The following is a 109,279-nucleotide window of genomic DNA, read 5'->3' as shown; positions in this document are numbered from 1 at the left end:
GCGATGCGGCTCATCCAGCGATGCCTGCCCGCCTTGCGTGCGTCGCGTCCCGCATCACCGTGCCGGCCGATCCGCCGGTCCGGTGTGGCGCCGGTCAGGACACGACGATGAGCCGTAGGCACCGACCACTATCAATGTGATCGCCCTTCCGCCTGGACCGGCCTTCGAATGTCCGGTTCTGGGGCCAGGGAAGGGCCTCTGATCCCTCTGATCGGGGCGACGCTGCCGCAGCGTCGGTTCGGGCTGGAGAGCGGTCGTCCGCCCGGCCCGGTTCGCATGGGATGACGTTCGCTACCATGCGAGCCACGCCGCGGAACGCGATCGCCGCGCGACAGCGATCAGACAGGCGAGGAGCCTATCACCTCCGAGAACGTCAGGTTCGTCGGTGCGCTCCACGCGGCCTCCCGTGACCGTGGTGGAAAGGGCGGCGCGGTCAGCGCCGCCGCAGCGGCCTCCTCAACACGAAAATCCGCTGCCCAGAGAGCGCCCCGGCCCTTCAGGAAGAAGCCGAAATGCAGCGAGATCGCCTCGGCGCAGACATCGAGCACCACGCGGCGTTCGACCCATGACGTATTGCCAAACAGCCAGCCGTCAGGGGCATCCTTCAAGTTGTCGAACGCGAAGGTGTGTCCCGGCATCGCGTCCACCCGCGCCCACAGCGTCGCACCGTGGGTCACGTCCTGGCAGCGAAGCTTGGCGCCGATGGCCACGCGCCGACCGCGAAACGGCACCGCTGACACGCTCTGCATGTAGCAGGCGAACGCGCGGACGGGGTCGGGGTAGCGCCGCGGCCCGAGCACGGGATCGTGTCGGATGAGGGCGACATCGCCGCCGCGGACCGTCGGGTCGGCGTCGGCTCCGTGATCGTAGGCGTCAGGATGCTCGGCGAGCAGCGCCCACCCCTTGAGCGACGTGATGCGGCGGCGTGCGGCCGCCTCCGATCGCTTGGCCTGAGCAGAGAGGACGTTCCAGTCCTTCAGACCGAACTGGCGAGCCACGATGTCGAGACACTCACCGTGGGTGATGGTGACGTTCTTGGCACGCAGAGCGCTCTCCACGGCGCGGGCCATGGACTTGGCTTCATCGACGGTGGGCATGCTGATCCCCGGACCGGATCGACCGTGAGGTCGGTGCTCGCCTTGCCGACCGGCCGACCCGTGGTGCGGGTTCGCGGTCGCGTGCATCGATGCGTTCACCGTACCCCGAAGGGCGCGAGCGGCAGGCTGCATCGGCCTGACCCGAGAGAAGCATCGGGGCGGCTGCCGCGTCAACCGTCCGCCATGCGCGATGGGTGGTGCGCGGGCACGGCGACGTTGGCATCCAAGCAGAGCCGCTCAGCGGCGGACCGGCGGAGATCCATCCAGGACAATCGCGCGCCGGACGGTGCGCGGCCTGTGCGTGCGCCACCGGCATCTCGCCGACCTGGGTCGTATGGCGCGGCGTGCGCATCTCGAGCTTGGTCTTCCAGTCGCGCCGGCTCATCAGCCCCGCCCGCACCCGCACCGAAACGTCAGGCGTCGCCGAGCCCAATATGGACTGCGCGATCGGTGGAGGACGCGAAGCGGCGGAACCGGGGACCTGCACGCGGCTTGGCTCGGCATGCCCGGAAAGACGCCCGCCAAGAAGAAGCCGCTGAAGGTCGTGGTCGACGAGAAGCCGCCCCGCAAAGTGGGACTGCCGACGCAGCTGGCTGCGATCCAGACGCGGTACCGCAGCGCGCTACTCGAGGCGGCCGATCTGCCCTACGCTGAGCAGGGCGACCGCATCCGATCCGCGTTGGCGACGCTCCTTGCCGAGAAGGCCGCTCTGGGCGTGACGGACGGCGAAGACGCTGCAGAAGGAGAGTAGGTCTACCGCCCCATGCCGCGCGTGGGGGACGTCCAAGCCCCTGTGCTGGGCTGATTAGTAATTAACGAGTCGGCGTCTCGGAGACGACGTCGCCCTGGCTCCCCGGCGTAGAGGCGGGATCCGGATCGAGAGCGCTCGCAGAGCGACCTGTCTCGGGAATGCTGAAGAAGAGCCCGCGCTACGGCGGAGGGCGGCTCGGTCACGCTCGCCCCGCGGCCGCGGGATGATCTCAGGCGGCCGGTCCCGTTTGAGGAAGGCTTCGACGGCCCGCGGCAGGTCGCCCGCATTGGTTGAGCGCGCGAGGCTTGATCGCGCGAAGTTCGGCCGGTCGATGTTGAGACGCCGACGCTGTCGCGGTGGGCGCGCAGCCGACAGAGGTCGAGACCCGCGCGGCGGCCTTCTGGGCCATCCGAACGGCCGAGGCCGCCCGATGCCCGGCCGCCGCTAGATCGACAGCCGCGCCGGCTCCTCGAGCACCACCCCGAGATTGCCCGCCGAGCGCCAGACCACGCGCGCGCTGATGCGCTCCTCGGTCTGCGGAATCTCCAGCATGAACGTCTCGGGGAGACCGAAGACGCTGTTCACGCGGAGCTGCGCTCCGCCCGGCGATCGATCCAGGACCCTGCAGCCGACTGGCCGGCCGAAGTTCGGCACGATGCGTCCGGTCAGATCCGTCTCAATCCTCGGGCGGGTGCGTCTCTCGTGGGGCATGTCGGGCGCTCAACTTTCTATTTCGCGCCTAGATTATCGCCTCTGTCTCTGCTGAAAGTCTTAAATCGCACATTTGCGGGCGGCTCGCACTGTACGCCGTTGCGGCCTGTCTTCCGGAACCTCTCCGCGCGAGCCGCGGAGGGGCGGCGTGAACGCGCGCCTACCATCGACCTGCCGTCGGCTCGTCCGGGGCGGGCTTGTCGTCCGGTACGATGCGCCGCAGGGGAGCATCGGACCAGTTCTGGCCCGGCTGAGGCATAGCCCAAGCCAGGGCCGCGATGGCGGCAAGACTGAAGCCGACACAGAGCATCGCCGCCGCGATATGACGGACCGGCGCGTGCTGACGCCACGCGCGTTCCACCAGAACGTAACCGGCGCTCCAGGTCAGAATGACCAGCAGCGGGAAGAGGCCGAGCAGCATCGCATTCATCGGCTGCCCCTCCTAGCGACTGGCGATCTGGGCGAAGCTGCCGAAATCGAGCCCGTCCAGCCATGGCTGCGCGCGCTTGTTCTCGTCGCTCGGGTCTTCATCGATCACGGATGCCGGGTGCGCGGGCGGATTTTCCCACGCCCTCACCGTGCTCGCCGTCCCGAGGCATGCGAGCCCGAGACAGCCGACCCCGAGGAGCTTCATGCCGCGACGAGGCTTCTGATCCGCGCGTTCATGAGCCAGAACGTCGTGCGCGGCGGCACGCGTGGCGTCAACGTCATTGAGCATGATGTCCTCCGTCCTGCGCGAGATATCGCGGGCCCGGATGGAGGGATAAGTGCCGTGACTTACGGGGCGATGTCCTGTTTGTTGCAGCCGAAATCTTGGATTTTCGAGTTCCATACCGTCACGGGCAATCGCGCGATCGGTTTCGAGCAGAGCCGTGAGGTGGCGGCCTGAGTCTCGTCGTGCCCGTCCAGCGTATGGAGGCGATCGGGCCGAGGCTGAGCAGCCTCGCGCTAGAAGAAGTCGGCCTCGTCGAGATCGAGGACCCCATCCGGCGCACCCTCGCGCTCGAACTTCTCGATCGCGACCCGCTCGATGGCGGCCCGATAGCTCAGGAATACGTCGAGCGGGTCGAACGTGAGATCGTCCGGGTGAAACAGGTCGCGCAGCACGTCGATCGGGACCCGGCACGGAATGACGCGGCCGTCGAGCATCCCGAAGCGGACGTGATCGAGCGTTTCCTGATCGATGATGGGCTGGCCCGTCTCGTAGCGCTCCAGCGGCATGGCGGGTCTCCGAGCTTCACGCGCGCATCGGGTCGCCTCAAGGGGCCGTCGATCGATGGCCGCCCCTCTTCCGCGGGAGACACAATCCTCGCGGCTGCGGGACCGAGGCAGCCTCACCAAGCGCGTTTCAGACGGTGATGTCCACCACGCGCTCCTGCGAAGGGGGCAGCTCCCGACCGTCCGCTCGCGCTCGGGAGTCGGCGGACGCGGGCACCGGCATCGTGACGGTATGCAGCCCCGCTCTGTGCGCGATGGCGGCTTCGGCGCGCGCCGACTGGATCATCTCCGTCGCCTTCACGGGGCCGACGGCGTTGATCGAGGTGGTGATGGTCATGGCTCCGACCTCCTCACCGAGGATCACAGCACGCAACCAGTGCTCGAATGATTTCCGCGATGTGTTCAACTCTACGCTTCGTCGGCGGCCGGCATCGCGCGGACCTCATCCTTCTGCCTTGTCGCCCTGACCCTGCTTGGCCCCGCCATACGGGTCCGTGCTGTCCTCACCACTCACGGAGCCGCTCCCGTGACCCTGTGGGGTGAGGCGCGGGCGATCAGGGGTGAGATCCTCGGGCTTCGTGCCTTTCGCTTCGTCGGACATGGGGTTCCTCCTTCTCGGCGAACCCCAGGCTCAGACGAAAGTTTCGGCGGCAGGCCTGGGTCCGGCTGCCCGGTCGCGTCGTGCGCGTCGGCGAGCACGACGACATCCCGGATTCACGCGCCGGCCGGACCGAGCCTTCCAGGTTCACGCCGAGACGCTGCCGGCCGTCGCCTGCAGGACATCGCGCGAGGCGTCGCCTGGGCGGAGCGACATCAACCCTATGCTGGCCGATACGACGGCGAGCATGAGCAGCAGGAGCAGGGCTTCTCGCAACTCGGACGCGTGCCCCTCGGCGTGACGGAGTGCGAATGCGCCGACGGCGAGAACCGCGATCAGCGCGACCGGGACGATGAGAATCACGGGCATCGGGCGCTCCTGGCGAGCACACAACGCTCGCTCGAACCAGAAGTTGCTGCGGCGGGCGCCCGTGGACGTTCAACGAAGGGACGGTTCGCGCCTAGCTTGTCGAGTAGGAGAGCGGGCCACCACACGGCCCACAGGTCGATGGGAAACCCCGGAAACCCGCTCCTGGCGAGATGGCAGGCCTCCGGGCACGCTTCACCATTGCCGGCAAAGAGTGTCGGTTTACGCCTGCCGAGAACGCCGGAAGGGTTGAGCTGAAGACGGAAAGTGCCGGCGCGCGCGGCAGGTATTCGGGTTGCAGGACCGCTGCGCGGCCGCTGTGCGACACCGGCTGGCGACGCGCGAGCCACCGGCCGCCGTGCCGCCGCCCAACCCGAGCCGCGCCAGGATGCGCGCGGCCCGGCCTCAATGGCCCGAGCGGCGGATCAGGCTCTTGAGGCGCTGGTCGGCGGTGTCGAGGCGGTCGGCGATCCCGCGCCGGATGCACTTGCCGACGGAATCGCCGGCGTAGAACCCGACCGTCTGGTCCTGGTTGCGGCAGGACTGGACCGGCGGCCACGCCACCACCCCCGCCACGACCAGCAGCACGACGAGGCAGTCGACGACGAGCCAGCCCTTCCAGCCGAGCCGGAAGCCGCGCCGCCGCTCGGGCGCCCGGCTCCGGCGCTGGGGGCGGTTCGCGCCGTCCGGGCCGACCCGCGCCATGCGGGCGCGGAACTGGGCCTCCTCGACGGCGTCGGAGGCGCGGTTGGACGAGGCCGGCAGGAGCGAGCGGGTGGACATGGCGGCCTCACGGAGGTCGGTTCGGGGCGGATGGGAGGGGCGCGGCGCGAGGGGGGTCTTCGGCGGGCGCTCAGTTGATGAGCCGCTTCAGGAGCGCGAGGTTGTCCTGGATCGACAGGACGTTGCCGAGCATCTCGGTGCGGGCGCAGGCGCCGGCCCCGACGAGCCCCAGCCAGCCCGCCGCCGGGCGGGCGCTGCAATCCGCGAAGCTGCCGTACAGGAACAGCCCGGCCGGCACCGCGAGGAGGGCGAGCTTCGTCAGCGAGAAGAACCGCCCGAAGACACCCTTGCGCGGACGCCGCGCGTCCCGGTCATCGTCCCAGTCCCTGTCGTCCGGTTCCCAGCCATAGCGGTCCGCCTGATACGCCGCCGCGTCGATATCCCGGTCCCGGCGATACATGGCGTTCCGTGCTCGGTCTGATCCAGTCGGACCGAAGGTGCCACGCTTTCGTGAAGCTCAACCTAAGAGCAATGTTTAAGTTCTTCCGAACCGGTCCCGCCCGGCTCAGGCGGCGAGCGCCCGCTTCACGGTGGCGCGCAGATCCGCCAGGGAGAAGGGCTTGGTCAGCACGTCGGTGACGATGGCGTCGAGCCCGCGCGCGCGCTCGCGCTGGTCGGCGAAGCCGGTCATCAGCAGGATGGTCAGGTCGGGGAAGTCGCGCTTGGCGGCGAGGGCCAGCGCGATGCCGTCCATGAGCGGCATGCGGATGTCGGTGAGCATCAGGTCGAAGCCGCCATCGGCCTCGTTGAGGCGGTCGAGCCCGTCGCTGCCGTCGTTGGCCGTGACGACCGCGTGCCCGTCGATCTCGAGTCCCCGCTTGAGGAAGCCCCGGACGGTCTCCTCGTCATCCACCAGGAGGATGCGCGCCATGTGGTCCTGTAACCGTCCCCGAAATCCGCGCGCGTCCCGTCACGACGGCGCGCGCGCCCAAACGTCGACAGACACAGACGCATTCGCCGTCTGTCAAGTCGTCGCAGGCTGAATTGTCCCTCGGGTCGCGGCGCGCGGCGAAAATGCCGCGCCGCGGGAGCAGTCAGGCGTCGAACAGGTCCGGGTCGCCGTCGCCGTAATCGACCACGCCCACGAAGGGCAGCTGGCGGAAGGCGTGGGCGGCGTCCATCCCGTAGCCGACGACGAACACGTCGGGACAGGTGAAGCCGACGAAATCCGCGTCGATCGTCACGGCGCGCTTGCCGGGCTTCTCCAGCAGCACCGCGGTGAGGACCCGCCGGGCGCCGCGGGCCATCAGCAGGTCCTTGGCGAAGACGACGGTCCGGCCCGATTCCAGGATGTCGTCCACGAGCAGCACGTCCCGCCCGCGCACCTCGCTCTGCACGTCGCGCAGGATCTCGACCTGCCCGCTGGAGACGGTCCCGGTGCGGTAGCTCGACAGGTGCACGAACTCGACCTGCGGGGCGAGGCCCACCCGGTGCAGCGACCGGAGCAGGTCCGCCGCGAACATGAAGCTGCCCTTGAGCACCGCCACGACGAGGAGGTTCTCCGGCCGCGCGGCGAGGATCTCCCGGGCGAGCTCGTCGTTGCGCTTGGCGATGGCCGCCTCGTCGAACAGAGTCCGGACGCGCCGTTCAGGGATGCTCATCTCTCGTGTCCCGAAGCCCGTTGGCGCGGCGGGCTCCGCCACCGCGCTCGGAGACGGTCTTAGCGTCCCGGGCGCGCGCGGGGAACTCCGGATCCGCGAGGATGGTCCCGCGCCGTCACGGGGCGCGGCCGGGAGCCGCCGTCGACGCGGGTCAGGCTTCGGCCGCCTGCCGGAACGGGCGGAGCAGGCGGGTGAGCCCGCGCCGACGCGCCGGCCGGGCCGGACGCCGCGCCGCGGCCGGGTCCGGCTCCGGCTCCGCTTCAATCCCGTCCGCGTCGTTCCCGTCGTCGGGCTCGACGTGCCGGACCTGCTCGAGGACGTCCGTCACGATGCGCGGGATGGGCCGCGCGTGCTCCTCCAGGAGCAGCGAGGCGGTCCAGAGGCGGCTCGCATTCGCGAGCGGCAGCCTCCCCTGCGTCAGGCGCTCCATCAGCATCCGGTCGGCGAGCGAGGCCGCGAGGGCGCTCACGATCTCGAGCTGATCCTGCTGTGTCGTGCTCTTCATGGCAATCTTCACGCGAACGAAAGTAGTCTTCTCCCGGCCAGGACGGTATGCGGGCAAATTTGGCGATTCTATAACGTGCGCGAGCATTGGAGTGGCCGCCTGTGTACAGGCCGGTTTCGGCACGAGGACCGGTCCCGTCGCTTCCGATGCGCGTTCGGGTGTGGGTTCGGACCGGCCCTGATCCGGCGCGGCGTCATCCGCACGCAAGCAAAAGGGGTTGGCGATCCGCCAACCCCTGCGCTGTCGAGCTGAATGGATGGTACCACCGCCCCGGCTCGAACGGGGGACCCCCAGATCCACAATCTGGTGCTCTAACCAACTGAGCTACGGCGGCACTGGCGCGGGGTGTATCGTGGGCCGCGGCAGTTTTCAAGGCGATGTGTGCACGGGATTTGGACTTCGTGGACAGCGCCGTCCGGGCCCCCGCGCCGGGGCCGGCCGCGCGCCCGCGGCGCCGCCCGTTTGCAACGGGCTCGGCCCCGGCTGTAACTGCGACGGCGGGGTCGACGTGTCGGCCGCGCCGATCGAGCGGACCGGAGGCGAGGGGGCGGACCGTGAGCGCGCGACAGCCAGCGGGCGCCGCCGGCGGGGGCAGGGCGCCCGGCGACGGATCGGCCGACGTCCCGGCACGGCGGGCCGTCAGGCCGGGGCGGCGGGCCCGCCGACGCTGGGCCGGGGTCGGCCTCGTCCAGGCTCCCGGACGGCTCCGCAGCCTCGTACGCCGGAGCGAGGGCGGCCTCGTCGCCCTCGCGACCCTGGTGGGCTGCGTCGCCGGCGTGGCGGTCTCCGCCATGACCTGGATCACCCAGACCCTGCGCGAGCTGCTCTACCAGCTGCCCGCGGGCGCGCGCCTCAGCGCCGCCGACGCCGTGTCGCCGGCGCTCCTGCTCGTGGGACCCTGCCTCGGCGGCGCCGTCCTCGGCCTGCTGATCGTCGTCGCCAACTACGTCCGCGGCCCGCGCAAGCGCCCGGCCATCGACCCGATCGAGGCCAACGCCCTGCACGGCGGCCGCATGTCCCTGCGCGACAGTCTCTACCTCGCTCTCCAGAACGTCATCTCGAACGGGTCCGGCGCCTCGGTGGGCCTCGAAGCCGGCTACACACAGATCGCATCCGGCCTCGCCTCGCGGCTGGGCATCGCCTTCGAGGTGCGGCGCAGCGACCTGCGCACCCTGGTGGGCTGCGGCGCGGCCGGGGCGATCGCGGCGGGCTTCGGGGCGCCGCTCGCCGGCGCGTTCTACGCGTTCGAGCTGATCATCGGCACCTACTCGATCGCCACGCTGACGCCCGTGGTCGTCGCGGCGCTGTGCGGCAACCTGATCTCGCGCGCCCTGATCCAGGCCCAGCCCCTCGTCGATCTCGGCGACATGCAGGCGGTCACGACCTCGCACGTGACCAGCCTGGAGATCCTGCCGAGCCTCGCCCTCGGGCTGCTCTGCGCGGGCCTCGGCATCCTGATCATGCACGGGGTCACCCTGGTCGAGCGCCTCGTCCAGGCCTCCGGCGTGCCGCGGGTCGCGGCGCCCGCCTTCGGGGGGCTGTGCGTCGGCGCGCTGGCGCTGCTGGCGACGCCGCAGGTGCTCTCGGGCGGCCACGGTGCCCTGCACATGCACTTCGCCGCCGAGGGGCAGGGGCACGGCATCGCGGCTCTGGCCGGGCTGTTCGCCGCCAAGGCAACGGCCTCGGCGATCTCGATCGGCTCGGGCTTCCGCGGCGGCCTGTTCTTCGCGTCCCTGTTCCTCGGGGCCATCGCCGGCAAGCTGTTCGCCGCCCTCGCCCCCGTGCTGGTGCCGCCGCTGGCGGATTTCGGCCTGACGCCGCTCGCCTACGCGGTGATCGGCATGAGCGCCCTCGCGGTGGCGATCATCGGCGGCCCGCTCACCATGACGTTCCTGGCGCTGGAGGTCACCGGCAGCCTGCCGATCACCGGCGTCGTGCTGGCGGCGGTGATCGCGTCCTCCCTGACCGTGCGCAAGACCTTCGGCTACTCCTTCGCCACCTGGCGCTTCCACCTGCGCGGCGAGAGCATCCGCAGCCCCCACGATGTCGGCTGGATCCGGTCGCTCACCGTCGGCCGGCTGATGCGCCGCAATCCCGGCACCGTGGCGCTGGACACGCCGCTGCCCACCTTCCTGCGCGCCCATCCCCTCGGCTCGCCCTCCCGGGTGATCGCCGTGGACGGGGGCGGGCGCTACGCCGGCATCCTGAACGTGCCCGAGGCGCACGCGGCCGCCCGGGATTCCGGCGCCGACGCGCAGCCGGTCCTCGCCGACCTGCTCCTGCACGCGGACGATTTCCTCACGCCGGGCATGAACGCCAAGGACGCCGCCGCCGCCTTCGACCGGACCGAGAGCGAGGCGCTCGCGGTCGTCGAGAGCGCCGCGAGCCGGACGGTGCTGGGCCTGCTCACCGAGAGCCACACGCTCAAGCGCTACAGCGAGGAGCTCGACCGCCAGCGCCGGTTGATGGCGGGCGAAACCGACTGATTGTCAGGCCGGCCGGTTGACCGCACAAGCGGGGGCAACAATCACCCTGACGTCTCCGATCCGGGCTCCGAGGCCCGCTCTTCGAAACGCGTGGAGGATTCATGGCCGCCCCAGAGAACAGCCAGCAGCGCCGCTACCGCATCGCGGTGATCCCCGGCGACGGCATCGGCAAGGAGGTGGTGCCGGAGGGCGTGCGCGTGCTGGAGCAGGCGGCCAAGCGGCACGGCTTCAGCCTCCAGCTCGACTGGTTCGATTTCGCCAGCTGCGACTATTACGAGCGGCACGGCCGGATGATGCCGGAGGACTGGAAGGCGCGGATCGAGACCCACGACGCGATCTATTTCGGCGCCGTCGGCATGCCCGAGCGGGTGCCCGACCACATCTCCCTCTGGGGCTCGCTGATCCTGTTCCGGCGGGAATTCGACCAGTACGCGAACCTGCGCCCAGTGCGGCTGATGCCGGGGGTGAAGTGCCCGCTCGCCGACCGCAAGCCCGGCGACATCGACTTCTGGGTGGTCCGGGAGAACACCGAGGGCGAGTACTCGAACGCGGGCGGCCGGATGTTCGCCGGGACCGACCGGGAGTTCGCCCTGCAGGAGACGATCATGACCCGCCACGGGACGGACCGGATCCTCAAGTTCGCCTTCGAGCTGGCCCAGAAGCGCCCGAAGAAGCACCTGACCTCCGCCACGAAGTCGAACGGCATCTCGATCACCATGCCGTACTGGGACGAGCGGGTGAAGGCCGTGGCCGAGGCCTACCCGGACGTCCGGTGGGACCAGTACCACATCGACATCCTGACCGCGCACTTCGTCCTGAACCCGGACCGGTTCGACGTGGTGGTCGCCTCCAACCTGTTCGGCGACATCCTGTCGGATCTGGGGCCGGCCTGCACGGGCACGATCGGCATCGCGCCGTCCGGCAACATCAACCCGGAGCGGGTGCACCCCTCGGTGTTCGAGCCGGTCCACGGCTCGGCGCCGGACATCGCCGGCCAGGGGATCGCCAACCCGATCGGCCAGATCTGGTCGGGGGCGATGATGCTGGAGCATCTCGGCGAGCACGCGGCGGCGGCCGAGATCGTCGGCGGGATCGAGCGGGTGCTGTCCGAGCGGACGCTGCGCACCCGCGACCTCGGCGGCAACGCCGACACGCAGGTCTGCGGCAAGGCCGTCGAGCAGGCTCTGGGGTAGGGTCGGTTTCGGCGCACCCGCATCCTGGGGTGCGCCGAAACCGCACCGGAAGAGATCTCCACGGATCGCGCGACCTCTGGAGGATGCTTCGAGGCCTGTGCCACGCTCCGGCACTTCAGGAAGAGACGGGATGCCGTTTCCGTCTCGAGGCTTTGGTTAGAGTGTCCTCTCCGTCATCACGAGCGGACCGAAGTGACCCAAGGTCGGCGCGACGCTGGTGCGCGCCGCGCTGCCCCGGATTGCTTCGCTCCGCTCGCAAAGACGGAGGTCCGAACACATCGACGGGGAACGGAGCGAGCGCGGGAGGGCGCGTTTTCCGCGGCGTCAGCGCGGGCGCCGGCGCACGCTCACCACGTTGCTCGCCGCCTCGGCCTTGCCGGAGGCCGCCGGCAGTGTGTCGAGGGCGGTCCTGACGATGGTCTTGGCGTCGAGTCCGGCCTCGGCGTACATCTTCTCGGGGCTGTCGTGGTCCTGGTAGCTGTCCGGCAGCGTCAGCGTTCGCACCCGCACGCCGCCCGCGTCCAGCGCGCCCCGCTCGGCCAGCAGGTGCAGCACCATCGCGCCGAACCCGCCCCGCGAGCCCTCCTCGATCGTCAGCAGAACCTCGTGGTCGCGCGCCAGATCCAGGATCAGCGCCTCGTCCAGCGGCTTGGCGAACCGCGCGTCCGCCACCGTCACCGCCACGCCCTGCTCCGCCAGCGTGTCGGCCGCCTTCAAGGCCTCCGACAGCCGCGTGCCGAGCGACAGGAGCGCCACCCGCGCCTCCGCGTCCCGCCGCACCACCCGGCCCTTGCCGATCGCCAGCGCCTCGCCCCGCTCCGGAAGCTCGACGCCGACACCCTCGCCGCGCGGGTAGCGCAGCGCGATCGGGCCCGTGTCGTGCGCGTGGGCCGTCGCCACCATGTGCACCAGCTCGGCCTCGTCGGAGGCCGCCATCACGGTCATGTTCGGCAGGCAGCACAGGTAGGCCAGGTCGAACGCGCCCGCGTGCGTCGCCCCGTCGGCGCCGACCAGGCCCGCCCGGTCCAGGCAGAACCGCACGGGCAGGTTCTGCAGCGCCACGTCGTGCACGACCTGATCGTAGGCCCGCTGCAGGAAGGTCGAGTAGATCGCCACGAACGGCCGGTAGCCCTCGGTCGCCAGGCCGCCCGCGAACGTCACCGCGTGCTGCTCGGCGATGCCGACGTCGAAGGTCTTGTCCGGGTGCGCCTTGCCGAACAGGTCGATGCCGGTGCCCCCCGGCATCGCCGCGGTGATCGCCACGACCTTGTCGTCGGCGTCGGCCGCCTTGATCAGGCTCTCGCCGAACACCCGCGTGTAGGCCGGCGCGTTCGGCTTGGCCTTGGCCTGGACGCCCGAGACCACGTCGAACTTGACCACGCCGTGGTAGCGGTCGGCGCTGGCTTCCGCCGGCGCGTAGCCCTTGCCCTTCTGGGTGACGACGTGGAGCAGGATCGGGCCGTGCTCGGCGTCGCGGACGTTCTTGAGTACCGGCAGCAGGTGGTCGAGGTTGTGCCCGTCGACCGGGCCGACGTAGTGGAAGCCCATCTCCTCGAACATGGTGCCGCCGCCGACCACCAGCGAGCGGGCGTACTCCTCGGCCGCGGCGGCGCGCTGGTAGAGCGCCTTGGGCAGGAGCTTGCCGAGCTGCTTGGCGGTCTCGCGCAGGGACTGGTAGGCGCCGCCCGAGGCGAGGCGCGCGAGGTAGGCCGACATGGCGCCGACGGGGGGCGCGATCGACATGTCGTTGTCGTTGAGGATGACGATCAGGCGCGAGTGCAGGGCGCCGGCGTTGTTGAGGGCCTCGTAGGCCATGCCGGCCGACATCGAGCCGTCGCCGATGACCGCGATGGCGTTGCGGCGCTTGAGCGGGCGGTTCTTCTGCTTGGCGGTGGCGTTGTCGAGGTCGCGGGCGACCGCCATGCCGAGGGCTGCCGAGATCGACGTGGAGGAGTGGGCGGCGCCGAAGGGGTCGTAGACGCTCTCGCTCCGCTTGGTGAAGCCCGACAGGCCGCCGCCCTGGCGCAGCGTGCGGATGCGGTCGCGGCGCTCGGTGAGGATCTTGTGCGGGTAGCACTGGTGGCCGACGTCCCAGACGATGCGGTCGTCGGGGGTGTCGAACACGTGGTGCAGCGCCACCGTCAGCTCGACCACGCCGAGCCCCGAGCCGAGATGGCCGCCGGTGATCGAGACCGCGTCGATCATCTCGGCGCGCACCGCGTCCGCCACAGCCTGAAGATCCGACTCCGGAAGACGCCGCAGCGCCGAAGGAGACGGAACGCGGTCGAGAAGTGCACTCTGCTCGGGGGTAATCGCCACGGCATCAACCTCTAACGGATGGGATCGGTTCGACCGCCGAGCCTCAGGACATGTCGAGCGGGGCGACGCCCTCGGGCCGCCCGTCGGAGCCCAGCGTGATCCGCTGGATCCGCGCCTCGGCCCGCTTCAGCAGCGCCTCGCAATGCTTCTTCAGCACCTCGCCGCGCTCGTAGATCGCCACCGATTCGTCGAGCGGCACGTCGCCGCGCTCGAGCCGGCGGACGATTTCCTCGAGCTGTTCCAGCGCCTTCTCGAAGGGCAGGTCGCCGGCGGCGGGAGCCACCTCGGGTCTGCTCGCACTCATCCCAGATACATCCTTTGGGGGTGGTTGTACGGCGCGATCCCCGGTGGCCACAACCCAGGGGGGCCGTCCGTCGGCCGGGTCCGCACCGTTTTGGACGCGAGCGGCGGCGTTTGCGCCACACTTGGCGCCTGATTGGTTCACGCCAGCGCGAGGGTGAACGGCGTGCCCTCGAAGGCGTCGGCGCCGCGGCCGATGCGGGCGATCGCCGCGACCATGCGGCCGTCGCGGTCGAGCATCCGGTCGGCGATCGCCACGAACAGGGGGTTGGGCGTCGCCGAGGGCGAGGCGGCCCGCAGGGCGTCGGCGATCGCCGCCTCGTCGCGCTCCGGCGCCAGCGCGCAGGCCGCGATGTAGGCGGCGGCCGTCGAGCGGCTGATCCCGGCGTAGCAGTGGATCACCAGCGGCTTCTCCCGCGGCCAGGTCCGGACGAAGTCGAGGACACGGGCCACGTGTTCTTCAGCCGGCAAAACGTGCCCGTCCCGGGCCGCCGCGATGTCGCTGACCCCGATGACGACGTGGTTCCCGGCGTCGATCACGGCCGGCCGCTCCAGCGGCGTGCCGACATTGATCAGCGTGAGCACGTGGCTCGCGCCGGTGGCGGCGACGGTCTCGGGCAGGCGCGAGAGCGGACAGACGTGGAGGGTCGGCATGGTGGGGCGCCAGTGACCTGCGATCGTGACGGATCGAGGGCGGAGATCCGTCAGGGCGGAGACAGGGCGGCGAAGCGCGCGAGGAATCGCGCCTCGGCCTCGGCGGTCGGCCACGGCTCGGCCAGGGCCGGCACCGGCGCGGGCAGGTCGACCGAGGGGCCGAAATAGCGCTCGGCCTCCTCGTGGGCGAAGCCGGCGAGGCGCACCGCCTCGACATGGGCGGCGATCCGGTCGGCCCGCTTCACGAGACGGGCGAGCGCGGGCGACGGGGCGGTCAGGCCGAAGCGGCGGCGCACCGCCGCGAGCAGGCGCAGCTCGACGCCGCGATAGGCGTCGCCGATGGCGGCCTTGAGCGGCGAGATGATGTCGCCGACCACGTATTCCGGCGCGTCGTGCAGGAGCAGCTCGAGCCCGTCCCGGTCGGTGCAGCCGGGTTCGAGGTGGCGGCCCACCGCCTCGACCAGCAGGCTGTGCTGGGCCACCGAGAAGACGTGCGGCCCGCGGGTCTGGCCGTTCCAGCGCGCGACCCGGGCGAGGCCGTGGGCGATGTCGGCGATCTCGATATCCCCGGGCGCCGGGTCGAGGAGGTCGAGGCGCCGGCCGGAGAGCATGCGCTGCCACGCGCGCGGCGGCGCGCTCACCGGGGCCGGCCCAACTCGGCGCAGGGCCCGTGCCGGTGGCAGCCGACGAGGTGATCGTTGACCATGCCCACCGCCTGCATGAAGGCGTGCACGATGGTCGGCCCGCAGAAGGAGAAGCCCTCCGCCTTCAGGGCCTTCCCGATCGCCCGGGAGACCGGCGTCTCGGTGGCGATCTCCGCGCGGGTCCGGGCGGTGCCCTGGACCGGCCGGCCGTCGACGAAGTCCCAGAGGAAGCGCGCGAAGCCGGGGCCGCGCTCCTCGATCCGCAGCCAAGCCCGGGCGCCCGCGACGGTACCCTGGATCTTGGCGCGGTTGCGGATGATGCGGGTGTCGGCCATCAGCCGCGCGACGTCCGCCTCGGTGAAGCGGGCGATCCGCTCGGGATCGAAATCCGCGAAGGCGTCGCGGAACCCGTCCCGGCGGCGCAGGATGGTGATCCACGACAGGCCGGCCTGGAAGCCGTCGAGGATCAGCTTCTCGTAGAGGGCGCGGCCGTCATGCTCGGGCACGCCCCACTCGGTGTCGTGATAGGCGACGTAGAGCGGGTCGAGCCCGGCCCACCAGCAGCGCGGGCAGCCGTCGGGATGGTCGATGAGGCCGGTCTCGGACATGCGGCGACGTTAACGAGAACAGGAGCGGAACGCCACCGCCGGGGCGGGGACCGCGCGGACCGGCCTCGGCGGCCGCTGCGGCGCTGCGGGGACGAGCCGCGGCACCCCCCGCCGAGCCTGCGCGCCGCCGCGCGCTCCTACTCGGCCGCGCGCGTCGCCGCGTCCGGCATCGCGAAGCTGGCGCAGGCGGGGCGCTCCAGCGTCACGGGGCGGTCGCCCGCGCGCGGGGTCTCGCCGGAGGCCAGCGCGTCGCCCAGGCGGTCGAGGCGGACCGTGGCGAGGCCACGGTTTCCCGCGGCGCTGCCCGCGGTGCCGAGCACCTTGCCGCCCGCCGTGATCTCGGTGCCGGGCGCGGGCGCGGCGTCCGGGTAGGCTGCGGCCAGGATGCGGGTCCGGGCCGTGCCCCGGTGCTGCATCCGCGAGACCACCTCCTGGCCGACGTAGCAGCCCTTGCGGAAGTCGACGCCGCCGAGCTGATCCATCAGCGCCTCGTGCGGGAAGGCGTCGCCGAAGGCGAAGTCGCGGCCGCCCTCGGGCACGCCGAGGCCGATCCGGTGCGCGTGGTAGTCGGCCTCGGTCGCGTCCGCCGAGAAGGCGCCCGCGGCGGCGTAGAGGCGGGCGCCGAGATCGGTCGCGCGGGAATCGGCCAGAGCCTCCGCGGCCGGCGGGGTGGCACCGGCCCAGGCCGCCGCGACCGCGACGGTCGGGTCGACCGCGATGGTCGCCTGCGCGCGCAGGCGATAGAGTGTCAGGCGCTTGGCGAGGTCCGCGGCCCTGTCGGCCAGCACGTCGAACCGGAAGCCGTCCGGGATCCGCGAGACCAGGAAATCGAACAGGATCTTGCCCTGCGGCGCGAGCAGGGCGCCGAGGCGCGCCTCACCGGGCTGGAGCGTCTCGACATTGCAGGTCAGGACGCCCTGGAGCAGCGTCGTGGCGTCCGGTCCGGTGACGGTGACGAGGGCGCGATCCGGCAGCAGGGCGACGGGCATGGGCGGCGATTCCTCGGGGCGCGGGCGGTCCGGCAGGCCGGGCCGCGGACCTCGGACGTAGTCGTTGACCGCCCGCGCCTCAACCGTCCGCGCTCACGCGCTCAATGCTGGAGCGTCGTGGTGAAGGCGCCCCCGCGGATGCGCTCCGGGAATCCCTCCGCGTAGCGGGCCGTGGCCTCCTCACCGTACGTCGTCACCAGTTCCTGAAAGGCCGCGAACAGGGCGGCCTGGGCCATGCAGTCACCGTCGAGTCCATCCAGGCAGCCTTCCGCGAACGCTTCCGAGACGTAACTCAGCGCGACGCGTTTCTCCTCGACATCGACCTCGATGGGGGCGGTGTGAGAGCTGTGCTGCATGGCCGGATACTTCCATTGCGCCGGACACGGGGCCCGGCGGACGCAATGGATGATAAGCAGGTCCCGGCGGCTCGGCCAGCCGAGAATTTCGGATCGGTTAACGCGGGCGCTCAAATCCGATGTTTCGCCGGCATCGCCGCCCCGTGTGTTGCGCCTGCATCACCCTCCGAAACGCCCGGCCAGGGCGTGCGACAGCCGGTCGCCCTCGGCGACGTACCGGGCGGCCGCCTCGTGGGCCGCGGGCGTGCAGACCCGGTAGGTCAGCGCGTAGCCGCGGTAGCCGCGGTTGTAGGCGCCGGCCAGCCTGTCGCGGCGGGCCGGGGTCACGCCCTCAGAGTCGATCAGCGCCTTCATGCGCGCCGGCCAGTCGGCCGCGTCCGGGGCCGCGCAGAGGTTCCGCAGGAACGCCAGGGCGCCGATGATCTCGGACATGCGCATCAGGTCGCGGTCGTAGGGCGCGGGCACGTCCGCGGGGGCGGTCGCCTCCTTGGGTGGCTCCTTCGCGGCTTCCTTGGCGGGCGCGCCGCTCCGGCCGGAGCGCTGCTGCGCCTGGGCCGGCGCGGAGACCGGGCCGGCCAGGAGCACCAGCAGGGACGGGAGCGCCAGCAGGCACAGGAGGGTCGTGGGGCGCCTCACGCCGTCGCCCCCTCGCCCTGCATCCCTGCGCGGTCCGGGCCCCCGTCCGCGCTCCCGTCCGCGCCCCGGGCCGCCACCCGCGCGAAGGCCTCGCGCAGGGTGTCGACCAAGCCGGGGGTGGTCGGAAGGGTCGCGACCTCCGCGAGCGTCGCCCACCGGGTGCCCAGGGCCTCGGGACCGGCAACGGGCTCGCCGCCGCGCCACAGGGCGGCGTGCGGGTGGACGACGTAGTGATGCCGGGCCCGGCCGGCCTCGTCGCGGACGATGATCTCGGTGGGCGAGAGCACGCCGACCACTTCCGCGAGCAGGCCGACCTCCTCGGACAGTTCGCGCAGGGCCGCCTCGGCCAGGGATTCGCCCGCCTCCACGAGGCCGCCCGGCAGCGTCCAGACGCCGCGCATCGGCTCGTTGGCCCGCGCCGCGAGCAGGACCCGGTCGCCGCGGATCACCGCGATCGACGCCCCCACGAAGGGCCGGGCCGGGAACAGGCGGCTGTCGGGATCCGGTGCGCCCGCGCTCACGGCTTGCCCCCGTCGGGTGCCACGACGGCCACGCGCCCGTCGGCGAGGCCGACGAGCAGCCGTGCCGCCGCGCCCTCGCCGAGGACGACGATGCCGGTCTCGGCGGGGGCCGGCAGGAGCACGCGCGCGCGCTCGTGCAGGCCGCCCTTGGCCGCCACGAAGGCGATCTCCGGCCGGCCCGCCACCGGCAGGACGAGTTCGGGGCTGCCGCCGGCCGGATCGTTCACGGCGAGATCCGAATCGCCGTCGCCCGCCGCGTAGCCCGCGGCCTCGCCGGCGGGCTCGATCGCGTCGGGACGCAGCGTCCAGAGCTGGAGCCTGCCCTTGGCGCTGACCGTCGCGGCCTGGGTGGCGCCGGACCCGGAGAAATCCGCGATGCCGGCGATCTTGAGGGGCGGACCCGGCTGGGCGGGCGTGCGGGCGGCGACGGCCCAGGCAGCGCCCGGATCGCCGGCGGGCCGGTCGATCAGCGCGAGGCCGCCGGCATCTGCGCCGGAGAGCGTCGCCGCCAGCAGAGCCGGGCGGCCCCCAAGGCGCAGCAGGCGCGGCCGCAGGGGCGCGAACACCGCCTCGCCCCCCGCCGGCACCGTCACGGTGGCCACGGGGACGGGCTTCGGATCGGTACTCACCGCCATCGGCTGGCGCTCGCGGATCGTCAGAACCGCGGCGGCCGCGCTGCCGTCGGGGGCGCGGGTGCGCCCGGTGAGGTAGGCGCTCAGGGGCCCCGAGAGGGCGCGGCGCGAGCCCGGCAGGGCCCCGCGCGGCGTCTCGGCGGCGGTCAGCCCCTCGACCGCCTCCCTGCCGATCGGTCGCACGGTGACGCTGCCCTCGGCGAGGGCGAGCACGGCGCCGCCGTCGTCGCCCCAGACCACGGCGATCGGCGCGCTCTCCTCGTCGCCGGCCTGCCGGCCACCGCTCTGCGCACCACCCTGCGCGCCGGCCTTTGCGCCTGTCGTGCCGCCGGTGATCGGCAGGAGCCCGGACGTCGCCACCGAGACCGCGGCCTCGCTGCGCGAGCCGCGCAGCGCCCGCACCTTGAAGGGCAGGTCGAGGATCCGGATCCCGGGCTCGGCCCGCGCCGCCGCGACGGGCGCGACGCACGCGAGGAGGCATAGGACGAGCGCGCGCCGCCCGCGGCCCGGCGCCGGGGACCGGCGCGCGGACGCCGCGCCCGAGGAAGCGCCTGAGGAAGCGCCCGATCTGGTCAAACGTGCTGGCCGCCGTTGATGTGGAGTTCGGCCCCGTTCACGTAGGAGGAGGCCTCGGTGCACAGGAAGTAGATCGCCTTGGCGACCTCGTCCGGCGTGCCGAGCCGCCGCTGCGGGATCTGCTCGACGAGCTTCTCGGTGCCGGGCGACAGGATCGACGTGTCGATCTCGCCCGGCGAGATCGCGTTCACCCGCACGCCGAGCGGCCCGAAATCGGCGGCCATCTCGCGGGTCAGGCCCGCCAGCGCCGCCTTGGAGGTGCCGTAGGCCGCCCCCGCGAAGGGATGGACGCGCGAGCCGGCGATCGACGTCACGTTGACGACCGAGCCCTTGGCCCGGGCGAGCTCCTCGCGCAGGCCCCGGGCCAGCAGGATCGTGGCGAAGAGGTTGACCTGGAAGACCCGCTGCCACGTGTCGAACTCGGTGGCCAGCGCGCCGAGGCGCTCGCCCTCCGGCCCCTTCGGCGAGATGCCGGCATTGTTGACCAGCGCGTGCAGCACCCCGCCCTCGGCGGCGAGCCGGCCCCGAACCTCCTCGACGGCGCGGGCCGTGTCCTGCGCGTCGGCGAGGTCGACCTGCAGGTGATCCTCGGGGCCCATCTCCCACGGACAATTCTCCGGGAAGGCGTGGCGCGAGCAGGTGATCACCCGCCAGCCCGCGGCCGAGAAGCGCTTGACGGTGGCGTGGCCGATGCCCCGGCTCGCGCCCGTGAGCAGCATGATGCGCCGGCGTTCGTTGACGGGGAGGGCCAAAGCCGTAAGCCTCGCTGGCGTTCAGGGATCGCCGCCCGGTCGGGCGCGGTGCGTGCCGGTGAGCCCCAATGGTCTAGGCGCACGGGCACTGGAAATCCAGAGCGGGCCGCGTGCCGGCGCGGATGCAGGACGGATGCAGGGGAGGGGACACGCATGGCCAGCGGGCAGACCAGCGCGGAGCGCATGCCGGAAATCCCGGGCGGCAGCCTGTCCCCGGCGCAGGCCGCGGCCGCGGCCGCGTTCCGGGCCGAGCGCGGCGTCCCGGTCTTCGGACCGTTCGTGCCGCTCCTGCGCAGCCCCGAGCTGATGCTGTGCGCGAGCCGGATGGGCCAGTACCTGCGCTACGGCAGCGTCCTGCCGCTGCGGATCAGCGAGTTCGCGATCCTGGTGGTGGCGCGGGACTGGAGCCAGCCGGTCGAGTGGGCGATCCACCACCCGATCGCCCTCGAGGCCGGGGTCGCCCCCGAGACCGCGCGGGCGCTGGCCGAGGGGCGCCGCCCCGACACGATGAGCGCCGACGAGGCGCTCGCCTACGCGTTCTCGACCGAGCTGATGCGCAATCGGGCGGTGAGCGACGCGACCTACGCGGCCCTGGTCGCACGCTTCGGCGAGCAGGGCGCGATCGATCTCACCGGCATCAACGGCTACTACGCGCTGCTCGCCATGACGATGAACGTCGCCCGCACGGCGCTGCCGACGGACGGGCCGGCGGCGCCGCCGCTGCCGCCGCTGGCCGGGTAGGCTTCCGTCCCGCGCAGGCGCGGCTTGTGGCGCCGGCCGCTTCGGTCTAACCGTCCTTCCCCGTGCGGGGGCCCGACGTGCCGCCCGCCCGTTCCCGAAAATCCGGCCGGACGAGAGCCATGGTCGCCCATACCCGCGCCGATTCGGCGCCCAAGCCCACCGACCCGGCGCTCGCCGGCGCCCGGATCCTCGTGGTCGAGGCGCGCTACTACGACGCGATCGCCGACGAACTCCTGGCCGGCGCCCTGGCGGCGATCGCGGCCGCCGACGCGCAGGCCACCGTGGTGACCGTGCCGGGGGCCCTCGAGATCCCGGCCGCGGTGGCGATCCTGCTCGACGCGGGCGCCTACGACGCCGTGGTGGCGCTCGGCTGCGTGATCCGCGGCGAGACCGGCCACTACGACATCGTCGCCGGCGAGAGCGCCCGGGCGCTCATGGACCTGTCGGTGCAGCGCCGCGTGCCGCTCGGCAACGGCATCCTCACGGTCGAGACCGAGGCGCAGGCGCTCGCCCGCGCGCGGGTCGCCGAGATGAACAAGGGCGGCGGTGCCGCCGAGGCGGCGCTCGGCGTGCTCGCCCTGAAGCGGGCGGCCGAGTCCGCGCGCACCCGATGACGGATACCCCCATGACCGGGACCCCCGACACCCAGCCGGAGACCAGCGCGGAGACCGGCGCGGAGCCGGCCGGCGCCCCCGCCAAGATCAGCCTGCGCAGCGGCGCCCGCCTCGCGGTGGTGCAGGCGCTCTACGAGATGGACGTCTCCGGCAAGGGCGTGCTCGACGCCCTTGCCGAGTTCGAGGCCTTCTGGATCGGCCAGGAGGTCGACGGGATCGCCCATCCCCCGGCCGAGACCGCCTTCTTCCGCGACCTGCTGCGCGGCACGGTCGAGGAGCAGCGGGCCATCGACCCGAAGCTCGACCAGGCCCTCACCCAGGGCTGGCCGCTGCGGCGCATCGAGATCGTGCTCCGGGCGATCCTGCGGGCGGGCGCCTACGAACTGATGTTCCGCCGCGACGTGCCGGCGGCCGCGGCGATCTCGGAATACGTTGACGTCGCCCACAGCTTCTACACGGCCGACGAGCCGGGCCTCGTCAACGCCGTCCTCGATCGGGTCGCCCGCGAGGTCCGGCCGGGCGAGGTCGGGGCCCCGAAGGCCTCCGGCAAGCCGGGCTCGTCCAAGCCGCTCCCCGGCAAACCTGCGGCTGCGAAACCGTCGGCCGGGAAGGCCTGAGCCTTGGCCGGGCCGGCCCGCGCCTCCGAGGAGGGGCTGATCGCCCGCTACTTCGCCCCGCTCGCGGGGCCGGGCGCCGACGGGCTCCGGGACGACGCCGCCACGCTGACGCCCGCGCCGGGCCACGACCTCGTCCTCACCGCCGACGCCGTGGTGGCGGGGATCCACTACTTCGCCGAGGATCCGCCGGCCTCGATCGCCCGCAAGGCCCTCGGCGTGAACCTCTCCGACATCGCCGCCAAGGGCGCGGTCCCGCGCGGCTTCCTGCTGACCCTGGCGCTCCCCGACGACTGGACGGAGGCCTGGCTCGCGGGCTTCGCGCAGGGGCTCGGCGCGGCGGCCGCGGAGGCCGGCTGCCCGCTCCTCGGCGGCGACACGGTGCGCTCCGGCGGGCCGGCGCTGATCTCGGTGAGCCTGTTCGGCGAGGTGCCGACCGGCGCCATCGTGCGGCGCACCACCGCGCGGGTCGGCGACCGGATCTGCGTCACCGGCACGGTCGGCGACGCCGCCCTCGGCCTGCGGATGCGCCTGGCGCCCGGTGCCCTCTGGGCGGCCGGCCTCGACCCGGCGCTGCGGGCCGAACTCGCCGACCGCTACCTGCACCCGCGCCCGCGGCTCGCCGCCGCGGCAGCGGTCCGCCGCCACGCCTCGGCGTCCATGGACGTGTCCGACGGCCTCGCGGGCGATCTCGCCAAGATGCTGGGCGCGGGCCGCACCGCCCGGGTGGCGATAGCCGACGTGCCGCTCTCGGAGGCCGCCCGGCGCGCCTGCGCGGCGGAGCCCGCCCTGATCGAGGCGGTCCTGACCGGCGGCGACGATTACGAGATCCTCTGCACCGTGGCGCCGGAGCGCCTGGCGGATCTCGGGGCCGAGGCCGCGGCGGCCGGGATCGCGATCGCCGCCATCGGCACCGTCACCTCAGGCGACGGCCCGCCGCGCTTCGAAATGCGCGATGGCGCCGAGCGCGTGTTCGCGGCCGGGGCCTTCAGCCACTTCTGACGCCCAGATCGCGTCCGGTCCCGCGGTCATCGGGTCGGCGGCGTCCCCGACCGGGTGGCCGATCTGGCGCCGGACCTCCCCGATCATCTCGGCGGCGACCACCGGAATCCAGCGGCCGACCGGGTCCCCGCCCGCGCCGGGCGCCCGGGACAGGGCGCGCTGCAGCACGGACAGCAGGTCGTCCTGGATCGTGATCGGCTGCGCCGCGACCCGCTCGGCGATCAGGAACCCGACCGCGCCGCTCAACACCTCGATCGTCGCCGCCAGCTTGGCGGCCTGGTCGCTGCTCATGGCGAGCCCCCGTGAGAATACAACCAAAAATAGAATATTGGTTGGTTAAGGCGAGGTTAACAACCGCGGGCGCCGTGCCGGACCAGGCTGTCCGGTTTGAGAGACGGGCCTCCCCGGTCGAGACGACCGCGCCAAGCTCCGTTTCCCGCACAGGAGAGAGGACCCGTGCCGCGTTCGGCACGGGCTCGGCGATCGCCTCCGTCCCGACCCGAACACAAACGGCTCTGAACCGTCTCCCAGCGCCTGTGGAAACAGGCCGTCATCGGCCGAGGAGAAACAGGATCTGCAACATAATGCAGTTTTGCGGGTCCGTGAGGCCTATTCGCACTGTGCCATGACGCTCGATCCCCGTCCGGTTCGCCCACGCGGCGTTTGCGCTCACCGGCGAAGTTTGGCAATCAAGGCATTGTTCTGGGAAGGAAAGCCCCGAATCCGAGCACCGCGTCCCATGGCCGTCGTCCGGCGGCCAAGCTCGACAATCACAAGCCCACGCCAGGCACGATAATAACAAGGACGGTCGAATGATTCCCTTGGTCCTGATCATCGCGGGCGGGCTCTGCGCCGTCGCCTACGGCATCGTCACGATTCTCGACGTGATGCGGCGCGACGCCGGCACGCAGCGTATGCAGGAGATCGCCGCCGCCATCGCCGAGGGCGCGCAGGCCTATCTCCGGCGGCAGTACACGACGATCGGCCTCGTCGGCGTCGTCCTGTTCGTCCTCCTCGCGGTCTTCCTCGGGATCAAGGTCGCGGTCGGCTTCCTGATCGGTGCCGTGCTGTCGGGGGCGGCGGGCTTCATCGGCATGAACGTCTCGGTGCGGGCCAATGTCCGCACGGCCCAGGCCGCCTCGACCTCGCTGGGCGGCGGCCTCGACGTGGCCTTCAAGTCGGGGGCGGTGACCGGCATGCTGGTGGCGGGCCTCGCGCTCCTCGGGGTCGCCCTCTACTACCTGTTCCTCACCCGCGCGGCCCATCTCGATCCGTCGAGCCGCGAGGTGATCGACGCCCTCGTGGCGCTGGGCTTCGGCGCCTCGCTGATCTCGATCTTCGCCCGCCTCGGCGGCGGCATCTTCACCAAGGGCGCCGATGTCGGCGGCGACCTCGTCGGCAAGGTCGAGGCCGGCATCCCGGAGGACGATCCGCGCAACCCCGCCACGATCGCCGACAACGTCGGGGACAATGTCGGCGACTGCGCCGGCATGGCGGCCGACCTGTTCGAGACCTACGCGGTCACGGTCGTCGCCACGATGGTTCTGGCCGCGATTTTCTTCTCCGGTTCGACGGGGAGCGGCCGCGACGTCCTCGAGCCGATGATGCTGTACCCGCTAGCCATCGGGTCGGCCTGCATCCTCACCTCGATCGCCGGCACCTACGCGGTGCGGCTCGGGGCGAACCAGTCGATCATGGGCGCCCTCTACAAGGGCCTGATCGCCGCCGGCGTGCTGTCGATCGCGGCGATCGCGGCCGTCAACATGACCCTGCTCGGCGGGTTCTCGACGAGCTTCACCACCTCGACCGGCGTGACCTTCACGTCGGCCGGCCTGTTCGGCTGCGCGGTGATCGGGCTGGCCATCACGGCGCTGATCGTGGTGATCACCGAGTACTACACGGGCACCAACTTCCGTCCGGTGAAGTCGATCGCCGACGCCTCGGTGACCGGGCACGGCACCAACGTGATCCAGGGACTCGCGATCTCGCTGGAATCGACCGCGCTCCCGGCCATCGTGATCGTGGCGGGCATCATCAGCACCTACGCGCTCGCCGGCCTGTTCGGCATCGCCATCGCGGTGACCGCCATGCTGGCCCTGGCCGGCTTCATCGTGGCGCTGGACGCCTTCGGACCCGTCACCGACAATGCCGGCGGCATCGCCGAGATGGCGGGCCTGCCCTCGGAGGTGCGCAAGTCGACGGACGCCCTCGACGCGGTCGGCAACACCACCAAGGCGGTGACCAAGGGCTACGCGATCGGCTCGGCGGGCCTCGGCGCGCTGGTTCTGTTTGCCGCCTACACGTCGGACCTGAACTACTTCATCGCCAATGCGAGCCCGACGCAGTACCGCTTCTTCCAGGGGGTCAGCGTCGATTTCTCGCTCTCCAACCCCTACGTCGTGGTCGGGCTGCTGCTCGGTGGCCTGATCCCGTTCCTGTTCGCCGGCATCGCCATGACGGCGGTCGGGCGCGCGGCGGGCGCGGTGGTCGAGGAGGTCCGGCGCCAGTTCCGGGCGAAGCCCGGGATCATGCAGGGCACCGACCGGCCGGATTACGGGCGGGCGGTGGACATGCTGACCCGCGCGGCGATCAAGGAGATGATCGTCCCCTCGCTGCTTCCGGTCCTGTCGCCGGTGGTGCTGTTCTTCGTGATCCAGTTCATCGCCGGGAAGAGCCAAGCCTTCGCCACCGTGGGCGCGAGCCTGCTCGGCGTGATCCTCACCGGCCTCTACGTGGCGATCTCGATGACCTCGGGCGGCGGCGCCTGGGACAACGCCAAGAAGTACATCGAGGACGGCCACCACGGCGGCAAGGGGTCCGAGGCCCACAAGGCGGCGGTGACCGGCGACACGGTGGGCGACCCCTACAAGGACACCGCCGGTCCGGCGGTGAACCCGGCGATCAAGATCACCAACATCATCGCCCTGCTGCTGCTCGCCGTGCTGGCGCATAGCTGAGTTCTGCGAGGTCCGGATCGGCCGACGGGGCCGGGCTCTCCGCGAGCCCGGCCCTCTCCGTTTCGCCGTGTGCGCCCCCGCACGCGACGGTCAGCTCCGCGGCGCAGCACCTTGGCATCGCGGCGCCGCAGCGCCACCTCGGCGCCGGATTAAACCCGGACGCGGCCCCCGCCGCACCAGCACGAGGTAACCCATGCCGTCCCTGCTCGACCCGATCCGCATCGGCGCCATCGAGGCGAAGAACCGCATCTTCATGGCGCCGCTGACCCGCGGCCGCGGCACCCGCGAGCACGTTCCGACACCGATCATGGCCGAGTACTACGCCCAGCGCGCCGGCGCCGGCCTGATCCTCACCGAGGCCACCGGCATCAGCCAGGAGGGTCTCGGCTGGCCCTACGCGCCGGGCATCTGGTCCGACGCCCAGGTCGACGCGTGGCGGCCGATCGTGAAGGCCGTTCACGACAAGGGTGGCAAGATCGTCTGCCAGATCTGGCACATGGGCCGGATGGTCCATTCGGACTTCCTCGGCGGCGCCAAGCCGGTCTCGTCCTCGCCCACGACGGCCCCCGACCAGGCCCACACCTATTCCGGCAAGAAGCCCTACAGCGAGGCCCGCGCTCTGGAGGTGTCCGAGATCCCGCGCCTGCTCGCCGATTACGAGCGGGCCACCGCCAACGCCCTGGCGGCCGGCTTCGACGGGGTGCAGATCCACGCCGCGAACGGCTACCTGATCGACGAGTTCCTCCGCGACGGCACCAATCACCGCACCGACCAGTACGGCGGCTCCATCGAGAACCGCGTGCGGCTCCTGCGCGAGGTGACCGAGGCGGTGGCAAAGGTCGCCGGGCCGGAGCGCACGGGCGTGCGCCTCTCGCCGAACGGCGCGATCCAGGGCTGCAACGACTCGAATCCGGAGCCGCTGTTCGTAGCCGCCGCCCAGGCGCTCGCCGATGCCGGGATCGCTTTCCTGGAGATGCGCGAGCCGGGACCGAACGGCACGTTCGGCAAGGCCGACCACCCGCCGATCGCCCCGGCGATGCGGCGCGTGTTCCGCAACCCGATGATCCTGAACGCCGATTACGACGGGATCAGCGGCCAGAAGGTCCTGGATGCCGGCGAGGCGGACGCCATCGCGTTCGGCCGGACCTTCATCGCCAACCCGGACCTTGTCGAGCGCATCGCCAAGGGCGCGCCGCTCGACAAGGACGACGCCGCGACGTGGTACAGCCAGGGCCCCGAGGGCTACGTCGACTATCCGACCCGCACGGAGTCCCGCGCCGCCTGACGCGCCATGTCGGGACGTCTGCCGCGCCCCGAACGGGTGCGGCAGGAAAGCGCGGCGGTTCCTTGGCAGCGGACCGTCGCGCACCTATGTGACGGCAGGACCATGGATGTGCCTGCACCTCACGCGCTCGCGGAAGCCGGACCGACCGACGGGCGCTGGAGCGCCGCGGCCCGGATCGCCGAACTGCGCGACCTCGCGATCCTCGATTCCGAACCGGAGCCGCTCTACGACGACCTCGTGCGGGTCGCCGCCTACGTCTGCCGGGCCCCGGTCGCGCTGGTCAGCCTGGTGGATGCCGAGCGGCAATGGTTCAAGTCGGAGGTGGGCCTCGGCAAGCGCGAGCTGCCGATCACCTGCTCGGTCTGCGCCCATACGATCGAGGCCGGCGACCTCCTCATCATCCCGGACCTGACCGCCGACGCGCGGACCACGGAGAATCCCCTGGTGACCGGGGCGCCGGCCTTCCGCTTCTACGCGGGCGCGGTGATCCGGGGCAGCCACGGCATCCCGCTCGGCGCGCTGTGCGTGCTGGACCGCGTCCCGCGGCCGGAAGGGCTCGACTCGGAGCAGACCGCGACCCTGCTGGCGCTGGCGCGCCAGATCTCCAGCCTGCTGGAGCACCGCCGGACGCTGGCGCAGGTCGCCGCCCGCGAGGCGGAGATCGCCGCGAGCGAGCGCCGCTTCCGGGTGATGACCTCGGCGATGCCCCAGATGGTCTGGACCACCCGGCCGGACGGGTTCCACGACTATTACAACGACCGCTGGTACGAGTTCACCGGCGTCCCGTACGGCTCCACCGACGGCGAGGCCTGGAACGGGGTGTTCCATGCCGAGGACCAGGACAGGGCCTGGGCGCGCTGGCGCCACTGCCTCGCGACCGGCGAGCCCTACGAGATCGAGTATCGCCTGCGCCACCACAGCGGCGACTATCGCTGGACCCTCGGTCGGGCCATGCCGATCCGGGACGCCGAGGGCCGGATCGAGCGCTGGTTCGGGACCTGCACCGACATCGACGACCTGAAGCGCGCCGAGGCCGAGGCCCGCAAGCTCGCGGCGATCGTCGAGACCTCCAAGGACTTCATCGGGCTCAGCACCCTCGAGGGCGCGATCACCCATCTCAACGAGGCGGCCATGGCCCTGGTCGGACTGCCCGATCTCGCGGCCGCCCGCGCGCGCACGATTCCCGACTTCTTCACCGACGAGAGCCGCCGGATCCTGGCCGAGACCGTGATGCCGGCGGTGCGCCGCGACGGGTTCTGGGAGGGTGAACTCGCCTTCCGCCACTTCGTCACCGGCGAGCCCCTGGCGGTGCTCTACAACATCTTCCCCGTGCGCGACCCGACCGGGGCCGAGCTCGGCTACGCCACGGTCACCCGCGACCTGCGCGAGGCCAAGCGCGCCGAGGAGGCCCGCGATCTGCTGATCCGCGAGCTGTCCCACCGCATCAAGAACATCTTCGCGGTGGTCGGCGGCCTCGCCGCCCTGACCGCCCGGACCGACCCCGCGGCCAAGCCCTTCGTGGCCGCGTTCCGCGAGCGGCTCGGCGCCCTGGCCCGGGCCCACGAGTACGTCCGCCCGCACTCGCCCGACAGCGCCCCGCCGGTCGCCGGTCAGACGGTGCTGGGGCTGATGCGCCTGATCATGGCCGCCTACGAGGAGAACGGGCGGGCCCGCGTGGTGATCTCCGGGGACGATGCCGAGATCGGCGAGCGCACCGCCACGGCCCTCGCGCTGATCATGCACGAGCAGGCCACCAACGCGGTCAAGTACGGCGGTCTCTCGACCCGGGAGGGCGCCGTCTCGCTGAGCGGGATCCGCGAGGCGGGCCGCTACACGCTGACCTGGCGCGAGGAGGGCGGCCCGCAGGTCGCCGGCGCGCCGTCCCGGAAGGGGTTCGGCACGGTGCTGGCCGAGCGCAGCGTCGCCGGCCAGCTCGACGGGGAGCTGGAGCACGACTGGGCGCCGGGCGGTCTCCTGATGCGGCTCAGCGTCCCGCTCGAGAACCTGCGGACCTGACATGGCCCGGATGCCGGCCCGGATGCCGGCCGCGGCCGGGCCGGGTCTCGTCGTCCTCGATTTCGACGGCACGCTGGCCGACAGCTTCGCGTGGTTCTGCTCGGTGCTGAACGGCGTCGCCGACCGCTACCGGTTCCGCCGGGTCGAGGCCCACGAGGTCGAGGAACTCCGGCTCCTGGGCGCCCGGGCGATCGTCGCCCATCTCGGCATTTCGCGCTGGAAGCTGCCGCTCATCGCCCGCCACATGCACGCGCTGGCCGCCCGCGACGCGGCGCAGATCGCCCTGTTTCCCGGCGTCCCGGCGATGCTGGCCGCGATCGCGGAGGCGGGCGTGCCGATGGCGATCCTGTCGTCGAATCGCGCCGACACGGTGCGGCGGGTGCTCGGGCCGAACAATGCCGCCCGGATCGGCACCTACGCCTGCGGGGCCTCGATCTTCGGCAAGGCGCGCCGGCTGCGGGCGCTGCTCGCGCGGACCGGGGTTCCGCCGCACCGGGCCCTCTGCGTCGGCGACGAGATCCGCGACCTCGAGGCGGCGCGGGCGCTGGGCTGCCCGTTCGGCGCCGTGGCCTGGGGCTACACCGACCCGCGGGCCCTCGCGTCCCTTGGCCCCGAGCACCTGTTCCCGGAGCCGGGGGCGATCGCCCGCCTCGTGGCGGGCGAGGCCGGTCACATGCCGCGATTGGCGCCCGGCACGACGCTGGTGCCGCTGCCGCTGCCGAACGGCTCGTAGCGGGTCAGGCCGCGGAACAGCTGGCTGAGGAAGGCGCGGTCGGCGCCGCTCGTCGGCGTCGTGCGCTCGATGAAGTCGAAGATCCGGCCGTCCTGCAGGCCGTAGAGCGCCACCCGCTCGACCTTGAAGGCGGGCGAGAAGTAGACCGCCGTGACCTTCTGGTCCTCGACCTGCTCGCCCAGGAACATGATCGTCCGGCGGGTGTTCTGCGAGATGTAGTACCAGGACTTGTTGCCGACCGTGGACACGGTCGACGGCGTGCCGAGGATCTGCAGCACCTGCTCGGGGCTCATGCCGGGCTTGATCGTGGCGAGCGCCGCCTGATCGACCTGGTAGCCGTGGCGCAGCTCCTCGCCGATGCAGCCGGACAGGCCGCTTGCCGCGAGGCCGAGCAGGGCGAGGCGCGCGAAGGACTGGACGAAACGGCGCCGCATCGGGCCCCCAGAGAGCGTGTTGACGGACGGGGCGCGACCGTCGTCGCCGGCACGGAACTCCGACGGCGCTTGCGCCCAGGGCGTGGGTTGCCGTACCGCGGGGTTATGGCTTTGACAAGGCAAGCTTGGCCACAGAGGGCCGGGGTTCCGCATCGATGATCGCCGGGTTGTTCCGCCGCGCGGGCGCGCGACGCCGCGCCGTCGAGGGGCTGCACGTCGCCCTGAGCCAGGCCGCGCGCCGGCCGGGCCTCTACACGGATCTCGGGGTGCCCGACACCGTGGAGGGCCGGTTCGAGTCCCTGTGCCTGCACGCGATCCTGGTCCTGCGCCGGCTGAACCGGCTGCCGCCGCCGGCCGCCGAGGTGGCGCAGGATCTGGTGAATTCCGTCTTCACCCAGCTCGACGCCTCCCTGCGCGAGCTGGGCGTCGGCGACATGGGCGTGTCCAAGCGGATGAAGAAGCTCGGCGCCGCCTTCTACGGCCGGGCCGAGGGCTACGACGCGGCCCTGGAGGCCGGCGACGGCGTGGCCCTGGAGGCCGCCCTCGCCCGCAACGTGCTCGGCGGCGAGGGGGACGGGCGCGGTCTCGCCGCCTACGTGCGGGCGGCCGACGCCGCCCTCGCCGGGGCCGATCTCGACGGGCTGCTCGGGGCCGGGCCGCCCTTCCCGGAGCCCGACGGCTTCGCGCCGGCACCGGCCGGCACCGACGACGGAGGACGCGCATGAGCCGCGATGCCAGCCAGGACAGCTTCCCGCTCGCGCGCTGGGTCAACGTCGAGCGCCTGCCCCAGGGGCGCGGCGCCGTCACCGTGGAGGCGACCCCGGCCGAGTGCGCGGCGCTGGCCGCCGATTTCGGCATCCCGGGGATCCGCGACCTCGTCGGGCGCTTCGCCATCGAGGGGGCGACCAGCCGCCTCACCGTCACCGGCACCGTGGAGGCCCTGGTGACCCAGGTCTGCACCGTCAGCCTCGAACCCTTCGAGGCGCCGGTCCGCGAGCCGGTCGAGGTGGTGTTCACCGACACCGACAGGCTCGCCGGCACCGATGCCGAGGACGCCGACATCCCCGACCCCCTTGTCGGCGGCCGCGTCGATTTCGGCGCGCTTACCGCCGAGTTCCTGGCGCTGGGCCTCGACCCGTACCCGCGCAAGCCCGGCATCGCCTTCGAGCCGGTCGTGGCGGGCGACGATGCGGGACCCCTCGACGGGCTGCGCAAGCTCCGCGACGGCTGAGGCCGCCGCGCCCGGCCGGAACCGCCGGCCGCCCGATTTCATTTGCCCGCCGGGCCGGTATCGCTATGGTCCGCCGCGCCCGGCGGGCCTCGTCCCGCCGACGTCCGAACCCCTTTCCCGCCGAGACCCGCGACCCGCTACCGACATGTCCCAACGCGTGTGCATCTCGCTCGACGCCATGGGTGGCGACCACGGGCCCACCACGGTCGTGCCCGGCGCGGCCCTGGCCCGGGAGCGCCATCCCGGCACCACCTTCCTGATGTTCGGCGACGAGGCCGTGATCGCGCCGCTCGTGGCCAAGGAGCCCCGGCTCAAGGACTGCGTCGAGATCCGCCACACCAGCGTGGCCGTGGCCATGGACGACAAGCCGAGCCAGGCGGTGCGCCAGGGCCGGGGCAAGTCGTCCATGTGGCAGGCGATCCAGGCGGTCCGCGACGGGCAGGCCGATGCCTGCGTGTCGGCCGGCAACACCGGCGCGCTGATGGCGATGTCGAAGATCTGCCTGAAGACCATGTCGGGCATCGAGCGGCCCGCCATCGCCTGCCTGTGGCCGACGGTGCGCGGCGAGAGCGTCGTGCTCGACGTCGGCGCCACCATCGGCACGGATGCCGAGCACCTCGTCGAGATGGCCGTGATGGGCTCGGCCATGGCGCGCATCGTGTTCGACCTCGACCGCCCCACCGTCGGCCTGCTCAACGTCGGCACCGAGGAGATGAAGGGCAACGAGGCGGTCAAGGAGGCCGCCCGGATCCTGCGCGAGATGGAGAGCCCCGGCCTCGCCTATCACGGCTTCGTCGAGGGCACGGATCTCGGCCGCGGCACGGTCGACGTGGTGGTGACCGAGGGGTTCACCGGCAACATCGCCCTCAAGACCGCCGAGGGCACCGCCAAGCAGATCGGCACGTACCTCCGCGCCGCCATGACCCGGACGCTGGCCGCCAAGATCGGCGCCCTGTTCGCGCGGCAGGCCTTCAAGGCCCTCAAGGACAAGATGAACCCGAGCCGGGCCAACGGCGGGGTGTTCCTCGGCCTCGAGGGCATCGTCATCAAGAGCCACGGCTCGGAGAACGCGCAGGGCTTCGCCGCGGCGATCGATCTGGCGCACGACATGGCGCGGCACGACATGATCCGCACGATCCGCGAGATGCTCGACCAGACGGCGGCGCTGGCGCCGGCCTGACGCCGGCCCCGGGCCTCCGTCGACGGACGGGATGGAAATCGGACGCCCGCGGCTTCACAACCGAAGATTGTGAAGCTGGTGTCGTCCGGGAAGGACAATGATGGCAACCCTCCGCACTGACCCCGAGCAGCACCGGCGCGTCCCCCCTCTGCGCTCGGTGGTGGTCGGGACCGGATCGAGCCTGCCCGCGCGGGTGGTGACGAACGCCGATCTGGCCGAGCGGGTGGACACCTCCGACGAGTGGATCGTCCAGCGGACCGGGATCCGCCAGCGCCACCTCGCGGGGCCCGACGAGACCACCTCGGTCCTCGGCACGCGCGCGGCCAAGGCCGCCCTGGACGATGCCGGCCTGACCGCGGACGACATCGACCTCGTGATCTGCGCCACCTCGACGCCGGATCACACCTTCCCGGCGACCGCGACGCAGATCCAGTCGGCGCTGGGCATCCATCAGGGCGCGGCCTTCGACCTGCAGGCGGTCTGCGCCGGCTTCGTCTTCGCGGTCTCGACCGCCGACAAGTTCCTGACCACGGGGGCCGCCCGCCGCGCCCTCGTGATCGGCGCCGAGACCTTCTCGCGGATCGTCGACTGGGAGGACCGCACCACCTGCGTGCTGTTCGGCGACGGGGCCGGCGCCGTCGTGCTGGAGGCGCAGGAGGGGGCCGGCGACCGCGGCGTCCTCAGCGCGAGTCTGCGGTCGGACGGTCGCCATCGGGAGAAGCTCTACGTCGACGGCGGCCCGGGCTCCACCGGCACCACCGGCCACCTGCGCATGGAGGGCCGCGACGTGTTCCGATTCGCCGTGGGTCAGGTCACCGACGTCATCGTCGAGGCCTTCGCGCAGGCGGGCATCACCGCGGAGGAGCTCGACTGGTTCGTGCCGCATCAGGCCAACCGCCGCATCATCGAGGCCTCGGCCGACAAGCTCGGGGTCGCCCGGGACAAGATCGTCCTGACGGTGGACCGCCACGGCAACACCTCGGCGGCCTCGATTCCTCTGGCCCTCGACGTGGCGCGGCGGGACGGCCGCATCCGGGCCGGCGACCTCGTGATGATCGAGGCGATCGGCGGCGGGTTCAGCTGGGGCGCGGCGCTGATCCGCTGGTGAGGCCGCGGACGGCGTGCCCGAAACAATTCGCTGCTCCGGCGCGGTTGACCGGGGGCGGAGCGCCGATTAGCGTGCCGGATCATAGGGATACGCCTTCAGCGTTCGGCGCGGCCAAGGGTGCTGCGCCACGCGTCATGGGGCGAGCGATGCGGGCGAGGGGACACGGCATGGCAGGCAAGACGGTGACGCGCGCCGACTTGAGCGAGGCCGTCTACCATCAGGTGGGCCTGTCGCGGACCGAGTCGGCCGCCCTCGTCGAGACCGTGCTTTCCGAGATCTGCAGCTGCCTCGCGAGCGGCGAGACGGTGAAGCTGTCCTCGTTCGGCTCCTTCGTGGTGCGCAGCAAGGGCAAGCGCGTCGGCCGCAATCCCAAGACCGGGGTCGAGGTCGCGATCGAGCCGCGCCAGGTGATGGTGTTCAAGCCCTCGAATGTGCTCAAGGCCAAGATCAACGGCCTGAACGGCGCGGGCGATCACGACGACGAGTGAGCCCGCGTCGCCGTCTGGGAGGGCGCCGAGAGAGCGGCCGGGAGAGCGGCCGGGCTGCCCGGCTCCTCGGGCTTGAGTGCGGTCCCGGGAGCCGTCAAGATCGGGCCTCTTCGCTCCGCTCCGTAAGACGCCCATGCCGCCAGCCCTCGCCGCCTCGACCGACGAACCGCCGACCGGGATCGGCGAGAAGAGCGCCCACGCGTTCCGGACGATCAGCGAGGTGGCCGAGGAACTCGACGTGCCCCAGCACGTGCTGCGGTTCTGGGAGACCCGCTTCGGCCAGATTCGCCCTGTGAAGCGGGCGGGCGGTCGGCGCTACTACCGGCCCCAGGACATCGAGCTCGTCGCCGGCATCCGCCACCTCCTGCACGTGCAGCGCTACACCATCGCGGGGGCGCAGCGGGTCCTCAAGGAGAACGGCGTCCGCTTCGTGCAGGCCGTCGGTCGCGGCGAGGCCGTGGCGGCCGAGCCCCTGCTCCAGGAGGTCGAGACCGAGGCCGGGACCCGGGGCGACGCGCTCGGCGCCTTGGATCGGGCAGCCCTGGCCGAGGCCCTGGACGAGCTGCGCGCCTGCCGCGCCCTGCTCGACGGGTTGCGGGACCTGCCCGACGCGGAGGTCTGAGCGGCCCCGCCGGACCCGACGGGCCGCCCCGCACACGCGGCAGGCGAACTTTCCGGCAACAACTTGCGTTGTCGCCCGCATGGCCGCGCCCAAACCCAAGTTGACGCCCAGCCAGGAACTGATGGCCCGCATCATGCGGATCGTCCGCTCCTGCCCGGAGGCGGCCTCCGAGGTCCTGGAACTGATGTTCCTCGTCAGCCAGATCGAGGCGGCCACCGGCGTCGACCGGGAGTATCGCGACGCCAAGCGGGTGATCAGCCGCCTGCGCAACCCCCTGTGGGAGATGGGTCCCACCGACCGGGAGAAACTCCTGGCGGCCGCCGAGACGATCCGCCGGGTCTGCCGGCTGGCCGAGGACGAGATTCCCCCCGTGCCGGTCGCCGATGCCGGGGAGCGGGCGCGGGTCGAGGGGCGGCTCGCCGCCGCGCTGGCCGGCGAGTTCGACGCCGCGCAGATCGCCCGCATCACCGGGATCGTCGCGGCGGCCCTCCAGAATTAAGCCGCCGCCCCGGCCCTCGACGCCCGTGCAGGGCGTCCCCACATGGTCTGGACCGATGAACGGGGCATCCGGACGCGTGTTCGGGGAGAGGTCCCGGGTCGGCTTTGGAGAGACGCTGCCATGATTGCCCTACGTCCGCTCGCCGCGCTGCTCGCAGGGAGCATGGCACTGGCCGGGCCCGCCCTGGCCCAGGCGCCGTCCAGCCGAACCAAGACGGTGGCGCCCGGCAAGACGGTCCGCATCGAGATCGCCCCGAACCTCAAGAAGGACTGTTCTCCTGGGCCGATGCCCGAGTTCAAGGTCTCGGGTCCGCCGAAGAACGGGTCGGTGATCACCAAGGTCGGCAAGCTGAAGACGCCGGCGAGCTACCGCTGTCCCAACAAGGAAGCGGCCGTCCAGGCGCTGTTCTACCAGCCCAACAACGGCTTCACCGGCACCGACGAAGTGACGTTCGAGGTCAAGAGCTCCGACGGCCAAGTCCAGACGCAGACCGTCAAGATCACGGTCGGGGGCGCGGGCGCCAAATCGGGAGACGACGGCAAGAAAGAGGGCACGGATTTGTGAGCAGGCTCCGGCCGAAACGGTATCTGCCCAGTTCTGCCGCCGGGGCAGCCGCCCGGGGGCGGCACGGAGTCTCGTCTGTGCCGCCTTCAGCGCTCCGGAGTGTTGCATGCAATCGACATGCCGGGCGCCACGCTCGCCGCACTGCGACAAAAGCGGGCCTGTCGGTTGCATCCGAGCCGAGACAGGATGAAGCTGTCACGGTCTGAGAGGGTTATCGAATGCCGATGCATGCGACGAACGACCTTTTCCAGAGCTTCGCCCGAGGGTACGAGGCCCGCCGCGACACGGAGATGACGCTCTCCGAGTATCTCGAGGCCTGTCGCGACGAGCCCCTGATGTACGCCTCGGCCGCCGAGCGCATCCTCGCGGCGATCGGCGAGCCGGAATTCGTGGACACCGCCAGGGATTCGCGCCTCGGCCGGATTTTCATGAACCGGACGATCCGGACCTACCCGGCCTTCCGCGAATTCTACGGCATGGAGGAGACGATCGAGCGGATCGTCTCGTTCTTCCGCCACGCGGCGCAGGGGTTGGAGGAGCGCAAGCAGATCCTCTACCTGCTCGGGCCGGTGGGCGGCGGTAAGTCGTCGCTGGCCGAGCGGCTGAAGCTCCTGATGGAGGTCCACCCCGTCTACGTACTCAAGGCCGGGGACGAAGTGTCGCCGGTCTTCGAGAGCCCGCTGGGTCTGTTCGACCCCGAGACGATGGGCGAGGAGATCCAGCGCCGCTACGGCATCCCGCGCCGGCGGCTGACCGGCCTGATGAGCCCCTGGGCGCTGAAGCGCCTCGACGAGTTCAACGGCGACATCTCGCGCTTCAAGGTGATCAAGGTCCGGCCCTCGCGCCTGCGCCAGATCGCCATCGCCAAGACCGAGCCGGGCGACGAGAACAACCAGGACATCTCGTCGCTCGTCGGCAAGGTCGACATCCGCCGGCTGGAGACGCTGTCGCAGGCCGATCCCGACGCCTACTCGTACTCGGGCGGCCTGAACCGGGCGAACCAGGGCATCCTCGAGTTCGTCGAGATGTTCAAGGCGCCGATCAAGATGCTGCACCCGCTGCTCACCGCGACGCAGGAGGGCAACTACGTCGGCACCGAGAATATCGGCGCGATCCCCTTCACCGGCGTGATCCTGGCCCACTCGAACGAGGCCGAGTGGCAGACCTTCAAGACCAACAAGAACAACGAGGCCTTCATCGACCGGATCTACGTGATCAAGGTCCCGTACTGCCTGCGCGTCACCGAGGAGCAGCGGATCTACGAGAAGCTGATCTCCGGCTCGGAGTTGTCGGACGCGGCCTGCGCGCCCGGCACGCTGGAGATGCTGGCGCGGTTCTCGGTGCTCTCGCGGCTGCGCGAGCACGCCAATTCCAACGTCTTCTCGAAGATGCGGGTCTACGACGGCGAGAGCCTGCGCGAGGTCGATCCCCGCGCCCGCTCGATGCAGGAGTACAAGGACACCGCCGGCGTCGACGAGGGCATGGACGGGATCTCGACCCGCTTCGCCTTCAAGGTGCTGGCCGCGACCTTCAACCACGACACCACCGAGGTCTCGGCCGACCCGGTGCACCTGATGTACGTGCTGGAGCAGTCGCTGCGCCGCGAGCAGCTCCCGCCCGAGACCGAGAAGAAGTACCTGGAATTCATCAAGACCGAACTGGCCCCGCGCTACGCGGAGTTCATCGGCCACGAGATCCAGAAGGCCTACCTCGAATCGTACCACGATTACGGGCAGAACCTGTTCGACCGGTACATCGACTACGCCGACGCCTGGATCGAGGACCAGGACTTCAAGGACGCCGAGACCGGCCAGCTGATGAACCGGGAACTCCTGAACCAGGAGCTGACCAAGATCGAGAAGCCCGCCGGGATCGCCAACCCGAAGGACTTCCGCAACGAGGTGGTGAAGTTCGCCCTGCGCTCCCGGGCGCAGCACGGCGGCCGCAACCCGAGCTGGACCAGCTACGAGAAGCTGCGCGAGGTGATCGAGCGGCGGATGTTCTCCCAGGTGGAGGAGCTGCTGCCGGTGATCTCCTTCGGCTCGAAGAAGGACGGCGAGACCGAGAAGAAGCACGGCGAGTTCGTCGAGCGCATGGTGGCGCGCGGCTACACCGAGCGGCAGGTCCGCCGCCTGGTGGAGTGGTACATGCGGGTGAAGCAGGCCGGCTGAGGGGCGACGGGGCTCGACCGGCCCGCTCGGTCGGCCGGGCCCCGTTCCGACCCTCCGCCGCCACAGTTTCGGACGACCGGCCGGCGAAGATCTCGGCCCTGCTGCGAAAGGAGGATCCATTCCTCCGGTGGCGGCATGGTACGACAAGGGTCCAGGCCCGGCCGGAGCACGCGGACGAGGGTTTTCGCAGCGGATGCACATCGTCGACCGACGTTTGAACCCGGGCGGCAAGAGCCTCCCGAACCGCCAGCGCTTCCTGCGGCGCGTGAAGGACGTGGCCCAGCGCGCGGTGCGGGAATCCGCCCGCGAGAAGGACATCAAGGACCTCGGCAAGGACGGCCGCGTGACCGTGCCGGTGGACGGCGTCCGCGAGCCGCGCTTCTCGCGCCAGCCCGGCACGGGCCTGCAGGACCACATCCTGCCGGGCAACAAGACCTACGTGGAGGGCGACACGATCGAGCGCCCCCCGGGCAGCGGCGGCGGTCGCGGCTCCGGAGAGGGCGGGGAGGGCGGCGAGAACAGCGAGGACGCGTTCCGCTTCGTGCTCACCCGCGAGGAGTTCCTGGAGCTCTTCCTCGAGGATCTGGAACTGCCCGACCTCGCCAAGCGGCGGCTGGCCGTGGTGGAGACGGAAGGCCTGCGCCGGGCGGGCTACACGGTCACCGGCTCGCCGGCGAACCTCGCGCTCACCCGCACCCTGCGGAACTCGATGTCGCGGCGGATCGCCCTCAAGCGCCCGAAGCCCGACGAGGTCGCGGCCCTGGAGGCCCGGCTCGACGCCCTCGCCGAGGGGCATCCGGAGCGGCCGGACCTGGAGCAGGCGCTGTTCCGGCTGCGCGAGCGCGCGAAGCGCATCCCCTACGTCGATCCGATCGACCTGCGCTTCCGTCGGTTCGAGCCCTACCCGCGGCCGATCGCGCAGGCGGTGATGTTCTGCCTGATGGACGTGTCCGGCTCGATGACCGAGCACATGAAGGACCTCGCCAAACGGTTCTACATCCTGCTGCACATCTTCCTGACGCGCCGCTACCGGCACGTCGAGATCGTGTTCATCCGCCACACCGACCGGGCGACCGAGGTGGACGAGGAGACCTTCTTCGGCTCGCGCGAGACCGGCGGCACCCTGGTCTCATCGGCCCTGGTGGAGATGAAGCGCGTCATCGCCGAGCGCTACGACCCCAACGACTGGAACATCTACGCCGCCCAGGCCTCGGACGGCGACAACGTCTCCTCCGACGGTCCGACCTCCACGGAGCTGCTGCGGTCGCACATCCTGCCGGCCTGCCAGCACTTCGCCTATCTGGAGGTCGGGGACGAGAACGGCCCGCGCGCGGGCTTCGTCGAGCACCGCACCACCCTGTGGCGGACCTACGAGGCGATCGCCAAGGCCGGGGGCCCGATCGCCATGCGCAAGGTCAACCACCGCCGGGAGATCTACCCGGTCTTCCGCGAGCTGTTCGGGCGCAAGGAAGGCCGCGCCGAGGCGGAGGCGTGATGCCGTCGCACGCATCGACCGATCGGGAGGCCGCATGACGCTCGTCAAGGCACGCACGCCCCAGATCATCGCGGGCAACCAGAAGCCGCTGTTCACCGGCAACGACTGGGATTTCGACACGATCCGGCGGATCCACGACGCCTGCGAGGCGGTGGCCGGGCCGCAGCTCGGCCTGTCGTGGTACCCGAACCAGATCGAGATCATCACGGCCGAGCAGATGCTCGACGCCTACGCGTCGATCGGCATGCCGCTGTTCTACAAGCACTGGTCCTTCGGCAAGCACTTCGCCCAGCACGAGGCCGGCTACCGCCGCGGCCTGATGGGGCTCGCCTACGAGATCGTCATCAACTCCGACCCGTGCATCTCCTACGTCATGGAGGAGAACACGGCGACGATGCAGACGCTCGTCATCGCGCACGCCGCCTTCGGCCACAACCACTTCTTCAAGAACAATTATCTGTTCCGGCAGTGGACCGACGCTGAAGGTATTCTGGACTACCTGGATTTCGCGAAAGGCTTCATCGCCCGCTGCGAGGAGCGCTACGGCCACCAGGCGGTGGAGCAGGTGCTCGACGCCGCCCACGCGCTGATGAGCCAGGGCGTCCACCGCTACCCGCGCAAGAAGCGGCCGGACCTCGCCTCCGAGCAGCGGCGCGAGCGCGAGCGGATCGAGCACGGCGAGCAGATCTACAACGACCTCTGGCGGACCCTGCCGCAGAAGACCGGCGCCGTCCGCTCCGACCTGGCGGCCGAGCGGCGCAAGGCGCTGCTGGAGCTGCCGCAGGAGAACATCCTCTACTTCCTGGAGAAGGTCGCCCCGCGCCTGCGCCCGTGGCAGCGTGAGATCCTGCGCATCGTCCGCCTGGTCGCCCAGTATTTCTACCCGCAGCGCCAGACCAAAGTGATGAACGAGGGCTGCGCCACCTACTGCCACTACCGGATCATGAACGCCCTGTCGGAATCCGGGCAGATCACCGAGGCGGCCTACCTGGAGTTCCTGCAGTCGCACACCAACGTCATCCGGCAGCCGAACTACGACGACCGCTCCTACGGCGGCCACAATCCCTACGCAATCGGCTTCGCGATGATGCAGGACATCGCCCGCATCGCCGAGCAGCCGACCGAGGAGGACCGGGCGTGGTTCCCCGACATCGCCGGGGTCGGCGACGCCATGGCGGTCCTGCGCGACTGCTGGGAGAATTACCGGGACGAGAGCTTCATCCAGCAGTTCCTGTCGCCCAAGCTGATGCGCGACCTGCGCCTGTTCCACGTAGTCGACGACCCGGAGGAGCCGGAGCTGCGGGTGGAGGCGATCCACGACGAGCGCGGCTACCGCAAGCTGCGCCGCTCCTTCGCGCGCCAGTACGACGTGGCGTGGCTCGATCCCGACATCGAGGTGGTGGACGTGGATCTGGAGGGCGACCGGCGCCTGATCCTGCACCACAAGGCGATCAACAGGATCACCCTGCAGAAGGACGACGCCAAGCGCGTGCTGCAGCACCTCGCCGACCTCTGGGGCTACGACGTGGTGCTCAAGGAGGTCGAGCCGGCCACCGGCGCGGTGCTGGGCGAGATCACCGCCAGCGCGCGGCCGATCTTCTTCTGAGCGGGACGGCGGGAGGGCGCCTCCCGTCGCGTCACCATCCTGATGTGGCGTCCGGCCGAAACCCGCGATGGCGGCAGCCCTCTGTCATCACCAGCGCAGTGAAGTGACCCAGGGGCGCGCGACATCCGTGAATGTAGCGCCGACTGGATCGCTTCGCGTAGCTCGCGAAGACGACACCGGCGGATCGACTGGGACCTTCCGATGAGGACGACGGTTCGGAGCGCCGCGTGATTGCCTTGGCGGTACCGCCGTGCTGCATGAGGCGATGACCGCCACGATCCTCACCCTCGCCGAGACCAGCGACTTCCTCGACCGCGAGTTCCCGCAGATGCAGGCGGGCGGGCGCGCCTACCACCTCGAGGCCGTGGGACCGCTCTCGGCGCGGATGCGGCTCGAAGCCCACGAGCGCTTCCTGCGTCCCGGCGCGACCGTGTCGGGGCCGGCCATGATGGCGCTCGCCGACTACGCCCTCTACGCGGCGATCCTGGCCAATATCGGTCCCGTGGCGCTCGCGGTGACGACGAGCCTCACCTTCAACTTCCTGCGCAGGCCCGCCACCGGGGATCTCGTGGCCGAATGCCGGCTGCTCAAGCTCGGCCGGCGCCTCGCCGTCGGCGAGGTGTCGATCACCGCCGTCGGCAGCCCCGACCTCGTCTGCCACGCCACCGGCACCTACTCGATCCCGCCGCGCTGACGCGCTGGGCCGTCATTGCGAGCGGAGCGAAGCAACCCAGGGCTTCGCGACACGCGAGAGCGTGGCGCTGCTGGATTGCTTCGCTCCGCTCGCAACGACGAGGGTGCCCAGATCAGCCAGCCCGCGCCTCGCTGAGCCGGGCGGCGTAGCGGGCGATCAGGTCGACCTCCAGGTTGAGCCGATCCCCCGCGCGACGCTCGCCCCAGGTGGTGACCTGCAGCGTGTGCGGGATCAGCAGCACCGAGAACAGGTCGACCTGGACCGCGTTCACCGTGAGCGAGGTACCGTCGAGGCAGACCGAGCCCTTCTCGGCGATGAACTGCTTCACAGCGGCCGGCGCCCGCAGGGTGAAGCGCTCGCTGGCGCCCCAGGCATCCGCCGTGACGCTCTCGCGCTCGACGATCTCGGCGAGGCCGTCGACGTGGCCGGTGACCAGGTGGCCGCCGAGCTCGTCGCCGACCTTCAGCGAGCGCTCGAGGTTGATCCGCGTGCCCGCCGCCCAGGTGCCGACGGTGGTGCGCGCCAGCGTCTCGGCGGCGGCGTCCACCGCGAAGACGCAGCCGCCCTCGGCCGGCTCCACCGACACCGCCGTGAGGCACGGTCCCGCGCAGGCGATCGAGGCGCCGAGCGCGATCGTCGCCGGGTCGTAGGAGGCGCGGATCGCGATCCGGCGCAGGTCGCCCGCGCCCGAGACCGAGACGACCGTGCCGACAGCGCTGACCAAGCCCGTGAACATCGCTTACGTCCTGTTGCGTTCGTAGGTCACGGTCACGTCGGGCCCGAGCTGCAGCCGCTCGGAAGCCCGGAACCGATCGCCCGCCAGCGCCTCCGCCAGGGCCGGGCCCAGGGCCGGCAGGCCGCCCGCCGGTCCCAGCTCCGCCGGCCCGGTGACCAGCGTGCAGGCATCGATCAGATCGGCCCGGGCCAGCGCCTCCGCAAGGCGGGGGCCGCCCTCGCTGCAGAGGCGGGTCAGGCCGCGCTCGCCGAGATGCGCCAGGGCCGCCGGGAGATCGATCCCGCCGGCCGCGTCCGCCGGCACGGTGGCGACCTCGACGCCGAGGGCTTCCAGGGCCCGCCGCGCGTGGGCCGGGGCCGAGCGGGTCGTGAGCACCAGGGTCGGCGTGTCGCGGGCGGTGCGGGCGAGGACGCTGGCCGGGGAGAGCCGCAGATGCGTGTCGAGCACGACCCGCAGGGGCGAGCGCGCGCCCAGGCCCGGCAGCCGCACGGTCAGCGACGGGTCGTCGGCCCGGGCCGTGCCGATGCCGATCAGGATCGCGTCGGCGTGAGCCCGCCAGAGGTGGACCGCCCCGTCCGCCACCGGCCCGGTGATCCGCAGGCGCTCCGGCCCGGCGGAGGCGCAGAAGCCGTCGCGGGTGCGGGCGAGCTTGAGGTGCAGGGCCGGGCGGCCGCGGGTCACCCGGGTGATGTGGCCGACATGGTCGCGCGCCGCCTCGTCCCGCATCAGGCCGGTCTCGACCGCGACGCCGCCCCGCCGCAGGAGGTCGTGGCCGCGCCCCGCCACCCGCGGGTCGGGGTCCTCCAGGGCGCTGACCACCCGGGCGATCCCGGCGGCCAGGATCGCGTCGGTGCAGGGCGGCGTGCGGCCGTGATGGGAGCAGGGCTCCAGGGTGACGTAGAGGGTCGCGCCGCGGGCGGCCTCGCCGGCGGCGGCGAGCGCCACGGGCTCCCCGTGCGGGCGCCCGCCCGGCGCCGTGGCCGCCGTCCCGAGGATGCGGCCGGTCCCGGGCTCGACCACGACGGCGCCGACCGACGGGTTCGGCCAGGTTGTGCCGAGCCCGCGCCGGCCCAGCGCCAGGGCGAGGCGCATGAAGTTCGTGTCGCCGCTCATGGACGCCCGGCGCGGCGCCGCCCCGACCCCTCGGGCTCCGGGTCGCTCTCCGGACCCGGCGCGGCCGCCGGTAGCGGCGTGCCGTCGCTCAGCGTGCCGAGCAGCTCCTCGAAGTCCCGGGCCTCGCGGAAGTTCTTGTAGACGGAAGCGAAGCGCACGTAGGCCACGTCGTCGAGGCCCTTCAGCCCCGCCATCACCAGCTCGCCGATCGCCTCGGAGGTCACCTCGGGCTCGCCGGCGCTCTCGAGCTGCCGGGTGATGCCGCTGACCAGCCGCTCGATCCGCTCCGGATCGACGGCGCGCTTGCGGAGCGCCACGTCGATGGAGCGCTGGAGCTTGTCGCGGTCGAACGGCACGCGCTTGCCCGAGCGCTTGAGCACCACGACCTCGCGGAGCTGCACGCGCTCGAAGGTGGTGAAGCGGCCGGCGCAGTCCGGGCAGACCCGGCGGCGCCGGATCGCGGCGCCGTCCTCGGAGGGCCGCGAGTCCTTCACCTGGGTCTCGGAGCCGCCGCAGTAGGGACAGCGCATGGATCTCGCTACTCGGGCATGGAAACGGCCGCGGACCGATCGGATCCGCGGCCGTTTCCTAATCCACCGCGGGCCGGCCCGGAAGACCGGCCCACGCTCAAGCGGCCCCCTTCTCAGCCGTAGATCGGGAACCGGTCCGTCAGCGCGTGGACGCGGGTCTTGACGTCGGCCTCGACCGCGCTGTCGCCCGCCTCACCCTTGGCGGCGAGCCCGTCCAGCACCTCGACGATGAAGCCGCCGATCTGCTTGAACTCCGCGACGCCGAAGCCGCGCGAGGTGCCGGCCGGGGTGCCGAGCCGGATGCCCGACGTGACGGTGGGCTTCTGCGTGTCGAACGGCACGCCGTTCTTGTTGCAGGTGATGTGCGCCCGCGACAGCGCGGCTTCCGCCGCCTTGCCGGTCAGGCCCTTCCGCTGGAGGTCGACCAGCATCAGGTGGTTGTCGGTGCCGCCCGAGGTGATGTCGTAGCCGCCCGAGATCAGCGTGTCGGCGAGCGCCTTGGCGTTCTCGACCACCTGGCGGGCGTAGATCTTGAACTCGGGCTTCAGCGCCTCGCCGAAGGCCACCGCCTTGCCGGCGATGACGTGCATCAGCGGGCCGCCCTGGAGGCCGGGGAAGATCGCCGAGTTGAACTTCTTGGCGAGCGCCTCGTCGTTCGTCAGGATCATGCCGCCGCGCGGGCCGCGGAGGGTCTTGTGGGTCGTGGTGGTCACCACGTGGGCGTGCGGGAACGGCGACGGGTGCACGCCCGCGGCGATCAGCCCGGCGAAGTGGGCGGCATCGACCATGAAGTAGGCGCCCACCGAGTCGGCGATCTCGCGGAACTTGGCGAAGTCCCAGTGGCGCGGATAGCCCGAGCCGCCGGCGATGATCACCTTCGGCTTGTGCTCCTGCGCGAGCTGGGCGACCTGCTCCATGTCGATCCGCTGGTCGTCACGGCGCACCGTGTAGGAGACCGGCTTGAACCACTTGCCCGAGACGTTCGGCGGAGCGCCGTGCGTCAGGTGGCCGCCGGCTGCGAGGTCGAGGCCGAGGAAGGTATCGCCGGGCTGCATCAGCGCCAGGAACACGCCCTGGTTGGCCTGGGAGCCCGAATTCGGCTGCACGTTGGCGAAGCCGCAATCGAACAGGCGCTTGGCGCGCTCAATGGCAAGGTCCTCGGCGATGTCCACGAACTGGCAGCCGCCGTAGTAGCGCCGGCCCGGATAGCCCTCGGCGTACTTGTTGGTCAGCACCGAGCCCTGCGCCTCCAGCACGGCGCGGGAGACGATGTTCTCCGAGGCGATCAGCTCGATCTCGTGCTGCTGACGGCCGAGCTCCTTGGCGACCGCCTCGGCGATCTCGGGATCGGCCTCGGTCAGGGGGGCGGCGAAGAAGCTGTTGGAGAAGTGCTTGTCGGCGGCGGTACCGGCGCTCATGGTCTGCCTCTGTTCTGGTAGGGGCGATGCCCGGCCTTTCGTCGGCGTGCACGGGCGGGCGTTGAAGGGGGGATTCCTACACGCGCCGAAGGCGCAGGCCAAGCACAGGCATTTTGCTCGCGCGCCAAGAATAATTTGTCGCAGCCATCCGCGGCGGCGGGGGCGGCGTCTGCATAAATTCCTTCATCGCGGCGAATCGCCGGACGAAAGGAAAATATTCTTGGAATAAAACGTGAACGATTCGAGGATCAGAGACGCGATGCGGTACGATGATCTGTCCGATGTCTTGGGTGAGGTCGTCCAGACCTGTGATCCTGGACAGGGTCCCCTGTACGGCATCGAGGTTCACACGAAGTTCGCGGCACGGATGCGGGAACTCGACCTGCCCGGCATCGGCCGGCACGGTATCGAGCAGAGTTTCAGCGCCGGCGATCTGGTGCGCTACGGATTGGACGGCAGCGTACGGACGGACGTGATCCTCCGCGACGGCAGGACCAGCGCTGCCCCGGTTCGAGCGATCTGGGATTTCAAGACCGGCAAAGCGCAGTTGACGCTGGCGCGCGCGCGAACTGCGCAGACGTGTCGGCGTGGATGACAGTGTTCCCGTCATAGAGGTCCATGTGAGCCCAGGAAACTCGGTCAAGGGCCTGTCAATATCCACAACTCTGTTCGGAGAGAGGTTGGCATGAGCATGGAAGCCTACGCGCTCTGCGCGCGCGCGATGCCCGGCGTGGCGGAATGGCAGGCGGCCATCGACGCGACCGGGTTCGATCTGAAGCTCGATGCCGTGCGCATGCCGCCGGCCACGCAAGGGCATCTGCCCGCGACCTGGCGGCGGCGCGAGGCCGGCTTCGAGTGCCAGATCATTCCGCTGTCGGATCTGACAGACAGCTATACCGTGATCGACTTCGGTGGGCCGTGGACGTGCGTCTATGCCTTCTACTTCGCCACGCTCCCGGCTCGCGCCGGGGCGTGGATGGATGTCGCGGCCTGCGCGGCCCAGTCGGACGGTATCGTCTTCGATCCGCAAGAGGGGCAACTGCTCACCGCCGAGGCCGCGATCCGCTACGCTCACGACACGGTGGCGCGCATCGTCAGTCTGGACGCGCAGTTCGACACCTCCGCGGACGGCTGAGGCCGGATGGCATGCTGCGGCTCGGCGGCGCCGTCAGGCCCGCGGCGCGAGGTTCGTCTCGATCAGGACCGTCTCGGTCTCGAACGCGGCCGCGTGCCACGCTCCGGCCGGGAAATGGAATACGCTTCCGGCCGAGAACGGCTCGCGGCCCTGCTCGGTCTCCAGGATCCCCGAGCCCGAGAGCACCTGCACGAACTGCTCGTGATCGTGGCTGTGCGCCGGCGCCGCGACGCCCGCCGGCACGACCACGCGCACGAGGCTCGCGCCGGAGCCCGGGATCGTGCGCTTGGCGACGCCGTTCCCGCCGACGCTCTCGGCGCGGTCGTCCCAGGCGGTCAGGTGGTCGCTCATCGACGGGTCTCCTCGCCGGCCAAGTTGCCGCTCCGATCGGTCGGGTTCAACGCCCGACCGGACCCTGTCCCCGCGTCAACCGGTCCCGCCGGGCTGGCGGCCGCGCCGACCCTTGCCGGCGGCGGGGTCGGCCGGCGCCGGATCGGGACGGGCCGCGGGGCCGGCCGGGTCGGTGCCGCTCGCGGACGGCGTGCCGGAGGTGGGCCAGAAGGTCTCGAACAGCTCCTGCATGGCCCGGATGTTGTTGCCCTGGACCTCGGCCCCGGTCCGCAGCATCTGCTGGAACATGTCGGAGCCGGCCTCGCCCGCGCCCGCCTGGGTCGGCTTGGCGGCGGGCTTGGCGGCGGGTCTGGCCGCCGGCTTCGGCGGGGCCGGTGGCTCGACCGCGGGCATCATCGCCCTGGCCATCTCGGCCCAGGCCGGAGCGAAGGGGAACGGCACGGGCGGGGGCGGCGGGCTCGGCCGCGCGGGCTCGGCCTGCGGCTGGTTCAGCATGACGTGGACGATGCTCGCCACCACGGCGCCCGCCATCATCGGCAGCATCTGGCGCAGGACCTGCGCGCCGACGCCGCTCGTCGCCGAGGCCTGCCGCAGCACCGCCTGCATGAGCTGCGCCGAGCCGAACATCTGGCCGAGGGCCTCGAACCCCTGCGCCGGCGCCGGCTTCGCGGCCTCGAGCCCGAACATCCGGGCGAAGCCGGTCGGGTCCAGGCCGACGCTGCGCTGGAGGCCGAGCGTCAGGGCCGGCATCAGCGCCTCGAAGGCGCGGGCCGTCTGCTCGCTCGTCAGGCCGAACGGCTGGCCCATGGCCTGGAGCCCGGCCTCGCCCTGGGCCTGGAACATCTCGAGCGGGTTGAACATGACGCCTCGATCCTGTCCCGGCCGGGACCGCCCGGGACAGGGCATCGTGACCCTTTGCGCGGGGAAATACCAGTTCCCACCCGCGGAACTTGTGCCTTGCCGCCGCCGTCTCAGCTCAACGGCTCGGGATGGGCGTGTCCCGCCGGCAGCGGGGCCGCCCGCTGGGGCGCCTCCGCGGCGATGTCCGGCCCCGGCCGACGCGGGCCGACCCCCTCCAGCCGGTCGACCGTGCGGCGGGCCAGCAGGATGCCGAGCGCCCCGAACACCAGGGAGCCGATCCCCATCCCGGCCACCACCCCGCGGGGGCCGTAGAGCGCCGCGCCGAGCATCGCCGGCGGGATCGTCCCGAGCGTCGCCCGGCCCCAGTTCAGCAGCGTGGAGCGCAGCGGGAAGCCGAGGTTGTTGAAGGCGGCGTTGCCGAGGAACAGCAGCCCGTTGAAGAACCAGATCGCGCCACCGACGAGGCAGAAGAAGCCGAACAGCTCGGCCGCGACCCCCTGCAGGCCGAACAGGCCGGCGAGCCACCCCCGGGCCAGCGCCAGGATGAGCCAGACCGCGGCGCAGTAGGCGAGCGTCACCCGGATCGCCGCGCCGAGCACGCCCCGCATCCGGTCGAACAGGCCCGCGCCCCAGTTCTGCGCCAGGATCGGGCCGATCGCCCCCGACAGCGCGAACAGGCCGCCGAAGGCCACCGGCGTCAGCCGGTCGATCACCGACGCGGCGGCGACCGCGTCCGCCCCGTAGCCGGCAAACAGGCGTGCCAGGAAGGCGCTCGCCACCGAGGGGGCGAGGTTCGTGAGCACGGCCGGACCCGCGACGCCAGCCAGGGCAACCGCGTCGGCCGGCAGGTCGGACAGGTGCGGCCGGCCGAGGAGCCCGTGCCGGGCGACGCCGCGGACGCCCACCGCCACGAAGGTCGCGCGCGCCACGCAGACCGTGATCGCCGCACCCGGGACGCCGAGGCCCGCCCCGAAGATCAGCAGCGGGTCGAGGAGCGCGGTGACCACGGCGCCGGCCAGGGTGACCGTCATCGCCTGCCGCGCCTCGCCGACCGCGCGCAGGAGGCCGGTGAACAGCATGCCGGCAGCGAGCAGCAGGTTCGACGGCAGGGTAATGTCGAGGAACAGGACGGCCACCCGCAGCGCCTCGCCCTGGGCACCGATCAGGGCCAGGAGCGGGTCGGCCAGCAGCGCGATCAGCGCCGCGATGAGGGCGGCCACGAGGCTGCCGAGGACCAGCGCGGAGGTCGCCAGGCGCCGCGCCGCCGCGGGGTCGCGCGCGCCGACGGCCTTCCCGACCAGGGCGCCGGCCGCGATCATCAGGCCGATATTCACCGCCGTGGCGAAGAACTGCACGATCCCGGCGAAGCCGACCGCCGCCGTGAGGTTCGGGTCGCCCAGCGTCGAGACGTAGAGCAGCGACAGGAGGTCGACGACGAAGATCGCCATCAGGCCCACCGAGCCGGTGGCGGCCATCACCACGACGTGCCGGAGGACCGAGCCGGTGACGAAGCGGCCCGCCTCCGCCGGGGGCGGCCCGTCGGCTGTGTCAGACATCCGGCCCGTCACGCATTCCGGGCGCTGCCTTCCGCCTCGAGCTCGGCCTCCGGATCGGCTTCCTCGGCCGCGTCCGCCTCCTGCGGGGCCAGGGCGGGCTTCTCCAGGAGCCGCTCGGCGGCCTCGCGCCGGTCGCTGCCCACGAGGTCGCGGGTCTCGGTGCTGAGCGCCCGGGCCGGCCGGACCGGGGCGGTCAGCGGCTCGGGCTTCAGGCCCGCCGCGGCGCCGCGCATCCAGCTGGATCCGTCCGGCAGTGCGCCCGCCTGCTGCAGGACCAGCCGCGCGATGTCGCGCTTGCGCACGTCGTCGGTCCGGGCCGTGGCGGCCTCCGGCGACAGGCCGAGCCCCTCCAGGGCCGCCCGCCCGAAGGCGAGGGCGGATTCGGCGGTCTCGCGGATCTGGTAGTCGACGTCCCGGTTCATCAGCTCCACCGCGTGCAGGCGGTCGTAGGCCCGCACGAAGGTGCGCACGCTGGAGAACTCCTCGTGGACGATGTCGACGATCTTGAGGGCGCCCTCCCGGTCGTCGACGCAGATGCAGACCAGCTCGACCCGGCCAATCCCGGCGGCGCGGAGCACGTCGAGGCGCGTGCCGTCGCCGTAGTAGATGCGGAAGCCGAAGCGCGAGGCGGCGCGCAGCTGCTCCACGTCCTTGTCGATCACCGTGACCGGGATGCCCTCGGCCATCAGCACGTGCGTCAGCACCTGCCCGAACCGGCCGAAGCCGATCACCAGCACCCGGGCGTCGCCGCTCTCGGACAGCTCGGTGGAGGGCTCCTCCAGCGCGAAGGTGCTGCGCGCGTTGCGCCGCTCGATCAGCTTGTCGAGGCCCTTGGCGGCGATGGGGCCGATCAGCATGGTCAGCGCGGCGAGCGCCACCGCGAAGCGCGTCGCCGTGACGCCGGTGAGGCCGAGGTCCTGGGCCTGCGGCAGCAGCACGAAGGCGAACTCGCCCGCGGGCGCCAGGACCGCGGCGCCCCGCAGGGCGCCGAGGGTGTCCGAGCCGAACAGCCGGAACAGGCCGGCCACGATGGCGACCTTGACGAGGATCGCCGCCAGGGTCGCGCCGAACAGGGCCGGCCAGACCTCGCGCACGAGGTTGCCGTCGATCGACATGCCGACGCTCATGAAGAACAGGCCGAGCAGCATGCCGCGGAACGGCTCGATGTCGGCCTCCAGCTGGTGGCGGAAGTTCGACTCGGCGAGCAGGATGCCGGCGAGGAACGCGCCCATCGCCATCGACAGGCCGACCTGCTCCATGAGCAGCGCGGTGCCGAGCACCACCAGGAGCGCCGCGGCGGTCATCACCTCGCGGGCGCCGCTCGCCGCGAGCAGCCGGAAGAACGGGTTCAGGCCGTAGCGGCCGACCAGCACCACCGCGAGGATCGCCGCGAGCGCCTTGCCGGTGGAGACCGCCGCCTCCCCCAGCCAGGAGACGTCGGTCGCCTCGCCGGCGGAGGCCAGCAGCGGCATCAGCGCCAGGATGCCGACCACCGACAGGTCCTGGAACAGCAGCACCGCGAAGGCGCGCCCGCCGTAGGCGCTGCCGAGATCGCCCCGCTCCTCCAGCAGTTGCAGGGCCACCGCGGTGGCCGAGAGGGCCAGCGCGAGGCCGATCACCGCGGCGGCGCCGATGCTGAGGCCGGCCAGGATGCCGGCGCCGCCGAGCACCAGCGCGCAGACGACGAGCTGCGCGGTGCCGAGGCCGAAGATGTCGCGCCGCATCGAGACGAGCTGCGACAGGTGCAGCTCGAGGCCGACGATGAAGAGCAGGAGCACCACGCCGATCTCGGCGACGCTCGCGGCCGTGTCGGGCTCGGCGATCAGCGACAGGCCGGAGGGCCCGATCAGCACGCCGGCCACCAGGTAGCCGAGCACGGCGCTCTGGCCGATCAGCCGGAAGATCGGCACGCCGATGACCGCCGCCGTGAGGAAGGTCAGGACCGGCGGCAGGAAGCTCGCATGTTCGACGGGGCTCGCCATGGTGATCGTCCCGGCGGTTCTGCTGGATCGGCGCAGGTGAGGCCCCCGCTTAGCGCGCACGGCGCCGCGATGCGAGCCGTAAGCGGGTGCCGTTCGGCACCGACGGGCCCGCGCGGGGCGCTTCGACCCGGGCTCAGTGCAGGAGGCGCGCTCAGCCCAGGAGGCGGGTGCGGGCCCGGTGCGAGCCGTCGATGAACTCGAAGCCGCCGGCCGCGCTCAGCATGTGCAGGCGCGTGCCCGGCCAGGCCGCGCCCGGGCATAGGCGCGTCTCGACCCGCTGGGCGTAGGCGTCCTCGTCGAGGCGCAGGATCCGGGCGAGGCCCAGCGCCGCGCCGTAGCCCTGGCGGCAATCCTGGACGGGCCGGATCAGGCCGCCGTCGCGCGCCACGATCGGACCTGCGGCCCGGGCGGAGCCGATGTCGATCAGTACCGGGTTGTGCCGGTGGGGGGTCCAGGGCCCGCGGAAATGCGGCGCGTGCCAGAGATGGAGCGTGTCGGAGTAGCTGCCGCCGCCGGCCCGGACCGTGGCGAACATCCACCAGCGGCCGCCGTGCTGCAGCAGGGTCGCGTCCCCGGCCACGACCCCGTCGAGGAGCACCGCCTCGTGGACCCAGCCGCGCGGGAAGTCGGTGGCCCGGTAGAGGTCGATCGTCCCGGAGGCGTGGGATTCCGGGATCATCCAGACCTGCCCGTCCGCCTCGAACACGAACGGGTAGGAGAGGTGGGTCTCGAGCTCGAGCACCGGCTCCGGGCGGCCGCGGGGCCCGCTCTCCCCGAAGCTGACCGCGGCGATCACGCCCTTGCCGCGGCGGTAGTCGAACTCCTCCACGAACAGGGTCACGGCGCCGTCCCGGGCGATCGCGAAGGGGTCGGCGTAGAAGCGCCGCCCGTCGTCGGGCAGGACTTGCCAGCCGCCCTCGGGATGCCGGCGCAGGTCGATCAGGTCGGAGCCGACGACCCGCCGCCAGCCCACCCGCCAGTGCGGGCCGTGGAAGCAGAGGGCGTAGAGCCGGCGGGCGATCTGCCGGGCGAGCCCCCCGGCGGCCCGCCGCCGGGCGCCCAGGCCGCCGAGGTCGTAGGCGGTCGCGGGCTGCAGGGGCGCCCCGGCCCCGTCGGGGAGCGCCGTCGAGGCGGCGCCGTCGAGGGCGGCGAGGATCAGCGTGATGGTCCGCGCGAGGTAGCCCTCGAAGGCCGCGAGCATCACCGTGTGCGACTCCGCGCCCAGGCGGCCGACCGCCACAGGCACGCCGTCCGGCCCGCGCAGGGCCGCCACCGGTGCCCCGCGGGCGAACAGGGCGGCGAGGAGGCCGGCCTCGCCCGGCATCCCGTCGTAGTCGAGCCGCCAGGCCGGCGCCGAGCCCGGTTCCGCGGGGCTGCCCGAGAGGTCGAGGACGAGGTCGGCGCCGCTCCCGCCGGGCTCCGCGCCCTCGGGGCCCGCCTCGTAGGGCGCGAGGGCCACCGGTTCCGCCGCGGTCGCCAGACCCGGCCGGGGCAGGCCGTGGATGGCGGCCTCCAGACGGAACAGGAGCTCCGCGTTCGGTGGCAGGCCCTCCGCGTGCTCCACCCAGGCGACCCGGATCCGATGATCGGGCCGCTGTCCGAGCTGGTCGAGAAGGCGGATGTGCCAGCCGCGCAGGGACCGGCGGTCGAGCCGCACGGTGACGGTCCGGGTACGGGAGAGCGTCCCGGGCGCGGACGGCTCCGCCCGGGCGGGAGCCCGGCCACCGGCCGCCGACGGTCGGTCCGTGCCTCCGATCGCCCGCTCCATCAGCCGGTCGACCCCATGCCCCGCGTGCCGGATTTCGTATCGACGCTCACGGCAGCCAGGCCCTGGATGCGCCCGACTTCGACCCTGGATACGGTCGAGCCGGGCTCGAATGCTGTTACGCCGCGCCACGATCAAGCACGGCCGCGTGACTGTCTACCGGTTCAAGCTTAACGCGCGGGACGATTTCTGGCCGGTGAACCGAAAAAATTGAAACTCAGCCCATCAAATAAACGCGTGTTGGTGGGCGGTGGTACAATGTCGCGAGGCCGTGGCGGTTCGCCGAGGGGAACCCCACCTCCAGCTGGACCGTTCGCCAGACAATGACGTGGTGCGGAGACAGGACATGACGCGCAAGACGCTGACGATGCCCCTCGCGGCGATGCTCCTCGCCGCCATCCCGGGGACGGCCTTCGCCTGGGGCGGCGGCGGCGGTGGCGGCGGCGACAGCGGCAGCGGCCTCTCGCCCTACGCGGCGCTGAGCGGCAACGATCGCTCGGCGGGGGTCAACAACGGCAATTACCGCGACCCGGCCCTCGACCCCTACATCCGGACCTACGATCCGGAGGCCGCGGCCCGCTACGCCGCTCCGCCGGCGGCGCAGCCGCGCCTGCGCGTGCGGCCCTATTACGGGCACCCGTACTGAGGCGACCCGCGGAGGCCGCCGCGCGCGACGGCCTCGCCGCGTTCAGGAGCGTCCGAGGCCGCTCGCGGCCCGGACGCGCTTGAGCGTCCACGGTCCGCCCGAGAGCTTGCAGCCGGTGCCGCGGACGAAGCGGCTGCGGGTCGGCGCGATCACGGATGCCAGGAAGTTGCGGCAGATCAGCTCGTCCGAGACGTACGGCAGCCCGGTCGGGTTGACCGATCCGTGAAGTCCGGTCTCCGGATTGTCCCACTTGACCGGCCGCCCGTTGCCCTGCGGATCCAGGGCGACGCTCAGGGCGGCCCGCGCCCGGCGCCAATCCTCCTCGGCGAGGTCGTCCCCGAAACTCACGGGCCGCTTCTCGATGCTGCCGGTGACGGTCGGCTCCTCGACCACGCGCGGCGCCTCCGCCGCCGGGGGATCGCCGCGGAAGACCAGCAGTGGCTGGCTGCAGCCGCACAGGGCCATCGCCAGAGACAGGGCCGAGACGGACGCGCCGATCTGCGACCGCCGGCTTGGCCCTTTACACGCGCATCCCCGCATTACACCTGACTCACGACGGGCTATTCGCTCGACCGAACATGCCGATGTCGGTGCCCCCTCAGGCCCTGGACGCGGCTGGCAGGAGTCTTGGCGTGGATCAGTTAAGGACCGATGACCCGAAGAGCGCGGACTTCACGCTGAGCGACGACCCCGTCGGGCTGTTCGCCGCCTGGATGAAGGAGGCCGAGGCCTCCGAGCCCGAGGACGCGAACGCGATGGCGCTCGCCACCGCCGGATCGGACGGGCTGCCGGACGTGCGGATGGTCCTGCTGAAGGACTTCGACGCCCGCGGCTTCGTCTTCTACACCAACACGCAGTCCACCAAGGGCGAGGAGCTGGCGCAGAACCCCCAGGCGGCCCTGGTGCTGCACTGGAAGAGCCTGCGCCGGCAGGTGCGGGCCCGCGGGCCGATCACGCCGGTCACGGCCGCGGAGGCCGACGCCTATTTCCAGAGCCGCCGCCGGGAGAGCCGGCTCGGGGCGATCGCCAGCCAGCAATCCCGCCCGCTCGCCGACCGCGCCACGCTGATGACGGCGGTGGCGGAACTGTCCGAGCGCTACGGGGACGGGCCGATCCCGCGGCCGGAGCACTGGACCGGCTTCCGGATCGCGCCGGTGAGCGTCGAGTTCTGGCAGAACGGCGATTTCCGCCTGCACGACCGGGTGCGCTTCACCCGGACGGGCGCGGGCTGGAGCCGGGCGCGGCTCTATCCCTGACCGCGGCCGAAACGCAGAGAGCCCCGGCAGGACCGGGGCTCTCGCGTCGCGTGACAGGTGGCGACGAGGCTCAGGCCTCCTCGCCGTCCTTCTTCTCGTCCTCGGCGGACTCCTCGGCCTTCTCCTCGGCGGCCTCGGCCGACTGCGCCTCGGCGATGGCGGCCTCCTCGGCCTCCACCTCGGCGCCCAGCACGGTCGGCGGCACGATGTTGGCCACCGGGTCGGTCGCCTCGCCGGTGTAGGTGCCGGCCGGGATCTTGATGTCGGAGACGTGGATGACGTCGCCGATCGCGCGGCCGGTGAGGTCGACCTCGATCGCGTCCGGGATCTGGTCGGGGGCGACGTCGAGGCTCAGCGTGTGGGCCACGATGTTGAGGGTGCCGCCGAGCTTCTTGATGCCGGGGGCCGCGTCCTCGTTGACGAAGTGCACCGGCACCTCGACCGTGACGGTCTGGCCCGAGACGACGCGCAGGAAGTCGACGTGCAGCGGCACGCCGGTCACCGGGTCGAGCTGGAAGTCGCGCGGGATCGCGCGGACCTTCGTGCCGCCGGCGTTGATCTCGAACAGCGTGGTCTTGAAGCCGCCGGCGTAGATCAGGGTGCGGGTGCGGATGAGGTCGACCGCGATGGATTGCGGCGGCTGGCCACCCCCGTAGATGACGGCGGGAACTTGGCCCTGGCGACGAACGGCCCGGGCGGCCCCCTTGCCGACCCGGTCGCGTGCCACGGCCTCAAGCGTCTTCACAGCGCTCATGGCGTGATCCTTTACGATTGCTGGAGCCGGAACGCGAAAAAGCCGCCCGACGCGGACGGCTCACGACCTTCCCGGCGCGCCCCTGCCTCCAAGGGTGTCTCGGGGGCGCGCCGTGCGCATACACGGACGGGGGTGGGTTGGCAATGCGGCGGCGCCCACCCACGGCGGCCCGGCCGTCCGGCATCGATCACATGCCGGCCAGCGCCCGCCGCGCCCGGCGCTTCTGCAGCCACAGGGTCAGGCCGAGCGCGGTCCCGATCACCAGCGCCGAGACGGCCGTGGTGACCGTCCCGAGCGCGTAGATCTCCGGCGTCGTCACCGTGGTGGTCAGGCCCTGCAACTCCAGCGGCAGGGTGTTGCGGCCGCCGATCGCCTGACTGGTGCGGGCGAGCTCGTCGAACGACAGGGTGAAGCCGAACAGCGCGACACCGACGAGCGCGGGCGCGAGGATCGGCACGACCACGTGGCGCAGCGTCTGCGGGCCGCTGGCGCCGAGGTCGCGGGCGGCCTCCTCGTAGGCCGGGTCGAACCGGTTGAACACCGCGAACATGATCAGCAGGCCGAAGGGCAGCGTCCAGGTGAGGTGCGCCCCGAGCGCCGATGTGTAGAGGCCCATCAGCGTGCCGTGGTCCTGCAGGAACCCCCAGCCGGTCGCGGCGGCCAGCGCCTTGATGCCGTCGTCGAGGAGCCGGAACTCCAGGCCGATGCCCAGCGAGACCACGATCGAGGGCACGATCAGGCTCGACACCGCCAGGGCGAAGACGAGGCCGGCCCCGCGAAACCCCTTCCGGAAGGCGAGGCCGGCGTAGAAAGCGATCGTGACGGTGAGCGCCATGACCACGAGGCCGAGGGCGAGCGAGCGCCGCAGCGCCGCCCAGATGTCGACGACGCCGACGCCTTCCCACAGCTTGGCGAACCAGTGGGTCGAGACCCCGTTCATCGGGAAGGTCAGGCCGCCGGACGGGCCCTGGAAGCTGAGCGCCAGGATCGTCAGCGTCGGCCCGTAGAGGAACAGGACGTAGAGGGCGAAGACCGCCGCCAGCAGGTAGAAGGCGCGGCCGCGGGGCTGGTCCATCGCTACAGCTCCCGCCGGAGGTCGATCATCCGGGTGAGCCCCAGGATCATCAGCAGCACGGCGGCGAGCAGCACCACGGCGTTGGCGGCGGCGGCCGGGAACTGCAGGTAGGACATCTGCACCTGGATCACCTTGCCGACGCTGGCGATCTGCTGGCCGCCCATGACGCCCACGGTGACGAAGTCGCCCATCACCAGCGTCGTCACGAAGATCGTCCCGATGGCGATGCCGGGCTTGGCGAGCGGCAGCACCACGTTCCAGAGGATCTGCGCGCCGGACGCGCCGCCGTCGCGCGCCGCCTCGATCAGCCGCCGGTCGATGCGCGCGAGGCTGTTGAAGATCGGCACGATCATGAACACCGTGTCGAGGTGCACGAAGGCCAGCACCACCGCGAAGTCCGAGTAGAGCAGGCCGTCGATCGGCGCGCGGATCAGCCCGAGGGTGCGGAGCGTGTCGTTGACGAGGCCGTTGCGGCCGAGCAGCGGGATCCACGAGATCATCCGGATCACGTTCGAGGTCCAGAACGGGATCGTGCAGAGCAGGAACAGGCCCATCCGCACCGTCCCCGAGCGGATGTGGAAGGCCAGGAAGTAGGCGATCGCGAAGCCGAGCGGCAGGGTGATCGCCAGCGTCAGCACGACGAACTTCACCGTTGACATGTAGGTGCGCAAAGTCGTGCAGAGGTCGGCCGACAGGCAGCCGTCGAACACGTCGGCGTAGTTCTGCAGGGTGAGGGCCGGGATGATCTCGTACTCGTTGTACTCCCAGAGCGAGACGATCCCGGTGAGCACCAGCGGCACCACCAGGAAGACCAGGAAGACGAGGGCCAGCGGCGCGGCCTGGAGGTAGGCGAGGGCGCGGCCGCGCGGGCGCGCCGCGTCGGCGGGCGCGGCGGTCCGCTCGGCGGCCGCGGCGGCGGGCAGGGCGAGATCGGTCATCGGATGCGCCCCACGCGCGCTGATGCGTCCCATCTCCTCAGTGGGGTGCGATGCGCAAGCATCGGTTTCCGCAAGGCGCGACGCGCCCCCTCTCCCGTGCGGGAGAGGGGACCCGCGCTCCATCCGGCCGCCGCGTGGCCGCGCAGGATGGGCCTCTTCGGTCGCTTGCAGCGGGCGCCCACCGCGCTCACGCCGCGATGAACTCGTTCCACTTACGCACCATGTAGGTGTTCTCGTCCATCACGGCGTTCCAGCAGGCGACCGCGCCCATCCGCGCGTCGAAGGAGCCGCCGTCGCGGGTGGCGCCGGCCGTCTCGATCAGGGTGCCGTCAGGGCCGAGGATGTCCTTCTCGGCGGGCTTCCCCTCCATCCAGAAGGCCCACTCGTAGGGCTGCATGTTCGCCTGGGCGGTCTCCAGCACGGCCGAGTAGTAGCCCTGCCGGTTGAGGTAGGCCCCGGCCCAGCCGGACAGGAACCAGTTGATGAAATCGTAGGCGGCGTCGAGCTTCCGGCCGCTCAGGGTCTTGGGGATGCCGAAGCCCGAGGCCCAGGCCCGGTAGCCCTCCTTCAGCGGCTGGTAGGTGCAGGGCACGCCCTGCGCGCGCACCTTGGTGACGGCGGGCGACCACATCGACTGGATCACCGTCTCGCCCGAGGCCATCAGGTTCACGGATTCGTTGAAGTCCTGCCAGAAGGCGCGGAACTGGCCGGCGCGCTTGGCCTCGATCAGCACCTTGATGGTGCGGTCGATCTCGGGCTTCGTCATGTTGCCCTTGTCGCCGTAGGTGTAGTCGCCGGTGGCCTCCACCACCATGGCGGCGTCCATGATGCCGATCGACGGGATGTTGAGGATCGAGGCCTTGCCCTTGAAGGCCGGGTTCAGGAGCTCCTTCCAGCTCGTGACGGGCACCTTGATCAGGTCCGGCCGGATGCCCAGCGTGTCGGCGTTGTAGACGGTCGGGATCAGCGAGATCCACTCGGTCTGTTCGCCGGCAAATTTCTTCGAGTCCTGGCCTTCCAGGTAGAAGACCTTCTTGGGCGCCGTGCCCTGGTCGCCGATCCGCTTGCCCGCCACTTCCCCCTTGGTGAAGACCGAAGAGATCTTGTCGGCGAGCTTGATCCGCTTGGCGTCCATGCCCTGCAGGTTGCCGGAGGGCAGGATCTTCTTGAGGCTGAAGTACTCGGTGTCGATCAGGTCGAAGGAGTTCGGCTGGGTGACCGCGCGCTTGGTCACCTCGTCGGTGACCACGGGGATGTACTCGATGGTGAGGCCGAGATCCTCCTTCACCTTCCGGGCGATGTCGGCGGACTGGTTCACCGCGGTGCCGAGGTAGCGCAGGGTCACGGGCTCGGCGGCGTGCACCGCCGGGAAGCCGGTCACCGGCGTCGCGGCGAGCGCGGCAGCGCCCTTTAGGAGCGTGCGGCGGCTCGGGGAAAGGTCCATCGTCGTCTCCGTCCTGTTACGCATCGAGGTGGTGGGCGGCGGCCGCGTCCCAGCCGACCGGGATCGTGTCGCCGAGGCGGAGCGGGCGGGTCGCGAAATCCGCGTCGCTGACGATTGCCGTGAGGGCGGCGGGGCTCTCGGGCGCGCGCTCCAGCCCGTCGGCGTCGAGGCCGACATGGACGCTGGTGCCCTGGTACTCGACTGCCACCACCCGGGCCGGCAGCGCGGCGGGGCCGGCCTCGGCGCCGAGCCGCATCCGGTCCGCCCGCACGGCGACGAGCCCCTCGGGCCGCCGGATCACGTTGTGGCCGCCGATGAACCGGGCCACGAAGGCGGTGGCCGGGCGCTCGAACACGGTGCGCGGGTCGGCAGCCTGCTCGATCCGGCCGGCATTCATCACCACCACGAGGTCGGAGAGCGCCATCGCCTCCTCCTGGCTGTGGGTGACGTGGATGAAGGTGAGCCCCAGCTCGGTCTGGATCCGCTTCAGCTCCACCCGCATCCGCACCCGCAGGAACGGGTCGAGCGCGGAGAGCGGCTCGTCGAGCAGCAGCACCTTCGGGCCGGTGACGAGGGCGCGGGCGAGCGCCACGCGCTGCTGCTGGCCGCCCGAGAGCTGGGCCGGCAGGCGCCCGGCGAGATGGCCCATCTGGACGAGGTCGAGCATCGCCATCGCCTTGGCGCGGCGCTCCGCCTTGCCGATCCCCCGCATCTTGAGGCTGAAGGCGACGTTGTCGCGCGCGTCGAGATGCGGGAACAGCGCGTAGCTCTGGAACATCATGGCGGTACCGCGCGCGGCCGGGGCCGCGTCGCCCACCGCCTTGGGGCCGATCACCACGTCGCCCGCGCTGGCGCGCTCGTGGCCGCCGATCATCCGGAGCGTCGTGGTCTTGCCGCAGCCGGAGGGGCCGAGCAGGCAGCAATAGGCGCCGGACGGCACCTTCAGGTCGATGCCGTCGACCGCAATGGCCGCGCCGTAGCGCTTGGTCAGGCCGATCAGCTCGACGTCCATGCGGTTCTCCCCCGGGCGCTGCAAGCAAGCGGCGAGCCAGTGTGGCCTTCAGGCCTCCCGCCGCTCGGCCGGATCGACGGCCCGGTCGAGCACACGCCCGCGCCCCGGCTCGGACAGGACCCGGCCGTCCTCGGCGATGACCTGCCCGCCCGCGATGGTCACCACCGGCCAGCCGGTGACGTCGAAACCCTCCCAGGGCGTGTAGTCGGAGCCGTGGTGCAGGTTGGCCTGGCGGATGGTCTCGCGCCGGTTCGGATCCCACAGGGTGAGGTCGGCGTCGAAACCCGGGGCGATCGAGCCCTTGCGCGGGTAGAGCCCGTACAGCTTGGCGTGGTTCGTGGCGGTCAGCGCGGCGAACTGGTTGAGGCTGATCCGCCCCTTCGAGACTCCTTCCGAGAAGAACACTGGCAGCCGCGTCTCGATGCCGGGGATGCCGTTCGGGATCCAGCGGAAGGAGGTCTTACCCCGCGGGTTCAGCTTGCCCTGCGGGTCGTCGTAGCGGAACGGGCAATGGTCGGACGAGACCACGTCGAAGATCCCGCACCGGATCCCCGACCAGACCGCCTCCTGGCTCTCGACGTCCCGCGTCGGCGGCGAGCAGACGTACTTCGCCCCCGCCATCGGGTCATCGTGGCCGAGCCCCTTCATGTCCTCGGCCGTCAGGGTCAGGTATTGCGGGCAGGTCTCGGCCCGGATCTTCAGGCCGCGCGCCTGCGCCCAGGCGATCTGCTCGGTCGCTTCGCGGCCCGAGACGTGGACGATCACGATCGGCAGGTCGATCAGCTCGGCGTGGCTGATCGCCCGGTGGGCTGCTTCCCGCTCGACGATCTCGGGGCGCGACAGGGCGTGGCCGTACGGTCTGGTCTCGCCCGCCCGCTCCAGCCGCTCGCTGAGGTAGCGGATCGCGTCGTAGCCCTCGGCGTGGACCATGACCCGGGCGCCCTGCCGCCGCGCGACGTGGAACACGTCGAGGAGCTGGCGGTCGTTCAGCACGAGGTCGTCGTAGGTCATGAAGACCTTGAACGAGGTGTAGCCGTCGGCGACCAGAGCCGGCAGCTCCTGGCCGAGCACCGCCTCGGTCGGGTCCGAGATGATCATGTGGATCGCCACGTCGACGTGGCACTGGCCCTCGGCCCTGGCCCGGTAGGCGTCGACGGCGCCGCGCAGGGAGGCGCCCCGGGGCTGGAGCGCGAACGGCATCACGCAGGTGTTGCCGCCGGCCGCCGCCGCCCGGGTGGCGCTGGCGAAGTCGTCGGCCATGACGATGCCGGGGCCGGATTCCTGGGCGATGTGGACGTGGCTGTCGATCCCGCCCGGTAGGACCAGCAGGCCGGAAGCGTCGATCACCCGGGCGGCGTCGGCGATGCCCTCGGCCACCGCGACGATCCGGCCGCCGCGCACGCCGATATCGGCCCGGACCGTGTCGCTCGCGGTGACCACCGTGCCGCCCCGGATGGCAAGGTCGAATTCGGGCATGCCGCTCACTCCTCCGCGCCGTCGGGCGCGCCGGGCCGATGCAGGGTCCGCGCCGATTCGGGCGGACGGGGTCGGCACCGCAGGAGGTCACAGGCGGCCGTTCGGGTCCAGCGGGCCGCGAGCGGCACGGCCTGACGCACGCGGTTCCAGCCGAAGCCTTCGGCCGTCGTCGCTCTCCCGTCATCACGAGCGCAGCGAAGTGACCCAGGGTCGCGCGACGCCGGAAAGCGGAGCGCTACCCTGGATTGCTTCGCTCCGCTCGCAAGGACGATTGTCTCGCGGGGGGCCGTACCGAACCCCGGCCGACAGGCCGCTGGATGAGCTGCGCGGAGGTCTCGTCGGAGGATCCGGTGCGCAGGCTCGACGGCGCCGCCGCGTGGAACTGCCGCCAGACGCGCCGCATGTGCCGGGCGGAGCCGAAGCCGGCCCGTTCGGCGACCCGCTCCAGGCCGAGGTCGCTCTGCGCGATCAGATCCCGGGCCAGCGCGACGCGGGACCGGTTGACCGCGTCCGTCACGGTCATGCCGGCGTGGAGCCGGAACAGCCGCGCGAGGTTGCGCGGGCTCGCGCCCGCAACCCGGCCTAGCAGCGCCGGCGACCAGTCCCGGGCCGGGTCGGCGGCGATCGCGTCCTGGGCCCGGTGCACCGCCGGGTGCAGATGGCTGCGCCCCTCGAGCCAGGGCGAGAGCTGGGGATCGTCGGGCCCGCGCCGCATGTACACGACGAGCGTCCGCGCGACGGCGACCGCCGTCGCCGGGCCCGCCCACTCCGCCACGAGGTGCAGCATCAGGTCGATGCCGGCCGTGACGCCGGCGCTGCTGTACCGGTCGCGGTCCTGCACGAACAGGCGGTTCTCCAGGACCCGGGCCCGGGGCGCCGCCGCCGTCAGCCGGTCGCAGCTGGCATGGTGGGTGGTGCAGGCGTAGCCGTCGAGGAGCCCGGCCCGCGCCGCCAGCAGCGCGCCCTCGCACACGGTCGCCACGATGTGGCCCGGCCGGATGACGGCGCGGAGCCACGCGACGATCTCGGCCTCCGCGTCGGCGTCGGCCGCCGCGTCGGGCGCGTCGCCGAGCACCCACGTCGCGGAGCCCGGCAGGATCACGATCGTGCCATCGGCCACCGTATCCGGCAGAGGTCCGGCACCGCCCAGGTCGAGCCCGATCGAGCAGCGGGTGCGCGCCCGCGGCGCCGCGTACGCCACCGCGAAGCCGACCCGGTCCTGGACGGTGCCGGCGATCCGCAGGACCTCCAGCGGGCCGGCGAGGTCGAGCAGCAGCGCGCGCGGCGGCAGGACCACGAGGACCGGGATGTGCCGCGCCGCCCCGCTCACGCGGCGACCGGCAGGTCCGGGCCGGCGAGCGCCTGGGCCACGGTGGCGATTCGGGCGAACCGGTCGGTCAGCACCAGCTCGGTGCGGGCCTTGATGTCGTCCGCGCCGAAGCGGCGGCCGTCCGGGTGGGTCATGGCGAAGGTGAGGGTGGCCTCGGTCACATAGTCGACCTGCCAGCCGCTGTCGGAGGCGTGGCGGGCCGTGGTCTCGCAGCACTGCTCGGTCCGGATGCCCGACACGATCAGCCGGCGGATGCCGTGCTGCATCAGCCAGCCCGACAGGCCGCTGTCGACCAGGGCGCTGTGCCGGCGCTTGTGGAACGTGGCCGTCGGCGCGATCACGACCGGCTCGAGGGTGCGGACATGGCCGGAGGCGATGGCGAACGGGCCGCTCTCGGCCACGTGGAAGACCTGCAGGACCGGGATCCGCCGCGCGGCGGCGCCGTCGATGAGTGCCTGCAGGCGCGCGGTGAAGGGCGGGACATCGGCGTCGTTCCAGAAGGGCCTGTGCCGGAAGGATTCCTGGACATCGATGACCAGCAGCGCAACATCGGACATTTCGTGTCTCTCGCTCGGTGAAGCGAGTCGCAGCATTCATCGGCGGGACCCAGTGGGAAAGAAACCGCGCCGCCAACCAGCGGACATATCCGGCCATTCTCGGGCGAACAGGAGCCGCGCGTGACGGACCATCCCAGGACGATCTTCGTGCTCACCGGGGCCGGCGTCTCGGCCGAGAGTGGGCTCGGCACGTTCCGGGATCGCAACGGGATCTGGGCGCGGTTCGACCCGATGAAGCTCGCCACCCCGGAGGCCTACGCGGCCGACCCCGACACGGTGCTCGACTTCTACGACCATCGCCGCCGCGGCGTGGTCGCGGCCGAGCCGAACGCCTCGCACCGCGCCCTGGCGCGGGCCGAGGCGCGGATCGCCGACCGGGGCGGGCGGCTGTTCCTGTGCACCCAGAACGTCGACGACCTGCACGAGCGGGCCGGCTCGCGGGCGGTCACCCACATGCACGGCGAGCTGCTCAAGGCCCGCTGCTGCGCCTGCGGCGCGGTCACGCCGTGGCGCGCCGACCTGAGCCGGGCGGATGAGTGCCCAGCCTGCGGCGCGGCGGGCAGCCTGCGGCCCGACGTGGTCTGGTTCGGCGAGATGCCGATGCACCTCGACGCGATCGAGGCGGCGTTGGCCGCGGCCGACCTGTTCGTGGCCGCGGGCACGTCGGGGGCGGTCTACCCGGCGGCGGGCTACGTGCGGCAGGCCCGGGCCCTCGGCATCCCGACCTGCGAGGTCAACCTGGAGCCGTCCGACAACGCCGACGCCTTCGACGATGCCCGCTACGGGCCGGCGAGCGCCGCGCTGCCGCGCTACCTGGCCGAGCTCGGCCTCTAGGAGGGCGCGACCGCGCGGCGCTCGCGAACAGGCCTGCCAAGCCGTTGTGCGGAAAAGGTTTCCCGATCCGTGCACGCCCGATCCGGGATAGGACCGCAATCTTAAATGACGCGAATCACATCGGCGCGAGCTGTCAAGAACTGGTCGGGCAGTTGCCCACGGGTTACAACAGTCAAGCTCGGGATCGGCGTCGCGGCCTACCCGAGCGTTCGTTGAAGCCACAAGGGGAAGCAACTACCCATGCAGCACTTCACCGTAACCGACCGCGAGCGCGACACCGTCCTGGCGGCGCTGCGCTACTACCAGTTCTACCGGATGCAGGGTCACCCCTTCGACCCCCGGCAGGATCACCTGATCGACACCATCGCCGGCCGGGCCGGCGACGCGCTGGACCTCGCCGAGATCGACGATCTCTGCGCCGGCCTGAACGGCAACCCGCACGCCCTCGCGGCCGCGGCGGCCTGAGCCGCCTTCCGGGGCGGCCGAGGCCGCCCTCGACGACCCCGCGGCCGGCCCAGGGATGGGGCCGGAGGACGGGCGACCTCCGAGATGAGCGGGCTACCGCCGCCGGAGCGAACCCTCCTCAACGGGGCCGGGCCTCGCGCCCGAATGACACCTGCCGACGCGCATCCGGGTCCGTCCCGCGGCGCGTCGGTCCGACCGGTGGGTCCGCGCGGCGGGCCCCCCGAAAGGCCGGTTTCGCGCGACGTCGAAACGTGGCCTAACGGATGCGCGACGGCCGCAGGGCCGCGCCTTCCGGGAGCGCCGAGGCCGATGATGCGGACGGGTTCGCGACGGATCCGCCGCGGCGCGCTGCGGAGCGCCGGCCTCCTGCTCCTCGGCCTGGCTCCGGCCGCCGCCGCGCCCGAGAGCGTCGCCACCGCGCTGGTCGTCTCGGTGGACGTGTCGCAATCCGTCGACGACGCGCGCTTCCGGCTGCAGATGGAGGGCATCGCCGAGGCCCTGGAGGATCCGTCGGTCCTCGGCGCGATCACCGGCAACCCGGGCGGGATCCTGTTCGCGATGGTCACCTGGGCGGACCGGGCGAACCTCGCGGTCGGCTGGCGGCGGATCGCCGGCCGGGCCGACGCCGCGGCGACCGCGGCCCTGGTGCGGGCCACCCCGCGGCAGGCGGGCGAGTTCACCTGCCTCGGCCAGATGTTCCGCACGGTGACCGCCGCCGTGCTCCCGGCGCTTCCGGTCCCGGCCGAGCGCGTGGTGGTCGACGTCTCCGGCGACGGGATCGACAACTGCACCGACGCCGACAGCCTCGCGGAGGCGCACCGGTCGCTGCTCGACACCGGCGCGACGATCAACGGCCTGCCGATCCTGGTACCGGGCGAGAACGACGTGGTCGGGGCCGGTGCCTACCGGGCGCCCGGCTACGGCCTGCTCCCGACCCCGCTGCCGCAGGAGCGCACGGGCCTGGAGCAGTGGTACCGCGCGCACGTCATCGGCGGCCCGGGGGCGTTCCTGCTGGCGGCCGCCGGCTACGGCGACTTCGCGCGGGCGCTGCGGCGGAAGTTCGTGATCGAAATCAGCGCGCTGGGGCGGTGATCGGGCTCTTTCCCCGGGCGTACGTCACGCGGATCGAATCGCGCTTGCGGCCGGCACTGAGCCTGCCGTGACGGGCCGGCTCGGACATGACGAAGGCTCCGGGTGTCGCTCTCTCCGTCATCACGAGCGAAGCGAAGTGACCCAGGGCAGCGCGACCTCGGAAGGCCTGGCGTGACCCTGGGTTGCTTCGCTCCGCTCGCAGAGACGGTGGGACCGAAGCGGACAACCAAAAAGCGTATCAGCGCCTCACGGCGCCTTCTTCAGCTGCTGCTCGGCGCGGGTGAGCGCCGCCTCGCACGCCTTCGCGTCGCCCTTCTGATCCGCCGTGCGCGCCTCCTCCAGGGCGACCTTCGCCTGCTGGGCGGCGTCCGCGCCCTGGCCGGCCTGGGCCGACTTCTCCGGCGGCGCCTGCGGCGACTCGTTCGCCCGCTGGCCCTCGGTCCCGGTGACGCCCTCGCCGCCGCGCTTGGCTGCGTTGCCCTGGCCGCTGGTCGAGGCGGAGATCGACTGGGTCAGCTCGGCCTGGACCCGCTTGGAGACGCTGTCGATCCGGTCGCCGCAGGGCGAGGCGAGGGCGGGGGCCGCCGTCAGGATCAGGGTCAGGCAGGCCGTCAGGGCGGGACGCATCATCGGGTCGGGTACTTTCCAAAAACGTGGGGCCGCGGGTTCCCCCACGGCCCCAACGCCTCGCGACGGGTGGCGGTTCAGGCGCTCAGCTGATCGCGGATCGGCAGCTGCCGCACCCGCCGGCCCGTGGCCGCGAAGATCGCGTTGGCGATGGCCGGCGCCACCGGCGGCACGCCGGGCTCGCCGACGCCGCCGAGCGGGCCGTCCCAGTTTCCGGTCGGCACGAGGTGCACGCGAACCGCCTTCGGGGCGGCGTCGATCCGGAGGACCTCGTAGCCGTCGAAGTTGTTCTGCACCGCCCGTCCCTGCTTGAAGGTGATCTCGGAGGTGAGGGCGAGCCCCATCCCCATGACCACAGCGCCCTCCATCTGCGAGCGGATGCGCTCCGGGTTCACCTGCGGCCCGCAATCGACCGCGATGTCGATCGCCTTCACCGTCACCTGACCCTTGTCGTCGACCTCCACCTCGGCCGCCACCGCCGTGTAGGTGACGAAGCTGTAGTGGCCGGCGACGCCGAGGCCGCTGCCCTTGGGCATCTGCCGTCCCCAGCCCGCGCCCTTGGCGGCCGCCTCGATCACGCCGCGCAGGCGCCCGGTCTCGATCGGGTAGCGCTTGGGATCCTCGCCGTAGTTCCAGACGTCGCCGATCTCGGTCGGGCTGATCTTGCGATCGGGTCCGATGAGTTCGAGCAGGTACTCCTTCGGCTCGCGGCCGGCGGCGTGCGCCAGTTCCGACACGAAGGACTGGATCGCGAAGGCGTGCGGGATGTTCGACACCGAGCGGAACCAGCCGACGCGGACATGCGCGGCGGCCTCGGGGTTCTCCAGCCGCATGTTCGGGATGTTGAGCGGCGTGTTGACCAGCCCCATCCCGAGCTCGAACGGCAGCTCGTGCTTCGGGTCGGGCGCGAAGATCGAGCCGATCGTCGGCGCCACCGAGCGGTGCAGCCACGCCACCGGCATGCCCTTCTCGTCGAGGCCGGCCTCCAGGTGCTCCACCGAGATCGTGTGGTAGAAGCCGTGGTGGAGGTCGTCCTCGCGGGTCCAGGCGAGCTTCACCGGCGCGCCGCCGACGGCCTGCGAGCAGAGCGCCGCCTCGACCACGTAGTCGGGCTTGGACTTGCGCCCGAACCCGCCGCCGAGCAGCGTCACGTTCACCTTGACCTTGTCGTCGGGCAGCTTGAGCGCCTTCATCAGGCGGTCGTTGGCCGCCTGCGGACCCTGCACGCAGGCCCAGGCCTCGCAGAACCCGTCCTTCACGCGGGCCACGGCCGCCGGGGGCTCCATCGGCGCCTGGGCGAGGTGGGGCACGAAGTACTCGGCCTGAACCTTGGTCTTGGCCTTCGCCATGGCGCCGTCGACGTCGCCCTGCGTGCGCACGACCTTGCCGGGCTTGCGGGCGGCGGCCTCCAGCTCCTTGCGGAACGCGTCGGTGTCGTAGCCGGCGTTCGGGCCGTCGTCCCAGGTGATCTTGAGGGCGTCGCGGGCCTTCATGGCCGACCACGTGTTCTTGGCGACCACCGCCACGCCGCCGAGCGGCATGAACTCGGACGGGATCTCGCCGCCGTCGATCTTGAAGATCTTCACGACGCCCGGGACCTTCTTGGCCTCGCCGTCGTCGAAGGACTTCACCTTGCCGCCGTAGACGGCCGGGCGCGCGACGACCGCGTACAGCATCCCGTCGAGCTTGGTGTCGAGGCCGTAGATCGCCTTGCCGGTGGTGATGTCGAAGTTGTCGATCAGCCCGACCTTGCCGGTGCCGATGTAGCGGAAGTCCTTGGGGTCCTTCAGCTTGACGTCGGTCGGAACCGGCAGCTCGGCGGCGGCCTTGGCGACCGCGCCGTAGCCGAGGGTGCGACCCGACTTAGCGTGGGTCAGCGTGTGGTTGACGGCCGTCACCTCGGAGGCCGGCACGCCCCACTGCTTGGCCGCCGCCTGGATCAGCATCAGCCGCGCGGCGGCGCCGGCGTGGCGGAAGTGCTGGAAGAAGTGGCGGGTCGAGCGCGAGCCGTCGGTGTCCTGGTTGCCGAAGCGGGTCTCGTCGCCCCAGGCCTGGACGACCTTCACCTTCGACCAGTCGGCCTCCAGCTCGTCGGCGACCGTGAAGGCCACCGAGGTGCGGATGCCCTGGCCCATGTCGGAGCGGTGGTTGGTCACCGTGACGGTGCCGTCCGGCGCGATGGCGACGAAGATCTTCGGATCGTCGCGCCAGCCGTGCGGCATGCCGTCGGCGCCGAACTTCTGCTCCTTCTGCTCCTTGGTCTGGGTCTCGTCGGCCCGGGCGGGGCGCAGCGAGAGCGCCAGAACCAGCGCGCCGGCGCCGCCGAGGATGCCGCGGCGGCTGACGTTGTCGAGGGCCGGCGTGGTGCCGGCGGTGCGCTCGGCGCTCAGCTTGGCGTCGTGGATCACAGGCGCTCTCCCTTGCTGGCGGGCGCCGTCTGGCCGGCGGCCTGATGGATCGCGGTGCGGATGCGCGGGTAGGTGCCGCAGCGGCAGATGTTGCCGCTCATCGTGGTGTCGATGTCGTCGTCGGTGGGCTTCGGCGTGTCCTTGAGGAGTGCGGCCGCCTGCATGATCTGGCCGCACTGGCAGAAGCCGCACTGGGCGACGTTCTGGTCGCGCCACGCCACCTGCACGGGGTGGTTGCCGTCCGGCGACAGCCCCTCGATGGTGACGACCTCCTGGCCCGCGGCCGCCGACACCGGCGTGATGCAGGCGCGGGTCGCCGCGCCGCCGAGATGGATGGTGCAGGCCCCGCAGAGGGAGACGCCGCAGCCGAACTTGGTGCCGGTGAGCCCGAGCTCGTCCCGCAGGTACCACAGCAGCGGCATGTCGGGGTCGCCGTCGAAGCTGCGCGCAGCCCCGTTCACGGTGAGTTTGATCATCGTTGCGTCCTGTCTGGCGGCGCCGGAGCGGCGATCAGTCGGGTCCGAGCCGGGCCGGGGGCCACGACCGGCTTAGCCGGCTCACGTTCCCCGTTGCGGACAGGCCGCGGGGCGAACGCTCAAGCTCAGAATAATAAATATTCTAAGGCACGCGGCGGGGTGGGCGCAACGCGGGGACGCGGCCGGTCATCCCGGAGCCTCTGCGCGCGGGTCATGCCGCGTGCGGCGGCGCACATGGGCGATCATCTACAAGTAGACGAAGGCGGGTCGGTTCGGGCCGACGGGCCAGTCCACCGCGCGCCGTGGCCGCGGATGGGGCGAGGCACTTGGCTCCGCGTGGCGCCCGAGGACCGCACCTTAGTCGGGGGCGTTTCGCTTCGCGCGATGGCGGGCGCCCGCTGTCGATCTTCGTCGAGCCGGCAGCTCACCCCTCGAAGGTCCTGTCGGCGCCGACCAAGAGACCGCGGCCATCCTTCGGTATAGGGAAGCCGTACCCGTCACCGGGTTTCTCCCATATCAGGACGCCGGCCTTATGGGCCGCGCCGCCGCAGAGATCGATGCCGATCCTCTGCATCGCCAGATGGAGCGCCTGCAGCGCGTCGGCGCCGGCTCCGAAACGGTCCCGCGGCCGCTCGGGCCGATCGATGGTGTCGCGGCAGATCCAGTGCCCGTCCGCGTGTTCCGGCGCGGAGCCGGACCGGGACAGGGACATCGCCGTCCGGACCTCGGATCGTCAGGACGCGCGCGCCGATGACCGTGACGGCGCGGCCCTCAGACCGTCACCTGCGTCCCGACCTCCACCACACGCCCGGTCGGGATCTGGAAGAAGTCCGTGGCGTCGTTGGCGTTCTTGGCCAGCGTGATGAAGATCCGGTCCTGCCAGAGCGGCATGCCGGAATGCGCCGCCGGCCGGATCGAGCGGCGCGACAGGAAGAACGATGTCGCCATGATGTCGAACTTGAAGCCCTGGCGGCGCAGCAGCACCAGGGTCTTCGGGATGTTCGGCGTCTCCATGTAGCCGAACTTCATCACGACCCGGTAGAAGTGCGGACCCACCGGCTCGATCCGCACCTTGTCGGCCTCGTTCGAGCGCGGCGTGTCCACCGTCTCGACGGTGAGGATCACGTTCTTCTCGTGCAGCACCTTGTTGTGCTTGAGGTTGTGCAGGAGCGCCGCCGGGGCGATCTCCGGGTCGCTCGTCAGGAACACCGCGGTGCCGCGCACGTGGTGGGGCGGGCTCTTCTCCAGCATGCCGACCAGCTCGACCAGCGGCACGTCGGTCTTGCGGGTCTTGTTGAACAGGATCGTCACCCCGCGCACCCAGGTCCACATCAGGATGACGAGGCCGCCCGCCAGCAGGAGCGGCACGTAGCCCCCCTCCACGACCTTGATCAGGTTGGAGAGCAGGAACAGGAACTCGAGGACGATGAAGGGCAGCATCACGGCGGCCGCCGCCAGCGGCGACCAGCCCCACATCCGCCAGATCACCAGAAAGGTCATGGAGGCGGTGAGCAGCATCGTGCCGGTCACCGCGATGCCGTAGGCCGAGGCCAGCGACGACGAGGTCTTGAACAGCACCGCCAGCAGCACGACGCCGATCATCAGCAGCGAGTTGATCTGCGGCAGGTAGATCTGACCGGCATGCGACTCGGAGGTGTGGCGGATCTCCAGCCGCGGCAGCAGGCCGAGCTGGATCGCCTGCCGGGACAGGGAGAACGCGCCGGTGATCACCGCCTGGCTCGCCACCACGGTGGCGAGCGTGGCCAGCACCACCATCGGCAGCAGGCCCCAGGCCGGCACCAGCTGGAAGAACGGGTCGGCGGTGTCGGGCTTCTCCAGCACCAGGGCCGCCTGGCCCAGATAGTTCAGGGCGAGCGCCGGGAAGACGAGGCAGACCCACGCCACCTGGATCGGCTTGCGGCCGAAATGCCCGAGATCGGCGAACAGGGCCTCGGCGCCGGTCACCGCCAGGAACACGGCGCCCAGCGCCACCAGCGCCCCGGTGCCGTGGCCGAGCAGGTAGACCACGGCGTGCGCGGGGTTGACCGCGCGGAAGACCTCCGGATGGAGGGCGATGTGCGGCAGGGCCGCGAGCGCCATGGCGAGGAACCACACGATGGTCATCGGCCCGAAGAAGGCCGCGACCTTGGCGGTGCCGCGGTTCTGCACGAGGAACAGCGCGACGATGATCACCACGGTGATCGGCAGGACGTAGTCGTCGAGGGCGGGCGTGACGAGCTTCAGGCCCTCCACCGCCGAGAGGACCGAGATCGCCGGGGTGATCACCGCGTCGCCGTAGAACAGCGAGGCGCCCAGCAGCCCCAGCATGAACACGATGCGCGAGCCGCCGAGCGCCTTCCGGGCCAGCGCCATCAGCGAGAGGATGCCGCCCTCGCCGTTGTTGTCCATGCGCAGCAGGATCGCGACGTACTTGATCGTCACGATCATGAAGAGGGCCCAGAGGATCAGCGAGACGGTGCCGATCACCTCCTCGGGCAGCAGGATGCCGTCGGTCCGGGCCGGGACCAGCGCCTCGCGGAACGCGTAGAGCGGGCTCGTGCCGATATCGCCGTAGACGACGCCCACGGAGCCGACCAGCAGCGTCCAGAACCCGGCATGGCCGTGCTGGGTCTCGGCCTTCTCGGGGGCATCGAGGGTGCCGGAGGTAGCGGGCCCGTGCGTCGGCGCCGGAGCGCCGGTCTCGTCCGCCGCCTGGGCGGCCGCGCGCGCGGCGTCGGGGGCTGCGGGCGCGGGCTGGGCGGCTACGCCGGGTGCGAAGGTGTGGCTCATGCGGATGTCGGAAGCTCGGGCGTGGCCGGCGCTTCGCGGTTCGGCTCAGGGGCCAGTCGGGGCCGGGCAGAACACGCGAAGACTCCGCCGAACCGTGCGGGCCGGCCACCGGGCCGACCGCTCGCGGGATCGTGCGGCCTTGCTATCATGCCCTCGTGCGCCCGGAAACCGTGTGCACCTGCGAAGATCGCGGAGCTGGGTCTCGGCGCGGCGGGCCGCCACGTCAGCGTTAACGCGACGCGCCGAGCCTGTCAGAGACGGCGCGTCCGGGTTCCGGGTTCGCCCGCGGCGCTCCGGAGTGACGGTGCGGGAAGCGCGTCCTCCGTGTCGAAGGACGTCCGCATCGACCCGCCCCACGCCTCACTCGGCGGCGGTGCGGGTCCCGCCCTGCTGGCCGAATCGGCGCTCGATGTAGTTGATCACGACCGTCTCGAAGTCCTTGGCCAGTGTCGGGCCGCGGAGCGTCATCGCCTTCTTGCCGTCGATGAAGACCGGCGCGGTCGGGGTCTCGCCGGTCCCGGGCAGCGAGATGCCGATGTCGGCGTGCTTCGATTCGCCCGGGCCGTTCACGATGCAGCCCATCACGGCGACGTTCAGCCCCTCGACGCCCGGATAGGTCTTCTTCCACTCCGGCATCGAGGTGACGATCCAGTTCTGGATGTCGCGGGCCAGCTCCTGGAAGGTCGTCGAGGTCGTGCGGCCACAGCCCGGGCAGGCCGCCACCATCGGCACGAAGGTGCGGAACCCCATCGTCTGGAGGAGTTCCTGGCTCGCCTTGACCTCGACGGACCGGTCGCCGCCCGGCTCGGGGGTCAGGGAGTAGCGGATCGTGTCGCCGATCCCCTCCTGGAGGAGCACGCCGATGGCGGCCGAGGCGGCGACGAGGCCCTTCGAGCCCATGCCGGCCTCGGTCAGGCCGAGATGGATCGCGTAGTCCGAGCGGCGCGCGACCTCGCGGTAGACCGCGATCAGGTCCTGCACCGCCGAGACCTTGGCCGAGAGGATGATCTTGTTCTGCGGCAGGCCGAGTTCCACGGCCCGGTCGGCCGAGCCGATCGCCGAGCGGACCATCGCCTCGCGCATGACCGCGCGGGCATCGATCGGCCGCGGCAGCTTGGCGTTCTCGTCCATCAGGTGGGTGAGCAGCTCGCCGTCGAGGGAGCCCCAGTTGGCGCCGATCCGCACGGTCTTGTTGTGCTTGATCGCCTGCTCGATGATCGACGAGAACTGCGTGTCCTTCTTGTCCTTGAAGCCGACGTTCCCGGGGTTGATCCGGTACTTGGCCAGAGCCTCGGCGCAGGCCGGGTGGTCGGCGAGCAGCTTGTGGCCGATGTAGTGGAAGTCGCCCACCAGCGGGACGTGGACGCCGATCCGGTCGAGGCGCTCGCGGATCTTCGGCACGGCGGCGGCCGCCTCGTCGCGGTCGACGGTGATGCGCACGAGTTCCGAGCCGACCCGGGCGAGCTGGGCGACCTGCGCCACGGTGGCGTCGATGTCGGCCGTGTCGGTGTTGGTCATCGACTGGACGACGATCGGGGCACCGCCGCCGACCGTGACCGCGCCGTCACCCTCGCCGACCGTGACGCCGACGGTGCGGTGGCGCGGGGCGGGGCCGGCGATCTCCGGGCCGCCGCCGGCCAGCGGGTTGTCGGCGGGGATTTCGGAACGGGTGGCTTCCATGACTTCCATCGTGGACTTTCGCGGGCGCGCCTCGCGGGTGCCGGAGCCGTGACGGCTGCCGGGCCGGTCCCGGGGACACGCCTCGCCGGAACTTCGGGGCTGCCGCGGGTTAGCTGCGGATGACCCGGCGCCGCGTCAACCCGGCGCCGCGCGGGGCAGCATCGCGCAGGACAGCATCGCGGCTGTCATGTCGTATCCGGGCGCGGATGTCGAGTTTTCTGCACGTCCGGGCGGCGTCCGGCGCGCTGCCGGCCGGTTTTCGTCAGCCCCTGTTGCCGATTCGCTCATGCCGACGGGCGTGCCGATCTGGATGCCAACCCGGGTACCGACCCGGGGGCGGGTGCCCCGTCGCAATCCCCGCGCATGGTTGATGCTGCATTGCAGCATCCCATCTGTGTTCCATCTATGTTGCGGATCAGGAGGCCGACATGAGCGAGCAATTCGGCGGCGCCGAGCCGCACAACCCCGTCACCGCCGTTCCCGAATCGCCCGTCACGGACGCGATCGAGGCGCAGCCCGCGCAGGCGCCGGGCGCCGCGCTGGCCGGGCCCGGGGCCGAGAAGCCGGTGGCGCTGGCGCTCCAGGGCGGCGGCGCGCACGGCGCCTTCACCTGGGGCGTGCTCGACGCCCTGATCGAGGACGGACGCCTCGGCTTCGAGGCGGTGACGGGGGCGAGCGCCGGGGCGATGAACGCCGTCGTGCTGGTGGATGGCTGGCTCAAGGGCGGCCCGGACGGGGCCCGCGAGGGACTGGAGCGGTTCTGGCGCGAGGTCAGCCTCGACGGCGACCTGGGGCCGGCCCAGCGCAACCTCGTGAGCGGCCTGTTCAGCCTGTGGAAGGGCAATCCGGTGGCCGAGTTCTGGGCCAAGATGCTGGCGCCCAGCCCCTACGTGTCGAACCCGCTCAACATCAATCCGCTGCGCAAGGCGCTCGCCGAGCAGGTCGATTTCGACCGCCTGCGCGAGGCCGACACGGCGGGCCTGTTCGTCTCGGCCACCAACGTCTGGACGGGCAAGCTCGCGGTGTTCGAGCGCGAGCGCTTGACCGTCGACCACCTGATGGCCTCGGCCTGCCTGCCGACGGTCTTCCAGGCGGTGGAGATCGACGGCGTGCCCTACTGGGACGGCGGCTACCTCGGCAACCCGCCGCTCTACCCCCTGCATCGCGGCGCCCAGACCCGCGACATCGTACTCGTCCAGATCAACCCGGTGGAGCGGCGCGAGACCCCGCGCACGGAGGCGGAGATCCGCGACCGGCTCAACGAGATCACCTTCAACGCCAACCTGATGCGGGAATTGCGGGCGATCGACTTCCTCGACGGGCTGATCGAGGAGGGCACCCTCGGGCAGGGCCAGTACCGCCGGGTCCTGGTGCACCGGATCGACGGCACCGACGCCCTGGAGGACTACAACGCCGCCTCCAAGCTCGACGCCCGCTGGACCGTGTTCAAGCGCCTGCGCGACAAGGGACGCGCCGCCGCGCAGGCGTGGCTCGCCGAGAACTACGAGCGGATCGGCCGGGACTGTACGGTCGACCTGCAGCAGGCGTATCAGTAGCTCGATCCTCTCCCGATCTGGTTCGTTGACGCGCCGGAACGTCCGCATCGGAGACCTGCCATGACGCTGCTGCGCCGCGAGGCCCTGATCCTGATCGGTGCCGGCCTCGCCGGCGGCGCCCGCGCCGCCGAGCAGCCGGCCGCGACCGCGCGGGCCACGGATTTCGCCTTCGAGACCCCGGAGGCCGCGCCCATGCCGCTCTCCGCCTACGCGGGCAAGCCGATCCTCGTGGTCAACACCGCGACGGCCTGCGGCTACGCCGGGCAGCTCGCCGGGCTCCAGACGCTCTGGACGCGGTTCGGCGATCGCGGGCTCGTCGTGCTGGGCGTGCCGTCGCCGGATTTCGGCAACCAGGAGCCGCTGGACGGGCCGGCCATCGCGGAGGCGGCGCGGAAGAATCACGGCGTCACCTTCCCGCTCACGGCCAAGACCCGGGTGAAGATGCCGGGCGCCCATCCGTTCTACCGCTGGGCCGCGGCCGAGCGCCCCGCGGAGACGCCGCGCTGGAACTTCCACAAGTACCTGATCGCCCGGGACGGCACCCTCGCGGCGGCCTTCGCCACGCAGGTCGAGCCGACCGATCCGCGGATCATCTCGGGCATCGCCGCCACCCTCGACCAGGCCTGACCGCGACGCCGGGCCGACCTGCGGGATTAAACCGCCGAGCCCCCGCGTTCACACCCTATGGCATCGGACAAGAACAAGCGCCCGGATCTCCTCGACCTGCTGGTGCCCCTGCGGCGCTACGCCCGGTCGCTCACCCGCGACACGCTGCGGGCGGACGATCTCGTGCACGACACGCTGGTGCGGGCGCTGGAGATGCAGGGCTCGCTCCGGCCGAACACCAATCTGCGCACCTGGATGATGACGGTGCTGCACAACGCCTTCATCGACGAGCAGCGCCGCCGGCAGGTCGAGGCGCGGCACGCCGACACGCTGGTGCGGATGACCGAGGACATGGCGCCGCCAGCCCAGGAGGGGCAGGTGCGCCTCGCCCAGATCCGGCAGGCCTTCCTCAAGCTGCCGGAGGAGCAGCGCGCCGCGCTCCACCTCGTCACCCTGGAAGGCATGGCCTACGCCGACGCGGCGGCCGTTCTCGGCATCCCGATCGGCACCCTGATGTCCCGTCTCGGCCGCGGCCGGGCGGCCCTGCGGGCCTTCGAGGAGGGGACGCGGACCGATCGCGGCTCCGACGACGCGGAGCCGGCCAAGACACCCGAGACGCGGCGCGGACCGCCCTCCACCCTCCGGCTCGTCGTCTCCGACGAGCCGCGGGAAAGGTCCGCCTGGCCTCTTCGACGCGCCGTCGGAGAGAGCTGAACACGGAGCTGATGAAGGACCGGCACCCGAGGGCGCCGGTGCCGACCGACGATTGCGACCGGCGGATCGCCTCCGGGCACGCTGGATTCGAGGACTTCACGATGATCGATCCGATCACAGACGACGATCTCATCGCCTTCGTCGACGGCCAGATCGACCCGATGCGCCGTCTCGACGTCGAGGCGCACCTCGCGGCCAATCCCGCGGCCGCGGCCCGGGTGATGGCCGAGATGCACGATCGCGACGCCCTGCGGGCCTGCTTCGAGCGCGTTCCGGGGCCCGGGCCGGACCGGAACATGGTCCTGGCGCGCCGCTTCGACCGGAACCTGCGCTGGCGCCGCGTCGCCTCGCGCCTCAAGAGGGCCGCGGCCATCGCGGTGCTCGTGGGCGCGGGTTGGCTGGCCCACGACGAGATCGGCCGCTTCGGCGTTCCCGACACCCTGGCGGCGACCCCGGATCCGGCCCTGATCGCCGACGCGCGGCAGGCCCGGGTCGTGGCGCAGCTGCGCAAGAGCATCGGCGGCCAGGCCGACGATCCGGTCTACGACCGGGCGCGTCTCCGGTCAGCGACCGGCATCGACCTGCCGGCCCTGCCCGACGGCTGGCGGGTGCGCGACATCCAGGTCTTCCCCGCCCGGCACGGCACCGGGATCGAGGTCGCGCTCGAGACCGGCAACTTCGGCGAGGCGTCGCTGTTCGCCACCCGCGGCATCCGCGGCGGACCGACGACGCTCATCACCGGTTCGGACGACGGCGACGTCGTCTCGTGGAACGCCGGCGACACCGCCTACGCCCTGAGCGGTCCGCGGAGCGACGCGGACCTGCGGCAGGCGGCGAGCCTCCTCGGCGCCGGTCCGGCGAGCCGCTGAGGCCGCGCCGGACTCCTGCCCGGGGCCTCGACAGGGCTCCCCGGCGGGTGTCAAAGATCGGCCATGCAGGCCGCGGATCCAGCACCGGACCCACCACCGGACGATGACGGGCTCGCCGCCCTGTTCGAGGCCGCCCGCGCGGTGCGCGGGCGGGCGCACGCGCCCTATTCCCGCTTCCCGGTCGGCGCCGCGCTGCGCGACGAGCGCGGCGCGATCCACGCCGGCTGCAACGTCGAGAACGCCGCCTACCCGGTCGGGACCTGCGCGGAGGCCGGGGCGATCGCCGCCATGGTGGCGGCCGGCGGCCGGCGCATCGCGGCGATCCTGGTCTGCGGCGACGGCGCCGGCCTGGTGACGCCCTGCGGCGCCTGCCGCCAGCGCATCCGCGAGTTCGCCGGGCCGGACACGCCGATCCACGCCGCCGGTCCGGGCGGCGTCGCCCGCACCTTCACGTTGGCGGCGCTGCTGCCGGAATCCTTCGGCCCGGAGACGCTGGGTGAGTGAGGCGGCCGCCCGCGACGCCCTGCGCGCCGCCGGCTTCGCCGGGCCCTACGCCTGCGCGGTGGTGACCGGCACCGGCCTCGGCGGGATCGCGGCCGCCCTCACGGACGCGACCGCCGTCGACTACGCGGCGATCCCGGGCTTTCCGGGACCGGGCGTCAGCGGCCACGGCGGCCGGCTGCATCGCGGGCGCCTCGCCGGCCGCAAGGTTCTGATCTTCGAGGGGCGGGCCCACGCCTACGAGCGCGGCGACCCGGCGGTGATGCGGGTGCCGCTCGCCTGTGCCCGGCACCTCGGCGCCCGGCGCCTGCTGCTCACCAACGCCTCGGGATCGCTGCGGCCGGTGACGGGGCCCGGCAGCCTCGTGCTGCTCGCCGACCACATCAACCTCTCCGGCCTGAACCCGCTGATCGGCGAGGCCAGCGACGCCCGGTTCGTGCCGATGACCGAGGCCTACGACCCGGATCTGCGGGCGCGGCTCCGCGCGGCGGCCGAGGCCTGCGGCGTGCCTCTCGGGGAGGGGATCTACGCGTGGTTCTCGGGCCCGAGCTTCGAGACGCCCGCGGAGGTGCGGATGGCCGGCATCCTGGGCGCCGACCTCGTGGGCATGTCGACCGTGCCCGAGGTGATCCTCGCCCGGTTCCTCGACCTGCCGGTGGCGGCGGTCTCGGTCGTGACGAACCTCGCGGCCGGCATCGCCGGCGGCGCGCCGCACCACGCGGAGACGAAGGCGGTGGCGGCCCGGGCCGCGGAGGATCTCGGCCGCCTGGTCCGGGCCTTCGTGGCCGCCCTGCCCGACGGAGAGACAGCCGATGACTGATTCCGAAGCCGGCGCGGTCGCCCGCCGGGTCCTGCCGCTCCTCGACCTCACCGATCTCGGCGAGACCTGCACCGAGACTCGGATCGACGCCCTCTGCCGGGACGCGAAGCGCGGCGGCGTCGCGGCGATCTGCGTCTGGCCGCGCTTCGTCGCGCAGGGGGCGCGGGCGCTGGGGAGCACCGGCATCCGGATCGCCACGGTGATCAACTTCCCCGCGGGTGGCGAGGACTGCGCCCGCGCCACCGACGACACCGCCGAGGCCCTGCGCGACGGCGCCGACGAGATCGACCTCGTCCTGCCCTACGGCGCGCTGCTGCGGGGCGAGGCGGCGGTCGCCCGCGACATGGTCGAGGCCGTGCGCGACACCTGCGGGTCCGCGACCCTCAAGGTGATCCTGGAGACGGGCGAACTCGCCGATCCCGGGCGGATCCGGGAGGCCAGCCGGATCGCCCTGGAGGCGGGCGCCGATTTCCTGAAGACCTCCACGGGCAAGAGCCCGGTCTCGGCGACCCCGGAGGCCGCCGAGGCGATGCTGGCGGAGATCCGCGCGGGCGGCCGCCCCGCGGGCCTGAAGGTCTCCGGCGGCCTGCGCAGCGTCGCCGACGCCGCCACCTACCTCGACCTGGCCGACCGGCTGATGGGCCCGGGCTGGGTGAGCCCGAGAACCTTCCGGCTCGGGGCGAGCAGCCTGTTCGAGACCCTGATCCGGGCGCGGACGCTGTGAGCGTGCGGCTTCCCCAGGAGACGATCCGGGCCAAGCGCGACGGCCAGCCCCTCGAGCCGGAGGCGATCGACGCCTTCATCCGCGGCCTCACCGACGGCACGGTCGGGGAGGGGCAGGCGGCGGCCTTCGCCATGGCGGTGTTCTTCCGCGGCCTGTCGCTGCCGGAGCGGGTGGCGCTGACCCGCGCGATGGCCGAGTCGGGCCGGGTCCTCGCCTGGGACCTGCCCGGGCCCGTCCTCGACAAGCACTCCACCGGCGGGATCGGTGACGCGGTGAGCCTGCCGCTCGCCCCGATGGTCGCGGCCTGCGGCGGCTACGTGCCGATGATCTCGGGGCGCGGCCTCGGCCATACCGGCGGGACGCTGGACAAGCTCGGCAGCATCCCGGGCTACGACGCCACGCCCGGGCTCGACGCGTTCCGCCGGGTGGTCGGCACGGTCGGCTGCGCCATCATCGGGCAGACCGCCGAACTCGCGCCCGCGGACCGGCGCCTCTACGCGATCCGCGACGTCACCGGCACGGTCGAGTCCCGCGACCTGATCACCGCCTCGATCCTGTCGAAGAAGCTCGCCGCCGGGCTCGACGGGCTCGTGATGGACGTGAAGCAGGGCTCCGGCGCCTTCATGGCGGGCGTGCCCGAGGCGCGGGCGCTGGCCCAGAGCATCGTCACGGTGGCGGAGGGGGCCGGCCTGCGCACCGCCGCGCTGATCACCGACATGGACGCGCCGCTCGCCAGCGCGGCCGGCAACGCCGTCGAGGTCGCCTACGCGATCGACTACCTGACGGGCGCGCGCCGCGAGCCGCGCTTCCACGCGGTCACGGTGGCGCTGGGCGCGGAGATGCTGGTCGTCGGCGGCCTCGCGCCGGACCGCGTCAGCGCCGCGGAGCGGCTGGAGCGGGCCCTCGCCTCGGGCCGGGCGGCCGAGGGCTTCGGCCGCATGGTCGCGGCGCTCGGCGGGCCGGGCGATCTCCTGGAGAGGCCGGACGCGCATCTGCCCGCCGCGCCGGTGCGGCGGCCGGTCCGTCAGGACGGGACCGTCGCGGGGATCGCCACGCGGGCGCTGGGCCTGGCGGTGATCGGGCTCGGCGGCGGACGCACGCGGCCGGAGGATCCGGTCGACCCGCGCGTCGGCTTCACGGATCTCGCCGGCCCCGGATCGTCCGGCGGCCTGCTCGGGATCGTCCACGCGGCCGACGAGGCCGCGGCGGACCGGGCGGAGGCCGCGCTGCGGGCGGCCTACCGGATGGGCGACGCGCCGCAGGAGCGGCCGCCCGTCCTCGAGCGGGTGGGCGCCGGTTAGCGGCCGCGCCCGGTCATCACGGAGCCGTGGCCGGGCGGGGCGGGCTCGAAGCCCTTACCAGCGGCCGTAGCCGTGGCGATGGCCCCAGCCGCCGTGGTGATGGTGACGCGGGCCGAAGCCGCGGTGGCCCCAGCCGTGATGGTGGCCCCGGCCCCAGCCGTGGTGGTGATGGCGCGGGCCGTAGCCGCGGTGACCCCAGCCGCCGTGGCGGTGCCCGTAGCCGTAGCCGTACTGGACGGTCTGGATGTCGCCGGCCTCCGCCTGCAGGCCGGCGTCGCGGCCGAGGGGCGCGGCCATGGCCGGGGCCGCGAGGGCGAGTCCGCCGAAGGCCAGGGCGGCGGCCAAGCGGGTCCGTGCGGTCTTGGTGAACATCGGCGTTCTCCTGATCCACGCCGGTCGCCCTGTGGCGTCCGGCCGTGTCACAGGTCTGCGCCTTTCCAGTTGACGCCAACGTGACCTGTTCGCTCAGGCCGTGTTCAGGTCAGGGCCGACGGTAGACCCAGACCCGCGCCGGCGGCAGGTTCAGCCAGACCCGGTTGGAGCGGTCGGCGGTGTAGCTGCCGGCCTCGCAGCGGGCCGGGATCGGCGGGACGACCGCGTAGGTGAACTGCACGAACGGCGCGCCCGGCCGCATCAGGTCGTGGGCGGTGTTGAGCAGGTCGAGCCGCTGCTCCAGCGGCTTGGTGAACAGCGGCAGGCTCGAGATCGTCGCGGCCGCGGGCTGCGTCAGCACGTCCTGGAGGCTCGCGCGCATGTTGTAGGCGTCGCCCTGGATGACCCGCACGCCGGGGAAGCGATGGGCCAGGAGGCGGCAGAAGTCGGGGTTGAACTCCACGAGGATCAGCCGCTCCGGCGCGACACCGCGCCGGATCAGCGCCTCGGTCACCGGGCCGGTGCCGGGTCCGAGCTCGACCACCGGCCCATCCAGGCGCGGGTCGACGTAGGCGGCCATGGTCCGGGCGAGCATCTTGCCCGACGGCGTCACCGCACCCGTGACCAGGGGGCGCTCGAACCAGGACCGCAGGAACCGGGCCTCGTCCTCGAGCGGGTCGCGCCGCGGCCCGAAAATCGCGCTCCTGCCCTCAGGAGCCTTCGCGTTGGGACGGCGGAGCGGCGGCAAGTCCTGGATTCCTTGATGCCGAATGAGAATGAAAGGCTAAAGAACGGCGCTGTCTTACAGCCAAGCCGGCGCGGCGCCTAGGGTAAGCAAGCCACGCCGGCCGCTTGCATAACGGGCCGTCCCGGGTTTCGGATCCGGCCTCACGGCCGGACCGCGCCCCCGAAGAAGTCCCGCACCTTCGAGAAGAAGCCCGCGGATTCGGGATGGTTCTCCGGGGAGGCCGACTGGTCGAACTCCTGGAGCAGCTCGCGCTGGCGCTTGGTCAGGTTCTGCGGGGTCTCGACGAAGACCTGGATGTAGAGGTCGCCGACCTCCCGCGAGCGCAGCACCGGCATGCCCTTGCCCTTGATGCGGAACTGCTTGGCGGTCTGCGTCCCCGCGGGGATGCGCACCTGCGTCTGCGAGCCGTCGATCACCGGCACGGTGATCTCGCCCGACAGCGCGGCCGTCACCATCGAGATCGGCACCCGGCAGAACAGGTCGGCGCCGTCGCGCTGGAAGAACTCGTGCTGCTTGATCGACAGGAAGACGTAGAGGTCGCCCGCCGGCCCGCCGCGCAGGCCGCTCTCGCCCTCGCCGGCGAGCCGGATCCGCAGCCCGTCATCGACGCCCGCCGGCACGTTGATCGAGAGGGTGCGCTCGCGGTTGACCCGGCCGGCGCCCTGGCAGGCGGTGCAGGGATCGTCGACGATCTCGCCGCGGCCGTGGCAGTTGGGGCAGGTCCGCTCGATGGCGAAGAAGCCCTGCGCCGCCCGGACCCGTCCGTAGCCCGCGCAGGTCGGGCAGGTCCGCGGCTTCGAGCCGGGCTTCGCGCCGGACCCGTCGCAGACCTCGCAGGTGATCGAGGTCGGGATCTTGATGGTCTCGGCCTTGCCGAGGAACGCCTCCTCGAGGGTGATCTCGAGGTTGTAGCGCAGGTCGGCCCCGCGCTCGCGGCCCGGCGCGCCGCCGCGCCCACGGCCGCCGCCGGCGGCCCCACGGCCGTCGCCGAAGAAATTGTCGAAGATGTCCGACATGAAGTCGCCGAACTCGTTGCCGAATCCGGGGCCGCCCCCGCCCTGGCTGAAGGCCGCGTGGCCGAACCGGTCGTAGGCGGCGCGCTTCTGGCCGTCCGAGAGGCACTGATAGGCCTCGTTGATTTCCTTGAACTTGATCTCGGCGTCCTTGTCGCCGGGATTCCGGTCGGGATGATAGGTCATCGCGAGCTTGCGGAAGGCGACCTTCATCTCGCCTTCCGTGGCGGTCTTGGTGACCCCCAGGATCTCGTAATAGTCCCGCTTCGACATCCCGCCCTCAGGTGCCTTCCCGTCGGCCCGAACTCCGGATCGCGACGCTTCTACCATCGCTCCGGCATTCCGGGGCGCCGAAGGCGAGCCCGGAATCCAGAAGCATCGACGGTGCAGACCTTCGATCTGTCGGCGAACCTGGATCCCGGGCCCCGCTTCGCGTCCCCGGAACGACGGAGCCTTCGGATCAGCTGCCCACGCAAACGCAGGGCCGGATCGCTCCGGCCCTGCGCGGTCGTATCAGAAACGCGCGTCAGGCGCGCTTCTTCTGGTCCTTCTCGTCGACCTCCTGGAAGTCGGCGTCGATGACGTCGTCCTTCTTCTCGGAGGCCGCCGCCTCGGCACCGGCGTCGGGGCCGGCCGCCTGGTTGGCGGCGTACATGGCCTCGCCGAGCTTCATCGAGGCCTGCATCAGGTCCGTGGTGCGGGCCTTGATGGCCTCGACGTCCTCGCCCTCGAGCGCGGTCTTGAGCGCGGTCATCGCGGTCTCGATCGCACCCTTGTCGGAGGCCGGAACCTTGTCGCCGTACTCGGCCACCGACTTCTCGGTGGCGTGGATCAGGCTCTCACCCTGGTTCTTCACCTCGACGAGCTCGCGGCGCTTCTTGTCGGCCTCGGCATTCGCCTCGGCGTCCTTCACCATCCGGTCGATGTCGGCGTCCGAGAGGCCGCCCGAGGCCTGGATGCGGATCTGGTGCTCCTTGTTGGTCGCCTTGTCCTTGGCCGTCACGTTGACGATGCCGTTGGCGTCGATGTCGAAGGTCACCTCGATCTGCGGCATGCCGCGGGGCGCCGGCGGGATGCCGACGAGGTCGAACTGGCCGAGCAGCTTGTTGTCGGCCGCCATCTCGCGCTCGCCCTGGAAGACCCGGATCGTGACCGCGTTCTGGTTGTCCTCGGCGGTCGAGAAGGTCTGGGACTTCTTGGTCGGGATCGTGGTGTTGCGGTCGATGAGCCGCGTGAACACGCCGCCCAGCGTCTCGATACCCAGCGACAGCGGGGTCACGTCGAGGAGCAGCACGTCCTTGACGTCGCCCTGGAGCACGCCGGCCTGAACGGCGGCGCCGATGGCCACGACCTCGTCGGGGTTCACGCCCTTGTGCGGCTCCTTGCCGAAGAAGGACTTCACCACTTCCTGGATCTTCGGCATGCGGATCATGCCGCCGACCAGCACCACCTCGTCGATCTCGGAGGCCGAGACGCCGGCGTCCTTGAGCGCCTTGCGGCAGGGCTCGATCGTGCGCTGGACCAGGTCGTCGACCAGCGACTCGAACTTCGCCCGGCTGAGCTTCAGCGCGAGGTGCTTCGGGCCGGTGTTGTCGGCGGTGATGTAGGGCAGGTTGATCTCGGTCTGGGTGGCCGAGGACAGCTCGATCTTCGCCTTCTCGGCGGCCTCCTTGAGGCGCTGGAGCGCGAGCTTGTCCTTGGTCAGGTCGATGCCCTGCTCCTTCTTGAACTCGGCCGTCAGGTACTCGACGATGCGGTTGTCGAAGTCCTCGCCGCCCAGGAAGGTGTCGCCGTTCGTCGACTTCACCTCGAACACGCCGTCGCCGATCTCGAGGATCGAGACGTCGAAGGTGCCGCCGCCGAGGTCGTAGACCGCGATCGTGCCGGACTTCTTCTTGTCGAGGCCGTAGGCGAGCGCCGCCGCGGTCGGCTCGTTGATGATGCGCAGCACCTCGAGGCCCGCGATCTTGCCGGCGTCCTTGGTGGCCTGACGCTGGGCGTCGTTGAAGTAGGCCGGGACCGTGATGACCGCCTGCGTGACCGGCTGGCCGAGATGCGACTCCGCGGTCTCCTTCATCTTCTGCAGCGTGAAGGCGGAGATCTGCGAGGGCGAGTACTTCTTGCCGTCCGCCTCGACCCAGGCGTCGCCGTTGTCGCCGCGGGCGATCGTGTAGGGCACCAGGCCCTTGTCCTTCTGGGTCATCGGGTCGTCGTAGGTCCGGCCGATGAGCCGCTTGATGGCGAAGAACGTGCGCTCGGGGTTCGTGACCGCCTGGCGCTTGGCCGGCTGGCCGACGAGCCGCTCGCCGTCGTCCGTGAAGGCGACGATCGACGGCGTGGTGCGCGCGCCTTCCGAATTCTCGATGACCTTGGGCTGCGTGCCTTCCATCACGGCCACGCACGAATTGGTGGTGCCCAGGTCGATGCCGATAACTTTACCCATGGTGGGATCCCTCTTTGTGTCGCGTTCAAGCAGACCGCCGAGCCCCGAAGCAGCTCGGCCCATGGCGGTGTCGGGGGTGATGTGAGTATGGGACCCGGGCCGGATCAAGGGCCGTGAACGGCTGAAACCCAGCGCGCAATCCCGCGTCGAGGGCGATATAAGAAGCCCGTTCCGGGCCCGCAAGGCGAAGCCTGCGCGGCGGGATCGGCCACGCAGATCCGCGCCATCCCCTTGTCATTCCGGCAGGATCTCGCCGCACGGCCGCCGACGGCCCGGTGGCGTGGCTGCATTTTGTTGCTCCGCTGCCACGTCGGCGCCATCGACGGCGTGTTAACGTTTCGACAAGGGGTTGCGCGTGGCCCCGCCACCTCGTGTCCCCGTCGTAGAGTCCGATGCGCCCGACCCGCAGCCTCCTGCTCCCGATCCTGGCGGTCGCCGTCGCGGCGCCCGGGATGCTCGCCGCGCCCCCGGCGCGGGCCCAGAACTTCTTCGAGCGCCTGTTCGGCATCAAGCCGGAGCGGCCGCCGACGCCGCCGCGCGGCCTGCCGGAGCCGGCGCCCGCCCCGGCGGCGCCGGGCGAGCCGGGCCCGCCCGCGGCCCCGAGGCGCCCCGGCCCGCCCCCGCCCCGGCCCGCCCGGTCGTGCTGAAGACGCCCTCCGAGGACGGCGTGATCGGCCAGGAGCTGCAGCTCAACGGCCTGTCCGGATCCCTGAAGCTGGAGCGCTCCGGCACCGCCGTCACGGCGCGGATCAAGCTGCCCGGGACCAAGATCTCGCAGCCGGCGGATTCGTGCACGGTGCCGCTCGCGGGCGGCAATCCGGTGACGCTCACCGCCGAGGGCAAGCCCGAGGGCGTGCCGCGCTTCGAGGCCGCCGGGGCCGAGTGCCCGCTGCGCTTCGACGTGACCGACGGCGGCGTGCTGGTCTCGAGCCTGGGTTCGGGCCCGGTCTGCACCTTCTCGGCGGCGGATTGCGCGACCACGCCGGTCGGCCTCTGGGGGCCCGGCGCCGCCACCCTGATCCCGCGGGCCGGCGAGTTCGACACGGCCCGCGGCGTCGCCGACAAGGCCGTCCGGGACAATTACAAGCTGATGACCCAGCGGGCCCGGCGCGAGGACGTCCGGCCGATCGTCAGCGAGCAGGCGGCCTTCTCGTCCGACCGGGAGCAGCTCTGCCGCACCTACGCGCGCGAGGGCACCCACGGGTTCTGCCATCTGCGGGTGACGGAGAACCGCGCCCTGGCCCTGGCCACCCGGCTCGGCGCCAACACGGCGACGCCCACCGCCGCCGTGGCGCCTCGCCGGCCGCGGCCCAAACCGGCCGTCGAGGGCATGAACCCGGACGCGGTCGGCGGCGGCGACGCGCTGCCCGAATAGGCGGCCCGCGCAGGATCGCCGGCGCGACCGGGGGCGGGTTCGAGGTTCCGGAGGCGCGGCCGGGTCAGGCCCGGCCGGCGGTCATCGACAGCATCGCCGGGTCGATGCCGTTGGCCCGCAGGGCGAGGTCGTACTTGGCGTCGAGGTCGGCGTTGAAGATCAGGGCCGGGTCGGCCGGGCAGTTGAGCCAGCCGTTGGCCATGATCTCGCTCTCCAGCTGCCCCGCCTGCCAGCCGGCGTAGCCGAGCGCCAGCACGGCGCTGGCCGGGCCGTCGCCGCTGGCGATGGCCCGGAGGATCTCCACGGTCGCGGTCAGGCAGATGCCGTCGTCGATGATCAGCGTCGACTGCTGGATGTGGAAATCGTCGCTGTGGAGCACGAAGCCGCGCCGTCCCTCCACCGGGCCGCCCATCAGGACCGGCATGTGGCCGACCCGCTCGCGCAGGCGAATCGCGTCCGCCTCGGGCGCCACGTCGAGCTGGACCAGGAGGTCCGGCATGCTGATGTCGGTCGCCGCCTTGTTGACGATGATGCCCATGGCCCCGTCGGCGGAATGGGCGCAGACGTAGATCACCGTGCGGGCGAAGCGCTCGTCGGCCATGCCGGGCATGGCCACGAGGAACTGCCCGTCGAGGAAGTGCGGGCCCGCCAGCTCCGTCCGGAGCGGCGACGATGCCGCCGATGAGGGGTCAGGCCTGCGGTGCGGAGGGTGCGCCATGGGGCCATGCTACGCCGCGCCCCTCCGTTGTCCAGCGGGCGAAAGGGACGCAGCGAGCCTGCCCCATGCTCGTGCGCGTCTCGATCTCTGTCCCACGATACCGGGGTCGGTCCGCGTCGCCGCCGGCGCGGTCGCAGCCGAGGCTCGACGGTCATGACGGCGGGAGCGGCGTTCCTCGGGGCCGGGGCAGCCTTCATCGAGCTGCTCGGGCCGCGAGGACGGTCCGAGCCGGAGCCGGCCGCATCCTCGACAGTCACCCCCTGCCACGCTAGGTCAGGCGCGCTGCTCACGCGCGCCATCCCAGCGCGCGACAACGAGGGACCCGCGATGATCCAGGTCGGCGACCACCTGCCCCAGGCCACCTTCCGGGTGATCGGCCCCGAGGGCCCGCTCGCGCGCACCACCGACGACGTGTTCAAGGGCCGGCGCGTGGTCCTGATCGGCGTGCCGGGCGCGTTCACCCCCAGCTGCCACCGCAACCACCTGCCGGGCTTCGTCACCCACAAGGACGAGATCCTCGGGCGGGGCATCGACGCCATCGCGGTGACGAGCGTCAACGACGTGTTCGTGCTCGACGCGTGGTCGAAGGCGAGCGGCGCCGAGGGGCTGGAATTCCTCGCCGACGGCAACGCCGATTTCGCCAAGGCCCTCGGCCTGGAGATGGACGGCACGGGTTTCGGCCTCGGGATGCGCTCGAAGCGCTACTCGATGGTGGTCGAGGACGGCGTCGTCCGGATCCTCAACGTCGAGGAGACGCCCTCGAAGGCGGAGGCCTCGGGCGCCGAGGCCCTGCTGAAAGTCCTCTGAGCGCGCCGCGCGCCGCAGATCGGCCCTTCAAAGGCCACGTTCCGTCCGCTTGTGTCCCCGGGCTTTGCCCGGAGACCGGCCCGAGGACCGCATGGCCTTCCTGAACGACCTGCCCATCGCCGACCTGATCGCGAATTACGGATATATCGCGATCTTCGTGATCATCACCCTCGAGAGCGCCGGCGTGCCGTGCCCGGGCGAGACGGTGCTGATCTCGGCCGCCGTCTACGCCGGCAGCACCGGCAACCTGAACATCGGCCTGGTCATCGCCGCGGCGGCGGCGGCGGCGGCGGCGATCCTGGGCGACAATGTCGGCTACTGGGCGGGGCGGCGCTGGGGCATGCCGCTGCTGCTGCGCTACGGCCACCTCATCGCCCTCGACCACGGGCGGCTCAAGCTCGGCCAGTACCTGTTCCGCCAGCACGGCGGGAAGATCGTGTTCTTCGGCCGCTTCACCGCGATGCTGCGCGCCTACGCGGCCCTGCTCGCCGGGGTGAACCGGCTGGACGCGCGCCGCTTCTTCGCCTTCAACGCCCTCGGCGGCATCGTCTGGGCCGGCAGCATGGGCATCGGCTCGTACTATTGCGGGCGCCAGATCGAGCACATCGTCGGTCCGGTGGGCCTGACCCTGCTGGCCCTGGTGGTGTTCGGCGGCCTGGCCCTGTGGCTGTTCGTGCGCCGCCACGAGGCGCGCCTGCTCAGCGAGGCGGAGATCGCCATCCCGGGCCCGCTCGCCTGAGGCGCCTCACGCCTCCGCGAGGTCGATCGCCGCGAGGGCGTCGTGGTGCAGCAGGAGCACGCCGGTGGCCGTGGCCAGCCGGCGCGCCGCCGGCGTGAAGCCGGCATTCGACACCACGGCGGCCCGGTCCCCGTCCCAGTAGCGCAGAGCGGCTGCGGCCTCTTGCACGGCGGCGTTGCCCACGGGCTTGCTCAGCCGCTTGCACTGCACGACGAGGCGCAGCCCGTCCCGCACCGCCACGATGTCGGCGCCCTGGTCGCCGCTCGCCGGCGTCCGGTGCGCCCGCCAGCCGGCCCGGACCAGGCGCTCGGCGCAGTAGCGCTCGTAGTCGAGCCCGTCGCCCGGCGCCTCGTCCTCCTCGGGGAGCGCGACGGCGGCCGCCTCGGCCTCGATGATCGCCAGCATCCGCGCGTGCTCCGCCTCGGCGAGGTCGGCGAAGCGGGAGCCGAGCTGCGGCAGGACGGTCCGCTCGAGGAAGTACGCCCGCTCGCGCAGCCAGCCGTCCTCGATCCAGTTGCCGTAGGGGTCGCTGTAGCTCTCCTGACGCCGCCGCAGCGCCAGCGTCTCGGCATGGACCCGGGCGATCCGGCGCACCCGGGCCCGGAACCGGCGCGGGCGCCCGAGATGCCGCAGCAGGACGAGCGCGAGGGCGAGCCCCGTCGCGGCGAGCGCCGGCCGGCCGTACCAGAGCCCGAACGGGAGGCCGATCACGGCCGTCCAGAACAGGCGTGCGACGAGGCTGGGCTTGCCGGGCATCGGGTCTCTGCGGCGCTGACGGGCCCCGGACCCTCGCAAGCGCGGCTTGCCCGATGCCTAACCCGGCGCCGAAAGCTGTGGACGCGGACGGGAGCGCCGCGCCGTCAGCCCTTCCGGCGCTGGTGGCCGAGGCCCATGCTCTTGGCGAGGCTGGACCGCGCCGCGGCGTAGTTCGGCGCCACCATCGGGTAGTCGGGCGGCAGGCCCCATTTCCCCCGATACTCCTCGGGCGTCAGGTTGTAGTGCGTCCGCAGGTGGCGCTTCAGCGACTTGAACTTCTTGCCGTCCTCCAGGCAGACGATGAAGTCGGGCTGGACCGAGCGCCGGACCGGCACGGCCGGCCGCAGCTCCTCCGTCGGCGGGGCGGACGGCTCGCCGAGCCCGTGCAGCGTCGCGTGGATGGCCGCGATCAGCCCGGGCAGTTCCGGCGCGGGGACCGGATTGTTGCTCACGAAGGCCGACACGATGTCGACGGACAGCGTGAGATAGTCCGGTTGCCCTTCACCCGTAGCGTCCATCCCATAACCTCCACTCGATCCCAGGCGGCCACCGACCACCGGCGCCGGCCGGAATCTGTCTCTGCTCGACCCGATACAGGGTAGTTAAGGGGCAGTTACTATGGTGGTGTGAATTTAATAGCAAGACCAATCCACACACGCCCACAAGTCCCGTCTTAGAGTGGATAAAGGGCGCTCGATATTGAACAAAAGGAGGTCTGGAGGCCTCGCTCGGGTAGGCCACACGATTTCCGGCCGGCGCGTGCCGAGCGGGCGTTGCAGGCGCGCCGGATCGCGCCATCTGGGAGGGCGGCGGGCGCCCGGGCGCCCGCCCGGACGGACGTGAGCGAGGGGACCAGATGCGTGCCGCCAGGAACGGCTTGCGGGACCTCATCCCGTGACGGCGCCGTGAGCCGCCGGTCGTGAGCACCTACCGGTTTGACAAGCTTCTGGCCCCCCGATCCATCGCGCTGGTGGGGGCGGTGGCGCGCGCGGGCTCGCTGGGGCGCAGCGTGCTCGACAGCCTGCGCGCCGCGGGCTTCCCCGGCGCGATCATGCCGGTCCAGTCCGATCAGGCGACCGTCGAGGGATTGCCCTGCGTGCCGCGGGTCGCGGACCTGCCCGCCGCCCCCGACCTCGTCCTGATCGCGGTGCCGCCGCCGAGCGTGCCCGAGGTCGTCGCGCAGGCCGCCGCGATCGGCGCCGGGGCGGCCGTGATCCTCACGGCGCGGCTCGGCTCCGGGCCGGAGGATCCCGGCCCGGTCGCCCACGGGATCGCCCGCGCCCACGGCCTGCGCCTGCTCGGGCCCGACAGCGCCGGCCTCGCGGTCCCGGGCGCCAGGCTCAACGCCAGCCTGTTCGCCCACGCGCCCGAGGCCGGCGACCTCGCCCTCGTCTCGCAATCCGGCACGGTCGCGGCCGCCATCGTCGCCTGGGGCGCCCGCCACGGCACGGGCTTCTCGGCGGTGCTGTCGCTCGGCAGCGTCCTCGACATCGGCGTGGCCGACTGCCTCGACCATTTCGCTGCCGATTACCGCACCCGCGCGATCCTGCTCTGCCTCGACCGGGTCGCGGATGCCCGCAGGTTCATGTCGGCCGCCCGCGCCGCCGCCCGGGCGAAGCCCGTCGTGGTCCTGCGGGCCGGCCGGCACCGGCCCGACACCCGCGCCGCCGTCACCCATACCGGTGCCCTGGCCCGCCCGGACGCGGTCTACGCGGCGGCGTTCCGGCGGGCCGGCCTGCTGGACGTGCCGGACCTCGACGCGATGTTCTCGGCCGTGGAGACCCTGGGGCGGCAGCGGCCGTTCCCCGGCCACCGGCTGGCGATCGTGTCGAACGGTCGCGGCATCGGCCTCCTCGCCGCGGACCGGCTGATCGAGCGGGCCGGGACCCTGGCGGCGCCCGCCGAGGCGGAGGGACGCGCGCCGGGCAACCCCCTCGATCTCGGCATCGACGCCGCCGGCCCGGCCTTCGCGGCCGCGCTCACGCCGCTGCTCACGGATCGGACGAGCGACGCCGTGCTGGCGATCCACGTGCCGACCGTCCGCTCGGAGGCGGGCGCGGTGGCCGAGGCCGTCGCCGCGACGGTCAAGGCCGCCCGCGCCGGCCAGACCCGCAAGAAGCCGGTCTTCGCGGTCACCCTGGGCGACGCGGAGGCGGCGCGCGAGACCTTCGCGCAGGCCGGGATCCCGCATTTCACCACCGATTCCGAGGCGATCGAGGGCTTCCTGCACCTCGTGCGCTACCGCGAGGCGCAGGACGACCTGATGCGCACGCCGGACTCGCTGCCGCGGGACTTCTCCCCCGACACGGCGCGGGCCCGCTCGATCGTCGCCGGCGCCCTGCGCCAGGGCGCCGCCTGGCTCGACCCGGTGGCGGTGAACGGTCTCCTGCAGGCCTACGGGATCCCGACCGTCCCGATCACGCTCGCCCCCGACACGGACGCCGCCGCGGCGGCCGCGTGGCCGATCATCGCGGCGGGCGGGACGGTGGCGCTGAAGGTCGTCTCGCCGGACATCGTGCACAAGTCGGACATCGGCGGCGTCCATCTCGACCTGACCAGCGAGGCCGACGTCGCGGAGGCCGCCCGCAGCATCCTGGCCCGCGCCCGCCGGGAGCGGCCCGACGCCCGGGTGACCGGCTTCGCGGTGCAGCCCATGGTCCGCCGCGGCCAGCGCCGGGAGCTGATCGCCGGGCTCGCCGAGGACGCGGTGTTCGGCCCGGTGGTGGTGTTCGGCCGGGGCGGGACCGCCGTGGAGGTGATCGACGACCGCGCCCTCGGCCTCCCGCCGCTGGACCTGACCCTGGCGCGCGACCTCATCGCCCGCACCCGGGTCGCGCGGCGCCTGGAGGCCTACCGCGACGTGCCGGCGGCGGACCTCGGGGCGATCGCGCTGACACTGGTGAAGCTGTCCCAGCTCGCCGCCGACCTGCCGCAGGTGCGCGAACTCGACGTCAACCCGCTCCTGGCCGACGAGACCGGCGTGCTGGCCCTCGACGCCCGGGTCCGGATCGGGCGCGCCGAGCGCGGCGCCCACGGCCGCGGCCACCCGCGCTTCGCGATCCGGCCCTATCCGGCCGAGTGGATCCGCACCCTCAACCTCAAGGACCGGACCGTGCGGGTGCGGCCCGTGCGCCCGGAGGACGAGGGCCTGTTCCTGAGCTTCTTCGAGGGCCTCGACCCGGAGGATCTGCGGCTGCGGTTCTTCGGGCCGGTGCGCGCGTTCAGCCACGCCTTCCTGGCCCGCCTCACGCAGCTCGACTACGCCCGCGCCATCGCGTTCGTGGCCACGGAGATCGAGGCGGGCGGCGGCGAGCGCATGCTCGGCGCGGTCCGGCTCCACGCCGACGCCAACCACGAGAGCGGCGAGTACGCGATCGCGGTGGGCCGCGACGCCCGGGGCACGGGCCTCGCCTTCGCGCTGATGCGCCTGATGATCGACTGGGCGCGGTCCGAGGGGATCGGGCGGGTCGAGGGCACGGTGCTGGCCGAGAACCGGCCGATGCTGGCGGTCTGCCGCCGCCTCGGCTTCGCGCAGGGGCGCGACCCCGACGACCCGGGCCTCGTGAAGGTGCACCTCGATCTCGCGGCGGGTTAGCGGCGGTCCGATCGCGGCCCGCGGACGCGTCGCGCGGCCGCGGGGTCGTCGCGGTCTCAAGAGCCGTTCCCGCTCGGATCGGACGGGGGGCGATCGCGCAACCCGTGCCGCACGAGGCGCGGGTCCCCGCTCCCGTGCGGGAGGGGGATCGCGCGGCTGTCTCGACCGGGATCGTCGTCCTTCCCAACCGTTGCGACGCGATCGGAAGCGGCTCTAGCCGTCGACGCGCACCGCCGCGCCGGGGCGACGCAGGCGGACTCGGAACCCAGGACCACGACGGGTGCCGGGCTTCCACGCCTCGGCGCGTCCGGATCCCAGGCTCCGCTGCAGGCTCCGCTGCGCGGCCCCGGGATGGCGCGAGGCGCGGCTCAGTGGCCGCTGTCGGTTGCGTCGCGGGTGGTCTCGTAGAGGAACCACGTCCGCTCCTCGGACTGGTCGATCCACTCCTCGAGCTGCGAGGTGGTCGCGACGTCGCCGGCCTCGTCGGTGACGCCGTGGAGCGTCCGCATGTTGGCGGTCAGGGCCTTGTTGTCGTCGCGCAGCTCCTTGAGCATGTCGAGGGGCGAGACGTACTCGGCGTCGTTGTCGGCCACGCGGGTCAGGCTCTTGGCCTGGCCGAGCGAGCGCAGGACCGTGCCGCCGATCTTGCGGGCGCGCTCGTTCACCGCGTCGATGATCTCGAAGATCTGGGCCGACTGCTCGTCCAGCAGGAGGTGGTAGTCGCGGAAATGGGGCCCGCTCATGTGCCAGTGGAAGTTCTTGGTCTTGATGTAGAGCGCGAACAGGTCCGAGCTCAGGATCGTCAGGCCCTCGGCGATCGTCCGGACGTCACTCGGATCGAGGTCGGTCGGGGTGTTCAGGCGCGCGCTCTCGATGCGGCTGCTGGGCTTGGCCTTGGCCATGGTCGTCTCCGTGCGATTCGGTAGCTCGGCGCGTCGCTCCGTCTCTCCGGGGAGGGGCAGATGCGCCTTCAGCGAGCCAATGACCGGTCCGCCGGGATGTTCCGGCGTGCCGAGAATCGCATGGCTGGGTTGGCTTTAGCGGATAGGTTCGACGGATTCCAAACTGCGGTGCTCGGCGGCGGGCCGGACCGGCGCCGGCTTTGCCGGTGCGGGCCTGACCGCTGCGGGCTTGGCCGCGGCAGCCCGCGCCGGGACCGGCTTCGCGTCGTGGGCGGCACCGGGCCGGGGCGCGGCCGGCGCCGCGGTGGTGGGGGCCGGCTTCGCGGCGCCGGCTTCCGCACCCGCCGCCGCGGGCGGGATCGCGCCGGTGGCGGCGGGCTCGGCAGCCGGCGTGTCGAGGTTGTAGATGTCGTCGCGGAAATGCGCCTTCCCGTCCGGCGTGGCGAAGCCGGTGAGGTACACGAAGGTCACCGGGATCGGCTTGGTGAGCTTGATGTCGCGGCGCTCGCCGTCGGCGATGCCGGTCTCGATCTCGATCGGGCCCCAGCTCGTGCCCGGCCCGTTGGGGCCGTCGGTGCCCTGCAGCAGCCAGCCGACGAGCTCCTTCACCTGTCCGACCCGGACGCAGCCGTGGCTGTGGAAGCGCACGCTCGCGGCGAAGAGCGACTTCGCCGGCGTATCATGCATGTAGACGGCAAAGCGATTCGGCATGTCGATCCGCACCTGGCCCAGCGAATTGTCGAAGCCGGAATCCTGGCGCAGCGTGTAGTTGACGGCCTTCTCGCCCGCCCAGTCGATCCGGGTCGGGTCGACCTCGCCCGCCGGGCCGAGGATCCGGATGTGGTTCTTGGCGAGATAGCCCGGGTTCCTGCGCATCTGCGGGATGATCTCGTTCTTCACCACCGAGGCCGGGACGGTCCAGGTCGGGTTGAAGTTGATGTCGGTGATCCGCGTCTCCACCGGCGGCGTCGCCTTGTCGGGTGAGCCGACCACCGCGACGTAGCGGCGCGCGACGGCGCCGTTCTCCACCGCCTCGACGGCGGCCGAGGGAATGTTGACGACGACGTAGCGCTCGCCGAACGGGAGTTTCGAGCCCATCAGCCGGGCCGCCGAGGCGGCGAGCTGACGCTGGCGCACCGCGGCCGGCACGTTGAGCGCGTTGATAGTGAGCCGGCCAAGGATGCCGCTGTCGGGCAGGCCGTGACGGGCCTGGAACGCCGCGGTCGCCGTCACCAGGGGCGGGTCGAGGCGGTCGTTCGGGGGCGCGTCCGCCGGCAGGTCGCCGGTGAGCGTCAGGTGGTGGCGCAGGGCGGGAATCGCCGGGTGGCGCTCGCCGGGCTTGAGGCGCGCGAGATCCTCCGGCAGCCGCTCCCAGCCGCCGGCCTCCGCGAAGGCCGCGTAGCGCTCGGCCGCCCGGAGCGTGTCGAGGAACGTCCGGGGCGTCAGCGTCGGGTTCGGGTCGGTGGAGACTTTGGCGTAGACCAGCGGCGCCGGCTCGCGGGATTTCCTGGCCGCCTCCTGAGGCTTGGCCTGCTGCGACTTGGTCTCCGACGGCTTGGTGTCCGACGGCTTGGTGTCCTGGGCCTTCGCGTCCTGAGCCTTGCCCTGCGCCGGGACAGGCTCCGGCACGGCCTCGGTCGCCCTGGTGTCGACCGGCTTGGCTTCGACGGGCTTGGCTTCGACCGGCTTGGTCTCGGCCCGCTTGGCGTCCGCCGCCCTGCCGGCCGCGCCCTTCGCCTCCGGTGCCCGGGGCTCCTGGCCCTTCGCGGCCTCGCCCGCGGCGGCAGCCGGCACCGCGACCGGCACGGCGACCGGCACGGCGACCGGCACGGCGAGCGGCGGCACCGGCGCGGGGTTGCCCTGCGCCGCGCCGGCCCCCTGCGCCAGGGCGGCGCCCGGCGCCCCGAGCAGGGCCAGCAGGGACAGGCCCGCACCCAGCGCGGCGTGCGGGCGGGCGTGACGGCGGGGCTGGACCGGGACCATACGCAACACTCCCGACGGCGCCCGTGGCCGGGCGATCGGGCGGGATCATGGACCGGCGTGGTTACCAATCTCCTCCGGCCTCCGCCGGGCTCGGAGAGCGGGATTCACCATGAGGACACTGGTCCAGCCGCTCAGCGTGCCGTGCGGATGTCGGTCCGCGCGAAAAGCGCGCTTATGCTGTGCCCCCACGCGCGCCGCGAGACCGACCTCCGCCATGCCGGAATCCGGATACCCGATCCCGAAGACGATGCCCTACCTGCCGCAGCTCGACGGGGTGCGGGCGCTCGCCATCCTGATCGTGTTCGCGGCCCATTGCGGCTACAGCCACGTGGTGCCGGGCGGCTTCGGCGTGACCGTCTTCTTCTTCCTCAGCGGCTACCTGATCACCACGCTCCTGCGGATCGAGCGGGCGCGGACCGGCACGGTGTCGCTCGGGGCCTTCTACCTCCGGCGGAGCCTGCGCATCCTGCCGCCGATGTACCTGACCCTGCTCGCCTCCGGCGCGCTCTACGCGGCGGGGTGGCTCGACTGGATGCAGGTCGCGCCGGCGGCGATCCTCGGGCAGGCGACCTTCCTGACGAACTATCCCGGCCTGTTCGGCACCGAGGCGGTGCTGCCGGTGCCGCTGTGGAGCCTCGCCATCGAGGAGCACTTCTACCTCGTCTTCCCGCTGGCCTTCGTGCTCTGGCTCGGGCGCCTGCGGCCGCGCCGCGCGGCCCTGGCCTGCCTGGGGCTCTGCGCGGCCGTCCTGGCGATCCGGTGCCTCAACGTCTGGCGGCTGCCGGATTACAGCCTGAACTACAGCTGGACTCACACCCGGATCGACGCGATCCTGTTCGGGTGCTGCCTCGGGCTGTGGAACAACCCGGTGGTCCCGGCCGACCGGGCGTGGCGCCCCGCGCCCTGGCACGTCGCCGCGAGCCTCGCGGTGATCCTCGGGACCCTGGCGGTCCGCGACCCCGCCTTCCGGGAGAGCCTGCGCTACACGCTCCAGAGCGCCGCCCTGTTCGTGCCCTTCGCGTACCTGCTGCACGGCGACGGGCCTCTGGTGAAGCTGCTGGCCAGCCGGCCGATGCGCCAGCTCGGGCTCTGGTCCTACAGCTTCTACCTCGCGCACATGACCGTGGTGGCCCTGGTGCTGCACCTGCGGCCCGGGCTGCACGGCGCCGGGCTGATGCTGGCGGCCTTCCCGGTGACGCTGGCGTGGTGCTGGGGGATGTACGGGCTCGTCGAGCGCCCCTGCGCGCGCCTCCGCCGCCGCCTCCTGGCGGACCGGCCGCCGGAGCGGAGCCTGGCCGAGGACGGCCGCCGGGCCGGGGTCACGCCCGCCTGAGCCTGTCGCGGGCGGCCCTGTGGTCCGGCGCGGCCGCGAAGGCCGCCTTCATGGCGTGCCACAGGGGCTTGCGCCCGAACTGCGCGTCGAGCGGCAGCGCCCGCTGCGGCAGGCCGTCGGGCCGCTTGCGGTAGGGGTGGTCGTTCAGCCACGTGTCCGGGTCGTAGATGTCCCAGGTCAGCACGTCGAGGCAGGCGGGCTCGTCCAGCACCACGTCGAGGTAGCGCCGGGCGTAGTCGGCCACCATCCGGTCACGGGTCGCCACGTCGGACGGGAAGGCGCGGTCGTCGATGTCGAGCTCGGTGATCTCGATGCCGAGGCCCATCTGGCCGATCTCCCGCAGGAAGCGCCGCAGCTGGCCCTGGTCGATCGGGATCGTGCTGGTGAGGTGCGACTGGAGCCCGAAGCGCCGGATCGGCACGCCGCGGGACCGCATCGCCTCCAGGCGGCGCAGGACCTTGGTGCGCTTGGCCTCCATCCAGGGCACGCCCTGCTCCACCGCGTCCTCGTTCCACGTGCCGGCGGCCGCGGGGTCGGTCTCGTGCAGGATCCGGAAGGCGAGGTCGACGTAGCCGGGGCCGATCGAGGCGAGCCAGGGGGAGTCGCGCAGGCCGCCGCCGCGGTCGGGATCGGCCTCGTTGCCGAGGATCTCGTTGACCACGTCCCAGGCGACGATCTGGCCCCGGTAATGGCCCGCCACCGTCTCGATCCAGCGCCGCATGAAGTCCTCGGCCTGGACGGCGCTCGCCCGGCCGAGCAGGGGCCCGACCCAGGGCGGCAGCGCCGCGTGCCAGACGAGCGTGTGGCCGCGCATGCGCTGGCCGTTTCCCCTCGCGAAGCGCAGGATCGCGTCACCGCGGGCGAAGTCGGTCTTGCCGGGCGCCGGCAGGACCTCCTCCATCTTCATCTCGGTGCCGCAGACGAGGATGCCGCATTCCCGCGCCACCGCCTGCCGGTAGGCGGGCGTCGCGTCGAAGCGGTGGAACGGCACCTCGCAGCCGTACGTCAGGCCCTTGGCGGCCGCGGCGGCCTGGAGGCTGTCGCCCGACCAGGACGGCCGCCCCAGGGGCCCGAACCCCGCCGGGCCGGCCGCGCGCGCCGCGCCGGCGAGGCCGAGGGTGGCCGCGCCGGCGAGGATCGACCGGCGGCTCGGGGGAGGGGGCATCCGCGTGCTTCGTTCCGAGAAGGGGGCCGCACCCTAGCAGATGCCGCCGCGGCGGCGATCCGCTGGTTCTGCCGGGGCCGCGCGGGATCGCGGCGCGAACTCGCCTTCCGCCCGGGGCGCCCCATCTGAGGGGCGCCAGTCAGCCGAGGATCCGTCATGAGCCAGCACCCCGCGGTCAGCCCGGGCCGCAGCGCGGTCGTCACCGGCGCCGCGAGCGGCATCGGGCTCGCCGCCGCGCAGGCCTTCGCCCGGGCCGGCATGAACGTCTGGCTCGCCGACCTGCCGGGGCCGGCCCTGGACGCGGCCCGGGCCGCCGTCGCCGAACTCGCCGCCGTCGAGGTGCGCGCCGTGCCCACCGACGTGTCGGACCGGGGCGCCGTGGAGGCCCTGGCGGCCGCCGTCGCCAAGAGCGGGCCGCCCGCCCTGGTGATGCTGAATGCCGGGATCGAGGCCGGCGGGAAGCTGTTCTCCGACGCCGACACCTGGGCGCGGATCCTGGACACCAACCTCGGCGGCGTGGTCAACGGCATCCACGCCTTCGCGCCCGGCATGATCGAGGGCGGCAAGCTCGGGGCGATCGTCGTCACCGGCTCGAAGCAGGGCATCACCACGCCGCCGGGCAACGCGCCCTACAACGTCTCGAAGGCGGGTGTGAAGGCGGTCACCGAGGCGCTCGCCCACGAGCTGCGCAACCGGGAGGGCTGCCACACCACGGCCCACCTGCTGATCCCGGGCTTCGTCTACACCGGGCTCACCAAGGCCCGCGGCGTCGCCGAGAAGCCCGCGGGCGCCTGGACGCCCGACGAGACCGTGGCCTTCCTGCTGGAGCGGCTCGCGGCCGGCGACTTCTACATCCTCTGCCCCGACAACGAGACGACCCGCGCCCAGGACGCGAAGCGGATCGCCTGGGCGTCCGGCGACATCGTCGAGAACCGGCCCGCCCTCTCGCGCTGGCATCCGGACCACGCCGAGGCGTTCAAGCGGTACATGGAGGGCTGACCCGCGCGGCCTCGCGCTGCCCTGGGTCCCTTCGCTCCGCTCGCGAGGACGAAGTGTGTGACGGCGGCCTAATGGGCCGCCATAATCCGGACAACGCCGTCCTTGCGAGCGCAGCGAAGCGATCCAGGGATCCGCGACGCCGGACCCGTTCACGCGAGATCGGGATACAGGTCGTTCCAGTCCGGGTTCATCGCCTCGATCAGCGCGAGTTTCTTCTTCCGTGAGCCCGCCTTGATCCGCTTCTCGCGGGTGATGGCTTCGGCCATGGTCGGGTATGGCTCGTACCAGACCAGGCGCTTGCAAGCGTGGCGGCTCGTGAAACCGGGAAGCATCGCCTCCCGGTGCTCGTAGACCCGCCTGGCGAGATTCGCGGTCACGCCCGTGTAGAGCGTGCCGTTGCGGCGGCTCGCCATGATGTAGACGGCCGGCTCGCGCATCGTGCTGTCCTTCGGCGCCGCCGCGCTGCCCTGGGTTGCTTCGCTGCGCTCGCAAGGACGGAGCGTGGCAGCGTGGACTTGCTCGGACCTGTCCCAGCCGCCCCCTGAACCAGACAGCGCTGGCCTGCGCCCCTCGTCTGGCGAAGCCCTTGCACACGGGCTAGGTCAGTGCGACGCAGCCGCCGCACGAGACCAGCGCACGACACCCGGGAGCCGCACTTGGCCACGATCATCCCCGTCGCTTCCTTCGACTGCGTCGTGTTCGGCGCGACCGGCGATCTGACCGCGCGGAAGCTCCTGCCGGCCCTGTTCTACCGATTCCGCGACGGCCAGATCCCCGAGACCAGCCGGATCATCGGCGCCTCGCGCTCGGAACTGTCCCTCGACGCCTTCCGCGAGCACGCCCGCGACGCGCTCAAGCGCTTCGTGCCGGCGTCCGACCTGTCCGACGACATGCTCAACCGCTTCCTCGACCACGTCGACTACGTCGCGGTCGACGGTGCCGGCGACAGCGGCTGGACCGACCTCGTCGCCAAGCTCGACGAGCGGCCCGACCAGGTCCGGCCCTACTACCTCGCCACCTCGCCCGACCTCTACGGCTCGATCTGCCGCAACCTCGCCGCCCACGGGCTCGTCGGCGAGAAGTCCCGCGTCGTGCTGGAAAAGCCGATCGGCAAGGACCTGAAATCGGCCAAGGCGATCAACGACGCGGTCGGCGAGGTCTTCCCCGAGTCGCAGATCTTCCGGATCGACCACTATCTGGGCAAGGAGACGGTCCAGAACCTGCTCTCGCTCCGCTTCGCCAACACGATCTTCGAGCGGCTCTGGACCTCGGACGTGATCGACCACGTCCAGATCACCGTCGCCGAGACGGTGGGGGTCGAGGGCCGGGCCGGCTACTACGACACGTCGGGCGCGATGCGCGACATGCTGCAGAACCACATCCTGCAGCTGCTCTGCCTGACCGCCATGGAGAGCCCGCTCAATCTCGAGGCGAACTCGGTCCGCGACGAGAAGCTGAAGGTCCTGCGCGCCCTCAAGCCGATCACGGCCCACGACGTGCAGGCGGTCACCGTGCGCGGCCAGTACGTGGCGGGCGCCGTCGACGGCAAGCCGGTCGAGGGCTACCTCGCCGAGCTCGGCCACGAGAGCCGGACCGAGACCTTCGTGGCCATGAAGGTCGAGATCCAGTCCGGGCGCTGGGCGGGCGTGCCGTTCTACCTGCGCACCGGCAAGCGCCTGCCCCAGAAGCTCTCCGAGATCGTGGTGCAGTTCCGCGCCTCGCCGTTCTCGATCTTCCCCGAGGAGGCCTTCGGCCGCGAGCCGAACCGCCTCGTGATCCGCCTGCAGCCGCAGGAGGGCATGAAGCTCGAGGTGATGACCAAGGATCCCGGCCCCGGCGGCCTGCGCCTGCGCCCGACCGACCTCGACATCTCCTTCGAGGAGACCTTCAAGCAGCGCTACCCCGACGCCTACGAGCGCCTGCTGATGGACGTGGTCCGCGGCAACGCGACGCTGTTCATGCGCCGCGACGAGGTCGAGGCCGCCTGGGCCTGGGCGGACGGCGTGCTCAAGGCCTGGGCCGACCGGCCCGAGGCGCCGCGGCCCTACCCGGCCGGGAGCTGGGGGCCGACTGCCGCCATCGCGCTGATCGAGCGCGACGGCCGGACCTGGCACGAGGAGCTGCGGTAGGGACGTTCGGCGGCCCACGGCCAAGCTGCCTTGATGCGGTCAAGCCGGATGTGAAATCTGTCGGCGCTGCCGGATACCGCCCCGCCAGAGGGCGGCGACGGCGCAGCACGAGGGATCATCACATGCTGGACAATCATCGGGACGTGGCCGTCCAGGCCGAGCGTCGCCTGGAGCGTTCGGTCGCCGCCGCCCTGCGCGTCATCGCGGCCGCCCATGTCGAGCGGCAGGCCCCGCCGGTCTCCGCGGCCCGCCGCCGCCTCAGCGAGGTCTACGGCGCCACCCGCCTGGCTCGCCGCCTGGAGCAGGAGCAGCGCACGGCCTGAGACACGCCGTCCTTGCGAGCGCAGCGAAGCAATCCAGCGGCGCCACGTTCATCCAGGTCGCGCTGCCCTGGGTCGCTTCGCTCCGCTCGCGATGACGGAGCCTACACGGCGGCGTCCCAGGTCTCGCTGAGGGGGATCGTCCCGCGGACCAGCCGGGCGCGCAGCACGACGTCGCCCGGCGGCACCGGCTCCGGCGGGCGCCACTCGACGTAGATCCGCCAGCCGCCGGTCTGCGGCACGAAGTTGGCCACCGGCTCGTGCAGCGTGCCGGCGCTGGCCGAGACCTCCGCGGCGACCGCCTCGTCGGGACCCTTCGGCAGGCCCGGACCCTCGAAGTCGATCACGCAGAGCCGCCGCCGCGGGTCGGGCGGGTTCGACGGGCGCAGGCGCTCCGCCGAGCCGAGCCGCGTCGACGTCACCCGGGCGAGGGCGGCCTCCGGGATCGCCGGCACGGGCTCGGCCCCCACCGTGGTCAGGCCGTAGGCGACGTGCAGCGGCGCGCCGGGCTGGGCCGGGGCCGCCGGCACGAAGGCCGCCACGATGTTGTCCATGTACTCCTCGCCCGACGGGATCTCGAAGAGCTGTACGGCGCCGTCCGCGAAGGCGCCCCCGGCGGAATCCGGCGCCACCCACAGGCCCGGCCGCGCCTCGTGGCGCGCCTCCACGTCGAGGTAGGCCGCGAAGCTCCGCTCCCGCTGCAGCAGCCCGAAGCCGGCGAGCGGCCGGGCCGCGAAGGCGGAGATCTGCGGCTGCGCGCGCCCGTTGACCAGGGGGCGCCAGATCCGGTCGATCCGTGCCGGGTCGCTCCCGGCCGCGACGCAAAGCCCGTCGGAATCGTGCACCTGGGGCCGGAAATCGTCGAAGGGCTTGGCGCCCCGCGCCCCGGGCCCGTTCTGGCCGTACAGGAACATGCTGGTGAGCGGCGCCAGCCCGAGCTTCGGGAGCGCCCGGCGCGGGTGGAGCGCCGCCGTGACGGCGATCCGGGCCGGATCGCCGGGCGCGATCGCGAACCGGTAGGCGCCGGCCACGCTCGGGCTGTCGAGCAGCGAGAGCACCGTGAGCGTGCGCGCCTCCGGCTCCGGCTCGCAGATCCAGTGGGCCACGAAGTCGGGAAATTCCTCGCCTTCCGGCGCGCCGGTGCCGATGGCGAGCCCCCGGGCCGAGAGCCCGTACTCCTGGTTGGCCGCGCGCAGGCGGAAATAGGAGGCGCCCAGGAAGACGAGGAACTCCTCCTGGAAGCCCTTCGGCCGCCAGGCCGGCATGTCCGGGAAGGCGTAGTGCAGGCGGAAGCCCGCGAAGCCGAGATCCGGCGCGAAGCTCTGGCCGGCGAGCCGCGCGCCCAGGTCGAACAGCCGCGTGTCGTAGGGGATCGGGCGCGCGGGCCCGCGGAGCGGCTGGAGGTGGAGCGCCACGCGCCGGCGCTGCAGGAAGCCGCGGTGGAACAGCTGGGCGCTGAAATGCGCGCCGAGCCGCAGGCCGGCGTCCGGCCGGAAGGTGATCGCCCGGTAGCCGTCGTAGTCGAGGGCGGCGAGCGCCGGCGGCAGGTCCTCGGCGGGCGGGGCGTAGGGCGCGGCGGCGCGGCGCGCCGCCTCGGCCGAGAGAGTCTCGAAGGTCATCGCGCCGTCCTGCGGCGGAAGCGCCGGCCCGGCCCACGTTCTGGACCCATTCAGATCAGTCGCGCTAGGTAGAACCGTGCCGGCAGCCGCGGCCAGGACTGTTCGAAGAACGCGGCGCCGGGAGGGGGGATTGATCCGTTCGGCTTCCGGCGGCCTTGGCTGCCGGGTCGGCTCCGTATCCTCACCCCGCACATCGGTGTCCACGGTCATCGGTTCCCGGCCCCGGACGGCCGGGCGGCCGGCAGCCTTCCACGGTCGAGTTCCTCGCGCCATGTCGTCACGCGTCACCTCCTCCGCCGAGCGGTCGCACCGGAACGCGGCTCCCGCCATACCGGATCCGTCGGAGAGCGCATCCTGCCGCGAGGTCTGGACCGGCGCGCCGCGCGGCGCCCTGCGCCCCCGGCGCCTCGCCCTGGCCATCCCGAGCCTCGCCACCGCCGGCGGCCTCGCGTGGCTCGCCGCGCTCGCCTACCCGGCGGGCGTCAGCCCGCTGGCCTGGGCGGTCCTGGTGCTGTTCGGCCTCGTGATGGGCTGGCAGGCGTTCGTCGCCTGCCAGTACGTCTACGGGTTCGTCGCGACCCTCCTGGGCGACCGGGCGAGATCCGCGCTGGAGCGCCGCTCCGAGCAGGCGGGCGCCGGCCCGGACGGGGCCGGACGCACCGCCGCCGTGGTGGCGATCCACGCCGAGGACGCGGTCGCGGTCTTCGCCCGCCTGCGGGTGATGGCCCGGTCGCTCGCCCGCGCCGAGGCGCGGGGCATCGACATCTTCGTCCTCTCCGACACCCGGGACGGCGCGATCGCCGCCGTCGAGGAGCACGAGTACGCCCGCATCCAGGCCTGGGCGGCGTCCGACCCGGCGCTGCCGCGGATCCGCTACCGGCGCCGGACGGAGAATGTCGGCCGCAAGGCCGGCAATATCGGCGAGTTCTGCCGCACCTACGGCGGCGAGTACGCGTTCATGATCGTGCTGGACGCCGACAGCCTGATGACCGGCGCGGCCATGGGCCGGCTCGTCGGGCTGATGCAGGCGAGCCCGCGCACCGGCCTGATCCAGACCGTCTCGTACGCGGCCGGCCGCGACACGCTCTTCGCCCGCATCCAGCAATTCGCCGTCCGGCTCTACGCGCCGCTGGCCCTGCGCTGCCTGGAGACCTGGCAGGGCCCGGAGGGCAGCTACTGGGGCCACAACGCCATCCTGCGGGTCGAGGCCTTCGCGGAGAACGCGCAGCTCCCGAAGCTGCCGGGCCGGGAGCCGCTCGGCGGCGAGATCCTGTGCCACGACATCGTCGAGGGCGCGCTGATGGTGCGCGCCGGCTGGGAGGTGCGGCTGCTGCCCGAGATGGGCGGCACCTGGGAGGAGATGCCCACCAACCTCGTCGACCTGCTCGGCCGCGAGCGCCGCTGGTGCCAGGGCAACCTCCAGCACCTGCGGGTGCTGCCCTGGGCGGGCCTGCGCGCGGCGAGCCGCTGGCACCTCCTCGTCGGCATCCTCTCCTACGGGATGCTGCCGCTCTGGATCGCGTTCCTGGGCCTCGCCGCGTGGCAGGCCGCCCGGACCGGCGATCTCGGCCTCCTGGCCTACGGGCTGACCGGTCAGGGCGCCGCCGCCCACGCGCTCGCCGCCCTCAGCGTCGCCGTGCTGGCGCTGCCGAAGCTCCTGAGTCTCGGCCACGTCCTCGCCTCGCCGGAGCGCCGGGCGGCCTTCGGCGGCGCGCGGGCCCTGCTCGCGAGCGCCGCCCTGGAACAGGCGGTGTGGGTGATCCTGTGGCCGGTCCTGACCCTGTTCACCGCCGGCGCCGTGGTCTCGACCTTCTTCGGCCGGGTGGTCCGCTGGGACACGCAGGACCGGGACGACCGGCAGGTGTCCTGGGCGGAGGCCTTCCGGCTCCAGGCCGACGCCGTGGTGGTCGGCGCGCTGATGGTGCTCGCCCTGGTGCTCGTCGGGAACCCGTGGCTCGCCCTCTGGCTGGCGCCCGTGGCCCTGGCGCTCCTCACGAGCCCGGCCCAGAGCGTCTGGACCAGCCGGGCCGATCTCGGCCGCGCCGCCCGGGCGCGGGGCCTGTTCCTGAACGCCGACGACACCGCGCAGGCGCCGGAACTCGCCGAGCTCGCCCAGCTGCGCGGCCTGCCCGCCGCGCCGGCCCCGCTCCGCCCGGCGCCGCGCGAGCCGGCCATCTGGCTCGCCGCCGACGAGGCCTGACGCGGCCCCGCGCCGCCCGTCCGGGGCGGCGCGGGCGCGGGCCGCGGACGCCGGGACCGGCGCCGTTCATCCCGGCCCTTACGGCCAAGCTGCCACAGTGTTGCCATCGAGTCACGGGCGGGCGGAACCGCCCGGGCGGGGCGGTTTCAGGCTTGGATTTGAGGCGCGAGCGTTTACCCCTTGGCGAGGATCGGCACGGCATCGTGCCGCGGTCTTCGCCGCGTTCCCGCCATAGTCCGCGCCTGCCCCGAGAGGCTTTGATGCGTCGTTTTCTCCCCGCCCTGATCGGGCTTCTCGGCGCGGCCGCCTGCGCCGCGCCGGCACTGGCCTACGAGATCGACCCGCTGACCCGCCAGCCGCTGAACGACGCGCTCACCGTGCGCGTCCGCCCGCAGGCCGTCGAGACCGTCGCGGTGCCGGTGGCCAACGCCGCCCTGAACCCCGCCGACCCGCTGAGCGCCGACGCGGCGGTCCCGCAGATGTCGGCGATCCCGCGCGAGACGGTGGCGTATAACGGCCCCTACGGCGCCGGCACGATCGTCGTCTCCACGGCCGAGCGGCGGCTGTACTACGTGATGGGCGGCGGCCAGGCCCTGCGCTACGGCGTCGGCGTCGGCCGGCCGGGCTTCACCTGGGGCGGCGTGCAGACCATCACGATGAAGCGCGAGTGGCCGGATTGGCGCCCGCCGTCGACCATGCTGAAGCGCCGGCCCGACCTGCCGCGCTACATGAAGGGCGGTCTCGAGAACCCGCTCGGCGCCCGCGCCATGTATCTCGGCGGCTCGATCTACCGCATCCACGGCTCCAACGAGCCGGAGACCATCGGGACGGCCGTCTCGTCGGGCTGCATCCGCATGACCAACGACGACGTGACGGACCTGTACACCCGCGCCAAGGTCGGCACGAAGGTCATCGTCCAGCGCTGATCTTCCTCGGGACTGTTCGGGGGAGGGCCGGCCGCGAGGTCGGCCCTTCCGCGTTCAGGCCGCCGGCAGCGTGACCAGGGCGTCCGGACGCTTCACCTCGATCTCGATGAACGCGATCGGGTGTTCGGACCCGTTCATCACGTCGTGCCGGATGCCCGCGGGACGCATGTAGGATTGCCCGGCCGCGAGCGCCGTCTCGCTGACCACCGCGCCGTCGTGGACGCGCAGGATCCCGTCCACCAGCATCACCACGAAGTACGGCCAGCCGTGCTCGTGCCAGCCGGTCACGCCGCCGGGCGGGAAGTCCCAGCGGGTGATGCGCACGGCGGCGTCGTCCTGCTGGATCGTGGGCGTGGCGGGAATGGTGCAGGCGAAGGCCATGGCGGCTCCGAAGGTGATGGGCTGACGGGTGCGCGATGCAAGCCGCCGGCCTTCTCCGCGACTCCGCTCGGCCCCGCCGTCATCGCGAGCGCAGCGAAGCGACCCAGGGATGCGCGAGGCAGGAAGACTGGGTGCTGCCCTGGATCGCTTCGCTCCGCTCGCAAGGACGATGCTCAGGGCTAGCGCCAGGGTAAGCGAGAGCGGCTGCCCTCAGTGGCAGCCGCACGAGCCCGACCCGCAGCCCCCGCCCTGCTTCACCGGGGCGGTGCGCGCGGTCTCGCGGTCCAGGCCGCGCTCGGCGAGCTCGCCGAGATAGGTGTTCCAGCGCGTCTCGTACTCGCGGCCCAGGGTGTGGAGGTAGCCCCAGCCGTAGATGCCGGTGTCGTGCATGTCGTCGAAGCCGAGCTTCACCGCGTAGTTGCCGATCGGCTCCACCGCCAGGATCGCCACGGCGCGCTTGCCGCCGATCACCTTGCGCTCCTGCGGCGAGTGGCCCTGCACCTCGGCCGAGGGGCTCGACACCCGCAGGTACTCGGCCGGCAGGGCGTAGCGCGCGCCGTCCTCGAAGGCGACGTTGAGCACCCGCCGGTCGGCCGACAGGCGGATCTCGGTCGGCCACAGATCCTCGGTCACGGGTCACACTCCTCACGCAATCTGGGGCTGCGTCGCGGGACCTGCTTGCCCGCGACCGCCGGTGGCATCATATGCCGGACGATGCTCGATGACAGCTCCCTGACGCCGCAGACGTTTGCTCTCGGCGCGCCCGCCGGGCCCGCGCCGCTGATCGACCCGTTCCAGCGGGCGATCTCGTACCTGCGCATCTCGGTGACGGATCGCTGCGACCTGCGCTGCGCCTACTGCATGTCCGAGCACATGGAGTTCCTGCCCAAGCGCGACCTGCTGACCCTGGAGGAGCTGGACCGGCTCTGCGGCGTGTTCATCGCCCGGGGCGTGCGCAAGCTCCGGATCACCGGCGGCGAGCCGCTGGTGCGCCGGGACATCATGCAC

Annotated in this window: 110 protein-coding genes, 1 tRNA gene and 2 pseudogenes (1 of these 113 only partly in view); 49 read left to right on the top strand and 64 right to left on the bottom strand. The window is 72.1% G+C overall.

The features are described from left to right. Window positions 1–338: 338 nt before the first annotated feature. Window positions 339–1,097: a glyoxalase superfamily protein gene (locus LOK46_RS21180; protein ID WP_273560385.1), complete on the bottom strand. Its 759-nt coding sequence runs from the start codon at window positions 1,095–1,097 to the stop codon at window positions 339–341. 502 nt (window positions 1,098–1,599) lie between these two features. On the opposite strand from LOK46_RS21180, the gene LOK46_RS21175 reads away from it, so the two are divergent. Continuing rightward, window positions 1,600–1,848 (top strand): hypothetical protein, encoded by a 249-nt coding sequence (locus LOK46_RS21175; RefSeq protein ID WP_273560384.1) that lies wholly within the window; start codon window positions 1,600–1,602, stop codon window positions 1,846–1,848. Window positions 1,849–2,292: 444 nt separating this feature from the next. Here LOK46_RS21175 and LOK46_RS21170 read toward each other — a convergent pair whose 3' ends face one another. From LOK46_RS21170 to LOK46_RS21115, 12 genes are all read right to left on the bottom strand, one after another. Continuing rightward, window positions 2,293–2,559, bottom strand: coding sequence for a PilZ domain-containing protein (locus LOK46_RS21170; protein WP_273560383.1), 267 nt, complete (start codon window positions 2,557–2,559; stop codon window positions 2,293–2,295). 160 nt (window positions 2,560–2,719) lie between these two features. Further along, complete coding sequence (locus LOK46_RS21165) at window positions 2,720–2,989, bottom strand: hypothetical protein (RefSeq protein WP_273560382.1); 270 nt, start codon at window positions 2,987–2,989, stop codon at window positions 2,720–2,722. A 12-nt stretch (window positions 2,990–3,001) separates the two neighbouring features. Then, window positions 3,002–3,277: a hypothetical protein gene (locus tag LOK46_RS21160; protein ID WP_273560381.1), complete on the bottom strand. Its 276-nt coding sequence runs from the start codon at window positions 3,275–3,277 to the stop codon at window positions 3,002–3,004. 230 nt (window positions 3,278–3,507) lie between these two features. Further along, window positions 3,508–3,780, bottom strand: a complete 273-nt coding sequence (locus LOK46_RS21155; RefSeq protein ID WP_273560380.1) for a DUF1488 family protein — start codon at window positions 3,778–3,780, stop codon at window positions 3,508–3,510. Window positions 3,781–3,907: 127 nt separating this feature from the next. Further along, complete coding sequence (locus LOK46_RS21150) at window positions 3,908–4,114, bottom strand: hypothetical protein (protein ID WP_273560379.1); 207 nt, start codon at window positions 4,112–4,114, stop codon at window positions 3,908–3,910. 408 nt (window positions 4,115–4,522) lie between these two features. Then, on the bottom strand, window positions 4,523–4,744 hold the full coding sequence (locus tag LOK46_RS21145) for a hypothetical protein (protein WP_273560378.1): 222 nt from the start codon (window positions 4,742–4,744) through the stop codon (window positions 4,523–4,525). A gap of 402 nt (window positions 4,745–5,146) precedes the next feature. Continuing rightward, complete coding sequence (locus LOK46_RS21140) at window positions 5,147–5,524, bottom strand: hypothetical protein (RefSeq protein WP_273560377.1); 378 nt, start codon at window positions 5,522–5,524, stop codon at window positions 5,147–5,149. Window positions 5,525–5,594: 70 nt separating this feature from the next. After that, the gene (locus LOK46_RS21135) at window positions 5,595–5,924 is read right to left on the bottom strand and encodes a hypothetical protein (protein WP_273560376.1); all 330 of its coding nucleotides are present in this window, start codon (window positions 5,922–5,924) and stop codon (window positions 5,595–5,597) included. Between the two features lie 105 nt (window positions 5,925–6,029). Beyond that, window positions 6,030–6,395 (bottom strand): response regulator, encoded by a 366-nt coding sequence (locus tag LOK46_RS21130; RefSeq protein WP_010687322.1) that lies wholly within the window; start codon window positions 6,393–6,395, stop codon window positions 6,030–6,032. 163 nt (window positions 6,396–6,558) lie between these two features. Continuing rightward, window positions 6,559–7,125 carry a hypoxanthine phosphoribosyltransferase gene (gene hpt, locus LOK46_RS21125; RefSeq protein WP_012320927.1) on the bottom strand — a complete coding sequence of 189 codons (567 nt, stop codon included), beginning with the start codon at window positions 7,123–7,125 and terminating at the stop codon, window positions 6,559–6,561. Between the two features lie 151 nt (window positions 7,126–7,276). Continuing rightward, window positions 7,277–7,630 carry a hypothetical protein gene (locus tag LOK46_RS21120; RefSeq protein ID WP_273560375.1) on the bottom strand — a complete coding sequence of 118 codons (354 nt, stop codon included), beginning with the start codon at window positions 7,628–7,630 and terminating at the stop codon, window positions 7,277–7,279. 257 nt (window positions 7,631–7,887) lie between these two features. Beyond that, window positions 7,888–7,964 (bottom strand) — tRNA-His (locus LOK46_RS21115). 220 nt (window positions 7,965–8,184) lie between these two features. On the opposite strand from LOK46_RS21115, the gene LOK46_RS21110 reads away from it, so the two are divergent. Together LOK46_RS21110 and LOK46_RS21105 are read left to right on the top strand one after the other, a co-directional pair. Next, on the top strand, window positions 8,185–10,116 hold the full coding sequence (locus LOK46_RS21110) for a chloride channel protein (RefSeq protein WP_273560374.1): 1,932 nt from the start codon (window positions 8,185–8,187) through the stop codon (window positions 10,114–10,116). 101 nt (window positions 10,117–10,217) lie between these two features. Beyond that, window positions 10,218–11,309 carry a tartrate dehydrogenase gene (locus tag LOK46_RS21105; protein WP_273560373.1) on the top strand — a complete coding sequence of 364 codons (1,092 nt, stop codon included), beginning with the start codon at window positions 10,218–10,220 and terminating at the stop codon, window positions 11,307–11,309. 324 nt (window positions 11,310–11,633) lie between these two features. Here the strand turns inward: LOK46_RS21105 and dxs are convergent, their stop codons facing one another. The 11 genes from dxs to LOK46_RS21050 all read right to left on the bottom strand — a co-directional run bounded on the left by dxs (window position 11,634) and on the right by LOK46_RS21050 (window position 20,263). Beyond that, a complete protein-coding gene (gene dxs / locus LOK46_RS21100) occupies window positions 11,634–13,628 on the bottom strand; it encodes a 1-deoxy-D-xylulose-5-phosphate synthase (RefSeq protein ID WP_273560372.1) in 1,995 nt (664 codons plus the stop codon). 43 nt (window positions 13,629–13,671) lie between these two features. Then, entirely contained in the window at window positions 13,672–13,932 is a 261-nt protein-coding gene (locus tag LOK46_RS21095; RefSeq protein WP_012320922.1) for an exodeoxyribonuclease VII small subunit, read from the bottom strand. A 137-nt stretch (window positions 13,933–14,069) separates the two neighbouring features. Then, entirely contained in the window at window positions 14,070–14,582 is a 513-nt protein-coding gene (locus tag LOK46_RS21090) for a tyrosine phosphatase family protein (RefSeq protein ID WP_273560371.1), read from the bottom strand. Window positions 14,583–14,632: 50 nt separating this feature from the next. Continuing rightward, complete coding sequence (locus LOK46_RS21085) at window positions 14,633–15,193, bottom strand: hydrolase (RefSeq protein WP_273564657.1); 561 nt, start codon at window positions 15,191–15,193, stop codon at window positions 14,633–14,635. A 26-nt stretch (window positions 15,194–15,219) separates the two neighbouring features. Continuing rightward, complete coding sequence (locus LOK46_RS21080) at window positions 15,220–15,834, bottom strand: DNA-3-methyladenine glycosylase I (protein WP_273560370.1); 615 nt, start codon at window positions 15,832–15,834, stop codon at window positions 15,220–15,222. A 137-nt stretch (window positions 15,835–15,971) separates the two neighbouring features. Then, window positions 15,972–16,823, bottom strand: coding sequence for a CAF17-like 4Fe-4S cluster assembly/insertion protein YgfZ (gene ygfZ, locus LOK46_RS21075; RefSeq protein WP_273560369.1), 852 nt, complete (start codon window positions 16,821–16,823; stop codon window positions 15,972–15,974). Window positions 16,824–16,924: 101 nt separating this feature from the next. Continuing rightward, the gene (locus LOK46_RS21070; protein WP_012320917.1) at window positions 16,925–17,179 is read right to left on the bottom strand and encodes a hypothetical protein; all 255 of its coding nucleotides are present in this window, start codon (window positions 17,177–17,179) and stop codon (window positions 16,925–16,927) included. Between the two features lie 159 nt (window positions 17,180–17,338). Continuing rightward, window positions 17,339–17,815, bottom strand: a complete 477-nt coding sequence (locus LOK46_RS21065; RefSeq protein WP_443192831.1) for a TIGR02301 family protein — start codon at window positions 17,813–17,815, stop codon at window positions 17,339–17,341. After that, on the bottom strand, window positions 17,812–18,336 hold the full coding sequence (locus LOK46_RS21060; RefSeq protein WP_273560368.1) for an NUDIX hydrolase: 525 nt from the start codon (window positions 18,334–18,336) through the stop codon (window positions 17,812–17,814). The genes LOK46_RS21065 and LOK46_RS21060 overlap by 4 nt, the downstream gene beginning before the upstream one ends. Next, a complete protein-coding gene (locus LOK46_RS21055) occupies window positions 18,333–19,544 on the bottom strand; it encodes a hypothetical protein (RefSeq protein ID WP_273560367.1) in 1,212 nt (403 codons plus the stop codon). The genes LOK46_RS21060 and LOK46_RS21055 overlap by 4 nt, the downstream gene beginning before the upstream one ends. After that, window positions 19,541–20,263 (bottom strand): SDR family NAD(P)-dependent oxidoreductase, encoded by a 723-nt coding sequence (locus tag LOK46_RS21050; protein WP_273560366.1) that lies wholly within the window; start codon window positions 20,261–20,263, stop codon window positions 19,541–19,543. Before LOK46_RS21050 ends, LOK46_RS21055 begins: the two co-directional genes overlap by 4 nt. Window positions 20,264–20,449: 186 nt before the next feature. On the opposite strand from LOK46_RS21050, the gene LOK46_RS21045 reads away from it, so the two are divergent. From LOK46_RS21045 to thiL, 4 genes are all read left to right on the top strand, one after another. Continuing rightward, window positions 20,450–21,037 carry a carboxymuconolactone decarboxylase family protein gene (locus tag LOK46_RS21045; RefSeq protein WP_273560365.1) on the top strand — a complete coding sequence of 196 codons (588 nt, stop codon included), beginning with the start codon at window positions 20,450–20,452 and terminating at the stop codon, window positions 21,035–21,037. A 119-nt stretch (window positions 21,038–21,156) separates the two neighbouring features. Beyond that, window positions 21,157–21,651, top strand: a complete 495-nt coding sequence (gene ribH / locus LOK46_RS21040; protein ID WP_273560364.1) for a 6,7-dimethyl-8-ribityllumazine synthase — start codon at window positions 21,157–21,159, stop codon at window positions 21,649–21,651. An 11-nt stretch (window positions 21,652–21,662) separates the two neighbouring features. Continuing rightward, window positions 21,663–22,268 carry a transcription antitermination factor NusB gene (gene nusB / locus LOK46_RS21035; protein WP_273560363.1) on the top strand — a complete coding sequence of 202 codons (606 nt, stop codon included), beginning with the start codon at window positions 21,663–21,665 and terminating at the stop codon, window positions 22,266–22,268. Between the two features lie 3 nt (window positions 22,269–22,271). Then, window positions 22,272–23,267, top strand: coding sequence for a thiamine-phosphate kinase (thiL, locus tag LOK46_RS21030; protein ID WP_273560362.1), 996 nt, complete (start codon window positions 22,272–22,274; stop codon window positions 23,265–23,267). On the opposite strand, the gene LOK46_RS21025 is transcribed toward thiL, so the two are convergent. Beyond that, on the bottom strand, window positions 23,187–23,558 hold the full coding sequence (locus LOK46_RS21025) for a hypothetical protein (RefSeq protein ID WP_273560361.1): 372 nt from the start codon (window positions 23,556–23,558) through the stop codon (window positions 23,187–23,189). The two genes, thiL and LOK46_RS21025, sit on opposite strands and share 81 nt — an antisense overlap. Window positions 23,559–24,079: 521 nt before the next feature. On the opposite strand from LOK46_RS21025, the gene LOK46_RS21020 reads away from it, so the two are divergent. The 4 genes from LOK46_RS21020 (at window position 24,080) to LOK46_RS21005 (ending at window position 30,258) form a co-directional block, all read left to right on the top strand. After that, entirely contained in the window at window positions 24,080–26,224 is a 2,145-nt protein-coding gene (locus LOK46_RS21020; protein ID WP_273560360.1) for a sodium-translocating pyrophosphatase, read from the top strand. Window positions 26,225–26,417: 193 nt separating this feature from the next. Next, entirely contained in the window at window positions 26,418–27,509 is a 1,092-nt protein-coding gene (locus LOK46_RS21015; protein ID WP_273560359.1) for an alkene reductase, read from the top strand. A 102-nt stretch (window positions 27,510–27,611) separates the two neighbouring features. Continuing rightward, a complete protein-coding gene (locus LOK46_RS21010) occupies window positions 27,612–29,525 on the top strand; it encodes a PAS domain S-box protein (RefSeq protein ID WP_273560358.1) in 1,914 nt (637 codons plus the stop codon). A 1-nt stretch (window position 29,526) separates the two neighbouring features. Then, window positions 29,527–30,258 carry an HAD hydrolase-like protein gene (locus tag LOK46_RS21005; protein ID WP_273560357.1) on the top strand — a complete coding sequence of 244 codons (732 nt, stop codon included), beginning with the start codon at window positions 29,527–29,529 and terminating at the stop codon, window positions 30,256–30,258. On the opposite strand, the gene LOK46_RS21000 is transcribed toward LOK46_RS21005, so the two are convergent. Further along, window positions 30,195–30,692 (bottom strand): outer membrane protein assembly factor BamE, encoded by a 498-nt coding sequence (locus LOK46_RS21000; RefSeq protein ID WP_273560356.1) that lies wholly within the window; start codon window positions 30,690–30,692, stop codon window positions 30,195–30,197. The two genes, LOK46_RS21005 and LOK46_RS21000, sit on opposite strands and share 64 nt — an antisense overlap. A 155-nt stretch (window positions 30,693–30,847) precedes the next feature. On the opposite strand from LOK46_RS21000, the gene LOK46_RS20995 reads away from it, so the two are divergent. From LOK46_RS20995 to LOK46_RS20940, 12 genes are all read left to right on the top strand, one after another. Further along, complete coding sequence (locus tag LOK46_RS20995; protein WP_273560355.1) at window positions 30,848–31,417, top strand: ubiquinol-cytochrome C chaperone family protein; 570 nt, start codon at window positions 30,848–30,850, stop codon at window positions 31,415–31,417. Beyond that, window positions 31,414–31,923: a YceD family protein gene (locus LOK46_RS20990; RefSeq protein ID WP_273560354.1), complete on the top strand. Its 510-nt coding sequence runs from the start codon at window positions 31,414–31,416 to the stop codon at window positions 31,921–31,923. The genes LOK46_RS20995 and LOK46_RS20990 overlap by 4 nt, the downstream gene beginning before the upstream one ends. A 145-nt stretch (window positions 31,924–32,068) precedes the next feature. Beyond that, on the top strand, window positions 32,069–33,103 hold the full coding sequence (gene plsX / locus LOK46_RS20985) for a phosphate acyltransferase PlsX (protein ID WP_273560353.1): 1,035 nt from the start codon (window positions 32,069–32,071) through the stop codon (window positions 33,101–33,103). A 100-nt stretch (window positions 33,104–33,203) separates the two neighbouring features. Then, on the top strand, window positions 33,204–34,211 hold the full coding sequence (locus LOK46_RS20980; protein ID WP_273564655.1) for a beta-ketoacyl-ACP synthase III: 1,008 nt from the start codon (window positions 33,204–33,206) through the stop codon (window positions 34,209–34,211). 167 nt (window positions 34,212–34,378) lie between these two features. Next, window positions 34,379–34,699: an integration host factor subunit alpha gene (locus LOK46_RS20975; protein WP_020093876.1), complete on the top strand. Its 321-nt coding sequence runs from the start codon at window positions 34,379–34,381 to the stop codon at window positions 34,697–34,699. 133 nt (window positions 34,700–34,832) lie between these two features. Next, the gene (locus tag LOK46_RS20970) at window positions 34,833–35,321 is read left to right on the top strand and encodes a MerR family transcriptional regulator (RefSeq protein ID WP_273560352.1); all 489 of its coding nucleotides are present in this window, start codon (window positions 34,833–34,835) and stop codon (window positions 35,319–35,321) included. A gap of 79 nt (window positions 35,322–35,400) precedes the next feature. Beyond that, window positions 35,401–35,820: a hypothetical protein gene (locus LOK46_RS20965; protein ID WP_273560351.1), complete on the top strand. Its 420-nt coding sequence runs from the start codon at window positions 35,401–35,403 to the stop codon at window positions 35,818–35,820. 120 nt (window positions 35,821–35,940) lie between these two features. Beyond that, window positions 35,941–36,384 (top strand): Ig-like domain-containing protein, encoded by a 444-nt coding sequence (locus LOK46_RS20960; protein WP_273560350.1) that lies wholly within the window; start codon window positions 35,941–35,943, stop codon window positions 36,382–36,384. Between the two features lie 218 nt (window positions 36,385–36,602). Further along, window positions 36,603–38,555, top strand: a complete 1,953-nt coding sequence (locus tag LOK46_RS20955; RefSeq protein WP_020093872.1) for a PrkA family serine protein kinase — start codon at window positions 36,603–36,605, stop codon at window positions 38,553–38,555. A gap of 193 nt (window positions 38,556–38,748) precedes the next feature. Then, complete coding sequence (locus tag LOK46_RS20950; protein WP_273560349.1) at window positions 38,749–40,050, top strand: YeaH/YhbH family protein; 1,302 nt, start codon at window positions 38,749–38,751, stop codon at window positions 40,048–40,050. Between the two features lie 34 nt (window positions 40,051–40,084). Then, complete coding sequence (locus LOK46_RS20945; RefSeq protein ID WP_273560348.1) at window positions 40,085–41,656, top strand: SpoVR family protein; 1,572 nt, start codon at window positions 40,085–40,087, stop codon at window positions 41,654–41,656. 265 nt (window positions 41,657–41,921) lie between these two features. Further along, a complete protein-coding gene (locus LOK46_RS20940) occupies window positions 41,922–42,350 on the top strand; it encodes a PaaI family thioesterase (protein WP_273560347.1) in 429 nt (142 codons plus the stop codon). Between the two features lie 112 nt (window positions 42,351–42,462). On the opposite strand, the gene LOK46_RS20935 is transcribed toward LOK46_RS20940, so the two are convergent. The 4 genes from LOK46_RS20935 to glyA form a co-directional block, all read right to left on the bottom strand. Next, window positions 42,463–43,086, bottom strand: a complete 624-nt coding sequence (locus LOK46_RS20935; RefSeq protein WP_273560346.1) for a riboflavin synthase — start codon at window positions 43,084–43,086, stop codon at window positions 42,463–42,465. Window positions 43,087–43,089: 3 nt separating this feature from the next. Further along, complete coding sequence (ribD, locus tag LOK46_RS20930) at window positions 43,090–44,199, bottom strand: bifunctional diaminohydroxyphosphoribosylaminopyrimidine deaminase/5-amino-6-(5-phosphoribosylamino)uracil reductase RibD (protein ID WP_273560345.1); 1,110 nt, start codon at window positions 44,197–44,199, stop codon at window positions 43,090–43,092. Beyond that, entirely contained in the window at window positions 44,196–44,729 is a 534-nt protein-coding gene (gene nrdR, locus LOK46_RS20925; RefSeq protein ID WP_273560344.1) for a transcriptional regulator NrdR, read from the bottom strand. The genes ribD and nrdR overlap by 4 nt, the downstream gene beginning before the upstream one ends. Window positions 44,730–44,842: 113 nt before the next feature. Beyond that, a complete protein-coding gene (glyA, locus tag LOK46_RS20920) occupies window positions 44,843–46,147 on the bottom strand; it encodes a serine hydroxymethyltransferase (RefSeq protein WP_273560343.1) in 1,305 nt (434 codons plus the stop codon). A 259-nt stretch (window positions 46,148–46,406) separates the two neighbouring features. Here glyA and LOK46_RS20915 point away from each other — a divergent pair, with 259 nt between their 5' ends. Continuing rightward, on the top strand, window positions 46,407–46,742 hold the full coding sequence (locus LOK46_RS20915) for a hypothetical protein (protein ID WP_273560342.1): 336 nt from the start codon (window positions 46,407–46,409) through the stop codon (window positions 46,740–46,742). A 90-nt stretch (window positions 46,743–46,832) separates the two neighbouring features. Next, on the top strand, window positions 46,833–47,282 hold the full coding sequence (locus LOK46_RS20910; protein WP_273560341.1) for a hypothetical protein: 450 nt from the start codon (window positions 46,833–46,835) through the stop codon (window positions 47,280–47,282). Window positions 47,283–47,315: 33 nt separating this feature from the next. Here the strand turns inward: LOK46_RS20910 and LOK46_RS20905 are convergent, their stop codons facing one another. The 5 genes from LOK46_RS20905 to LOK46_RS20885 all read right to left on the bottom strand — a co-directional run bounded on the left by LOK46_RS20905 (window position 47,316) and on the right by LOK46_RS20885 (window position 53,800). Next, window positions 47,316–47,633 (bottom strand): cupin domain-containing protein, encoded by a 318-nt coding sequence (locus tag LOK46_RS20905; RefSeq protein WP_273560340.1) that lies wholly within the window; start codon window positions 47,631–47,633, stop codon window positions 47,316–47,318. Window positions 47,634–47,708: 75 nt separating this feature from the next. Then, window positions 47,709–48,494: a DUF937 domain-containing protein gene (locus LOK46_RS20900; RefSeq protein ID WP_273560339.1), complete on the bottom strand. Its 786-nt coding sequence runs from the start codon at window positions 48,492–48,494 to the stop codon at window positions 47,709–47,711. A 110-nt stretch (window positions 48,495–48,604) separates the two neighbouring features. Continuing rightward, entirely contained in the window at window positions 48,605–50,050 is a 1,446-nt protein-coding gene (locus tag LOK46_RS20895) for an MATE family efflux transporter (protein WP_273560338.1), read from the bottom strand. An 8-nt stretch (window positions 50,051–50,058) separates the two neighbouring features. After that, window positions 50,059–52,032 (bottom strand): monovalent cation:proton antiporter-2 (CPA2) family protein, encoded by a 1,974-nt coding sequence (locus LOK46_RS20890; RefSeq protein WP_273560337.1) that lies wholly within the window; start codon window positions 52,030–52,032, stop codon window positions 50,059–50,061. A gap of 151 nt (window positions 52,033–52,183) precedes the next feature. Continuing rightward, window positions 52,184–53,800, bottom strand: a complete 1,617-nt coding sequence (locus tag LOK46_RS20885; RefSeq protein ID WP_273560336.1) for a glucosamine inositolphosphorylceramide transferase family protein — start codon at window positions 53,798–53,800, stop codon at window positions 52,184–52,186. A 343-nt stretch (window positions 53,801–54,143) separates the two neighbouring features. Between LOK46_RS20885 and LOK46_RS20880 the strand changes: the two genes are divergently transcribed. After that, entirely contained in the window at window positions 54,144–54,443 is a 300-nt protein-coding gene (locus LOK46_RS20880) for a hypothetical protein (protein WP_012320880.1), read from the top strand. Window positions 54,444–54,485: 42 nt separating this feature from the next. Here LOK46_RS20880 and LOK46_RS20875 read toward each other — a convergent pair whose 3' ends face one another. Continuing rightward, on the bottom strand, window positions 54,486–54,983 hold the full coding sequence (locus LOK46_RS20875) for an RT0821/Lpp0805 family surface protein (protein ID WP_443192830.1): 498 nt from the start codon (window positions 54,981–54,983) through the stop codon (window positions 54,486–54,488). A gap of 92 nt (window positions 54,984–55,075) precedes the next feature. Here LOK46_RS20875 and pdxH point away from each other — a divergent pair, with 92 nt between their 5' ends. Then, window positions 55,076–55,699, top strand: a complete 624-nt coding sequence (gene pdxH / locus LOK46_RS20870; protein ID WP_273560334.1) for a pyridoxamine 5'-phosphate oxidase — start codon at window positions 55,076–55,078, stop codon at window positions 55,697–55,699. A 70-nt stretch (window positions 55,700–55,769) separates the two neighbouring features. Here the strand turns inward: pdxH and LOK46_RS20865 are convergent, their stop codons facing one another. The 8 genes from LOK46_RS20865 to LOK46_RS20830 all read right to left on the bottom strand — a co-directional run bounded on the left by LOK46_RS20865 (window position 55,770) and on the right by LOK46_RS20830 (window position 64,285). Next, entirely contained in the window at window positions 55,770–56,453 is a 684-nt protein-coding gene (locus tag LOK46_RS20865; RefSeq protein ID WP_273560333.1) for a 50S ribosomal protein L25/general stress protein Ctc, read from the bottom strand. A 187-nt stretch (window positions 56,454–56,640) separates the two neighbouring features. Further along, window positions 56,641–57,528: an ABC transporter permease gene (locus LOK46_RS20860; protein ID WP_273560332.1), complete on the bottom strand. Its 888-nt coding sequence runs from the start codon at window positions 57,526–57,528 to the stop codon at window positions 56,641–56,643. Between the two features lie 2 nt (window positions 57,529–57,530). Continuing rightward, a complete protein-coding gene (locus LOK46_RS20855) occupies window positions 57,531–58,466 on the bottom strand; it encodes an ABC transporter permease (RefSeq protein ID WP_273560331.1) in 936 nt (311 codons plus the stop codon). A 187-nt stretch (window positions 58,467–58,653) separates the two neighbouring features. Next, window positions 58,654–59,910 carry an ABC transporter substrate-binding protein gene (locus tag LOK46_RS20850; protein ID WP_273560330.1) on the bottom strand — a complete coding sequence of 419 codons (1,257 nt, stop codon included), beginning with the start codon at window positions 59,908–59,910 and terminating at the stop codon, window positions 58,654–58,656. A 16-nt stretch (window positions 59,911–59,926) separates the two neighbouring features. Next, complete coding sequence (locus LOK46_RS20845; protein WP_273560329.1) at window positions 59,927–60,922, bottom strand: ABC transporter ATP-binding protein; 996 nt, start codon at window positions 60,920–60,922, stop codon at window positions 59,927–59,929. A gap of 48 nt (window positions 60,923–60,970) precedes the next feature. Beyond that, a complete protein-coding gene (gene hydA, locus LOK46_RS20840) occupies window positions 60,971–62,398 on the bottom strand; it encodes a dihydropyrimidinase (protein ID WP_273560328.1) in 1,428 nt (475 codons plus the stop codon). Between the two features lie 235 nt (window positions 62,399–62,633). Then, window positions 62,634–63,728 carry a GlxA family transcriptional regulator gene (locus LOK46_RS20835; RefSeq protein ID WP_273560327.1) on the bottom strand — a complete coding sequence of 365 codons (1,095 nt, stop codon included), beginning with the start codon at window positions 63,726–63,728 and terminating at the stop codon, window positions 62,634–62,636. Then, the gene (locus LOK46_RS20830; RefSeq protein ID WP_273560326.1) at window positions 63,725–64,285 is read right to left on the bottom strand and encodes an isochorismatase family protein; all 561 of its coding nucleotides are present in this window, start codon (window positions 64,283–64,285) and stop codon (window positions 63,725–63,727) included. Before LOK46_RS20830 ends, LOK46_RS20835 begins: the two co-directional genes overlap by 4 nt. A gap of 120 nt (window positions 64,286–64,405) precedes the next feature. Between LOK46_RS20830 and LOK46_RS20825 the strand changes: the two genes are divergently transcribed. From LOK46_RS20825 to LOK46_RS20815, 3 genes are all read left to right on the top strand, one after another. Further along, window positions 64,406–65,119, top strand: coding sequence for a Sir2 family NAD-dependent protein deacetylase (locus tag LOK46_RS20825; protein ID WP_273560325.1), 714 nt, complete (start codon window positions 64,406–64,408; stop codon window positions 65,117–65,119). Between the two features lie 240 nt (window positions 65,120–65,359). Further along, on the top strand, window positions 65,360–65,584 hold the full coding sequence (locus tag LOK46_RS20820) for a hypothetical protein (RefSeq protein WP_147854742.1): 225 nt from the start codon (window positions 65,360–65,362) through the stop codon (window positions 65,582–65,584). A 312-nt stretch (window positions 65,585–65,896) separates the two neighbouring features. Further along, the gene (locus LOK46_RS20815) at window positions 65,897–66,676 is read left to right on the top strand and encodes a DUF1194 domain-containing protein (RefSeq protein WP_273564654.1); all 780 of its coding nucleotides are present in this window, start codon (window positions 65,897–65,899) and stop codon (window positions 66,674–66,676) included. Between the two features lie 246 nt (window positions 66,677–66,922). Here the strand turns inward: LOK46_RS20815 and LOK46_RS20810 are convergent, their stop codons facing one another. From LOK46_RS20810 to ispG, 6 genes are all read right to left on the bottom strand, one after another. Beyond that, the gene (locus tag LOK46_RS20810) at window positions 66,923–67,306 is read right to left on the bottom strand and encodes a hypothetical protein (protein ID WP_273560324.1); all 384 of its coding nucleotides are present in this window, start codon (window positions 67,304–67,306) and stop codon (window positions 66,923–66,925) included. 74 nt (window positions 67,307–67,380) lie between these two features. Further along, the gene (locus LOK46_RS20805) at window positions 67,381–69,711 is read right to left on the bottom strand and encodes a xanthine dehydrogenase family protein molybdopterin-binding subunit (RefSeq protein WP_273560323.1); all 2,331 of its coding nucleotides are present in this window, start codon (window positions 69,709–69,711) and stop codon (window positions 67,381–67,383) included. Next, window positions 69,708–70,187, bottom strand: coding sequence for a (2Fe-2S)-binding protein (locus LOK46_RS20800; RefSeq protein WP_273560322.1), 480 nt, complete (start codon window positions 70,185–70,187; stop codon window positions 69,708–69,710). Before LOK46_RS20800 ends, LOK46_RS20805 begins: the two co-directional genes overlap by 4 nt. 424 nt (window positions 70,188–70,611) lie before the next feature. Continuing rightward, complete coding sequence (locus LOK46_RS20795) at window positions 70,612–70,899, bottom strand: DUF6968 family protein (RefSeq protein WP_273560321.1); 288 nt, start codon at window positions 70,897–70,899, stop codon at window positions 70,612–70,614. A 59-nt stretch (window positions 70,900–70,958) separates the two neighbouring features. Then, complete coding sequence (locus LOK46_RS20790) at window positions 70,959–72,977, bottom strand: potassium transporter Kup (protein WP_273560320.1); 2,019 nt, start codon at window positions 72,975–72,977, stop codon at window positions 70,959–70,961. Between the two features lie 360 nt (window positions 72,978–73,337). Beyond that, window positions 73,338–74,666: a flavodoxin-dependent (E)-4-hydroxy-3-methylbut-2-enyl-diphosphate synthase gene (gene ispG / locus LOK46_RS20785; protein WP_273560319.1), complete on the bottom strand. Its 1,329-nt coding sequence runs from the start codon at window positions 74,664–74,666 to the stop codon at window positions 73,338–73,340. 419 nt (window positions 74,667–75,085) lie between these two features. Between ispG and LOK46_RS20780 the strand changes: the two genes are divergently transcribed. The 8 genes from LOK46_RS20780 (at window position 75,086) to deoA (ending at window position 81,748) form a co-directional block, all read left to right on the top strand. Beyond that, on the top strand, window positions 75,086–76,213 hold the full coding sequence (locus LOK46_RS20780) for a patatin-like phospholipase family protein (protein ID WP_273560318.1): 1,128 nt from the start codon (window positions 75,086–75,088) through the stop codon (window positions 76,211–76,213). Window positions 76,214–76,273: 60 nt separating this feature from the next. Further along, window positions 76,274–76,840, top strand: a complete 567-nt coding sequence (locus LOK46_RS20775) for a glutathione peroxidase (protein WP_273560317.1) — start codon at window positions 76,274–76,276, stop codon at window positions 76,838–76,840. 57 nt (window positions 76,841–76,897) lie between these two features. Continuing rightward, window positions 76,898–77,533 carry a sigma-70 family RNA polymerase sigma factor gene (locus tag LOK46_RS20770; protein WP_273560316.1) on the top strand — a complete coding sequence of 212 codons (636 nt, stop codon included), beginning with the start codon at window positions 76,898–76,900 and terminating at the stop codon, window positions 77,531–77,533. 101 nt (window positions 77,534–77,634) lie between these two features. Continuing rightward, window positions 77,635–78,402 carry an anti-sigma factor family protein gene (locus LOK46_RS20765; RefSeq protein ID WP_273564653.1) on the top strand — a complete coding sequence of 256 codons (768 nt, stop codon included), beginning with the start codon at window positions 77,635–77,637 and terminating at the stop codon, window positions 78,400–78,402. 63 nt (window positions 78,403–78,465) lie between these two features. Then, window positions 78,466–78,906 (top strand): cytidine deaminase, encoded by a 441-nt coding sequence (locus LOK46_RS20760; protein ID WP_273560315.1) that lies wholly within the window; start codon window positions 78,466–78,468, stop codon window positions 78,904–78,906. Then, window positions 78,899–79,723, top strand: coding sequence for a purine-nucleoside phosphorylase (locus LOK46_RS20755; RefSeq protein WP_273560314.1), 825 nt, complete (start codon window positions 78,899–78,901; stop codon window positions 79,721–79,723). The genes LOK46_RS20760 and LOK46_RS20755 overlap by 8 nt, the downstream gene beginning before the upstream one ends. Further along, entirely contained in the window at window positions 79,716–80,447 is a 732-nt protein-coding gene (deoC, locus tag LOK46_RS20750; RefSeq protein ID WP_273560313.1) for a deoxyribose-phosphate aldolase, read from the top strand. Before LOK46_RS20755 ends, deoC begins: the two co-directional genes overlap by 8 nt. A 2-nt stretch (window positions 80,448–80,449) precedes the next feature. Then, complete coding sequence (gene deoA, locus LOK46_RS20745) at window positions 80,450–81,748, top strand: thymidine phosphorylase (protein WP_273560312.1); 1,299 nt, start codon at window positions 80,450–80,452, stop codon at window positions 81,746–81,748. Between the two features lie 54 nt (window positions 81,749–81,802). Here deoA and LOK46_RS20740 read toward each other — a convergent pair whose 3' ends face one another. From LOK46_RS20740 to dnaK, 4 genes are all read right to left on the bottom strand, one after another. Beyond that, window positions 81,803–82,120 carry a hypothetical protein gene (locus LOK46_RS20740; RefSeq protein ID WP_273560311.1) on the bottom strand — a complete coding sequence of 106 codons (318 nt, stop codon included), beginning with the start codon at window positions 82,118–82,120 and terminating at the stop codon, window positions 81,803–81,805. A 109-nt stretch (window positions 82,121–82,229) separates the two neighbouring features. Further along, a complete protein-coding gene (locus LOK46_RS20735; protein ID WP_273560310.1) occupies window positions 82,230–82,868 on the bottom strand; it encodes a class I SAM-dependent methyltransferase in 639 nt (212 codons plus the stop codon). Between the two features lie 140 nt (window positions 82,869–83,008). After that, window positions 83,009–84,154 carry a molecular chaperone DnaJ gene (gene dnaJ, locus LOK46_RS20730; RefSeq protein WP_273560309.1) on the bottom strand — a complete coding sequence of 382 codons (1,146 nt, stop codon included), beginning with the start codon at window positions 84,152–84,154 and terminating at the stop codon, window positions 83,009–83,011. Window positions 84,155–84,407: 253 nt separating this feature from the next. Continuing rightward, entirely contained in the window at window positions 84,408–86,324 is a 1,917-nt protein-coding gene (gene dnaK / locus LOK46_RS20725) for a molecular chaperone DnaK (RefSeq protein WP_273560308.1), read from the bottom strand. Between the two features lie 392 nt (window positions 86,325–86,716). Here dnaK and LOK46_RS20720 point away from each other — a divergent pair. Further along, window positions 86,717–87,699: pseudogene (locus tag LOK46_RS20720) on the top strand (hypothetical protein). 64 nt (window positions 87,700–87,763) lie between these two features. On the opposite strand, the gene LOK46_RS20715 reads toward LOK46_RS20720, so the two are convergent. Beyond that, the gene (locus LOK46_RS20715) at window positions 87,764–88,309 is read right to left on the bottom strand and encodes a YqgE/AlgH family protein (RefSeq protein WP_273564652.1); all 546 of its coding nucleotides are present in this window, start codon (window positions 88,307–88,309) and stop codon (window positions 87,764–87,766) included. Between the two features lie 435 nt (window positions 88,310–88,744). Here LOK46_RS20715 and LOK46_RS20710 point away from each other — a divergent pair, with 435 nt between their 5' ends. Then, the gene (locus LOK46_RS20710) at window positions 88,745–89,224 is read left to right on the top strand and encodes a peroxiredoxin (RefSeq protein ID WP_273564651.1); all 480 of its coding nucleotides are present in this window, start codon (window positions 88,745–88,747) and stop codon (window positions 89,222–89,224) included. Between the two features lie 91 nt (window positions 89,225–89,315). Beyond that, window positions 89,316–89,963: a DedA family protein gene (locus tag LOK46_RS20705; RefSeq protein ID WP_273560307.1), complete on the top strand. Its 648-nt coding sequence runs from the start codon at window positions 89,316–89,318 to the stop codon at window positions 89,961–89,963. A 6-nt stretch (window positions 89,964–89,969) separates the two neighbouring features. On the opposite strand, the gene LOK46_RS20700 is transcribed toward LOK46_RS20705, so the two are convergent. Then, window positions 89,970–90,719, bottom strand: a complete 750-nt coding sequence (locus LOK46_RS20700; protein WP_273560306.1) for a restriction endonuclease — start codon at window positions 90,717–90,719, stop codon at window positions 89,970–89,972. Between the two features lie 104 nt (window positions 90,720–90,823). Next, complete coding sequence (locus LOK46_RS20695) at window positions 90,824–91,237, bottom strand: MucR family transcriptional regulator (protein WP_273560305.1); 414 nt, start codon at window positions 91,235–91,237, stop codon at window positions 90,824–90,826. Between the two features lie 401 nt (window positions 91,238–91,638). On the opposite strand from LOK46_RS20695, the gene LOK46_RS20690 reads away from it, so the two are divergent. Further along, entirely contained in the window at window positions 91,639–94,314 is a 2,676-nt protein-coding gene (locus tag LOK46_RS20690) for a bifunctional acetate--CoA ligase family protein/GNAT family N-acetyltransferase (protein ID WP_273560304.1), read from the top strand. A 368-nt stretch (window positions 94,315–94,682) separates the two neighbouring features. On the opposite strand, the gene LOK46_RS20685 is transcribed toward LOK46_RS20690, so the two are convergent. Both LOK46_RS20685 and LOK46_RS20680 read right to left on the bottom strand, forming a co-directional pair. Then, on the bottom strand, window positions 94,683–95,216 hold the full coding sequence (locus LOK46_RS20685; protein WP_273560303.1) for a Dps family protein: 534 nt from the start codon (window positions 95,214–95,216) through the stop codon (window positions 94,683–94,685). 135 nt (window positions 95,217–95,351) lie between these two features. Next, the gene (locus LOK46_RS20680) at window positions 95,352–97,199 is read right to left on the bottom strand and encodes a L,D-transpeptidase family protein (protein ID WP_273560302.1); all 1,848 of its coding nucleotides are present in this window, start codon (window positions 97,197–97,199) and stop codon (window positions 95,352–95,354) included. A gap of 214 nt (window positions 97,200–97,413) precedes the next feature. On the opposite strand from LOK46_RS20680, the gene LOK46_RS20675 reads away from it, so the two are divergent. After that, window positions 97,414–98,532 carry an acyltransferase family protein gene (locus tag LOK46_RS20675; RefSeq protein ID WP_273560301.1) on the top strand — a complete coding sequence of 373 codons (1,119 nt, stop codon included), beginning with the start codon at window positions 97,414–97,416 and terminating at the stop codon, window positions 98,530–98,532. Here the strand turns inward: LOK46_RS20675 and LOK46_RS20670 are convergent. Continuing rightward, window positions 98,519–99,697, bottom strand: a complete 1,179-nt coding sequence (locus tag LOK46_RS20670; RefSeq protein ID WP_273560300.1) for an endo-1,4-beta-xylanase — start codon at window positions 99,695–99,697, stop codon at window positions 98,519–98,521. The two genes, LOK46_RS20675 and LOK46_RS20670, sit on opposite strands and share 14 nt — an antisense overlap. Before the next feature lie 156 nt (window positions 99,698–99,853). Between LOK46_RS20670 and LOK46_RS20665 the strand changes: the two are divergent. Further along, a pseudogene (locus LOK46_RS20665) lies at window positions 99,854–100,402 on the top strand (SDR family NAD(P)-dependent oxidoreductase); the annotation flags it as partial. A 443-nt stretch (window positions 100,403–100,845) separates the two neighbouring features. Here the strand turns inward: LOK46_RS20665 and LOK46_RS20660 are convergent. Further along, window positions 100,846–101,133: a GIY-YIG nuclease family protein gene (locus tag LOK46_RS20660; protein ID WP_273560298.1), complete on the bottom strand. Its 288-nt coding sequence runs from the start codon at window positions 101,131–101,133 to the stop codon at window positions 100,846–100,848. Window positions 101,134–101,352: 219 nt separating this feature from the next. On the opposite strand from LOK46_RS20660, the gene zwf reads away from it, so the two are divergent. Next, window positions 101,353–102,825, top strand: coding sequence for a glucose-6-phosphate dehydrogenase (gene zwf / locus LOK46_RS20655; RefSeq protein ID WP_273560297.1), 1,473 nt, complete (start codon window positions 101,353–101,355; stop codon window positions 102,823–102,825). A 122-nt stretch (window positions 102,826–102,947) separates the two neighbouring features. After that, the gene (locus LOK46_RS20650) at window positions 102,948–103,148 is read left to right on the top strand and encodes a hypothetical protein (protein ID WP_273560296.1); all 201 of its coding nucleotides are present in this window, start codon (window positions 102,948–102,950) and stop codon (window positions 103,146–103,148) included. Between the two features lie 101 nt (window positions 103,149–103,249). Here the strand turns inward: LOK46_RS20650 and LOK46_RS20645 are convergent, their stop codons facing one another. Further along, window positions 103,250–104,764 carry a glucan biosynthesis protein gene (locus LOK46_RS20645; protein WP_273560295.1) on the bottom strand — a complete coding sequence of 505 codons (1,515 nt, stop codon included), beginning with the start codon at window positions 104,762–104,764 and terminating at the stop codon, window positions 103,250–103,252. Window positions 104,765–105,035: 271 nt separating this feature from the next. Between LOK46_RS20645 and mdoH the strand changes: the two genes are divergently transcribed. Then, entirely contained in the window at window positions 105,036–106,964 is a 1,929-nt protein-coding gene (gene mdoH / locus LOK46_RS20640; protein ID WP_273560294.1) for a glucans biosynthesis glucosyltransferase MdoH, read from the top strand. 260 nt (window positions 106,965–107,224) lie between these two features. Next, complete coding sequence (locus LOK46_RS20635; protein ID WP_273560293.1) at window positions 107,225–107,890, top strand: L,D-transpeptidase; 666 nt, start codon at window positions 107,225–107,227, stop codon at window positions 107,888–107,890. 54 nt (window positions 107,891–107,944) lie between these two features. On the opposite strand, the gene LOK46_RS20630 is transcribed toward LOK46_RS20635, so the two are convergent. Both LOK46_RS20630 and LOK46_RS20625 read right to left on the bottom strand, forming a co-directional pair. Beyond that, window positions 107,945–108,271: a cupin domain-containing protein gene (locus tag LOK46_RS20630; RefSeq protein WP_273560292.1), complete on the bottom strand. Its 327-nt coding sequence runs from the start codon at window positions 108,269–108,271 to the stop codon at window positions 107,945–107,947. A 210-nt stretch (window positions 108,272–108,481) separates the two neighbouring features. Continuing rightward, on the bottom strand, window positions 108,482–108,904 hold the full coding sequence (locus LOK46_RS20625) for a DUF971 domain-containing protein (protein WP_273560291.1): 423 nt from the start codon (window positions 108,902–108,904) through the stop codon (window positions 108,482–108,484). Window positions 108,905–108,985: 81 nt separating this feature from the next. Between LOK46_RS20625 and moaA the strand changes: the two genes are divergently transcribed. Next, window positions 108,986–109,279 carry the beginning of a GTP 3',8-cyclase MoaA gene (gene moaA / locus LOK46_RS20620; RefSeq protein WP_273560290.1) on the top strand. Its footprint extends 759 nt past the window's final position, so the window shows 294 of its 1,053 coding nt (coding positions 1–294); its start codon is at window positions 108,986–108,988; the stop codon falls past the right edge of the window.

This window comes from Methylobacterium sp. NMS14P, assembly GCF_028583545.1.
Classification (GTDB): domain Bacteria; phylum Pseudomonadota; class Alphaproteobacteria; order Rhizobiales; family Beijerinckiaceae; genus Methylobacterium.
This window is presented reverse-complemented; position numbering and strand designations above follow the sequence as displayed.

Excerpts from the sequence above, each read along its gene's own strand:
- LOK46_RS21180 (WP_273560385.1), bottom strand. The coding sequence starts at position 1,097 with ATGCCCACCGTCGATGAAGCCAAGTCCATGGCCCGCGCCGTGGAGAGC.
- LOK46_RS21175 (WP_273560384.1), top strand. The coding sequence starts at position 1,600 with ATGCCCGGAAAGACGCCCGCCAAGAAGAAGCCGCTGAAGGTCGTGGTC.
- LOK46_RS21170 (WP_273560383.1), bottom strand. The coding sequence starts at position 2,559 with ATGCCCCACGAGAGACGCACCCGCCCGAGGATTGAGACGGATCTGACC.
- LOK46_RS21165 (WP_273560382.1), bottom strand. The coding sequence starts at position 2,989 with ATGAATGCGATGCTGCTCGGCCTCTTCCCGCTGCTGGTCATTCTGACC.
- LOK46_RS21160 (WP_273560381.1), bottom strand. The coding sequence starts at position 3,277 with ATGCTCAATGACGTTGACGCCACGCGTGCCGCCGCGCACGACGTTCTG.
- LOK46_RS21155 (WP_273560380.1), bottom strand. The coding sequence starts at position 3,780 with ATGCCGCTGGAGCGCTACGAGACGGGCCAGCCCATCATCGATCAGGAA.
- LOK46_RS21150 (WP_273560379.1), bottom strand. The coding sequence starts at position 4,114 with ATGACCATCACCACCTCGATCAACGCCGTCGGCCCCGTGAAGGCGACG.
- LOK46_RS21145 (WP_273560378.1), bottom strand. The coding sequence starts at position 4,744 with ATGCCCGTGATTCTCATCGTCCCGGTCGCGCTGATCGCGGTTCTCGCC.
- LOK46_RS21140 (WP_273560377.1), bottom strand. The coding sequence starts at position 5,524 with ATGTCCACCCGCTCGCTCCTGCCGGCCTCGTCCAACCGCGCCTCCGAC.
- LOK46_RS21135 (WP_273560376.1), bottom strand. The coding sequence starts at position 5,924 with ATGTATCGCCGGGACCGGGATATCGACGCGGCGGCGTATCAGGCGGAC.
- LOK46_RS21130 (WP_010687322.1), bottom strand. The coding sequence starts at position 6,395 with ATGGCGCGCATCCTCCTGGTGGATGACGAGGAGACCGTCCGGGGCTTC.
- hpt (WP_012320927.1), bottom strand. The coding sequence starts at position 7,125 with ATGAGCATCCCTGAACGGCGCGTCCGGACTCTGTTCGACGAGGCGGCC.
- LOK46_RS21120 (WP_273560375.1), bottom strand. The coding sequence starts at position 7,630 with ATGAAGAGCACGACACAGCAGGATCAGCTCGAGATCGTGAGCGCCCTC.
- LOK46_RS21105 (WP_273560373.1), top strand. The coding sequence starts at position 10,218 with ATGGCCGCCCCAGAGAACAGCCAGCAGCGCCGCTACCGCATCGCGGTG.
- LOK46_RS21095 (WP_012320922.1), bottom strand. The coding sequence starts at position 13,932 with ATGAGTGCGAGCAGACCCGAGGTGGCTCCCGCCGCCGGCGACCTGCCC.
- LOK46_RS21090 (WP_273560371.1), bottom strand. The coding sequence starts at position 14,582 with ATGCCGACCCTCCACGTCTGTCCGCTCTCGCGCCTGCCCGAGACCGTC.
- LOK46_RS21085 (WP_273564657.1), bottom strand. The coding sequence starts at position 15,193 with ATGCTCTCCGGCCGGCGCCTCGACCTCCTCGACCCGGCGCCCGGGGAT.
- LOK46_RS21080 (WP_273560370.1), bottom strand. The coding sequence starts at position 15,834 with ATGTCCGAGACCGGCCTCATCGACCATCCCGACGGCTGCCCGCGCTGC.
- ygfZ (WP_273560369.1), bottom strand. The coding sequence starts at position 16,823 with ATGCCCGTCGCCCTGCTGCCGGATCGCGCCCTCGTCACCGTCACCGGA.
- LOK46_RS21070 (WP_012320917.1), bottom strand. The coding sequence starts at position 17,179 with ATGCAGCACAGCTCTCACACCGCCCCCATCGAGGTCGATGTCGAGGAG.
- LOK46_RS21050 (WP_273560366.1), bottom strand. The coding sequence starts at position 20,263 with ATGCTGCTCACGGGCGCGAGCCGGGGCATCGGCCACGCCACCGTCAAG.
- LOK46_RS21045 (WP_273560365.1), top strand. The coding sequence starts at position 20,450 with ATGGCCAGCGGGCAGACCAGCGCGGAGCGCATGCCGGAAATCCCGGGC.
- ribH (WP_273560364.1), top strand. The coding sequence starts at position 21,157 with ATGGTCGCCCATACCCGCGCCGATTCGGCGCCCAAGCCCACCGACCCG.
- nusB (WP_273560363.1), top strand. The coding sequence starts at position 21,663 with ATGACCGGGACCCCCGACACCCAGCCGGAGACCAGCGCGGAGACCGGC.
- LOK46_RS21025 (WP_273560361.1), bottom strand. The coding sequence starts at position 23,558 with ATGAGCAGCGACCAGGCCGCCAAGCTGGCGGCGACGATCGAGGTGTTG.
- LOK46_RS21020 (WP_273560360.1), top strand. The coding sequence starts at position 24,080 with ATGATTCCCTTGGTCCTGATCATCGCGGGCGGGCTCTGCGCCGTCGCC.
- LOK46_RS21015 (WP_273560359.1), top strand. The coding sequence starts at position 26,418 with ATGCCGTCCCTGCTCGACCCGATCCGCATCGGCGCCATCGAGGCGAAG.
- LOK46_RS21010 (WP_273560358.1), top strand. The coding sequence starts at position 27,612 with ATGGATGTGCCTGCACCTCACGCGCTCGCGGAAGCCGGACCGACCGAC.
- LOK46_RS21005 (WP_273560357.1), top strand. The coding sequence starts at position 29,527 with ATGGCCCGGATGCCGGCCCGGATGCCGGCCGCGGCCGGGCCGGGTCTC.
- LOK46_RS21000 (WP_273560356.1), bottom strand. The coding sequence starts at position 30,692 with ATGCGGCGCCGTTTCGTCCAGTCCTTCGCGCGCCTCGCCCTGCTCGGC.
- LOK46_RS20995 (WP_273560355.1), top strand. The coding sequence starts at position 30,848 with ATGATCGCCGGGTTGTTCCGCCGCGCGGGCGCGCGACGCCGCGCCGTC.
- LOK46_RS20990 (WP_273560354.1), top strand. The coding sequence starts at position 31,414 with ATGAGCCGCGATGCCAGCCAGGACAGCTTCCCGCTCGCGCGCTGGGTC.
- plsX (WP_273560353.1), top strand. The coding sequence starts at position 32,069 with ATGTCCCAACGCGTGTGCATCTCGCTCGACGCCATGGGTGGCGACCAC.
- LOK46_RS20980 (WP_273564655.1), top strand. The coding sequence starts at position 33,204 with ATGGCAACCCTCCGCACTGACCCCGAGCAGCACCGGCGCGTCCCCCCT.
- LOK46_RS20975 (WP_020093876.1), top strand. The coding sequence starts at position 34,379 with ATGGCAGGCAAGACGGTGACGCGCGCCGACTTGAGCGAGGCCGTCTAC.
- LOK46_RS20970 (WP_273560352.1), top strand. The coding sequence starts at position 34,833 with ATGCCGCCAGCCCTCGCCGCCTCGACCGACGAACCGCCGACCGGGATC.
- LOK46_RS20965 (WP_273560351.1), top strand. The coding sequence starts at position 35,401 with ATGGCCGCGCCCAAACCCAAGTTGACGCCCAGCCAGGAACTGATGGCC.
- LOK46_RS20960 (WP_273560350.1), top strand. The coding sequence starts at position 35,941 with ATGATTGCCCTACGTCCGCTCGCCGCGCTGCTCGCAGGGAGCATGGCA.
- LOK46_RS20955 (WP_020093872.1), top strand. The coding sequence starts at position 36,603 with ATGCCGATGCATGCGACGAACGACCTTTTCCAGAGCTTCGCCCGAGGG.
- LOK46_RS20950 (WP_273560349.1), top strand. The coding sequence starts at position 38,749 with ATGCACATCGTCGACCGACGTTTGAACCCGGGCGGCAAGAGCCTCCCG.
- LOK46_RS20945 (WP_273560348.1), top strand. The coding sequence starts at position 40,085 with ATGACGCTCGTCAAGGCACGCACGCCCCAGATCATCGCGGGCAACCAG.
- LOK46_RS20940 (WP_273560347.1), top strand. The coding sequence starts at position 41,922 with ATGACCGCCACGATCCTCACCCTCGCCGAGACCAGCGACTTCCTCGAC.
- LOK46_RS20935 (WP_273560346.1), bottom strand. The coding sequence starts at position 43,086 with ATGTTCACGGGCTTGGTCAGCGCTGTCGGCACGGTCGTCTCGGTCTCG.
- ribD (WP_273560345.1), bottom strand. The coding sequence starts at position 44,199 with ATGAGCGGCGACACGAACTTCATGCGCCTCGCCCTGGCGCTGGGCCGG.
- nrdR (WP_273560344.1), bottom strand. The coding sequence starts at position 44,729 with ATGCGCTGTCCCTACTGCGGCGGCTCCGAGACCCAGGTGAAGGACTCG.
- glyA (WP_273560343.1), bottom strand. The coding sequence starts at position 46,147 with ATGAGCGCCGGTACCGCCGCCGACAAGCACTTCTCCAACAGCTTCTTC.
- LOK46_RS20915 (WP_273560342.1), top strand. The coding sequence starts at position 46,407 with ATGCGGTACGATGATCTGTCCGATGTCTTGGGTGAGGTCGTCCAGACC.
- LOK46_RS20910 (WP_273560341.1), top strand. The coding sequence starts at position 46,833 with ATGAGCATGGAAGCCTACGCGCTCTGCGCGCGCGCGATGCCCGGCGTG.
- LOK46_RS20905 (WP_273560340.1), bottom strand. The coding sequence starts at position 47,633 with ATGAGCGACCACCTGACCGCCTGGGACGACCGCGCCGAGAGCGTCGGC.
- LOK46_RS20900 (WP_273560339.1), bottom strand. The coding sequence starts at position 48,494 with ATGTTCAACCCGCTCGAGATGTTCCAGGCCCAGGGCGAGGCCGGGCTC.
- LOK46_RS20895 (WP_273560338.1), bottom strand. The coding sequence starts at position 50,050 with ATGTCTGACACAGCCGACGGGCCGCCCCCGGCGGAGGCGGGCCGCTTC.
- LOK46_RS20890 (WP_273560337.1), bottom strand. The coding sequence starts at position 52,032 with ATGGCGAGCCCCGTCGAACATGCGAGCTTCCTGCCGCCGGTCCTGACC.
- LOK46_RS20885 (WP_273560336.1), bottom strand. The coding sequence starts at position 53,800 with ATGGAGCGGGCGATCGGAGGCACGGACCGACCGTCGGCGGCCGGTGGC.
- LOK46_RS20880 (WP_012320880.1), top strand. The coding sequence starts at position 54,144 with ATGACGCGCAAGACGCTGACGATGCCCCTCGCGGCGATGCTCCTCGCC.
- LOK46_RS20875 (WP_443192830.1), bottom strand. The coding sequence starts at position 54,983 with ATGCGGGGATGCGCGTGTAAAGGGCCAAGCCGGCGGTCGCAGATCGGC.
- LOK46_RS20865 (WP_273560333.1), bottom strand. The coding sequence starts at position 56,453 with ATGAGCGCTGTGAAGACGCTTGAGGCCGTGGCACGCGACCGGGTCGGC.
- LOK46_RS20860 (WP_273560332.1), bottom strand. The coding sequence starts at position 57,528 with ATGGACCAGCCCCGCGGCCGCGCCTTCTACCTGCTGGCGGCGGTCTTC.
- LOK46_RS20855 (WP_273560331.1), bottom strand. The coding sequence starts at position 58,466 with ATGACCGATCTCGCCCTGCCCGCCGCCGCGGCCGCCGAGCGGACCGCC.
- LOK46_RS20850 (WP_273560330.1), bottom strand. The coding sequence starts at position 59,910 with ATGGACCTTTCCCCGAGCCGCCGCACGCTCCTAAAGGGCGCTGCCGCG.
- LOK46_RS20845 (WP_273560329.1), bottom strand. The coding sequence starts at position 60,922 with ATGGACGTCGAGCTGATCGGCCTGACCAAGCGCTACGGCGCGGCCATT.
- hydA (WP_273560328.1), bottom strand. The coding sequence starts at position 62,398 with ATGCCCGAATTCGACCTTGCCATCCGGGGCGGCACGGTGGTCACCGCG.
- LOK46_RS20830 (WP_273560326.1), bottom strand. The coding sequence starts at position 64,285 with ATGTCCGATGTTGCGCTGCTGGTCATCGATGTCCAGGAATCCTTCCGG.
- LOK46_RS20820 (WP_147854742.1), top strand. The coding sequence starts at position 65,360 with ATGCAGCACTTCACCGTAACCGACCGCGAGCGCGACACCGTCCTGGCG.
- LOK46_RS20815 (WP_273564654.1), top strand. The coding sequence starts at position 65,897 with ATGCGGACGGGTTCGCGACGGATCCGCCGCGGCGCGCTGCGGAGCGCC.
- LOK46_RS20810 (WP_273560324.1), bottom strand. The coding sequence starts at position 67,306 with ATGATGCGTCCCGCCCTGACGGCCTGCCTGACCCTGATCCTGACGGCG.
- LOK46_RS20800 (WP_273560322.1), bottom strand. The coding sequence starts at position 70,187 with ATGATCAAACTCACCGTGAACGGGGCTGCGCGCAGCTTCGACGGCGAC.
- LOK46_RS20795 (WP_273560321.1), bottom strand. The coding sequence starts at position 70,899 with ATGTCCCTGTCCCGGTCCGGCTCCGCGCCGGAACACGCGGACGGGCAC.
- LOK46_RS20790 (WP_273560320.1), bottom strand. The coding sequence starts at position 72,977 with ATGAGCCACACCTTCGCACCCGGCGTAGCCGCCCAGCCCGCGCCCGCA.
- ispG (WP_273560319.1), bottom strand. The coding sequence starts at position 74,666 with ATGGAAGTCATGGAAGCCACCCGTTCCGAAATCCCCGCCGACAACCCG.
- LOK46_RS20780 (WP_273560318.1), top strand. The coding sequence starts at position 75,086 with ATGAGCGAGCAATTCGGCGGCGCCGAGCCGCACAACCCCGTCACCGCC.
- LOK46_RS20775 (WP_273560317.1), top strand. The coding sequence starts at position 76,274 with ATGACGCTGCTGCGCCGCGAGGCCCTGATCCTGATCGGTGCCGGCCTC.
- LOK46_RS20770 (WP_273560316.1), top strand. The coding sequence starts at position 76,898 with ATGGCATCGGACAAGAACAAGCGCCCGGATCTCCTCGACCTGCTGGTG.
- LOK46_RS20765 (WP_273564653.1), top strand. The coding sequence starts at position 77,635 with ATGATCGATCCGATCACAGACGACGATCTCATCGCCTTCGTCGACGGC.
- LOK46_RS20760 (WP_273560315.1), top strand. The coding sequence starts at position 78,466 with ATGCAGGCCGCGGATCCAGCACCGGACCCACCACCGGACGATGACGGG.
- deoC (WP_273560313.1), top strand. The coding sequence starts at position 79,716 with ATGACTGATTCCGAAGCCGGCGCGGTCGCCCGCCGGGTCCTGCCGCTC.
- LOK46_RS20740 (WP_273560311.1), bottom strand. The coding sequence starts at position 82,120 with ATGTTCACCAAGACCGCACGGACCCGCTTGGCCGCCGCCCTGGCCTTC.
- dnaJ (WP_273560309.1), bottom strand. The coding sequence starts at position 84,154 with ATGTCGAAGCGGGACTATTACGAGATCCTGGGGGTCACCAAGACCGCC.
- dnaK (WP_273560308.1), bottom strand. The coding sequence starts at position 86,324 with ATGGGTAAAGTTATCGGCATCGACCTGGGCACCACCAATTCGTGCGTG.
- LOK46_RS20715 (WP_273564652.1), bottom strand. The coding sequence starts at position 88,309 with ATGCCCGGCATGGCCGACGAGCGCTTCGCCCGCACGGTGATCTACGTC.
- LOK46_RS20710 (WP_273564651.1), top strand. The coding sequence starts at position 88,745 with ATGATCCAGGTCGGCGACCACCTGCCCCAGGCCACCTTCCGGGTGATC.
- LOK46_RS20705 (WP_273560307.1), top strand. The coding sequence starts at position 89,316 with ATGGCCTTCCTGAACGACCTGCCCATCGCCGACCTGATCGCGAATTAC.
- LOK46_RS20700 (WP_273560306.1), bottom strand. The coding sequence starts at position 90,719 with ATGCCCGGCAAGCCCAGCCTCGTCGCACGCCTGTTCTGGACGGCCGTG.
- LOK46_RS20695 (WP_273560305.1), bottom strand. The coding sequence starts at position 91,237 with ATGGACGCTACGGGTGAAGGGCAACCGGACTATCTCACGCTGTCCGTC.
- LOK46_RS20685 (WP_273560303.1), bottom strand. The coding sequence starts at position 95,216 with ATGGCCAAGGCCAAGCCCAGCAGCCGCATCGAGAGCGCGCGCCTGAAC.
- LOK46_RS20680 (WP_273560302.1), bottom strand. The coding sequence starts at position 97,199 with ATGGTCCCGGTCCAGCCCCGCCGTCACGCCCGCCCGCACGCCGCGCTG.
- LOK46_RS20675 (WP_273560301.1), top strand. The coding sequence starts at position 97,414 with ATGCCGGAATCCGGATACCCGATCCCGAAGACGATGCCCTACCTGCCG.
- LOK46_RS20670 (WP_273560300.1), bottom strand. The coding sequence starts at position 99,697 with ATGCCCCCTCCCCCGAGCCGCCGGTCGATCCTCGCCGGCGCGGCCACC.
- LOK46_RS20660 (WP_273560298.1), bottom strand. The coding sequence starts at position 101,133 with ATGCGCGAGCCGGCCGTCTACATCATGGCGAGCCGCCGCAACGGCACG.
- LOK46_RS20650 (WP_273560296.1), top strand. The coding sequence starts at position 102,948 with ATGCTGGACAATCATCGGGACGTGGCCGTCCAGGCCGAGCGTCGCCTG.
- LOK46_RS20645 (WP_273560295.1), bottom strand. The coding sequence starts at position 104,764 with ATGACCTTCGAGACTCTCTCGGCCGAGGCGGCGCGCCGCGCCGCCGCG.
- mdoH (WP_273560294.1), top strand. The coding sequence starts at position 105,036 with ATGTCGTCACGCGTCACCTCCTCCGCCGAGCGGTCGCACCGGAACGCG.
- LOK46_RS20635 (WP_273560293.1), top strand. The coding sequence starts at position 107,225 with ATGCGTCGTTTTCTCCCCGCCCTGATCGGGCTTCTCGGCGCGGCCGCC.
- LOK46_RS20630 (WP_273560292.1), bottom strand. The coding sequence starts at position 108,271 with ATGGCCTTCGCCTGCACCATTCCCGCCACGCCCACGATCCAGCAGGAC.